Annotated in this window: 94 protein-coding genes, 1 tRNA gene and 2 pseudogenes; 55 read left to right on the top strand and 42 right to left on the bottom strand. The window is 64.1% G+C overall.

Features of this window, described 5'->3' with window-relative positions:
- The first annotated feature begins 96 nt into the window (after positions 1-96).
- Both fdhD and mobA read left to right on the top strand, forming a co-directional pair.
- On the top strand, positions 97-987 hold the full coding sequence (fdhD, locus tag IVB31_RS09375; RefSeq protein ID WP_247321070.1) for a formate dehydrogenase accessory sulfurtransferase FdhD: 891 nt from the start codon (positions 97-99) through the stop codon (positions 985-987).
- The gene (mobA, locus tag IVB31_RS09370; RefSeq protein ID WP_247321068.1) at positions 974-1,612 is read left to right on the top strand and encodes a molybdenum cofactor guanylyltransferase MobA; all 639 of its coding nucleotides are present in this window, start codon (positions 974-976) and stop codon (positions 1,610-1,612) included. The genes fdhD and mobA overlap by 14 nt, the downstream gene beginning before the upstream one ends.
- Before the next feature lie 81 nt (positions 1,613-1,693).
- Here the strand turns inward: mobA and IVB31_RS09365 are convergent, their stop codons facing one another.
- From IVB31_RS09365 to IVB31_RS09355, 3 genes are read right to left on the bottom strand one after another with little or no spacing between them, the layout of a single operon-like run.
- A complete protein-coding gene (locus IVB31_RS09365; RefSeq protein ID WP_247321066.1) occupies positions 1,694-3,643 on the bottom strand; it encodes a molybdopterin biosynthesis protein in 1,950 nt (649 codons plus the stop codon).
- 12 nt (positions 3,644-3,655) lie between these two features.
- Positions 3,656-4,762 carry a molybdopterin-binding protein gene (locus tag IVB31_RS09360; RefSeq protein ID WP_247321064.1) on the bottom strand — a complete coding sequence of 369 codons (1,107 nt, stop codon included), beginning with the start codon at positions 4,760-4,762 and terminating at the stop codon, positions 3,656-3,658.
- Positions 4,763-4,816: 54 nt separating this feature from the next.
- Complete coding sequence (locus tag IVB31_RS09355) at positions 4,817-5,650, bottom strand: substrate-binding domain-containing protein (RefSeq protein ID WP_247321062.1); 834 nt, start codon at positions 5,648-5,650, stop codon at positions 4,817-4,819.
- Positions 5,651-5,954: 304 nt separating this feature from the next.
- On the opposite strand from IVB31_RS09355, the gene IVB31_RS09350 reads away from it, so the two are divergent.
- Both IVB31_RS09350 and IVB31_RS09345 read left to right on the top strand, forming a co-directional pair.
- Positions 5,955-6,848, top strand: coding sequence for a helix-turn-helix transcriptional regulator (locus IVB31_RS09350; RefSeq protein WP_247321060.1), 894 nt, complete (start codon positions 5,955-5,957; stop codon positions 6,846-6,848).
- Positions 6,849-6,949: 101 nt separating this feature from the next.
- A complete protein-coding gene (locus IVB31_RS09345; RefSeq protein ID WP_247321058.1) occupies positions 6,950-8,179 on the top strand; it encodes an ABC transporter substrate-binding protein in 1,230 nt (409 codons plus the stop codon).
- A gap of 71 nt (positions 8,180-8,250) precedes the next feature.
- On the opposite strand, the gene IVB31_RS09340 is transcribed toward IVB31_RS09345, so the two are convergent.
- Positions 8,251-9,228 (bottom strand): TAXI family TRAP transporter solute-binding subunit, encoded by a 978-nt coding sequence (locus IVB31_RS09340; protein WP_247321056.1) that lies wholly within the window; start codon positions 9,226-9,228, stop codon positions 8,251-8,253.
- A gap of 107 nt (positions 9,229-9,335) precedes the next feature.
- Between IVB31_RS09340 and IVB31_RS09335 the strand changes: the two genes are divergently transcribed.
- From IVB31_RS09335 to IVB31_RS09300, 8 genes are all read left to right on the top strand, one after another.
- Positions 9,336-10,310: a tripartite tricarboxylate transporter substrate binding protein gene (locus IVB31_RS09335; RefSeq protein WP_247321054.1), complete on the top strand. Its 975-nt coding sequence runs from the start codon at positions 9,336-9,338 to the stop codon at positions 10,308-10,310.
- A gap of 379 nt (positions 10,311-10,689) precedes the next feature.
- Positions 10,690-10,765 (top strand) — tRNA-Ile (locus tag IVB31_RS09330).
- A 189-nt stretch (positions 10,766-10,954) separates the two neighbouring features.
- Positions 10,955-12,253 carry a metallophosphoesterase gene (locus IVB31_RS09325; RefSeq protein ID WP_247321052.1) on the top strand — a complete coding sequence of 433 codons (1,299 nt, stop codon included), beginning with the start codon at positions 10,955-10,957 and terminating at the stop codon, positions 12,251-12,253.
- 6 nt (positions 12,254-12,259) lie between these two features.
- Complete coding sequence (locus IVB31_RS09320) at positions 12,260-13,324, top strand: GTPase-associated system all-helical protein GASH (protein WP_247321050.1); 1,065 nt, start codon at positions 12,260-12,262, stop codon at positions 13,322-13,324.
- Complete coding sequence (locus IVB31_RS09315) at positions 13,321-14,256, top strand: hypothetical protein (protein WP_247321048.1); 936 nt, start codon at positions 13,321-13,323, stop codon at positions 14,254-14,256. The genes IVB31_RS09320 and IVB31_RS09315 overlap by 4 nt, the downstream gene beginning before the upstream one ends.
- Positions 14,253-15,164: a hypothetical protein gene (locus IVB31_RS09310; RefSeq protein WP_247321047.1), complete on the top strand. Its 912-nt coding sequence runs from the start codon at positions 14,253-14,255 to the stop codon at positions 15,162-15,164. Before IVB31_RS09315 ends, IVB31_RS09310 begins: the two co-directional genes overlap by 4 nt.
- A 5-nt stretch (positions 15,165-15,169) precedes the next feature.
- On the top strand, positions 15,170-17,146 hold the full coding sequence (locus tag IVB31_RS09305) for a hypothetical protein (RefSeq protein ID WP_256464302.1): 1,977 nt from the start codon (positions 15,170-15,172) through the stop codon (positions 17,144-17,146).
- A 223-nt stretch (positions 17,147-17,369) separates the two neighbouring features.
- Entirely contained in the window at positions 17,370-19,019 is a 1,650-nt protein-coding gene (locus tag IVB31_RS09300) for an amidohydrolase (protein WP_247321044.1), read from the top strand.
- Between the two features lie 60 nt (positions 19,020-19,079).
- Here the strand turns inward: IVB31_RS09300 and IVB31_RS09295 are convergent, their stop codons facing one another.
- Positions 19,080-19,976, bottom strand: a complete 897-nt coding sequence (locus IVB31_RS09295) for a LysR substrate-binding domain-containing protein (RefSeq protein WP_247321042.1) — start codon at positions 19,974-19,976, stop codon at positions 19,080-19,082.
- A 93-nt stretch (positions 19,977-20,069) separates the two neighbouring features.
- Between IVB31_RS09295 and IVB31_RS09290 the strand changes: the two genes are divergently transcribed.
- The 6 genes from IVB31_RS09290 to IVB31_RS33530 all read left to right on the top strand — a co-directional run bounded on the left by IVB31_RS09290 (position 20,070) and on the right by IVB31_RS33530 (position 25,547).
- On the top strand, positions 20,070-20,765 hold the full coding sequence (locus tag IVB31_RS09290) for an HD domain-containing protein (RefSeq protein WP_247321253.1): 696 nt from the start codon (positions 20,070-20,072) through the stop codon (positions 20,763-20,765).
- The gene (locus IVB31_RS09285) at positions 20,750-21,748 is read left to right on the top strand and encodes a tripartite tricarboxylate transporter substrate binding protein (protein WP_247321040.1); all 999 of its coding nucleotides are present in this window, start codon (positions 20,750-20,752) and stop codon (positions 21,746-21,748) included. The genes IVB31_RS09290 and IVB31_RS09285 overlap by 16 nt, the downstream gene beginning before the upstream one ends.
- Before the next feature lie 121 nt (positions 21,749-21,869).
- On the top strand, positions 21,870-23,129 hold the full coding sequence (locus IVB31_RS09280; protein WP_247321038.1) for a lipase family protein: 1,260 nt from the start codon (positions 21,870-21,872) through the stop codon (positions 23,127-23,129).
- A 37-nt stretch (positions 23,130-23,166) separates the two neighbouring features.
- The gene (locus IVB31_RS09275; protein ID WP_247321036.1) at positions 23,167-24,156 is read left to right on the top strand and encodes a tripartite tricarboxylate transporter substrate binding protein; all 990 of its coding nucleotides are present in this window, start codon (positions 23,167-23,169) and stop codon (positions 24,154-24,156) included.
- Positions 24,157-24,188: 32 nt separating this feature from the next.
- Positions 24,189-25,334 (top strand): mandelate racemase/muconate lactonizing enzyme family protein, encoded by a 1,146-nt coding sequence (locus IVB31_RS09270; protein ID WP_247321033.1) that lies wholly within the window; start codon positions 24,189-24,191, stop codon positions 25,332-25,334.
- Positions 25,335-25,418: 84 nt separating this feature from the next.
- A complete protein-coding gene (locus IVB31_RS33530; RefSeq protein ID WP_256379163.1) occupies positions 25,419-25,547 on the top strand; it encodes a hypothetical protein in 129 nt (42 codons plus the stop codon).
- A 22-nt stretch (positions 25,548-25,569) separates the two neighbouring features.
- On the opposite strand, the gene IVB31_RS09265 is transcribed toward IVB31_RS33530, so the two are convergent.
- The 5 genes from IVB31_RS09265 to IVB31_RS09245 all read right to left on the bottom strand — a co-directional run bounded on the left by IVB31_RS09265 (position 25,570) and on the right by IVB31_RS09245 (position 32,339).
- On the bottom strand, positions 25,570-26,985 hold the full coding sequence (locus IVB31_RS09265; protein ID WP_247321031.1) for an NAD(P)/FAD-dependent oxidoreductase: 1,416 nt from the start codon (positions 26,983-26,985) through the stop codon (positions 25,570-25,572).
- A 295-nt stretch (positions 26,986-27,280) separates the two neighbouring features.
- Positions 27,281-28,078: an adenylate/guanylate cyclase domain-containing protein gene (locus IVB31_RS09260; RefSeq protein WP_247321030.1), complete on the bottom strand. Its 798-nt coding sequence runs from the start codon at positions 28,076-28,078 to the stop codon at positions 27,281-27,283.
- A gap of 149 nt (positions 28,079-28,227) precedes the next feature.
- The gene (locus IVB31_RS09255) at positions 28,228-29,415 is read right to left on the bottom strand and encodes an adenylate/guanylate cyclase domain-containing protein (RefSeq protein WP_247321028.1); all 1,188 of its coding nucleotides are present in this window, start codon (positions 29,413-29,415) and stop codon (positions 28,228-28,230) included.
- A 114-nt stretch (positions 29,416-29,529) separates the two neighbouring features.
- Positions 29,530-30,114: a HutD family protein gene (locus IVB31_RS09250; protein WP_247321027.1), complete on the bottom strand. Its 585-nt coding sequence runs from the start codon at positions 30,112-30,114 to the stop codon at positions 29,530-29,532.
- A gap of 134 nt (positions 30,115-30,248) precedes the next feature.
- Positions 30,249-32,339 (bottom strand): adenylate/guanylate cyclase domain-containing protein, encoded by a 2,091-nt coding sequence (locus tag IVB31_RS09245; RefSeq protein ID WP_247321026.1) that lies wholly within the window; start codon positions 32,337-32,339, stop codon positions 30,249-30,251.
- A 309-nt stretch (positions 32,340-32,648) separates the two neighbouring features.
- Between IVB31_RS09245 and IVB31_RS09240 the strand changes: the two genes are divergently transcribed.
- The 4 genes from IVB31_RS09240 to IVB31_RS09225 are packed head-to-tail and all read left to right on the top strand — an operon-like array spanning position 32,649 to position 35,190.
- Positions 32,649-32,954, top strand: a complete 306-nt coding sequence (locus IVB31_RS09240; RefSeq protein ID WP_247321025.1) for a DUF2282 domain-containing protein — start codon at positions 32,649-32,651, stop codon at positions 32,952-32,954.
- A gap of 43 nt (positions 32,955-32,997) precedes the next feature.
- Positions 32,998-33,912 (top strand): DUF692 domain-containing protein, encoded by a 915-nt coding sequence (locus tag IVB31_RS09235; RefSeq protein ID WP_247321024.1) that lies wholly within the window; start codon positions 32,998-33,000, stop codon positions 33,910-33,912.
- Complete coding sequence (locus IVB31_RS09230) at positions 33,902-34,681, top strand: DNA-binding domain-containing protein (RefSeq protein WP_247321022.1); 780 nt, start codon at positions 33,902-33,904, stop codon at positions 34,679-34,681. Before IVB31_RS09235 ends, IVB31_RS09230 begins: the two co-directional genes overlap by 11 nt.
- Positions 34,681-35,190, top strand: a complete 510-nt coding sequence (locus IVB31_RS09225) for a DoxX family protein (protein ID WP_247321251.1) — start codon at positions 34,681-34,683, stop codon at positions 35,188-35,190. The genes IVB31_RS09230 and IVB31_RS09225 overlap by 1 nt, the downstream gene beginning before the upstream one ends.
- A gap of 11 nt (positions 35,191-35,201) precedes the next feature.
- On the opposite strand, the gene IVB31_RS09220 is transcribed toward IVB31_RS09225, so the two are convergent.
- Genes IVB31_RS09220 through IVB31_RS09210 form a run of 3 tightly spaced genes read right to left on the bottom strand, consistent with a single transcriptional unit; the run spans position 35,202 to position 37,287 of the window.
- On the bottom strand, positions 35,202-36,050 hold the full coding sequence (locus IVB31_RS09220; protein WP_247321020.1) for an SDR family oxidoreductase: 849 nt from the start codon (positions 36,048-36,050) through the stop codon (positions 35,202-35,204).
- Positions 36,051-36,059: 9 nt separating this feature from the next.
- Positions 36,060-36,611: a carboxymuconolactone decarboxylase family protein gene (locus IVB31_RS09215; RefSeq protein ID WP_247321018.1), complete on the bottom strand. Its 552-nt coding sequence runs from the start codon at positions 36,609-36,611 to the stop codon at positions 36,060-36,062.
- The gene (locus IVB31_RS09210; protein ID WP_247321016.1) at positions 36,589-37,287 is read right to left on the bottom strand and encodes a TetR/AcrR family transcriptional regulator; all 699 of its coding nucleotides are present in this window, start codon (positions 37,285-37,287) and stop codon (positions 36,589-36,591) included. Before IVB31_RS09210 ends, IVB31_RS09215 begins: the two co-directional genes overlap by 23 nt.
- 221 nt (positions 37,288-37,508) lie before the next feature.
- Here IVB31_RS09210 and IVB31_RS09205 point away from each other — a divergent pair, with 221 nt between their 5' ends.
- The 5 genes and pseudogenes from IVB31_RS09205 (at position 37,509) to IVB31_RS09185 (ending at position 42,346) form a co-directional block, all read left to right on the top strand.
- Positions 37,509-38,477, top strand: coding sequence for a tripartite tricarboxylate transporter substrate binding protein (locus IVB31_RS09205; RefSeq protein WP_346730861.1), 969 nt, complete (start codon positions 37,509-37,511; stop codon positions 38,475-38,477).
- Between the two features lie 25 nt (positions 38,478-38,502).
- Complete coding sequence (locus IVB31_RS09200; protein ID WP_247321013.1) at positions 38,503-39,042, top strand: VOC family protein; 540 nt, start codon at positions 38,503-38,505, stop codon at positions 39,040-39,042.
- Between the two features lie 116 nt (positions 39,043-39,158).
- A pseudogene (locus IVB31_RS09195) lies at positions 39,159-40,115 on the top strand (caspase family protein); the annotation flags it as partial.
- On the top strand, positions 40,104-41,480 hold the full coding sequence (locus IVB31_RS09190; RefSeq protein WP_247321249.1) for a WD40 repeat domain-containing protein: 1,377 nt from the start codon (positions 40,104-40,106) through the stop codon (positions 41,478-41,480). The pseudogene IVB31_RS09195 and the gene IVB31_RS09190, both read left to right, overlap by 12 nt.
- 53 nt (positions 41,481-41,533) lie before the next feature.
- Positions 41,534-42,346 carry a class I SAM-dependent methyltransferase gene (locus tag IVB31_RS09185; RefSeq protein ID WP_247321012.1) on the top strand — a complete coding sequence of 271 codons (813 nt, stop codon included), beginning with the start codon at positions 41,534-41,536 and terminating at the stop codon, positions 42,344-42,346.
- A gap of 35 nt (positions 42,347-42,381) precedes the next feature.
- Here the strand turns inward: IVB31_RS09185 and IVB31_RS09180 are convergent, their stop codons facing one another.
- Positions 42,382-43,944, bottom strand: coding sequence for a L,D-transpeptidase (locus IVB31_RS09180; protein ID WP_247321010.1), 1,563 nt, complete (start codon positions 43,942-43,944; stop codon positions 42,382-42,384).
- 241 nt (positions 43,945-44,185) lie between these two features.
- Positions 44,186-45,622, bottom strand: coding sequence for an oligosaccharide flippase family protein (locus tag IVB31_RS09175; protein WP_247321008.1), 1,437 nt, complete (start codon positions 45,620-45,622; stop codon positions 44,186-44,188).
- A gap of 306 nt (positions 45,623-45,928) precedes the next feature.
- On the opposite strand from IVB31_RS09175, the gene IVB31_RS09170 reads away from it, so the two are divergent.
- Positions 45,929-46,996 carry an endo-1,4-beta-xylanase gene (locus IVB31_RS09170; RefSeq protein WP_247321005.1) on the top strand — a complete coding sequence of 356 codons (1,068 nt, stop codon included), beginning with the start codon at positions 45,929-45,931 and terminating at the stop codon, positions 46,994-46,996.
- Positions 46,997-47,008: 12 nt separating this feature from the next.
- Here IVB31_RS09170 and IVB31_RS09165 read toward each other — a convergent pair whose 3' ends face one another.
- The 3 genes from IVB31_RS09165 to IVB31_RS09155 all read right to left on the bottom strand — a co-directional run bounded on the left by IVB31_RS09165 (position 47,009) and on the right by IVB31_RS09155 (position 52,315).
- Complete coding sequence (locus tag IVB31_RS09165; RefSeq protein WP_247321003.1) at positions 47,009-47,959, bottom strand: DUF6492 family protein; 951 nt, start codon at positions 47,957-47,959, stop codon at positions 47,009-47,011.
- Between the two features lie 94 nt (positions 47,960-48,053).
- Positions 48,054-48,848, bottom strand: coding sequence for an rRNA adenine N-6-methyltransferase family protein (locus IVB31_RS09160; RefSeq protein ID WP_247321001.1), 795 nt, complete (start codon positions 48,846-48,848; stop codon positions 48,054-48,056).
- Complete coding sequence (locus IVB31_RS09155; RefSeq protein ID WP_247320999.1) at positions 48,845-52,315, bottom strand: AAA family ATPase; 3,471 nt, start codon at positions 52,313-52,315, stop codon at positions 48,845-48,847. Before IVB31_RS09155 ends, IVB31_RS09160 begins: the two co-directional genes overlap by 4 nt.
- 142 nt (positions 52,316-52,457) lie before the next feature.
- Here IVB31_RS09155 and IVB31_RS09150 point away from each other — a divergent pair, with 142 nt between their 5' ends.
- The 4 genes from IVB31_RS09150 (at position 52,458) to IVB31_RS09135 (ending at position 61,161) form a co-directional block, all read left to right on the top strand.
- Positions 52,458-58,910 (top strand): non-ribosomal peptide synthetase, encoded by a 6,453-nt coding sequence (locus tag IVB31_RS09150; RefSeq protein WP_247320997.1) that lies wholly within the window; start codon positions 52,458-52,460, stop codon positions 58,908-58,910.
- Positions 58,911-59,052: 142 nt separating this feature from the next.
- Positions 59,053-59,220, top strand: a complete 168-nt coding sequence (locus IVB31_RS09145) for a hypothetical protein (protein WP_211399186.1) — start codon at positions 59,053-59,055, stop codon at positions 59,218-59,220.
- 232 nt (positions 59,221-59,452) lie between these two features.
- A complete protein-coding gene (locus tag IVB31_RS09140; protein WP_247320995.1) occupies positions 59,453-60,184 on the top strand; it encodes a 4'-phosphopantetheinyl transferase superfamily protein in 732 nt (243 codons plus the stop codon).
- Positions 60,181-61,161: an LLM class flavin-dependent oxidoreductase gene (locus IVB31_RS09135; protein ID WP_247320992.1), complete on the top strand. Its 981-nt coding sequence runs from the start codon at positions 60,181-60,183 to the stop codon at positions 61,159-61,161. Before IVB31_RS09140 ends, IVB31_RS09135 begins: the two co-directional genes overlap by 4 nt.
- A 3-nt stretch (positions 61,162-61,164) precedes the next feature.
- On the opposite strand, the gene IVB31_RS09130 is transcribed toward IVB31_RS09135, so the two are convergent.
- From IVB31_RS09130 to IVB31_RS09120, 3 genes are all read right to left on the bottom strand, one after another.
- Positions 61,165-62,190, bottom strand: coding sequence for a histone deacetylase family protein (locus IVB31_RS09130; protein WP_247320990.1), 1,026 nt, complete (start codon positions 62,188-62,190; stop codon positions 61,165-61,167).
- Positions 62,191-62,320: 130 nt separating this feature from the next.
- Positions 62,321-63,262: an SMP-30/gluconolactonase/LRE family protein gene (locus tag IVB31_RS09125; protein WP_247320988.1), complete on the bottom strand. Its 942-nt coding sequence runs from the start codon at positions 63,260-63,262 to the stop codon at positions 62,321-62,323.
- Entirely contained in the window at positions 63,219-65,294 is a 2,076-nt protein-coding gene (locus IVB31_RS09120) for a PQQ-dependent sugar dehydrogenase (RefSeq protein WP_247320986.1), read from the bottom strand. Before IVB31_RS09120 ends, IVB31_RS09125 begins: the two co-directional genes overlap by 44 nt.
- A gap of 206 nt (positions 65,295-65,500) precedes the next feature.
- Here IVB31_RS09120 and IVB31_RS09115 point away from each other — a divergent pair, with 206 nt between their 5' ends.
- The 3 genes from IVB31_RS09115 (at position 65,501) to IVB31_RS09105 (ending at position 67,767) form a co-directional block, all read left to right on the top strand.
- On the top strand, positions 65,501-65,734 hold the full coding sequence (locus IVB31_RS09115; RefSeq protein WP_247320985.1) for a hypothetical protein: 234 nt from the start codon (positions 65,501-65,503) through the stop codon (positions 65,732-65,734).
- Positions 65,735-65,743: 9 nt separating this feature from the next.
- Positions 65,744-65,920: a hypothetical protein gene (locus tag IVB31_RS09110; RefSeq protein WP_247320983.1), complete on the top strand. Its 177-nt coding sequence runs from the start codon at positions 65,744-65,746 to the stop codon at positions 65,918-65,920.
- A gap of 257 nt (positions 65,921-66,177) precedes the next feature.
- Positions 66,178-67,767 (top strand): gamma-glutamyltransferase, encoded by a 1,590-nt coding sequence (locus IVB31_RS09105; RefSeq protein ID WP_247320981.1) that lies wholly within the window; start codon positions 66,178-66,180, stop codon positions 67,765-67,767.
- Between the two features lie 2 nt (positions 67,768-67,769).
- On the opposite strand, the gene IVB31_RS09100 is transcribed toward IVB31_RS09105, so the two are convergent.
- Genes IVB31_RS09100 through IVB31_RS09085 form a run of 4 tightly spaced genes read right to left on the bottom strand, consistent with a single transcriptional unit; the run spans position 67,770 to position 71,242 of the window.
- Complete coding sequence (locus IVB31_RS09100; RefSeq protein ID WP_247320979.1) at positions 67,770-69,056, bottom strand: FAD-dependent oxidoreductase; 1,287 nt, start codon at positions 69,054-69,056, stop codon at positions 67,770-67,772.
- 12 nt (positions 69,057-69,068) lie between these two features.
- Positions 69,069-69,800, bottom strand: coding sequence for an amino acid ABC transporter ATP-binding protein (locus IVB31_RS09095; RefSeq protein ID WP_247320977.1), 732 nt, complete (start codon positions 69,798-69,800; stop codon positions 69,069-69,071).
- A complete protein-coding gene (locus IVB31_RS09090) occupies positions 69,797-70,450 on the bottom strand; it encodes an amino acid ABC transporter permease (protein WP_247320975.1) in 654 nt (217 codons plus the stop codon). Before IVB31_RS09090 ends, IVB31_RS09095 begins: the two co-directional genes overlap by 4 nt.
- Positions 70,451-70,477: 27 nt before the next feature.
- Complete coding sequence (locus tag IVB31_RS09085; protein ID WP_247320973.1) at positions 70,478-71,242, bottom strand: ABC transporter substrate-binding protein; 765 nt, start codon at positions 71,240-71,242, stop codon at positions 70,478-70,480.
- Between the two features lie 163 nt (positions 71,243-71,405).
- Here IVB31_RS09085 and IVB31_RS09080 point away from each other — a divergent pair, with 163 nt between their 5' ends.
- The 3 genes from IVB31_RS09080 (at position 71,406) to IVB31_RS09070 (ending at position 74,782) form a co-directional block, all read left to right on the top strand.
- Positions 71,406-72,086 carry an XRE family transcriptional regulator gene (locus IVB31_RS09080; protein WP_247320971.1) on the top strand — a complete coding sequence of 227 codons (681 nt, stop codon included), beginning with the start codon at positions 71,406-71,408 and terminating at the stop codon, positions 72,084-72,086.
- A 184-nt stretch (positions 72,087-72,270) separates the two neighbouring features.
- A complete protein-coding gene (locus IVB31_RS09075; protein ID WP_247320969.1) occupies positions 72,271-73,332 on the top strand; it encodes a hypothetical protein in 1,062 nt (353 codons plus the stop codon).
- A gap of 46 nt (positions 73,333-73,378) precedes the next feature.
- Complete coding sequence (locus IVB31_RS09070) at positions 73,379-74,782, top strand: DUF2235 domain-containing protein (RefSeq protein ID WP_247320967.1); 1,404 nt, start codon at positions 73,379-73,381, stop codon at positions 74,780-74,782.
- A 28-nt stretch (positions 74,783-74,810) separates the two neighbouring features.
- Here IVB31_RS09070 and IVB31_RS09065 read toward each other — a convergent pair whose 3' ends face one another.
- Positions 74,811-76,076: a D-amino acid dehydrogenase gene (locus IVB31_RS09065; protein WP_247320965.1), complete on the bottom strand. Its 1,266-nt coding sequence runs from the start codon at positions 76,074-76,076 to the stop codon at positions 74,811-74,813.
- Positions 76,077-76,146: 70 nt separating this feature from the next.
- A complete protein-coding gene (locus tag IVB31_RS09060; protein WP_247320963.1) occupies positions 76,147-77,475 on the bottom strand; it encodes an aspartate aminotransferase family protein in 1,329 nt (442 codons plus the stop codon).
- A gap of 160 nt (positions 77,476-77,635) precedes the next feature.
- Here IVB31_RS09060 and IVB31_RS09055 point away from each other — a divergent pair, with 160 nt between their 5' ends.
- Entirely contained in the window at positions 77,636-78,184 is a 549-nt protein-coding gene (locus tag IVB31_RS09055) for a cupin domain-containing protein (RefSeq protein WP_247320961.1), read from the top strand.
- Positions 78,185-78,228: 44 nt separating this feature from the next.
- On the opposite strand, the gene IVB31_RS09050 is transcribed toward IVB31_RS09055, so the two are convergent.
- From IVB31_RS09050 to IVB31_RS09040, 3 genes are read right to left on the bottom strand one after another with little or no spacing between them, the layout of a single operon-like run.
- On the bottom strand, positions 78,229-80,484 hold the full coding sequence (locus IVB31_RS09050) for a xanthine dehydrogenase family protein molybdopterin-binding subunit (RefSeq protein WP_247320959.1): 2,256 nt from the start codon (positions 80,482-80,484) through the stop codon (positions 78,229-78,231).
- Entirely contained in the window at positions 80,477-81,532 is a 1,056-nt protein-coding gene (locus IVB31_RS09045) for a xanthine dehydrogenase family protein subunit M (RefSeq protein WP_247320957.1), read from the bottom strand. Before IVB31_RS09045 ends, IVB31_RS09050 begins: the two co-directional genes overlap by 8 nt.
- Complete coding sequence (locus IVB31_RS09040; protein ID WP_247320954.1) at positions 81,529-82,026, bottom strand: 2Fe-2S iron-sulfur cluster-binding protein; 498 nt, start codon at positions 82,024-82,026, stop codon at positions 81,529-81,531. The genes IVB31_RS09045 and IVB31_RS09040 overlap by 4 nt, the downstream gene beginning before the upstream one ends.
- 239 nt (positions 82,027-82,265) lie before the next feature.
- On the opposite strand from IVB31_RS09040, the gene IVB31_RS09035 reads away from it, so the two are divergent.
- A complete protein-coding gene (locus tag IVB31_RS09035) occupies positions 82,266-82,904 on the top strand; it encodes a TetR/AcrR family transcriptional regulator (RefSeq protein ID WP_247321247.1) in 639 nt (212 codons plus the stop codon).
- A gap of 53 nt (positions 82,905-82,957) precedes the next feature.
- The gene (locus IVB31_RS09030; RefSeq protein WP_247320952.1) at positions 82,958-83,365 is read left to right on the top strand and encodes a DUF4864 domain-containing protein; all 408 of its coding nucleotides are present in this window, start codon (positions 82,958-82,960) and stop codon (positions 83,363-83,365) included.
- Here the strand turns inward: IVB31_RS09030 and IVB31_RS09025 are convergent.
- Positions 83,362-84,549 carry an MFS transporter gene (locus tag IVB31_RS09025; protein ID WP_247320950.1) on the bottom strand — a complete coding sequence of 396 codons (1,188 nt, stop codon included), beginning with the start codon at positions 84,547-84,549 and terminating at the stop codon, positions 83,362-83,364. The two genes, IVB31_RS09030 and IVB31_RS09025, sit on opposite strands and share 4 nt — an antisense overlap.
- 252 nt (positions 84,550-84,801) lie before the next feature.
- On the opposite strand from IVB31_RS09025, the gene IVB31_RS09020 reads away from it, so the two are divergent.
- The 8 genes from IVB31_RS09020 (at position 84,802) to IVB31_RS08985 (ending at position 92,101) form a co-directional block, all read left to right on the top strand.
- Entirely contained in the window at positions 84,802-85,221 is a 420-nt protein-coding gene (locus IVB31_RS09020; protein ID WP_247320948.1) for a hypothetical protein, read from the top strand.
- 73 nt (positions 85,222-85,294) lie between these two features.
- Complete coding sequence (locus IVB31_RS09015) at positions 85,295-85,579, top strand: hypothetical protein (RefSeq protein WP_247320946.1); 285 nt, start codon at positions 85,295-85,297, stop codon at positions 85,577-85,579.
- A gap of 9 nt (positions 85,580-85,588) precedes the next feature.
- Positions 85,589-87,028 (top strand): TolC family protein, encoded by a 1,440-nt coding sequence (locus IVB31_RS09010; RefSeq protein WP_247320944.1) that lies wholly within the window; start codon positions 85,589-85,591, stop codon positions 87,026-87,028.
- A gap of 13 nt (positions 87,029-87,041) precedes the next feature.
- A complete protein-coding gene (locus IVB31_RS09005) occupies positions 87,042-88,373 on the top strand; it encodes a copper oxidase (RefSeq protein WP_247320942.1) in 1,332 nt (443 codons plus the stop codon).
- Between the two features lie 35 nt (positions 88,374-88,408).
- A complete protein-coding gene (locus tag IVB31_RS09000) occupies positions 88,409-88,861 on the top strand; it encodes a cupredoxin family protein (protein ID WP_247321244.1) in 453 nt (150 codons plus the stop codon).
- 16 nt (positions 88,862-88,877) lie between these two features.
- On the top strand, positions 88,878-89,180 hold the full coding sequence (locus IVB31_RS08995; protein WP_247320940.1) for a copper-binding protein: 303 nt from the start codon (positions 88,878-88,880) through the stop codon (positions 89,178-89,180).
- Between the two features lie 284 nt (positions 89,181-89,464).
- Positions 89,465-91,606: a flagellar biosynthesis protein FlhA gene (gene flhA, locus IVB31_RS08990; RefSeq protein WP_247320938.1), complete on the top strand. Its 2,142-nt coding sequence runs from the start codon at positions 89,465-89,467 to the stop codon at positions 91,604-91,606.
- A 294-nt stretch (positions 91,607-91,900) separates the two neighbouring features.
- Positions 91,901-92,101 (top strand): hypothetical protein, encoded by a 201-nt coding sequence (locus tag IVB31_RS08985; RefSeq protein WP_247320936.1) that lies wholly within the window; start codon positions 91,901-91,903, stop codon positions 92,099-92,101.
- Positions 92,102-93,010: 909 nt separating this feature from the next.
- Here IVB31_RS08985 and IVB31_RS08980 read toward each other — a convergent pair.
- From IVB31_RS08980 to fliI, 7 genes are all read right to left on the bottom strand, one after another.
- Entirely contained in the window at positions 93,011-93,922 is a 912-nt protein-coding gene (locus tag IVB31_RS08980) for an ABC transporter substrate-binding protein (protein WP_247320934.1), read from the bottom strand.
- 239 nt (positions 93,923-94,161) lie between these two features.
- Entirely contained in the window at positions 94,162-95,388 is a 1,227-nt protein-coding gene (locus IVB31_RS08975) for an NAD(P)/FAD-dependent oxidoreductase (protein WP_247320932.1), read from the bottom strand.
- A 116-nt stretch (positions 95,389-95,504) separates the two neighbouring features.
- Entirely contained in the window at positions 95,505-96,464 is a 960-nt protein-coding gene (locus IVB31_RS08970; RefSeq protein ID WP_247320929.1) for an AraC family transcriptional regulator, read from the bottom strand.
- A 171-nt stretch (positions 96,465-96,635) separates the two neighbouring features.
- Positions 96,636-97,697 (bottom strand): anti-sigma factor, encoded by a 1,062-nt coding sequence (locus IVB31_RS08965; protein WP_247320927.1) that lies wholly within the window; start codon positions 97,695-97,697, stop codon positions 96,636-96,638.
- Positions 97,698-97,768: 71 nt separating this feature from the next.
- Positions 97,769-98,314: a sigma-70 family RNA polymerase sigma factor gene (locus tag IVB31_RS08960; protein ID WP_247320925.1), complete on the bottom strand. Its 546-nt coding sequence runs from the start codon at positions 98,312-98,314 to the stop codon at positions 97,769-97,771.
- Between the two features lie 179 nt (positions 98,315-98,493).
- Positions 98,494-98,913, bottom strand: coding sequence for a flagellar export protein FliJ (gene fliJ, locus IVB31_RS08955; RefSeq protein WP_247320923.1), 420 nt, complete (start codon positions 98,911-98,913; stop codon positions 98,494-98,496).
- A 120-nt stretch (positions 98,914-99,033) separates the two neighbouring features.
- Entirely contained in the window at positions 99,034-100,359 is a 1,326-nt protein-coding gene (gene fliI, locus IVB31_RS08950) for a flagellar protein export ATPase FliI (RefSeq protein WP_247320921.1), read from the bottom strand.
- Positions 100,360-100,775: 416 nt separating this feature from the next.
- On the opposite strand from fliI, the gene IVB31_RS08945 reads away from it, so the two are divergent.
- The 6 genes from IVB31_RS08945 (at position 100,776) to IVB31_RS08920 (ending at position 105,848) form a co-directional block, all read left to right on the top strand.
- The gene (locus IVB31_RS08945) at positions 100,776-101,477 is read left to right on the top strand and encodes a response regulator transcription factor (protein ID WP_007600544.1); all 702 of its coding nucleotides are present in this window, start codon (positions 100,776-100,778) and stop codon (positions 101,475-101,477) included.
- Positions 101,478-101,760: 283 nt separating this feature from the next.
- Positions 101,761-102,864 (top strand): hypothetical protein, encoded by a 1,104-nt coding sequence (locus tag IVB31_RS08940; RefSeq protein ID WP_247320919.1) that lies wholly within the window; start codon positions 101,761-101,763, stop codon positions 102,862-102,864.
- A 23-nt stretch (positions 102,865-102,887) separates the two neighbouring features.
- Positions 102,888-103,706, top strand: coding sequence for a hypothetical protein (locus IVB31_RS08935; RefSeq protein ID WP_247320917.1), 819 nt, complete (start codon positions 102,888-102,890; stop codon positions 103,704-103,706).
- A gap of 161 nt (positions 103,707-103,867) precedes the next feature.
- Positions 103,868-104,272, top strand: coding sequence for a DUF350 domain-containing protein (locus IVB31_RS08930; RefSeq protein WP_247320915.1), 405 nt, complete (start codon positions 103,868-103,870; stop codon positions 104,270-104,272).
- A 22-nt stretch (positions 104,273-104,294) separates the two neighbouring features.
- On the top strand, positions 104,295-104,684 hold the full coding sequence (locus IVB31_RS08925; protein WP_247320912.1) for a hypothetical protein: 390 nt from the start codon (positions 104,295-104,297) through the stop codon (positions 104,682-104,684).
- A 3-nt stretch (positions 104,685-104,687) separates the two neighbouring features.
- Complete coding sequence (locus tag IVB31_RS08920; RefSeq protein WP_247320910.1) at positions 104,688-105,848, top strand: glutathionylspermidine synthase family protein; 1,161 nt, start codon at positions 104,688-104,690, stop codon at positions 105,846-105,848.
- A 41-nt stretch (positions 105,849-105,889) separates the two neighbouring features.
- Here IVB31_RS08920 and IVB31_RS08915 read toward each other — a convergent pair whose 3' ends face one another.
- From IVB31_RS08915 to IVB31_RS08900, 4 genes and pseudogenes are all read right to left on the bottom strand, one after another.
- Positions 105,890-106,762, bottom strand: a complete 873-nt coding sequence (locus IVB31_RS08915; protein ID WP_247320909.1) for a protein-glutamate O-methyltransferase CheR — start codon at positions 106,760-106,762, stop codon at positions 105,890-105,892.
- Positions 106,759-107,958: a chemotaxis response regulator protein-glutamate methylesterase gene (locus IVB31_RS08910; protein WP_247320907.1), complete on the bottom strand. Its 1,200-nt coding sequence runs from the start codon at positions 107,956-107,958 to the stop codon at positions 106,759-106,761. Before IVB31_RS08910 ends, IVB31_RS08915 begins: the two co-directional genes overlap by 4 nt.
- A 75-nt stretch (positions 107,959-108,033) precedes the next feature.
- A complete protein-coding gene (locus IVB31_RS08905) occupies positions 108,034-108,399 on the bottom strand; it encodes a response regulator (protein ID WP_007600538.1) in 366 nt (121 codons plus the stop codon).
- 73 nt (positions 108,400-108,472) lie between these two features.
- Positions 108,473-108,562, bottom strand: a pseudogene (locus tag IVB31_RS08900) (chemotaxis protein CheW); the annotation flags it as partial.

Raw genomic sequence — 108,562 nt, 5'->3', positions numbered from 1 at the left:
CCCCCCCAGCCGTATCACGCGGCTGGAACCGCCTGGTCCGTCATTGTGAGCATGCTTATATCGGCTTGACCCGAATGTCATGCTAACGTCGCGGCCATGATGAAGATCGACAAAGCCCCGGTGCCCCTGATCGCACCGACCCCCGAAGACCCGCGCCTGACCGAGAGCGTGACCGGGACCGACCAGAGCGGCGCAAAAGTCACGATCAAGGTACCGGTGGAGCGGCCGCTGACGCTCTACCTGAATGCGCAGGAAATCGTCACCATGATGACGATCGGCGACTATCCGGAATATCTGGCACTGGGCTATTTGCTCAACCAGAACATGCTGAAATATAGTGACGCGGTCACCGAGGTCGAATACGACGACGACCTCCAGGTGGTCGTGGTGCGCACCGAACACCACACCAATTTCGAAGCCAAGCTGAAGAAACGCACGCAGACTTCGGGCTGCGCGCAGGGCACCGCCTTCGGCGACCTTCTCGAAGCGGTCGAGAGCGTCGCGCTGCCGAAGGCCGAGCTGCGCACCTCCTGGCTCTACCAGATGACGCAAACCATCAACACCATGCCCTCGCTCTATCTGGAGGCCGGCGCGATCCACGGCTGCGTGCTGTGTAGAGAGGGAGAACCGCTCTGCTATACCGAGGACGTCGGCCGCCACAACGCCGTCGACAAGATCGCGGGCTGGATGTACCGCCACGGCGTCGATGCCTCCGACAAGATCCTCTACACCACGGGACGCCTCACCTCGGAGATGGTGATCAAGACGGTGCGGATGGGGATTCCGATCCTGGTGTCGCGCTCCGGCTTCACCGCCTGGGGCGTCGATCTCGCCCGGCAGGTGGGCTTGACGCTGGTCGGGCGCGCGCGCGGAAAGCGCTTCATCGCACTCGCGGGCGAGGAGCGCATCGTCTACGACCAGAACCTCGCTTACGTCGAGGAGGAGTCGGCCAGGCACAAGCGCAAGGGTGAAGGTGGTGACGACTAGCTTTCCGACCACCCAAGGCGTGCTGCTCGCAGGCGGCCTGGCACGGCGCATGGGGGGCGGCGACAAGCCGATGCGCACCATCGGCGGCCGCACCATTCTGGAGCGCGTGATCGCGCGCCTTTCGCCCCAGTGCAGCGGACTGATCCTCAACGCCAATGGCGATCCCGCGCGTTTCGCCGCGTTCGGCTTGCAGGTCATAGCCGACGATGTCCCCGGCTTTCCCGGCCCGCTCGCCGGCATCCTCGCCGCGCTCGACTGGACCGCGGCGAATCGGCCGGACGTCGAGTGGGTGCTCAGCGCCGCCGGCGACTGCCCGTTCCTGCCGCGCGATCTCGTGGCGCGCCTGCACGAAGCGCGAGAACGGGAGAGCGCGCAGCTCGCGGTCGCCGCATCAGGCGAGCAGTCGCATCCGGTGATAGGCTTGTGGCGCGTTGGCTTGCGCGGCGAGCTGCGTCACGCGCTGGTCGTCGAGGATCTCCGCAAGATCGATCGCTGGACCGCGCGCTACCCGCTCGCGACAGTGACGTGGCCGACCGAGCCGCTCGATCCGTTCTTCAATGCCAACACGGTCGAGGATATCGCGGAAGCCGAGCGGCTGGCCGCGCTGGACGCAACGTCTCAATAAAGTTGCGACTTGAGGCAGCCAAGGCCGTTCACTGGACTGTCCCTGTTGAACGGCGGTGGCGAACGCCGCATCGCCGGTCGTCTAGGCCGGCCGAAATCCGGACCGCTCCAGCGCAGCGCGGGCCTCGTCCGAGCCGAGCGCATCGAGAAAAGCCCGCACCGCCGGGCGGTCTTTGCGCGCCGTCACCAGCGCAAAATCATAATGCTCTTCCGCGAGCGGAATGAAACCGAGGCCGACCGCATGGGCGACCGGCGCAATGGTCATGCCCCAGTCGGCGCGGCCCTGCGCGATGGCGGCAGCCACTGCGTTGTGCGAGCGCGGCTGGTTCCAATAGCCTTCCGGGCGCGCACCACCAAGCAGCCGGTCGATCAGGATGCGCGTGCCGGCGCCCTGGTTGCGGTTGACCATGATGCAGGCGGAATCGGCGAGCGCGGCGACGACCGCGTCCTTCGCGTCCTGGCCTTCGAAACGCTTGTCGCCCTTGCGGAAGACAATGCCCTGCATTCGCCGCCAGCCCGGGACGAGCTCCAGTCCCTCGACGAGGTAGGGCGTGTTGTAGGTCTCGCTCTTGTCGTCGAACAGATGGATCGGCGCCAGATCGCATTCGCCGCGTTTCGCCGCCGCGAGCCCACCGAGACTGCCGACCGCGATCGAACGCACGGTGAGGCCGGCATGGGCGAGTTGCGCGGTGACGAGATCGAGGCCAGTGCAATGGCTGCCGACGATGACGAGATCGGGTACCCGCACATGCGGCGTGAACAGCGTCACCTCGGCTTCGGTCCCTGCCGGCATCTGGTCGGCAAGCGCGTCGATGCGCAGAAAGCCGTCGGCCTGCGAGAACGACGTGATCGCGCCGGACCCCTTGCCGGAGGGATAAGCGATCAGGCCGTCCTTGCCCTCGACCAGCGAGACCATGACGAATTCGGTACGGCCAAGCTCCGAAGCAATTCGCACCGGCACGGTCGCGCTGACCTTGGCGTCGGAGCGCGGCGGCAGTCCGGCCATCCTGCGCAGCACCGGCACGATCATGTCGTGGAAGGTGAACATCGCCGAGGTCGGAAAACCCGGCAGGATCACCACCGGCTTGCCATCGCACACCGCAAGACACAACGGTTTGCCGGGCTTGAGCGCAACGCCATGCGCGATGATGCCGGGCTCGCCGAGCCGGTCGATGATGCGGTGAGAGAGATCGCCCGCGCCTTTTGAAGTGCCACCCGAGAGCACCAGCATGTCGGAATCCGCAAGCGCGCGGCGCATGGCGGCTTCGAGCTTGGCTTCATCGTCAGGAATGGCGCCGAGGAAAAACGCCTCGCCGCCGTTCTCGTCGATCGCGGCAGCGACGATGGCGCCGTTGGTGTCGTAGATAGCAGCGGGTGCGAGCAACTCGCCAGGCTGAACCAATTCGTCGCCGGTGGAGATGACTGCAACGCGCGGTTTTCGCGCGACAGTCACGTCTGCAATGCCGCAGGCCGCCAGCATGCCGATCTCGCGCGAGCCGATGAGCGTGCCGGCCCGCAGCAGCGCCTCGCCGCGCGCGATGTCGGATCCTGCATAGGATATGAATTGGCCGGGCGACGCAGCGCGACGGACTTCGATCGCGTCGGGGCCGGCCGGTTGGGTGTGCTCGACCATGACCACGGCATCGGCGCCGCGCGGCAGCGGACCCCCGGTCGCGATCGGCGTTGCGCTTCCCGCCGCCACTTGCAGCGCCGGTGCGGTGCCGCAGTGAATGGTCTCGCCGTTCAGCCGGAGGCGAACCGGTGCGCCCTCGCCAGCGGCTGTAAGGTCCGCCGAGCGCACCGCAAAACCGTCGACATTGGACCGGTCGAACGGCGGCACGTCGATCGGCGCAGTGATGTCTTCAGCGAGCGCCGAACCGAGCGCATCGGCAAGCTTGCGGGATTCGCTCGGGATCGCGCGCGGGAACAGCGCGGCCTCGAAGCGTGCCAACGCCTCCTCGCGAGAAAGGATCTTGAGGAACTGCTCCTGTTCGAGCGCGCTGCGGACTTGCGACTGCGGGATCGTCGTCATGCCAAACCCATATCATTCCCGCATCAGATAGGCATCGACCGGCGCACCTGCCGCAAATCCCTCGTGGCCGGCGGGAACGAGCAGCCATGCATCGGCACGTGCAATTGCCTGGAGCGGCCATTCGCTGACCGCAAGCGGCACCCACGCATGATGTTCCTCGGCCAGCAGGGCAATTTCAGCGATGCCGACGCTGGATGTGATTTTTCGTGCGAGCGGCAGGGTCGTCTGTCGACGCGGCAGCCGCGCCGACAGACGATCGACGAGCGGGAGCACGAGCGCGAACCAGGCCGCGAGCGCATGGTCCGGCGAACCGGGCAAGGCGACGACAGAAACCCGCCCGAGCCGCCCGACCGCGGCGGTGCGTCCGGGCTGAAGCGCAAGACCATGGGCGATCACATCACCACGCTGGGCCAGCGCGGTGACTGCTGCATCGTGGCGGCCGACACCGCTGCCACCAACCGTCAGCAGGAGATCGCAGGTGGGAGTGCCGAACGCCTCCGCGATCGATACCGCGTCTCGCGCGCCAGCCTCTTGCGTTTGCACATCCAGCCCTGCGGCGCGCGCGATATCCGCAATCAGATGCATGGTCACCGTTGCGCCCGATACATTGACAATGCGCAGCCGCGGACGGCGTACGCTCAGCTTTTCAACACCGGCCGCGCGCGCGAGCAGCAGAGCGGCAGGACTGACCGGATAGCCTTCCGGCGCGGCAGGCGTGCGTCCGTCGATGTCACTTCCAGCGCGCCTGACGCCCTGCCCCGGCACGCCCTCAGCCAGCACCTGGGCGAGCGGACCAGACACCTCGACGGTGTCGGCATCGAGCACACAGTCGCATCCCGCCGGCATCGCGTCGCCCGCATCGACCCAGGCCGGCGCGATTGTCAGAAGCAGCGGTGAATAGGAGGACGCGCCGACCAGATCATTGGCGCACAATGCCCAGCCGTCCGCGGCAGCGACGTCGCGAGGCGGATGGGCCGCAAGCAGCGCCGTACCCGCCGCGATGCAGCCGGCCGCTTCAGCCAGCGGCAACACCACCGGCGCGAGCGGATCAAGCCCTTTCAGCAACGCCGCGAGCGCGGTGTCGAGCGGCGTCAGCGATGGCGGCAGGCGCTGGGTCATGCACCATGGTGGACCATGCATCGCCTGGTTTGGCAACCGCCGGCGATGCGAACGTCAGCCGCCCGACTTGTCCGCGTTGGGGAAGAACAGCTGTTGGCCGTCGACCTTGTAGCCGGCGATCGCCGCCTGCCCTTCGGGCGAGATCAGCCAGTCGACGAAGGTCTGCCCCGGTTCTTTCTTCACGTTCGGAAACTTCGCGGGGTTCGCCAGCATCACGCCGTACTGATTGAGCAGCCGCTTGTCGCCTTCGACGACGATGTCGAGGTCGCCGCGCTCCTTGAAGGTGATCCAGCTACCGCGGTCGGACAGCACATAGGCATTCGCCGTGCGCGCGGCGTCGAGGGCTGAGGCCATGCCCTGCTTGGCTTCGCGGTACCAGGCGCCCTTGACGCTGGCAATGTCGATGCCGGCGACGATCCAGAGCGCGAGCTCCGCGGCATGCGTGCCCGAGCCATCGCCGCGCGTCACGAACGGCGCGCCCTTGGCCTCGATCGCCTTCAGCGCGGTCGCGATGTCCTTGCCCTTCACACCGGCGGGATCGCTCTTCGGGCCGATCAGCACATAGTCGTTGTACATCACGTCGAAGCGCTTCACGGCAAAGCCGTCGGCGACGAATTTCTCCTCCTGCGGCCGCGCGTGCATCAGCACGACGTCGACTTCGCCCCTTCGTGCCCCATTGAGCACCTCGTCCGCGCGCCGCGCGGTCACCTTGACATCGATGCCGGTTTTGTCGCGGAAGATCGGCAGCAGATAATCGAGCAGGCCGGATTCCTGCGTCGATGTGGTCGTGGCCAGGACGATCGCGCGATCCTCCGCGGATGACGCTGCAACGCCCGCGGCGAGACCGCAGAGAAGCAGGAGTGCAACGGACAGGCGGCGGACGGCCATGATCAGGTTCCCATTGGCTATGAAGCGATCATGATGATGATCGATTACGCCGCACTCGTGACGCGTTTGCTCATTGCGCTCTCCACTCGGGACATTTCGGCAATGCGTCGAGCGGCCGCGACCGCCGCAAGGCCGGCACCACGCGAGCGATTCAGGATCGTTCACCAAAGCAGACATCGCGCTTGAGGATGTGTTGCAAAGCAGCGAGATGATCAGGCATGGTCATTGCGGACAAAACTTGAAATGCAGAATTCGACCTGCGTCGAGCGCTAAAAAGAAGCAAGAATTTGCATAGGAATGCAGGATGGAATTCCTGACGACCAGCGAAGCCGCCGACTATCTTCGGCTCGGCGAACGCAAACTATATGAACTCGTCACCACCGGTGCGATCCCCTGCACCAAGGTGACCGGAAAGTGGCTCTTCCCGCGCCATGAGCTCGATCTCTGGGTGCTGTCCGGACTGGCGCGTCCGGCCGGCATGCTGATCGCGGAGCCGCCCCCGGTGGTGGGCGGCAGCCAGGACGAACTTCTGGATTGGGCCTTACGCGAATCCGGCTCCGGTCTGGGATCGATGAGCGAGGGCAGCGCGCGCGGGCTCGAGCGCCTCCAGCGCGACGAGGTGATGGCGGTGGCAATGCACTTCCACAGCCTCGACGCCGACGGCAATCTTGCCGCTGACGCCAGCGTGACGGCTCTGCGGGACGCTCCGGACCTGCATGATGCATTGCTGGTCGCGTTCGTGCGCCGCGAGCAGGGTCTCGTGCTGTCGCCGGGCAATCCCAAGCGGCTGCGCGGCCTCTCCGATGTGCTCGCGCTCGGCGCCAGGATGGCGATGCGGCAACAGGGCACGGGCGCGCAGATGCTGCTCGACGTGCTGCTGACGCGCGCCGGCGCCTCGACGCGCGATTTGCGACGGATCGAGACGCCGGCCCTGACCGGGCCGGATCTCGCCGAAATCGTCCGCGCTGGACAAGCCGATTGCGGCATCGCGACGCGTGCGGCGGCGCGCTCGGCCGGCCTCGATTTCGTGCCGTTGGTCTGGGAGAATTTTGACCTCGCGATGCGGCAGCGCAGCTATTTCCGCCCCGCCATGCAGGCCTTGATCCGGTTTCTGAGCGAAAAGCGGCTGCTGCAGCGCGCCGAGGAGCTCACCGGCTACGATCCCTCGCCCGCCGGACAAATCCGCTTCGCGGCCTGACGTTGACGCCCGCCCCCAAATAGTTGCAAAAGAAACCAATTCAGCCGGGCCATACCCGGGGAGCAACACCGGCCAACGCGCCGGATCAGGGGAGGACAAGCGTGACGCCAACGAGATTTGGACTGCCGGTCGCTGCCGTCTCTGCAGCGACGTTTCTGGCGGCAACGCTGCTGCCGGCTACAGCGTCGGCGCAGGTGTCCGACGACGTCGTCAAGATCGGCGTGCTCACCGACATGAACGGCCCGGCCTCCGCGCCGACCGGCCAGGGCTCGGTGACGGCGGCGCAGATGGCGATCGACGATTTCGGCGGCACCGTGCTCGGCAAGCCGATCAGCATCGTTGTCGGCGACCACCAGCTCAAGGCCGACATCGGCGGCGCGATCGCGCGGCGCTGGTACGACGTCGACCAGGTCGATCTGATCGTCGACGTGCCGGTCTCCGCGGTCGGGCTCGCGGTGCAGAACATGGCCAACGAGAAGAAGCGGCTGTTCATCACCCACTCCACCGGCACCGCGGATTTCCACGGCAAGTTCTGCTCGCCCTATGCGATCCAGTGGGTGTTCGACACCCGCGCGCTTGCGGTCGGCACCGCGGACGCCGTGGTCAAGCGCGGCGGCGACAGCTGGTTCTTCATCACCGACGATTATGCCTTCGGCCATTCGCTGGAGCGCGACGCCTCGGCGGTCGTGACCGCCAATGGCGGCAAGGTGCTGGGCTCGGTGCGGCCGCCGCTGGCAACCCCCGACCTCTCTTCGTTCGTGCTGCAGGCGCAGGCCTCCAAGGCCAAGATCATCGGCATCGCCGCCGGTCCCCCCAACAACATGAACGAGATCAAGACCGGCTCGGAGTTCGGCGTGTTCAAGGGCGGCCAGCAGATGGCGGCGCTGCTGGCGCTGATCACCGACATCCACGGCCTCGGCCTGCAGGCAGCGCAAGGGCTATTGCTGACGACCTCGTTCTATTGGGACCTGGACGACAAGACCCGCGAATGGTCGAAGCGCTACTTCGCCAAGATGAACAAGATGCCGTCGATGTGGCAGGCCGGCGTCTATTCGAGCGTGATGCACTATCTCAACGCCATCAAGGAGACCGGCACCGACGATCCGCTCAAGGTCGCCGCGAAGATGCGGGAAAAGCCGATCGAGGATTTCTTCGCCCGCAACGGCAAACTGCGCGAGGACAATCTGATGGTGCACGACCTCTGGCTGGTGCAGGTGAAGACGCCGGAGGAGAGCAAATATCCGTGGGACTATTACAAGATCCTCACGACGATCTCGGGCGACAAGGCGTTCGGCCCGCCGGACCCGGCGTGTGCGATGGTGAAGAAGTGAGATTGGCGAATGGCGAATAGGAAGTAGCGAATGGGGGACGCTTCCATTCGCTATTCGCGACTCGCCATTCGCTATTTCACCACGCCGATCTCGCGAAAATACTTCATCACGCCGGGATGGATCAGCTCCGGCTTCGGCGCGGCCGCCACCGTGTTCGCCGCTGTCGTCTCGCAGGCCTGCGCGAGCTGCTTGCAGAAAACCGCCTCGGCGCCATGCAGGGTCTTGGCGAGGCGATAGGCGACATCGTCGGGCAGATCCTCGCGCGTGAGGACAAAACTCCAGGAGCCGAGCGAGGCGATCGGCTCGGACTGTTTCGGGTAGCTGCCGGCCGGCACAGTCAGCGGCTTCAAGAACGCATGCTTGGCGCGGATGCGGGCGATCTCCTCGGCACTGGGTGCAATGAAGCGCGCCCCTGACGCACTCGATGCCACCGCGGCAAAGCCGGGCCAGCCGATTCCGGCGCCCCAGAGTGCTGCGACACGTCCGTCCTCGACCATCGCGGGGCCGTCGCCGGCGCGGTCGAGATAAACAGCCTTGAAATCCTCGTCCTGCTTCAGGCCGAGACCATCGAGCACGTAGCGCGCCAGGATCGGCAGGCCGGAGCCCTTGGCGCCGAATGCGACGGGCTGACCGACGAGATCGCGGATGGTCTTGTACGGACTGTCCGCGCGCACCACGAACATGCCAGGGTTGGAATAGATCGCGGTGAGGATCTTCAATCGCACCGGCGCACGGCCGATGCCGGCGAAGGCTTCATAGGCCGGCTCGCCCGCGACCAGAGCGAGATCGAGCTCGCCCTTCTCCAAGAGCGGAATGTTCTCGTTGCTGCCCTTGGTGTTGCGCGGGGCGATGATCACTTGCGGATCGGCCGCGTTCATCGCTTGCGCAAAGGCGTTGCCATAGAGCGGAAAGCCGCCGCCGGGCGTCGCGGTGCCCAAGCTGATCGTCAGGCTAGGTGTCGTGGTCGGAATGGCGTTGCCTCCGGTTTGAGCGGCGGCGGGGCTTGAAAGCAGCGCCGCGCCGAGAACAAGGGTGATCGCGAATCTCATGGTCGGTCCCGGCGGGGGCGCGTCAACATCGACTTGCGGCGATGTAGGCAGCGCCCCGATTTTGTGAAAGCATGCAGTCCAACGACAATAGAACAATGGGAGGCGTCATGTTGCGAATTTTGCGTAACAGTGTTTTCGGGCTGGTTTTCCTTTCAACGCTGTTGGGCGCCGCACCTCCCGCCTCCGCCGCTTATCCCGACCGTCCCGTGCACTGGATCATCGGCTTCTCCGCTGGCGGCCCGGTCGACATCGTGGCGCGGATTATGGCGAACTGGCTGTCGGACCGCTTCGGCCAGCAATTCATCGTCGAGAACCGCGCCGGCTCCGGCGGCAACATCGCGGCCGCTGCCGCCATCAACGCAGCCCCGGACGGCTACACGCTGCTGTTCGTCGCGCCCAACAATGCGATCTCGACCTCGCTCTACAAGAAGCTGCCGTTCGACTTCCTGCGCGACACCGTGCCGGTCGCGAGCATCATGCAGCTCACCAACATGCTGGTCGTCTCCAACGCGTTCCCGGCGAAGACGGTTCAGGAGTTCATCGACTACTGCAAGGCCAATCCCGGAAAAATCTCCTTTGCCTCGTCCGGCAACGGCACCTCGGTGCACATGTCGGCGGAGCTGTTCAAGGTGATGACCAAGTGCGACATGGTGCACGTGCCCTATCGGGGATCTGCGATCGCCTTCCCCGACATCATCTCCAACAAGGTGCAGCTGATCTTCGACAACCTTCCCTCCGCGATGGAGCAGGCGAAAGGCGGCAATGTCCGCGCGCTCGGCGTCACCTCGCCGCAGCGCTGGCCGAGCGTGCCCGACGTGCCCGCGATCGCCGAGACGTTGCCCGGCTTCGAATCGGTCGGCTTCTACGGCATCTCCGCGCCGAAGGGCACGCCGCCCGAGATCGTCGAGCTCCTCAACAAGGCCGTCGACGAAGCGCTGAAGGACCCCAAGTTGATCGCCCGTCTCGCCGAGACCGGCGGCATCCCCAAGCCGATGACATCAGCCGAGTTCGGCAAGCTGGTCGCGGACGAGACCGAGAAGTGGCGGAAGGTGGTGGAGTTCGCCGGGGTGTCGGTGGACTAGCGCTGTGGAACTGCCGCGCGCCTGCAGCGCGCCGACGCGACATCGGAGGGGATCGGAAGACCCCTCCCAACAAAATGTGCGAAAACAACCCCATGCACAGTAGAAACATCGAACGATCACAAGGGGTTACGGAATCGAAAAAACGAGCCCCCGCTGGCGCGATTGCCAGAGGGCGGGGCGAAGGCTCGGCGAGGTGGGCTTGCGCCGTCGGGCAAAACAGGACTATAACGGCATCATCGCATAATTCGGGTTTTCAAAAATACCAGGTGTTGCCGCGCCGGCGTTTCCATCCGCCAGACCCAGCATTGCACCCCCGCCTCCGTCCCTGTAAACGAACCGCGCACCGTTGCCGGCCGCCTCTAGCGGCCGTCTCGCGGCGGGGCCTGTAGCTCAATGGTTAGAGCCGGCCGCTCATAACGGTCTGGTTGCAGGTTCGAGTCCTGCCGGGCCCACCACGCTTCGCGCCGGAGCAGCCCGAAGGCGAACTGCGCGGCCCGCGAGCTTCGGCTCGGCAACCTCCCAATTTCGTTTGTGTCCGTCCATCGGATGCTTGGCGTTTGGCTGCGCGTGTGTAAACTGAATTGCAACCGACGCGTTACTATCTCAACTGGCGCGCACCGGTGTTTACGATACTTGGAGGCGTTGTGCTGATCATCCATTTGTCTGACATCCATTTTCGCAAGTCCGAGGTTGAAACTACACAGGACCCCAATTTCCACCTCCGCAATGAATTGCTGCGGGACGTAGAATCTTTCTGTGCCCGTCTTGGTACGCCAGCGATCATCATCGTGTCAGGCGACATCGCTTTTGGTGGACACAAAGACGAATACATATTTGCGACCAAGTGGCTTGCCGATCTCTGCAGCCGCTGCAAGACGAAGATGAGTTCCGTTTTCGTTATTCCAGGCAATCATGATGTCGTCCGAGCTACCGCGGACAAAATCATGGTCCAGACGTTGCACAAAGACATAAAGAGCGCGTCCGATATTTCACTGGACGCAGTTATAAGAGGATTTCTCACTGACAAAGATGGCGCTCGCCTTCTCTATGAAAGCCTCGACAATTACAACGCATTTGCGAACCAGTTTCTGTGCGACTTGCTACCTCCCGATCGTACCCGCACATTCAGGGACCTGCCCTTAAACGACGGCTCTATTCTCCGAGTTTGGGGTCTAAACACCGCCTTCGTCTCAAGCACCGCAGACAAGGAAGGCGATCTATTCGTCGACCCGTCCAGCATGCAGATCACACGGGAAGCCGGCGTCACTAATTTTGTTCTGGCGCACCACCATTTGTCGTGGCTCCGGCAAAAGCAGTCGTTTGAAGATCATCTGAACGACGTGGCTCCCGTACAGCTCTTCGGTCACGTCCACGCCAATCGGATCATCATGGAACGAGACTGGGTGCGACTTACTGCGAGCGCGACACAGCCAGACCGTCACGAGGCCGCATGGGAGCCGGGATACAATATTATTGAGGTGACCGTAGACCGCGAAGGCGCGGAACGCCGGCTGCATGTTCAGGCTCATGTACGCATCTGGCAGACCGCTCCGGGCGGCTTTCGTGCTAAAGAAGACACGAGGAAGCGTTCCAAGGGCGGCGAGGCAAAGTATGTCTTTGAGCACTGGATTGAATTAGAGCCTTGGGAGGCCAGCCATGCCACATCTGCTCCAGCGGCACCAACGGAGCGAGCCAATATCGATGCCCCTAATCCGGCAGCCCCGAGTGTCGAAGTGATGACCGCTATGCGCGATATAGGCGTTCGCTTCTACCAGCTATCCTTCAGCAAGAAGTCGGAGATTGCCGGCCGGCTCGAACTGCTGGAAGAGGAAGATACCAGTCAGCCTGATTTCGAGCGGTTTCGTCGGGTATTCTTGCGAGCGCACGAGCGCAAGAAGTTAGACGATCTAAAGCGCGCGATTGAAGAAGCCGAGAAAGGCTGAGGAATAATGACCAAGCTCAACTTCGCCGACAGATACGCACAAGCCAGTCTTTCTCCCGGAGGGGCACTCATTGCATCCCGTCAGGCACCCGCCGATCGAATCTTAAAAGGAATAACAGTTCCACGCATCTTTGATCTCGTACAGCTATACTTTGGGCAGCCTGATCTTGACCTTGCTTGGCTGCGCGACGAGTTCATCCAAGAAGACGCCGCCTTTAGCCTGGTCAACAATCAGCGGGAGTGCATCGTTCTGGCAACAACGATGCTGGAGGCTCAGGTTGCCGAGGGGGACAGCCATACCCTTTTGGCGCTTATTACAACTTCCGTCTCTGGCAAGCGTGGTGCAGCAGAGTCCGACTGGCTTCTCGATCAAGCTAAAACCAAGTTTTTGGAGGAGGCGGTCGCTGCACGCTTGCCAGAAAACATTGAGCCCAATCTCAAACTGGCTAATGCTCATCCGAAGCTCTCCGAGGAGCTCGCTGCATCTCCCGTCAACGATTGGCCCAGCCTGCTTGGGAACTTGGGGAAAGTTCGCACTGAGGCTTCTGAGGCGAGCAAAGCCATCGCCACTCAGACTTCGACGGCGTTAGGCGCAATCAGAGAGCAGTTGAAATATATGCGGGAAGAGACCCAGATGCTCTGGTGGCTCTTCGGCGAGCATAGTCGCACGTTTAACCGCCCATTCAGTTCCTATTCATCAGGTGCAGCCGCCGTTGTGGCCGCAGTAGACTTGGGCGATCTAACCACCGCTTCTGTCCTCGGCCCGGTTGCAGCTCCAGCCATGCTGGAACGCGTGCTACGCCTCACAAATATGGAAGTGGATAGGAAGTACAGCCTAGCCGACGTTTTGGACGGGATTGAGCCCAACGAGCTTCGGACGCTGAAATCCTTCGGAGATCAACCGCCTCGCATATTCCCGGTCATGACGGCAATCAAGAAGGCGCAGGACGGTCCTGGCGCCTGGCACGGGGCATTCGAGAAGTTGACTGGCATCAAGGCAACCACCGAGTTCGCGCCCCTCGAACTTGCAACCCAGATATATTACGAGCATCTTCTCGGACAACTAACGTGACCGACATCGAAGAAAAAAGCGACGTAGACGTCTTCGAGGAAACGAGTTCGAAGGCGCCCGGAGATGAAGATCGGGATTGGGTAAGGCTCCCACGCTGCGACCTGCTATCGATCGAGGAGGCGGACGAGCTGCTTCGCTGGCGGCCGGCGACGTTGGTGGCCGTCGTTGGCGAGCGGAAAAGTGGAAAGACCACTTTGATCACGGAGATATACGAGCGCTTCCTCCGTGGCCCGTTTGCCGGCCAGCTATTCTGCTACAGCCAAACTCTTCTTGGATTTGAAAAGAAAAGCTACCCATCTAGGGCAGACTCGCGAGCCGACAAACCCGATACGGCAAGAACATCGACGCAAGACGGCCTTCGCTTCTTTCATCTGGGGCTCGTCTCAAGCTCTGCTAGCCAGCGCGCCGATCTCCTTATTACCGAGCGAGCGGGCGAGGTATATAGAAACGCCCGGGATCGGCCGGCAGAGAGCAAAACGCTCATGGAACTAGCAAAGGCAAGGACGGTCGTATTCATTCTTGATGGTGAGCGGGTTGGAAATGACAAAACTCGAGCTGAGGCCTTCGCTTCGATCCGCGGCATGATCAGAGCTTTTTCTGACGCAGGCAGCATTTCCGTCGGAGCAGAGATTCAGTTGGTAACAACCAAGGTCGACTTGCTATCCGGAGATGCTGCGGCAGAGGCTCTTACAGCTCTATCAGAGTTCGAAGACCGGCTCTTCAGGTCTTATTCCGGACGGTTTGCGAAAGTCACGTATTGGCGAACCGCGGCAAGGGATCCGAAAGGCCAAATGGAGCCAGCCTGGGGGGTTGCCCCTGTCTTGCAGAGTTGGGTCGATCCACCCCGCCTGCCGCGCGGTCCCACTCCAGTCATTCCTAAGCTTGATGACGAATTTGATCGACTGCTGTTACGTCGAGGCCAATCAGCATGAATCCTAACTTTGTAATCATCGGCCTTCCAGCATCGGGAAAGACGACCTTCTTGGCCGCACTTTGGCACCTCATCGAAGCCGATGAGACGGATTGTCGACTAAAGCTTGATCGCTACGAGGGCGACCTCAAATATCTCAACTCAATTGCGGAAGCGTGGCGGACATTCAAGAAAGTGCCACGAACTTCGCAAGTCGGCGACATCGATGTCGCAATTCATTTTGTTGATTCTCAAACTGGCTCTAAGGGGCGCGCTTTTTTTCCGGACTTGGCTGGGGAGGCTTTCGACGTCCAAGTGGAGTCCCGTCGATGCCGCCAAGTTTTCCGCAAGAATGTCGATGCCGACGACGGGATCCTGCTTTTCATCAGCGCAAACGCGAATCAGGATGGCCTTTCAATAGTCGAGCTCAATTCGATGATGCCTCCGGAAGATTCCGAACGGCCTCCGGTTGCTGCAGAACCTAGCGCCACTATGCCTCCCGTCAGCGAAAGCGGCGACGAGAGGGATCCGAGTGCCTCTGTGCAAGCCGAGTGGGAACCAAAAAAAGTCCCCGTCCAAGTACGCATAGTTCAGATACTGAGCGACTTGCTTCGATCGCCTTTTGCTCCAAGAAAGCGGCAATTGGTCGTGATTCTGTCGGCCTGGGACGTCGTCGCATCCACCATGCAGACTCCATCAGGATGGCTGGCCGCCAACATGCCGTTGGTTGATCAGTTCCTCCAGACCAATGACGATTCGTTCTCCGCGCAGATTTACGGAGTATCGGCGCAGGGCGTTAGTCTGGATAACAGCGAAGCTGTAGACCGGGCGGCAAAACTACCGCCAAGTCACCGGATTTCTATCATTGGACCATCAAGGAGTGGTCACGATATAACGGAGCCCTTGGCCTGGCTAATTTCGACCAAGTGACGGTGATGCCGAGAATAGACAACTGCATTTTTGGCTACAAAGACGGACACCGTCTACTGGCGTCGTCAATGAAGATCGACGCCGAATCGGCCTCCCAACTCACGCTGCTCAGCGATCTTGCCCCCAATGCGCGCTTTGGTTCGTCTGATGGGTACTGGACCGGCTTCCCGTTTCCGAAATTGGACCGTTACGCGCTGATGAGGACGTGGCCGGCGCCAGAAATGTCCCGACCTGGATGCGTATGGACACATGCCCTGCTGGTCGAGACCTCGCTGTTTGAATACGTAAACGATCTCTCGCAGCTCCGAGAACTCGCACGCCGCCCACAGCGTCCGCACGACCTAGCCTTCTATGAACAGCCAGTCGATTCAGGGGTGGTTACTTCGGCTGTCGGGCGTCGGGATTACTCTTCAATTCCAATTGAGCGACCAATAGTAGCAATACTCGACAACCTCTATGGTTCTGAAGAAGGCGCAATCGGGATCGAAAAGCCCGGCGATCTTGAAGACGAAATTTTCGCCATATGGTCTCAACAATGGCCAAGGTTGAGGCGAAATTTTCGATTTCAGACGGCCGCCGCTGACGACGTCGGCGTGGTTCGCTCACCATTTGACCTTCGGCTCCAATGGCCTCTTTCTGCAAGCTCAAAGCTCTCTTCGTCTTACCCGGAGGAAGTGCCGACATGGCTTGATGCGGCAGCCATGGACCTAAGCGGCCCCGCTCACGAGTTACGCCGCTTCCTTTGGCGCTTCGGCAAAGACGTTAAAAAGCAACGCGGCTCCTTCAGGCCTCTCTGCGAGATATTCGTAGCAGGACTGCAGTCTGCCGGAAATCATTCTGACACCGATCTCGTGCGGTCAATTTCTAATTGGTTTACCACCAGAGATGACGCTCCTACGCTGAAACGATCCGTCGTAGATGGCGAAGTTCTACCGAAGTACCAACTTGACGTCCTTTCGTTTCTCTTGAAGGAAGACAGAGGCCAAGCATTTCCGCTTCCAAGTACAGAAGGCATCGGCCGCCTCGTTAATTTTTGGCCTGAAGAAGCTGACAAGATGCTCGGTCTGGCCGAGTACGCCGTCTCTGAAGACGGCAACTTAGCACTTTCCATTACAGGCATAGTGCTTGGTCTTATTCCAGCGTCGAACTTCTGGGCGGTCACCAGAAATTTCCCAAAGGTCCGGCGACGGATGCTCGAAAGTCGACCCGAGCTGTTGGATACGGATGAGATCTTGGAACTCGATTCCGCGTCCCTCTCTAAGTTCATTCAGGCAGCGCCGGTCGACGACCAAGTTGGTGCGGCCCTAGTAAGGAAATTTCTCCATCATTCGAACTACGAAGTCGCCGAAACGGTGCTTCAGCATTTCCCCACAGTTGCTGTAGTCGAACTAATCTCCGAAGCAAACAGATCGGACAATCGCGCACTTCGAGAATGGTTCAGAATTCTTGTACAACGACCATCGCTAGTGCTCGACCCAAAAATTATGGAAGGTATTGAGCGCACTTCTACGCTTTATCGCCTTGGAGAATATCTAGGTTGGCTGTCACCCGCTGTGCTGCAAGCAGGGACGAAACCGTGGGCTGCAGGCCTAACCAACACCACGAATGATCTTCAACGCGATGACAGCGACACCCTCGGTTCTTTTCTAATAGCGCTGGCTATCCAAGCCGGCGATCGCGGAGCTCAAGAAATCTTCGAGAAATATTTCGATCAGATCCACCACAGGATATTGCAGTCGTATTTGCCTTGGAGGGCCAACGACATGCTGCTGCCCCGACTTCCAAATATCGGCTGGCGGCGAAACTGGGACACAGGCCTTCGACTCCGAATCGCCATAGCAAATATCTACATCCGAAATCGCCTCGATCCTGCAAGCTTTGCCTCGTTGACGAATGATGAAAAGAGCCGACAGCTGCTGGTGGAGACAGCCAGAGAGCTCGACGGTGGAGCGCCGTACGCGGGTTCAATAGCCAACCGATAGTGGCACCCCCTCGGTTCGAGTCCTGCCGCGCCCACCAGTAAAATCAAATACTTGGCCTTCACCCAATTTTCCGGTGGACCGGCTGATTTTGTTGGTGCCGGACATGGTCAGGACCACGATACTCCCCGTTGCGACACGCGATGTCCGCGAGCGCATCCAGCGGCGGATGTGCGGCGCCACGCCTGCCTCTCTCGCTCCTGCCTCTCTCATTTCGGAACTGAACATGCGCAAGCTTCTGGCGATCTTGGTGATCTCGGGCTGGGCCAGTTTGGCTTACGCACAAAAGGCCGACCTCATTGTCACGAACGCAAAGATCGTGACGCTGGATCCCGCATCGACGATTGCGCAGGCGCTCGCGGTCCGCGACGGCAGAATCGTTGCGGTTGGCGGCAAAGATGCCATGGACGACCTGACCGGGCCCGCGACACGCCGCGTCGATGCCGGCGGGCGCACGGTCATTCCGGGATTGATCGATTCCCATATTCACGGCGTGCGCGCCGGATTGACCTACGCAACCGAGGTCAACTGGATCGGCGCGAAGACGATTCCCGAGGCCATGGAACGCTTGCGCCAGGCGGCAACAGCGCGCCCGGCGTCCTGGATCATCGTGGCCGGCGGCTGGAGCGAATTGCAGTTTGCGGAGAAGCGGCGGCCAACGCTCGCCGAGGTGATGTCGGCCGTTCCCGACAATCCGGCTTACATCCAGCTGTTCTATTCGGCGGTGCTGATGACGCCGAAAGCGCAGCAAGCGCTCGGGATATCAGCGGATCAGTTGCCGGCCGGTATCACGACTGAGCGCGCCGCATCGGGCGACACCACGGGCTGGCTCAACGGCTCGATCGTCAGCATCTCCGCGCTGTTCGATCGGCTGCCTCGGCCGAATTTCGAGGAGAATGTCGCCGGCACAAGGCAGTTCTTCACGGAGCTCAATCGTCTTGGCGTGACCGGGATCGTCGATCCCGGCGGCTTCAGCATTTATCCCGGCCATTACGCCGCCCTGCAAAAGCTCTGGCGCGACAAATCACTTTCGGTGCGGGTCGCCTTCAGCCTGTTCGCCCAGAATGTCGGCGCGGAATTCGAGGAGTACAAGAACCTCACGCCGTTCCTGCCGATGGGATTCGGCGACGACATGCTGCGGTTCAACGGACTAGGCGAGCGGATCACCGGCGCCATGTACAACAACAACGCGCCCGACGCGGCCGCCAGGGACAAGTTCCGCGAGATCATTCGCTGGGCGGCCAAACAAGGGCTGACGGTCACCATCCACTGGCAGGACGACAAATCCGTCCACCACCTCCTGGACCTCTATGACGAGGTCAACAAGGAGACGCCGCTCGCGCCGTTGCGCTGGTCCATCGCCCATCTCGACAACACCTCGCCCCAAACGCTGGCGCGCATGAAAGCCCTTGGTGTCGGCTGGACCATGCAGGACGCGATGTATCTCGGCGGCGACCGTATCGTGGCGCAGGCCGGCGAAGCCGCGCGCAGCATGCCGCCCATCGTCACGGCGTTGCGCATGAGGGTCCATGTCGGGGCCGGCACGGATGCGCATCGGGTCGCGTCCTATAATCCGTTCGTGGCGCTGCAATGGATGCTCGACGGCAAGACCGTCGGCGGACTCTCGACGCGCGGCCCGGACGAAACACCCAGCCGCGAAGATGCCTTGCGCCTCTACACCGTGGGAAGCGCCTGGTTCTGTTTCGACGAGACGCGGCGCGGCACGCTGGAGACCGGCAAGCTCGCCGACTTCGCGGTTCTCGATCGGGATTTCATGTCCGTCCCCGTCGAGCAGATCGGCGCCACGGCGTCTCTGCTGACGGTCGTGGGCGGCAAGGTTGTTTACGCAGCGGATGTTTTCGCAAGCACAAAATGAGAGCTGCAGGCCCGCGGGCGCCCACCGGGACGCTCTCGTCTCGGCAAGAGCTACAGCTCCCTACAAGCCGCTCTCAGCCGTCACCCTCTGCACGGCTCCGGCAAACTCATCCACCAGGCGGGAGGCCGGCCGCTTTGTGCCTTTCAGCAAGCGGGCGACGCTTTGCAGTCTCGGTGCGAATGGCCGCGTGACCAGATCGTTGGTTCGCGCACCGAGCAGGCCGAGGCCGTCCAGGATCGCGATGCCGGCACCGGCACGGACCAGCTCGCAGGCGATGTTCGACTGCGACGCCTCGACGGCGATGCGCAGGCGGAGATTCGCCTCTGCAAAGGCAATGACGATCGCGGCCCCGATCGACAAATGCGGGCCCGGGCAGATCACCGGCTCGTTCGCCAGATCAGGCGCGCTCAATGCAGCCTTGGCTGCAAGCCGGTGACCGACGGGAAGCACGCAGCCAAGCCTGGTCGTGCAGAGAACAGTGCTGTCCAGGGACGGGTCCCCGATCGGGCCAACGGTCAGGCCGAGATCAGCTCGCCCCTGGGCGACGCGGGTGACGACCTCCGGCCCCGTCATCGTTTGAATGACAATGGAGACGTCCGGCCGTTCGGCGCGAAAGCGTCGGACCGCTTGCGGCACGATGCTGTGGCCGAACCCGGTCACCGTCGCAACCGTCAGGAGCCCCGCCCGGCCGTCGCGAAGCTCAAGCGCCAAACGTTGGGTGTGCTCGATCGCCGCGAACACGTTCACAACTTCCGCGAAAAGCGTCTGCGCCTCGGTCGTCGGCTTCAGCCGTTTCTTCTGGCGCACGAACAGTTTGAAACCGAGACGTTCCTCCGCCTGTTGCAGCATCCGGCTGACCGCCGGTTGCGAGATATTCAAGGCGATGGCGGCGTTGGTCACCGAGCCCGACTGCATCACGCATCGGAACACGTCCATCTCCCGTACGCTGATCGCCATATATAACCCCAGAGCATGAACTATGATCAAATCGGTATTTGAAACTATGTTATGGGCGGCGGCAACATGGATCGAGACGAATAATGGTTGTCCATGTATTTCCTGGATCGACGCCAGCCCCGCCCCATCACAGACGCGCTGCGCGCGACGGTGCTCGAGGATCTGCCGGAACTTGCGCACATCCGTGATGACGAACTGCGCCACAAGGCCATCGAGGCCTGGGCCTATGCCTTGGCCGAAACCGATTTTCCACGGCTCACCGCCATTCCCGGAGAGGCGACGCCCGGGGTCTTCGCGCTCAAGCGGGGCAGCCAGGCGGTGCATCTGCGCAGCGTGGCCCGAATCTCGCTGGCGATCGCGGACGAGTTTGCGCAGGAATTCCCCGAAGCCACTGTCGACCGCGACATCGTTCTGGCGGGTGCATTGCTGCACGATGTCGGCAAGGCCTGGGAGTTCGATCCCGCCAACCGAAGGCGATGGGAGGCGGACAAGTCGCAGGCCGGCTCGCCCGCACTGCGTCATCCGGTCTACGGCGCCCATGTCTGCATTGCGGTGGGGCTCCCCGAAGAAATCGTGCACATCGCACTCGGCCATTCCTACGAGGGCGACCTGATGCAGCGCAGCCTCGAATGCCTGATCGTCCATCGCGCCGATCATTTGTGGTGGTCGATCGCGGGTGGTTTCGGCCTGCTCGAGGCGGAAACGGCGGGTATGCTCGAAAGCCGCAAAATAACGCCGCGTGCCTTACGGCCGGCGAAGACCGGGAGACAGGAATGGCGAGAGGGCTGACGCGGCGTGCTAGCCTTGGCCTGCCTAGCCTTGGCCTGCTCGGCGCGCTCGCACCCCCCTGGCTTGCCCACGCGCACGCGCAGAGCGATTATCCCAACCGGATCATCAAGCTGATCGTGCCCTACGCGGCCGGCGGAAGCAGCGATGTCGTCGCGCGTTTCATCGCGGAGCGCATGCGCGAGCGGCTGGGGCAACCGATCGTGATCGAGAACCGGCCGGGCGCGGGCGCGATCATTGGATCGCAATTCATCGCAAAATCGGTATCCGACGGCTACACGCTGCTGCTCGGTGGCGTATCCACCCACGCGGTGAATCCGCATCTGCGCAAGCTCGCACCCTATGACGGGATCAACGACTTCACCTCGCTGGGGCTGATCGGCACCGGACCTCTGGTGGTCTCCGTCAATCCTGACGTGCCCGTGTACAGCCTGCAGGAACTGATCGCCTACGGCAAAGCCAACCCAACCAAGCTCGCCTACGGGTCTGCGACCGGCGTCATCCTGCATCTCGCCGGCGAGTTGCTGAAGAACATGGCGGGCTTCGAGATGCTGCACGTTCCCTATAGCGGCAACGGACCCGCGCTGACCGATGTGCTCGGCGGAAGGCTGCAGGTGATGGTCGACGCTGTCGGTAACTCGGCCCCCTATATTGTCGATGCGAAATTACGGCCGCTGGTGGTGCCGTCGCGGCAGCGTACGCCGCTGCTGCCGGAGGTGCCGAGTTCGGCGGAGGCAGGCTTGCCCGACTATCAGGTCGAAACATGGTTCGCGCTCTACGGTCCGGCAGCGATGCCGGACGAAGTGGTGGTCAAGATCAACGCCGCACTCAGTGCCGTGCTGCAGGAGCCCGATGCGGTGGCGCAGTTCGCCAAGGTCGGTCTCGAGCCGCGGGCTACGAGTCCGGATCAAGCGGCAGCGCTGCTCAAGGCGGAGTCGGAGAAGTGGGGAGAGGTGATCCGCCGGATCGGGCTGCAGGTGGAATAGCCATGTGCACTTGGTGCTGAAGCAGGCAATGCGACGAGTCACAAAGAGCGCAGCCTCTCGAGCTGCACGAAAACAATGGAGGAACGAAACGATGAAAGCACTTGTGAAAGCACTTGGGAGAATGAGCGTCGCGACCCTCGCTCTCTGCGCCTCGCCGCTTCCGGGCGCGCTGTACGCCGCAGCGGAGTCGCTGCCTCAGGGCCCGGCCGTTGGTGACCAGGATCTGTCGCCGTTCTACCGCTGGAGCGGCGCGCTACCCGAAAAGCCAGGTCTTATGCTCCGCGAGGAGGGCATACCGGATCAGCCTGAGATCGTTGCGGCCGCAACGGCGAGGCGAATCCTGTACACGTCGGTGGATGCAAGGTGGCGCTCCGGCATCATTCCGGTCAGTGGCACGCTCTATCTTCCGAAGCGAGCCGCGCCGCAGGGCGGATGGCCGCTTGTTGCATGGGCGCATGGCACGCTCGGCGGCTCCGACAGATGTGCCGCATCCTGGAGCAGGCATCGTCCGCGGGACGGCGAGTACATCAACAATTGGCTGGAACAGGGTTTTGCCGTCGTTGCGACCGACTATCAGGGTCTCGGCGGACCCGGCCCGCATCCTTATCTCAACTGGGAAGCCGAAGGACGTTCGGTGCTCGATGCCGCAAGAGCGGCGCTCGCGCAAGCGAAGGGACAGATCGCCAACACCATCATCATCACGGGTCAGTCGCAAGGCTCCGGCGCCTCGCTCGGAGCGACGCGTCTTGCGCCTTCCTATGCGCCTGAGCTCATCGTCAAGGCATCGATCGCAACCGGCATCATTTCCGCGTTTCCCGCGGCAGACAACAAGCCTTCAGGCGAGCCAAGCTTTGCGCGCACCGTTCCGCCGCAGCTCAGCCTTCTCATGATGATCGGCGGTGCTCTCGGGGACGACGCAAGTAAGCCCGACGACCTCGTGACCGAGGCGGGGAAGCCGTTGCTGCAAGCTGCCCGCGAGGGATGTAACGCGGAGCTTGCGCAGGTCGTTCGCAGCAACGGCCTCACTCTGGCAAACAGCCTGAAGGATCCGGAGATCGTGGACCGTCTCAGCGCCGTGATCGACATGAGTCCGGTGCAAATGCCGGTACCGGTTTTTCTCGCGACGGGCCTGGCCGACAAGTCGATCCTGCCGCAGCGCCAATATGCCGCGGTTGCAGCTCTCTGCGCTGCAAGGAGCCATGTGGTCTGGAAGACCTATGCCGGCGTGAGCCATAACGGAACGGTGCACGCAGCCTATGCCGACGAGCTCGCATTCGTTCAGGCCGCGCTGGCGGGGAAGCCGATGCAGTCCAACTGCGCTTCGATTGCCGATCCAGGGCCGGTGGGCGAGCCGTTGCCCGGTTTCAAATTCAACGATTGAGCCATTCCAAAGATTGAGCCATTTCAAAGATTGAGTCATGTCCTCATTGACGCGAAGAACGATCGTCGGCTCGGGGCTGGCAGCCGCGCTTTCCGTTTCGCCGTTGCTGCGAACAGCCAAGGCGCAGACTTACCCGCAACGACCTGTGAAGATCATCGTGCCGTATGCCGCGGGAGGTGCCTCCGACATCATTGCGCGGCTGATTTCATCGGAAATGGAACGTGCCCTGGGCCAGCCCTTCATCGTCGATAATCGCGGTGGCGGCGCCAGCATGGTTGGCACGCAGGCGGTCGCGACCGCCTCACCCGACGGCCAGACGATCGGAATGATCGATAGCGCGTTTGTCATCAACCCCGGGCTGTTTCGCGCGAAGCTTCCCTACAACACCAAGAGCGATTTTGCGCCGATCTCGCTCCTGGCGGCGTCCCCTCTCGTTCTCGTCGTGAATCCTTCTGTGGCCGCCAATAGCCTGCAGGAATTTGTCGCGCTCGCCAAAGCTCAGCCGGGCAAGATCAACTTCGCCTCGGCGGGGCTAGGAACCGCCATTCATTTGGCCGGAGAGCAACTGCGACAAGCCGCCGAGATCGATATTCTTCATGTGCCCTATCGAGGCGGAGCACCGGCCATTTCCGATCTGATTGGCGGCCAGGTCCAAATGACGTTTGCCACCGTTGCAGCGATTGGACAGCAGGTCCGTCAGGGCGTGGTTCGTGCCCTGGCCGTGACAGGAGACGGCCGCGTCGCACAGCTGCCGGACGTCCCCACGACGGCCGAGGCCGGCTTGCCGGCCGTCGACGCCACGCCAATCTTCGGCATGGTCGGACCGGCCGCGCTGCCGCCTCTCATCATCGACAAGCTTGCGGAGGTTGCCCGCAAGGCCTTCAAGGGTGAGGCACTTCGACTCAGGATGACCGAACTCGGCTTTATTTCCGTTGGCAGCTCGCCGTCGGAATTTGCAGCACGCATCGATGACGAGATCGCAAAATGGACTCGTATCGTCGAGAAGGGACATATTCAGCCGGGTTGACCCCTGCCCTCGCTTGCACCCCATGAGCTGTTATGAAAATTATCGAAATTCGTGGTTTCAATCTGAGCTTCCCGCTGGCCGAGCCCATGGGAAACGCACTCAACGTGTTCCGGAAGCGGGACGCGTTGCTTGTCCAGATATGCACGGATAGCGGTCTTTCCGGCTGGGGAGAGGCAGGCAATTCCCCGCACGCCGCCGGCGCCTTTGTCCGCGCCCGGTTGGCCGGACTCATCCTGGGCAAGTCGCCCGCCGACTATGGCCGCCACTTTCAATCGATGTGCGCCTCTGTCGGGTATGATCGCCGCGGCACGGCGATGATGGCGGTATCGGCCATCGACATGGCGCTGCACGATCTTGCTGCGCAAATACATGGCATGAGCGTAGCGGCGCTGATGGGCGGAGCGGTCCGCAATGAGGTGCTTGCCTACGCAAGCGGGCCCTTCGTGCGCATGCAGCCCGATCCCTACCGGGAGTATCAGCGCGAGGTCGATCAGTATCTTTCGCTCAACTTCAAGGCCATCAAGCCCCGGGGCGGCGTCGAGCCGAGGGCCGACGGCATCATGGCCAACGCGCTTCGCAAGCAGGTGGGCCCTGACATCGGTATCATGGTCGATATCAACCAGAGCTATACCGCGGCCGCCGCCATCCGCGCGGCCAGGTTCATGGAAGATGCCGATTTGCTCTGGATCGAAGAACCAGTCCAGCCGGAGGACCTCCCGGGCTATCAAACCTTTGCGCGCGCCGCCAGGGTCGCGACGGCGGGCGGAGAGGCGCTCGGAAGCCTGCGCGCCTTTCGGGATTTCCTGGCCGCAGGCACCTTCGATATTCTTCAACCCGATCTTTCGATATGCGGAGGTTACAGCGGCTTTCGGCAAATCTGGGCGCTCGCGCAAGCCTATGATCTGCCCATCATGCCGCATGTGTTTGGTACGACCGTCAATTTCCACGCCTCGCTTCAAATGTCGGCCGTGCTTGAACCGCGCCGCGGCGGAGCGGGCGCCGCGTATCCATTCATCGAGTACGACATGATGGACAATCCGCTCCTGCGCCTTGCCGGTACACCGTCAGTTGACCGACACGGCATGCTCACGGTACCGGAAGGTCCCGGCACGGGCATCGACTTGCGGCCCGACCAGCTCGAGCCATGGGTCACCGACGCGTGGTCGGAGCATCTTTGATCCCACCCGCAAGCCGAATGAGTGCACCACGCGGCCAGGATCTGGTAACCTCAGTTGACCGCTCTCTCGCGGCAGGAGGATTTCATGGCCAGTGAAAAAGGCCCGAACATCAAGAAGAAGCAGAAATGCAAGAATTGCGAAGGCAAAGGCTTGCTCAAGAAGGGCGACAAGGTGGTGAAGTGCCAGCGTTGCAAGGGCACGGGCGTGCGGTGATGATGGGTTGATGACTGCCCCGCTACGACGGGCGCTGAACCCCGCCGGCAAAATGCTTCTCGACGATATGTTTCGAATGGACGACGATCGGCTCGACCAGCTCGAAGTCGGTGGCGCCGCCGACGTAGAACGTGCGGTCTTCGCCCTGCATGCGGGCGAGGTCGGCATAGATGCCGGACTTGATCTGGTCCGGCGTGAAGTGCTGGAAGTAAGTGAACTCGTCGAACGTGTGCCAGCGCGGCTGGCTGGTGTCGATCGTGCCGCCGAGCAGTTTGATCAGGCGCTTGACCTCCCCGATGACCTCGTCGCCGGTCTGATTGTCCTTGGGGCGCGTGTAGAACTGCGTGAACATGTTGCCGCTGTCCTGGAACTGCCGCGCGACCGCCCACGGCGTACCCTGCTCGGTGAGCGGCAGCACCGGCGCGACCGGCGCCTTCATCGTCATGTCGATCCAGAACGTCGTCATGCAGTACGGATTGAACTTGATCTCGCGATTCACATTCTGCTCCGCGGCATTGGGAGCAAGGCCGAGTTGCGCGAACACGTCCGTCGTCAACGGACAGGCGAGCACCAGATAGTCATAGAGCTTGCTGTCCTTGACGATCTTGAGGTCGTTCAGATCCTGCTCGGGATATTCCATGTCGATCCGGACACCGGCCGCCGAGCGCTCGATCCTGGTGATGTTGACGTTGAGCCGGACGTTGAGCCGCCACGACACCCGTTCCCACAGCCGCTGAAACCCGTCGGTGAAGCGCCGCGGCCAGCTCCCGATGATCCAGTTGACCGGGCCGAGCCCGAACACCATCGGGAAGAACGTCCGAACCGACATGTAGCGCAGCGCGTAGGGCGTCGCGATGTCGTCGAGCTGGCCGTACCCCATGATCGTGATCGGAAACTGGAACAGGGTGGCCAGCGGCATCAGATCCTGTTTTGCGAGCCAGGACTTGAAGTCGACGCAGAGCTCGGGGCGCTCGTGGATCTTGTCGAGATAATCAGGCGCGTCGATGACGCCGCTCAGCTGCCAGCGAATATAAAGATATCGAACCGCCGCCCAGAGGAAGGTCCACAACGAGATCGTGGACTTGGTGTAGGGGTCGTAGAGCACGGCCTCCATGAGCGATCGGTATTTGAAGCTGTTGCCGTCCGGCGCAATGTCGATCGAGGTATAGGGCTCCTCGGCATAGGTGGTCGCGCCGACCTCCTGCGCGATCTCCAGCGTCTCCTGGTAGGCCCAGGTGACGTAGTTGGCACCGAGGTCATAGCTCATGCCGTCGACGGTGAGACTCTTGCAGAGCCCGCCGATCTGGCCGAGCTTCTCCAGCACCGTGACGTTGTGAAACCCGTGCTTCGAAAGGAACCATGCGGTCGACAGGCCCGCCGGGCCCGCGCCGATGACGGCAATGGTCGCGTTGCAGTCGACTGCATCGATGCGGGTCATGGGTTTTCCAGGGTGAAGAACGGATGTGTCGGGCCGATGCCGGGACGATGACGCCGTGACGCGGCGGTATCGTTCAACTTGAGATCGATCGTGTGCCAGCATGCATACTGCTGGCTTTCCGGCCCTCACGCAAGCAATGGTTGTATCGTGGGCTGATTTTCCGTACACGGTGTACGTCTCCCGGCAAAGCGAAGGGCTATCGCCTAGGACGTTTCAGCGACGCCTGAGCGAGCGCCTCGTCCTTCGAGACGGCGAGCGCAGCCCGCCCGCACGGCGCGGGCTTTCTGACGGCACCTCACCCCTCCAGCCGCCACAGCCGCCACCGCTCCGGCACGCCCTTGAGCCGGTGGCTGCCGTGATCCCTAAAGCGGATTTCGGACTGCGACACCAATAGCTCCTTGACCGCACTCGATACCAAAACTTCACCGGCACGCGCCTTGGCGGCGACGCGGGTGCCGATATGGAAGGCGAGACCGACCATTTCGCCGCCGCTCATCGCGTATTCGCCGGCATGCAAGCCCACCCTGATCTCGAGGCCGAGCGTGCGCACGGCCTTCCGGATCGCGGTCGCGCAATCGATGCCGGCAGCCGGCGCCTTGAACGTCGCCAGCACGCCATCGCCCGTCGTCGTGACTTCCTTGCCGCGCGAACTCTTCAGCTCCTTGCGGACCGCGGCGTAATAGTGACCCATGACCTTGGTCCAGCGCACATCGCCGAGCTTTGCGGCTTTTGCCGTGGAGCCGACGATATCGACGATCAGGATGATGGCGAGCGCCTGTTTGGGCTCGGTGGCGCGCTCGGCGGATCGGCGCTGGTTCGCGATAGCTCCGGCCAGCGGTTCATAGCGATGGCTGCGCCGCCGCGCGATCGCGGCTTTGGCATAGTCCTGGGCGCGCTGCGCCGTGCCGCAGCGAATTGTCTTCTCCTGCGGCAGACGCGTCCAGTAAACCTTGCGCCCGTCGCCCGCGCCCTGGACCTCCACGGCGCCCCATTTCAGGAAGACCGCCGAGCCAACGCGCCTGACGCACCACGCCTTCGACGTGTATCCCGAAACGTTCGACTGATGGATTCCGATGCGAAGAAATTTCGGCATGAACGTGCGGCCAATCGAAGGAACGTTGCGGCGAACCCGGGAGAGAGCGTAATCGCACATCTCTGCGTTGACAACAGGACAGCCGAGTCGGGAAAACATGCTTACGGCTTCAGCGGCGCGGCCTTCATGCCTTCACCCGTTTCATGCCTTCAGCCGGGAAACGCAAACAGCTCGATCGGTTCGCTGAAGCCGCGCACCTCGTATTCGCCGACATGCTCGAGCTCGAACTCCTTCTCCACCAGCTCCGCGAACGCGCGCGAGAGCAGCACGTTTCGTCCCAGCTGCTTGGTGAGGGCTTCGAGGCGCGAGGCCATGTTGACGGCGGGGCCGATCACGGTGAAGTCGAGCCTAGTGCTCGATCCGATATTACCGTACATGACGTCGCCGACATGGACGCCGATGCCGTAGTTCAGCGGCGCGCGGCCCGTGCCCTTGTTGCGCTCGTTCAGGGCGGCCATGGCCTGCCGGGCTTCGGTCACGGCGTGCAGCAGGTTCGCGCAGGCGCCGGGCGCGCTCAGCGGGAAGATGGCCAGCAGGCCGTCGCCGATGAATTTCAGGATCTCGCCGCCGTGCCGCGCGATCGGCTCCGACATCGCGTCGAAATAGTCGTTGAGGAGATCGATGACATCGTCGCGCGGCCAGTTGTCGGAGATCCTGGTGAACTCGCGCAAATCGCAGATCATGATCGCGGCCCGCACGGTCGTTCCGGTGCCGCGCCTGGTGGCGCCGGCCAGAATCAGCTCCCCCGCGTGGGAGCCGACATAGGTCTCGAGCAGCGTTCGCGCCAGGCGGTTCTTGATGCGGATCTCGCTGACCAGCGCCAGCACCGGCAATATGTTCCTGAGGGCGGCGATATGCGAATCGTCGAAACCGCCGGGGCGGCCGGTCGCGAAGGTGATGAGATGCCGCTTGCCGAGCGTGTGGTAGAGCGGCCATGCGACATAGTCGGTCAGGCCTTTCGCGCGCATCTCGTCATAGAGCGCGTGCTTGCGGCCGAGCGAGGCGTCCCGTTCGAGATTCTCACGCACCTCGGTTGCGCCCTCGAACATTTCGTTGGCGGGACTGCCGATATATTCCGAGCGCTCGCGGACGTCATAGTCGACCCGCGCGATTTCCGCGTCGCGCATGCCGTCGGACCACATGAAGCGGGCGCCCAGCCATTGCGGGTGCTGGATCAGGACATGAAGCGTCGACCGCGCGAGCGGAATGCCCGCCTGCTGCAGGCGATTGCACATCTCGGCAAAGATGTTGTCGATGAAACGCTCGTCGCGCGTGCCGTTGGTCAGCCAGTCGACGACGCCGTCGGAGAGCGTGGCGGGATTTTTGTCTGCGTTCATATCCTGCCCTTCAGCGGCGGCCTGCATCAGGGCACATATCGTGCTCCGGCCCCGCGGCGTCAACCTGGCCAGATGCATGGATTGTGCGCAGCGACTTTTCGGGGCAGTTGCCGCCTAGCCGGCGACCTGGATCGATCCGAGCACCGCCACGCCTGAGATCAGCAAGAGCCTCAAAGCCCCGGTGAGCTCGACCTTCAGTGTGCCGCCGTCGGGAATCGCAAAATCCTCGCCATCGAGACGGATGCGGCAATCGCCGCGCGCGGCGTAGACGAGATGCGTGCCGGCGGCGAGCTGCCGCTCGCCGGGCTGCCTGAGCGCTTCGAGTTCAATCGCGACCGCACCGCGCCGGCCCATCAAATTCACGACCTCGACGGGCCCTTCCTCGAGCGCGGTCACGATCTCGAGCTCGCCGGTGAAGCGCACCGTCGTAAAAGGTTCACGCTCGTCGAACTCCTGCGTGGGGGACTTCAGCACCAGCCCGCGCCCATTGACGACCATCTGCAAGCGGTCGATTCCGGGCATGTAGGAGAAGGGACCGGGCGCCACGATCGGCGTGGAGGCAAAGCGCCACAGCAGGCTGTCCCAATCCTTTGCCGGCGCATCGGCGCGATGGGCATCCGCAATATCGGTGAAGACGCCGCCGCCGTTCTTCCAGGGCGAGCGGGTGTAGTCTTCGGATTTAAGCAGCGTAATTTTCATGAGTTGAAGCCGTCCGGGAAAGGCGTGGGGCGATATCGCCCGTGCATCATGCGCGGGATGGCCCGCTTTGCCAACGGGGCTTCGCGAGCGACGAGGAACCATCATTGTTGAAACCGGGCATCGTGGCCCGCCGGCTATTTCGTCGTCAGCGCGGCGACCGGCCGCCACGACGGGTCGGGCGCGGCGTCGGCGAACTGCCGGCAGCGGTCGCGCATCAGCTCGGCCGGACGATCATGACCGCGCTCAGCGAGCACGGCTTCGAAATCCGCGAGTGCTGCGGCAAACCGGCGGGCGCGGTAATTGGCGAGGCCCTGTTCGTAGCGCCCGATCCAGGCGAGCGTCTCGGCTTCGTTTTCCCCGACAAGTCCGATCAATTCATAGACCGAAAAACCCTCTTCCCGTCCGTACACGGCGATGCTGTCGATCTCGCGCGTCACGATGGCGCCGCGGGCCAGCCGTTCGGTCGCCTCACCAATCAGGATCTGCGTGCCGTAGGCCTTGTTGGCGCTCTCCAGCCGGCTTGCGACGTTCACGGCGTCACCGATCACGGTGTAGTTCAACCGCAGCTCCGAGCCGATATTACCGACCAGCATCCGGCCGGAATTGATGCCAATCCGGATCTGGAGCAACTGGCCGAGATCGTCGACGAGGCCCGACGCCCCGATCGCCCTGCGGCAGCTGAGCGCCGCGCGGCAGCAGCGCAGCGCGTGATCGTCCTGCGGCTGCGGCGCACCCCAGAACGCCATCACGGCGTCACCGATGAACTTGTCGATGGTGCCGGCATTGGCGACGACCGCCTCCGAGGCAAGGTCGAGATAGCGCGACAACAGCGGCACGATGCGATCGCCCATGCGTTCCGACAATCCGGTGAAGCCGGCGATGTCGATGAACATCACGCTGAGTTCCTGGATGCTGCCTCCGGCCCTGGCCTCGACGCCCTGACGCAACAAGGCGCGGACGAGATCGGCCGGGATGAACTTGCGGAACGCGGACAGGCCGGTCGCCATTTCGGCGATCGCGCCCGACAGGCTCGCGATCTCCTTGAGCCGCGACGGATGGCGGCGGACCTGCTCCAGCGCGAAGGATTCGACATGGCGGAGCTCGCCGACGACGCGCGACAGCGGCGCGGCGATGACGGAGCGCGCCAATGCGGCCGAGGCTAGCGCCGCGAGCACGGCACCGATGGCAAGGCCAAGGATCAGGCGATGCAGCGTCGTCTCGACCGGGCCGAGGAATTCGGCCTCCGGGATCACCGTCGCAAGCGACCAGCCGGGAAACGGCAACGGCGTGAGCGCGACTTCATAGGCCGCGCCAGCGGAGGTCAGCCGGCTTCGCCAGGCTTGCTTGCGGCCGTCCGCGCCTGCGGTCGCGAGGGCGATCCGTGCAAGCGGCAGCAGCTTCGTATCGCCCTTCGCGACGTGCAGCTCGTCGGCATCCCGGTCCGGCGCGGCGACCAGCTCGCCGCTGTCGTCGATGATGAAGGCGGTTCCGGTGCGTCCGACCTCGAGCTGCGACAGGAAGCGGGCGAGCCTCGTATAGTCGATCATGATCGCGAGGACGCCCTGGCGCTCCTGGTAGACGTCGATCGGGCCCGCAAAGGCGATCGACGGCCGCTCGCCGGTCGGATGGTCCACGACCCTGAACCATTGCGGCTCATCGGCCGCGAGCCCGGTCTTGAACCAGGTACGATCGGCGACATGAAAATCGGTGGGCTCGAAGCGGCGATTGGCGAATTCGATATCGCCGGGCACCACGTCATATTCATCGACACGGCGCTCGCCGGGATGGTCGGTCCGGGATATCTCCATCATTTCCAGGCGCCGGTCGCCAAGCTTGTGAGCGGCAAAGAAGGAGCCATCCGGCCAGCCGAAGGCGACCCAGGAAATCGTGGCCTGCGACTGCAATTGCGACAGGAACACGAACTCGCGCTTGTCGGCCTCGCGGGTGTCGAGCACGTTCTGCAAGAACAATGTGCGGATCGCGGTGTGTGCGGCGCGCGCCTCGTCCACGATGGCCGAGACCTCCTTGCGCACCGCCGCCACGATCTGCTCGTTGATGGTCGAGGCGAGCTGCCGGCTGGTCGCCTCCGCCGTACGCCACCACAACAGGCTCGACAGCGCCGCTGTCAGCAGGATCGCAGCCAGCACCAGGGCCGAGACGGCAAGGCGGATGCTGACCGTCAGCCTGGCGATCGCGTGAAGCCGCCGTCCGGGATCGACATTCATCGCTGTTTCCGCCTTCAGGCCCGGGCATGGCTCCTGACATCGCTCTACGCAGGCGTCCTCCCGTTCGTTACGTCTGGCAGGCCCGGCCGGCCGACGCCAATGCTCTCCCGCTACCCTCTCGATAGCGCCAAGGCATTGGATTGGACCGGCAGCTTGCCCGCTAATCCGGCCGGGCGCACAGCCCATGCTCACTCACCCCAACGGTCTCACGGACTCGTGAGCGGCTCGAAGGTAACGCGGGTCGCGGACGAGGCGAACGAGACAATGCGCTTCGCTTGCCAAGCGATGCCATCTCGAAAGGAGAATTTCATGTCTGCCAAACTTGCCGTCACCACGCTCGTTCTCGCCGGCGCCATGTCGACCGCACTCGCCACACTGGCCACTGCCGCTCCGCTGACCAAGGCCGAGGCCGATGCGGCCGTCGCCGCCAAGAAGGAAAAATGCTTCGGCGTCGCGCTGAAAGGCCAGAACGATTGCGCCGCCGGGCCGGGGACGACCTGCCAGGGCACCTCGACCGCCGACTTCCAGGGCAATGCCTGGAAATTCGTCCAGGGCGGCACCTGCACCAGCATCGAGCTTCCGGGCGGCAAGAAGGGTTCGCTCAAGCCGGTCTGACGCGCCGCGTCGCGGTCACGACAACAAAGAGCGGAGAGGGGCCATGACGACGGAAATTGCACACAGCACGTCTGCGATACCACTCCGCTATTCCACCCCGATCGGTGGCGTTGCCGGAACGAGCTTCAAGCCTGAGCACCTTCAGGCGATCCTGGGCGCGGGCCGGCAACGTGGCTTCTTCGAAGTCCACGCCGAAAACTACATGGGCGCCGGCGGCCCACCGCATCGCGCGCTGGAAGCGATCCGCCGCGACCATCCGCTCTCCCTGCACGGTGTTTGCATGTCGATCGGCGGACCGCAGCCGCTGGACAAGGCGCATCTGGCCCGTTTCCGCAGCCTCGTCGCACGCTACCAGCCGGCGCTGGTCTCGGAGCACCTCGCCTGGTCGACGCATGAGACCAGCTTCTTCAACGATCTGTTGCCGCTGCCCTACACGGAGGCGACGCTGCGCTACGTCTGCGATCATATCGACCAGGTGCAGGAGGCGATCCGTCGTCCGCTGTTGCTGGAAAACCCGTCGACCTATGTCGCCTTCCGCGACTCGTCGATGGCCGAGACCGACTTCATCCGCGCCATTGCCGAGCGCACCGGCTGCCGGCTGCTGCTCGACGTCAACAACGTCTTCGTGTCCGCGACCAACCAGGGGTTTTCGGCGCTCGAATATCTCGCGGACTTTCCGCTCTCGCGTGTCGGCGAGATCCATCTTGCCGGTCACGCAGAGCAGGCCGACGACGAAGGCGACCTGCTGCTGATCGACAGCCATGACGGTCCGGTCGCGGATGCCGTGTGGAGGCTCTACGAGATCGTGATCCAGCGCCGCGGCCCGGTGCCGACGCTGATCGAATGGGACAGCAAAATTCCCGACTGGCCGGTCCTGCAGGCGGAGGCCGCCGCCGCGCAGGCGATCCTCGATGGCTGCCGTCCGGCCGCGCTGGTGGGAGACTGCCATGCCGCCTGAGCAGAATCCGTCTTTCGCCGCGGCCTTCGCGCCGGCGCTGCTGGATCCGACGCGGACCGTGCCTGCGATCGTGACCGGCCCGAACGGCAAGGCGGCCGGCCGGCGCTACGCCGTCTATCGCAACAACGTCACGGTGAGCCTGATCGACGCGCTCGCCGCGATCTATCCGGCGGTGCTGCGCATCACAGGTCCTGATTTCTTCCGGGCCATGGCGCGCTTCCATGTCCGCCGCACGCCACCCGCCTCGCCGTTGCTGTTCGACTACGGCCACGGCTTTCCGGACTTCATCGCGCAATACGAGCACGCGCAGGCCGTGCCCTGGCTCGCCGATGTCGCCCGCATCGAGCGGGCCTGGCTCGACGCCTATCATGCGCGGGACGCCGCGCCGCTGTCACCGGCGCGGCTCTCCGCAATCGTCCCTGAACGGCTGGCGGACATCGTCTTCACGCCGCACCCGGCCCTCGGGATCGTGCGCTCGCCATTTTCGGCCGTGACGATCTTCGCCGCCAACCGCGACGACGCGCCGGTGGAACGCATCGACGCGTCCACGCCGGAAGACGCGCTGATCACCCGGCCCGAATTCGACGTTACCGTGCGGCGCCTGCCACCCGGCGGCGCCGTCTTTGCCGCCTGCCTGGCGTCGGGCAGGTCGCTCGGCGAGGCCGCCGCGTCGGCACTGGAGGCATCGCCCGAATTCGACATCGCCTCGAACATCGCGGGCCTGATCGAGGCCGGCGCATTCACCTCGCTTGCTCCCGGAGACGCATGATGATCACGGACCAACGCTTGGCGACGGGCGGCAGCTTGCCGTCACTCGCGCTGCTCGTCGACAAGGCCAATCAGCTGGTGCAGACGATTGCCGCCCACTCACTCGTCCAACTCGTGCTGCGCGTCGCGCTGGCCGTGCCGTTCTGGCGATCCGGCATGCTCAAATGGGCAGGCTTCCTCAGGCTCAACGACACCGCAGTGACGCTGTTCAGCGACGAGTTCATGCTGCATCTGCCGGGCGGGCCCTATCACTATCCCGCGCCGACGGTGATGGCCTTCCTGTCGGGATGCGGCGAGATCACGTTTCCGATCCTGCTCATCCTCGGGCTCGGCACGCGGTTTGCCGGGCTCGGACTGTTGTTCATGACGCTGATCGTCGAGCTCACCGTGCCGGATGGTTGGCCGATCCATATCACCTGGGCGGCGATGGCCCTCGCCGTCATGGCCTACGGGCCGGGGCGCTTCTCGCTCGACCATCTGATCGGCCGCGCGCTATCGCCCGAGCGATAGACTCGCGCCGCTCACATCCCGCTCAGGCCGCTATCCACCGCGAGCGTCTGCGCGGTGACGTAGACGCTTTCATCCGAGAGGAAAAACAGCACGGCATAGGCGATCTCCCAGGCGGTCGCCTGGCGGCCGAAGGGAATTTGGCCCTTGCCGCGATTGGGACGGCCAGCGCCGGCCTCGCGGCCGTTGGGGGTGTCGACGAGGCCGGGATAGACCAGGTTGGCGCGGATGCCGCGGCGCGATCCGAGATGGGCGATGTTGCGCATCAGGCCGCCGAGCGCGGCTTTCGAGGAATCATACACCGCCATCTGCGATCCCGCCTTCAGCGCGGCGATCGAGGAGATGAACACGATGGCGCCGCCATCGTCGAATCTCGGCATCGCGGCGCGGCAGCACAGCATGGGACCGCGGACGTTGACGTCGTAGATCCTGTTCCACTCCTCCGGACTGACGGCATCGAGGCCGACCTTGCCGAAGGTGCCGATGTTGAGCACCATGCCGTCGAGGCCGCCCATGGCGCGATGCGCCTCGTCGATCATGCGCTGGACGTCGGTCTCGCTCGTGACGTCCGCGGTGATGGCAAAACCCTCGCCGCCTTCGTCGGTGATGTGCTTGACGGTCTGCCGAGCAGAGCTGTGGTTGAGGTCGCCTACCGCGACCTTGGCGCCCTCGCGCGCGCAAAGAAGGCTCATGGCGCGGCCGTTGCCGATCGGATCGGTGGCGGCGTCGAACACGCGTTGGCCCCCGCCGACGATCAGGATGCGGCGCCCCTTGAGACGTCCCCTGCCCGGCGCTTCGCCACGTGATTCCGCGCTGGGCGGACGAACGTAGCGGTCCGGCTGGGTCTCGGACTTTTCAGACATGGGACCCGCCTATTTCTTGCCGCCGTCATAGACCGTCATGCCGGCGGCCGGATCGAGATCGGTCTCGGTCGCCTCTGTGACACGCGCCATCATCATGTAGAAGCCGATCGCGACGATGGATTCCACGATCTCCTGGTCGCTCAGATGTTTTCGCGCAACAGCAAAGGTGGCGTCGGAAACGCGGACATTCTCGACCACCTCGCGGCCGAATTTCAGCAGCGCGCGCTCGGCCTCACTCAAGCCGGCGGCATCGTAGTCGCCGCGCTCGACCGCATCGATCTGTGCTTGCGTGCAGCCGACACCGAGCGCGATCGGCACGTGCTGGCGCCATTCATAGGCGCCGCCTTCGAGCTGGGCGGCCTGGAGAATCAAGAGCTCGCGGTTGACCGCCGAGAGCTTCTGCTTGTGCAGGATCGAATTGCCGAGCCGCATCGCCGGGATCATGTTGGCCTCGGCATGGGCCATCATGCGAAAGATGTTGAGCTTGACAGGCATGCGGTCGAACGAGGCGCGGATGTCGCCGCTCGTCGTCTCCGGATCAATCAGAGGCAGCCTTGCCACGAGTCTCTCCCTTGGTTCTTCGTTTCTTGTTGTCTTCTTCGTTGCCTGCCGCAATCAGCGACAGGAAGAAGGCGAGATAGCGGTCGATCGCCTCGATCACCTTCGGTCGCGGCGACGGCGCCGCACCCATTACGTAATGCTCTAGACGGATGTAGATCAGCCCGGCCGCGAACAGCCGCGCGGTCTCGCGCGGATCGGGCGTCGCGACCAGCCCGGCGAGCGCAAAGCCGCGAAAGTAGTCCGTCATCATGCTCTGCTCGCGCGCATAGAAATGATCGGCGAATTTGGCGCGGATGCCGGGCACGCGGTTGCGCTCGGCGGTGATGACCTTCTGAAACTGGTGCTCGCGCGGATCGGACCATTGCTCGACCAGGTCCAATGCGAATTGGCGGCAGAACGCGGCAGGCTGGCGCGCGAGCTGCTTGTAGCGCGGCTCCTCCAGCCGGCTCGCCGAACTGGCAGGACCGTGCTCGCTGACGATCGCTTCCAGAATCGCGGCCTTGCCGGAGAAATGATTGTAGAGACTGCTCTCGCGGATGCCGACGCGACGCGCGAGCTCACGCATCGAGGCGCCGCCATAGCCGCTCTGCGCGAACAGATCGAGCGCCTCGCTGAGGATGCGCTCGCGCGTCGTGGGCGAAGCCGCTTCCGCCGCGCTGGAGGTGGGGACAGCCATGCTGGATTGACTAACGAACGATCGTTCGCTAGTCAACCTTACGACGATCGTTCGTCTGCCAGGACGACGATTGCGGGACCGCGGCGCTGCAAGGGCGGGTCGCATTAAACTCCGCTCGCGCGAGAAGCGGAGAGAAATTTGGGGACGACGTCATGGCGCGCTTCGCTCAACTTTTGCCCGCGTGGCAAGTCATCGCCCGGCAAGTCCTGCGGCAAGTCATCATGATGCTGCGCACCGTCACGCTCTCGTTTCTCGCATTGCTGTCGGCGGCGCCGCCGTCGCACGCCGAGGATCCCGCCGCCTACCCCACGCACAAGATCAGGATGCTGCTGCCCTATGCGGCTGGTGGCGGCGGCGACGTGGTCGGCCGGCTGCTCGCCGACAAGATGGGCAAGACGCTCGGACAGAGCATCTACATCGAGAACCACACGGGCGCTGCCGGCACGCTCGGCACCCAGATGGTCGCGACATCGCCGAATGACGGCTACACCATCACCGTTGGCGGCATGACCACGCATGTGCTGGCGCCGGCGATTTATCCAAAGCTGCCTTATGACTCGATCAAGGATTTTACCACGATCGGCCGCGTCGGCGTCTCCGCGATCATACTGGTGGCGACCAAGGATTTTCCTGCCAATGACATCAAGGGCCTGATCGCGCTCGCCAAGAAGGGCGAGCCGATTCAGTACGGAAGCTGGGGCATCGGCTCGACCGGGCAGTTCTGCGCGGAGATCCTGATGCAGCAGACCGGCATCAAGATGGAGCACGTGCCGTTCAACGGCATTGCCAAACTGGCCGGCGATCTGCTCGGCGGCCACATTTCACTGGCGACGCTCGACGTGGCGACCGCGACACCTCTGGTGAAGGACGGCTCGATCAAGGCGCTGGCCGCCTGCGGCGAGCGCTCGCCGAGCCTGCCGGATGTCGCAAGCTACAAGGAACAGGGCGTGCCGTTCGACCGCAGCCTGTCCTGGGCGATGTATGCGCCTGCGGGCCTTGCTCCGCCGATCGCAGAGAAATTGTCGGCGGCACTGAAGGACGCGCTCGGCGATGCCGAGGTGAAGCAGAAGCTATTGGGACTCGGCATCACCCCGCAATTCGTCCCGGGCGACGAACAACGCGACATCAACGCTCGCGACATCGCGGCCTGGAAACAGGTTGCCAAGGATGCGGGCATCGAGGTCAAGTGAGCGAGCTGACAACAGGAGCGCTGGCATGAGCCGCATCTTCGGCGCGGTGCGCCAGAATGGATATGTGGTGCGGGACATCCACGCTGCGATGACGCACTGGATCGAGGTGATGGGCGTCGGTCCCTGGTACTATATGGACCGCGTCAAGACCGACTGGTTCCGCCATCGCGGCGAGAACTCCGCCGTCGAGATGAGCATTGCGCTGGCCAATTCAGGCGATCTCCAGATCGAGCTGATCCAGCAGCGCAACGACGCGCCCTCGCTGTACAGGGAGTTTCTGGACGCCGGCCACGAAGGCCTCCAGCACATGTCCTACTGGAGCCACGACTACCAGTCGCTCTACGACAAAGCGATCGGGCGCGGCTACCGGATCGGCCACGAGGGCCAGATCGGCGGCGACCAGGGGCGCTTTGCCTATTTCGATACCCAGGCCCACCCGGGCACCGTGATCGAGATCTCCGACATCAGCGGCACCAAGGGGCCGTTCTTCGAGCGTGTCAGGCAGGCGGCGGCGAACTGGGACGGGACGCGGCCGATCCGCGAGGTCGGCGGAGCGAAATCGTAGAACTGATCGCCGGATGCGACCACAGGAAGCGCCGGACGAAATCAAATAGAAATTGTATTGCGGCCCTGGTCGGATATTCTCGCCGGCATTGCAGATATCCCGGCTTGGGGGCCGTGATGAAGTTTTTTTGTCTCTTTATTCTCGGCGCATTGACTCTCGCCCTTGAGCCGACTGGGGCCTTTGCCGACCAGCGCATGGCGCTGGTCATGGGCAATTCGGCCTATCAGCGCGCACCCAAGCTCTCCAATTCCGCCAACGACGCCAACCTGCTGGCCGAGACCTTCAAGAAGGCCGGCTTCACCGTGGTCGAAGCGCGCAACGACCTCTCGGCCCAGGACATGCGGCGGGCGTTGCGCGATTTCGGCGCCAAGGCCCGCAGCGCCGATATCGCCGTGATCTACTATGCCGGCCACGGCATCGAGATCGACGGCAACAATTATCTCGTTCCCGTCGATGCCCAGCTCGAGAACGACACCGACGTCTATGACGAGACCATCGGGCTCGACCGTGTGCTCGTCGCCATCGAGCCGGCGAAACGGCTGCGCCTCGTCATTCTCGATGCCTGCCGCGACAATCCGTTTTCAAAGAACATGAAGCGCACGATGGCGTCGCGGGCAGTCGCGCGCGGATTGGCCAAGGTCGAGCCGTCGAGCCCGAACACACTGGTGGCGTTTGCCGCCAAGGCCGGCCTTACCGCGCTCGACGGCGACGGCAAGAACAGCCCGTTCGCGACGGCGCTGGCGCATCACCTCGCGACCCCCGGCCTCGATCTGCGCAAGGCATTCGGCTATGTCCGCGACGAGGTGCTCCAGGCCACGACCAACAAGCAGGAGCCTTTCATCTACGGCTCGCTCGGCGGCGACGATGTCGTGCTGGCGCCGGCGGCAGCGCCTTCTGCTCCACCGCCTGCGCCCGTCGCATCCACCGACATGAGCGCGTCACGTGACTACGAATTCTCCGAGCGCGTCGGCTCGGTGGAAGCCTGGGACCTCTACATCGCCGCGCATCCGAGCGGGTTCTACACCGACCTGGCGAAAGTTCAGCGCAACAAGCTCGCGGCGGTGGCCGCCCGTCCCGCATCGGCACCAGCGCCAGCCCCCGTCGCGATTGAAACGAAGAAGGTGCAGACCACCCCCGTGCTGCCGCCGCAGCCGGAGGCAACAAAACCCGTGGCCGCGCCAAAGCTCGCGGCCGTTCCGGCGACCGTCACACCGCTCGCGCTCACCAGTCCACCCGCGACCGAGACGAAGAGCGTTGCGGCCATCCCGTCCGCGAGCTGCACCACGCGGATCGCGCGGCGCGGCAACGACGCCGTCGGCGGTCCCTTCATTCCGGTCTCGATCAAGCCCAATGTCGAGGGGGCGAGCGTCCGCACCATCGCAATCGCTCCCAACGGCCGGGAGATCGCGACCGCCGGCGACGACGGCGTGATCCGGCTCTGGGATGCAGCCTCGTTCCGGCAGACGCGCGTGCTGCGGGGACATGCCGGCGCGGTCTACGCGCTCGACTATTGGGCTGACAGCACACTGCTCGCCTCCGCCGGATGGGACGGCAAGGTCAAGGTGTGGAATCTCAAGAACGACGGTCAGAGCCTGACGTTCGATGCCGGCGCCAAACAGTTCGCGGTCGCCTTCGCGCCGGAATCGTCGCCGAAATATCTGGCCTCGGCCGGCGAGGACGGCGTCGTGCGGATCTGGAATCTTGGCACCCGCGATCTCGCCAGGAGCAGGCTCGATCACCAGAGCGCCGATCCCGCGCGCGCGGCGGTCCGCTCGCTGAGCTACGCGCCCTCAGGTTCTGGCGAGTTCGTCTCGGCCGGCTTTGACGGCAAGATCAGGTTCTATCGCACCAGCGGTGCCATCGACGCGAGGGATGCCTACGGCCGCAAGGCGCTGCGGGTGGCATATTCGCCCGACGGCACGCGCCTGGTCACCGCCGGCTCGGACGCGGAGCTCGGCGCGGCAAAGGTGTGGGACGCGAAAGGCGGCACCGCGCGGCTCCTCACGGGACATCGCGACTATGTCGTGTCGGCCAGCTGGTCCGCGGACAGCAAACGCATCGTGACCGGCGGCGGCGGACGCGACAAGTCGGTGAATTTGTGGGACGCCGAGAGCGGCCGGTTGCTCGCAAGCTTTGCGGGCCATCAGGAGGACATCGAGGCGGTCGCCTTCTTTCCGGGCGGCACGCGGCTGATCTCCGCGAGCGAGGACAAGACCATCAAGGTCTGGGACATCGCCGAGCGGCGCGTGCTCCTCACCGCCATCGGCTTCGGCGACGACGGCTTTGTCAGCTACACGCCCGAAGGCTGCTACGCCGGATCGAGCGGCATCGAGAGCCGGCTCAGCATCTCTAGCGGTAGCCGCTACGAGCCGATGTCGCTGGAGGCGCGCAAGGCGATGCAGGAGCCGGCGGGGTTCGCGACATTGCTGGCACGGTAGGCCGCGATCCGTGGTAACCTGAACGTCGCGTCCGAACCTAGAGCGAGGCACGCATGTCCAACACTGACAAGGTTTTCGCCGGCTCGATCCCAAAGCTCTACGACGAATATCTGGTCCCGATGATCTTCGCCGTTTACGCCGACGACATCGCGAGACGGGTCGCGGCGCGCTCGCCTTCCGTGTTGCTGGAGATCGCGGCGGGCACGGGTGCGGTGACGCGCGCCGTGGCTGCGGCGCTGCCGCCCGGCGTCCGCTATGTCGCGACCGACCTCAACGAGCCGATGCTCGCGGTCGCGGCGCAGCGCCAGGCGGACGATGATCGCATCATCTGGCGCCAGGCGGACGGAATGGCCCTGCCGTTCGGCGACGCCGAGTTCGACGTTGTGTGCTGCCAGTTCGGCGCGATGTTCTTTCCGGACCGCGTCAAGGCCTACGGCGAGATGAAGCGCGTCCTGAAGGGCGACGGCACGTTCGTGTTCAACGTCTGGGACCGGATCGAGGACAATGTGCTGACGCATGAAGCGACGCTCGCGCTCGAAAAGCTGTTTCCCGATGACCCGCCCCGTTTCATGGTCCGGACGCCGCACGGCTATCACGACAAGGCGGTGATCAGGACCGACCTCGAACGTGCGGGCTTCCGTGACATCGCGATCGAGACGCGGCCTGAAATCAGCCGCGCGCCGTCGGCCGAATATGCCGCGATCGCCCTTTGCCAAGGCACGCCGCTGCGCAGCGAGATCGAGGCCAGGGACGCCAGCAAGCTTCAGGCCGCAACCGACATCGTTGCCGAGGCGATCCGAACGCGCCATGGATCCGGCGCGATCGAAGGCAAGATCCAGGCTATCGTGATCGAGGCACGCAGGTAGTTGCGGGCTTCGACCTCAGCCCGGCCTCCCGCGTCCTACCAAAAACTTCGCTGCATCGGCTGTGCCGGCTGGTAATATTGATACTGGCCGCGCCGGCGCGGATTGACGGGCTGCGGGGCCGGATCGCGCTGCTGGAAGAAGAAGCCGAAGCCGTTGCCGCCATTGCCCCAGCTGTCGTCGCTGGCAACGGCCATCGGAGGCGGCGCGGTCGGCTTGCGCGTGATGAAACCACCCTGCGGATGGTTGCTCAGCACTGCGACGAATTCGGTGCGGTAGTTGGTCTCGGCGCTCAGCGGCTCGTCCGAGATGATGATCGACGAGCGCGGCAATGCGGTCGGCCCGATGCGATCCCACACCTCCTGCGGGATGGTGATGCGGTCGAGCGCGTCCTTGGCGTCGTCGCCGTTTTCGATCGAGACCACGCTCCAGCGCAGGCCCGCATCGTTCTTCGCCATCGCCGTGAAGATGTGCGTACCGAGCGGCTGATCGGGATTGCGGATCGTGACGGGAACCTCGATGCTGGTGTCGAACACCTCGCCGCCGCCATCCGGCGCCGGCTTGTGCGTGTTCCGCCGCACGTAGAGCTTCTGTGTCGCCCGGCTGATGTAGACCGAGACCGGCTCGAGCGCGAGCTTTGCATCGGTCGCAGCCTTCACGGCCTCGGCCTTCTTCGCCGCAGCGACCTTCGCGGCCTCCTTCGTGGCGGCGACGGCGTCGCGCTTCGGCTGCGCGGCGGCCCTGGCGGCATCGAGCTGCGTCGCCGCATCGGCAGCCTTGGTGGCGGCCTTCTGCTGCAGCTCCTCGGCCTTGGCCCGAGCCTGATCGGTCTTGGCTGCCGCGAGCTGTTTGTCGGCGAAGGCGAGCTCGGCGTCGGCCCGGGTCTTCTGCTGTTCCAGCTTGCGCAGCGACGCGGGAAGCGAGACGGCGTCCTTCGCGGCCAGGGCGGCAGCCTTCTTGGCATCGTCGGCGGCCCGGACGGCCTCCTCGGCTTCGCCGGAGAGCCTGTCGATGCGGTGCGGCGCCGCCTCGATGGCCTCCCGCTTCGGCATGAACAGCGCGGGATGGGAGAAATCGACCGGGGCCGCGTCGTTCGGCGAGATGATCACCCGCATCCCGATGTTCGTCTTGTCGAACAGGCCCTCGGCAAAGCCAAAGGGCATGCGCACGCAACCATGCGAGGCGGCATAGCCGGGCAGCGGTCCGCCATGCAGCGCGATGCCGTTCCAGGTGATGCGCTGCATGTTCGGCATCCAGGCATCGTCATACATGGTCGAATGATGGTCCTTGTCCTTCTCGACGATGGCGAAGACGCCGGCCGGCGTCTCGCGTCCCGTCGTGCCGGTTGACACCGGCGCGCGAAAAATCCAGCCCTCGGCGTCGTAGAAAGTGACCTGCTGGCTCTTGATCGAGACGATCGCCATGATCGGCTCGCCGGCCTCGCGCGGCGCCACGGCCTCGGCCGGCGGACGCGCCTGCTTGGCCGCGGTGGCCGGGGCCGCCGCCGCCAATGCGACGATCGCCGCCAAGGTTACAATTCCGGGAGGCCCCCAACGCCGCGTCGTCGTGGTGAATTGCGCCGTTGTCAGTCGGTTTTTCATGCCATCCTCGGTCGAAATGCCAGTCCGCTGGTGTCGATCATGGGTCAGATTGAGATCTTTGCATTAAGAAATCGCAGCCGCCTTACGTTCCGTCTGTGGCGAGATTCGGCACGTTCCGGCGACAAATCTCTCTTATACGACGGGTCGCGCAGGCGGAAGGGCGGCGTGCAGCCGGGGCTGGCCCGAAGCTGGCGGTCTAACGCTGCGGCAGAATGTCCGGGAAGGCCTCGACGGACGCCTGCTAGACGCCCAACGCCTTGCGGTTGAAGGTTCGCAGGAAACGCAGCGACAGCGTCCGGACATTTGCGACGTTCAACAGCCACGCGGCGGCGGCATAAGCGAGCCCCCCGGCAAGGCTCACGACGATGAACGGGACGAGGCCGGCGCTGTTGACCTGCGATTGCGCAACGAGGATGGCAGCCGCCATCGCCGCGGCGGAGGCGGCAACACTGGCGAGGCGGTGGAGGTCGAACGGGACAGGGTGGGCGCGATGCATCAGGACGACGGCAACGAGGAAGCCGATCGCTTCGGTCGCGAGCGTCGCCAGCGCCGCGCCGTAGAGGCCGTAGCCGGCCACCAGCGCGAACATCAACGCCACGCTGACGACCAGCGTCAGGAACGACTGCGCCGCCAGCATGAACGGCCGCTCGGCGAGCTGGAAGCTGATCTGCACGTAGAATTGATTGGCGATGCCGAAGAAGCGCGCGATCACCAGGGTCGGCAGCAGCGCCGACACGCCGGCGCGGAAGTCGACGCCGACCAGCGTGCCGGCGACCTGGTCGGCCGCGAGCGCGAGCCAGACGGCGACGGGCGCGACCACGACGAGCAGCAGCTCGAGGCTCTCGGTCAGCCGCTCCCGCGTCGTCTCGCTGTTTTTCTCCGACAATGACCGGAACACCAGCGGCACGGTCGCCGCGGCGACGCTGGAGGCGATCATGACCATGAACTGGCGCGGCAGATCGGCGGCGACGCCAAAGATGCCGGCGGCGTCCTTGCCAAGCAAATAGGCGACAATGAGCCGGTCGCAGGCGGAATAGACTGCAACGGACAATCCGGCCAGCGTCAGCGGCAGGCCGTAACGCGCGAGTTGCATGAACTGGCTGCGCTGGAAGCGCGCGATCCTGGTGCGGTCGCCGACGAGGTTCAGGATGATCCCGGTGAGCGAACCCAGGCCGAAAGCCGCGAGCAGTCCCAATCCACCCCAGCCGAGCCAGATGCCGAGCAGGCCGAAACCCACGCTCGACACGCTGCGCACGATCGAGATCGCCGCAAACCTGTAGGGACGCAATTTGGCGCGCTCGAACTCCTGGCCGACATCGACCGCGTTCGCCATGATCGCGACGAACATGCTGGCGAGCAGCAGCCCAACGCTGAGATCGCTGCGGAACAGGAAGACCAGTGGAGTCGTGGCGCAGAGCACCGCGACGGTGAGCCCGAAGGCAACCATCGCCGTGCCGCGAAAATCCACATCGGCCGACATTGCCTGATAGCGCGAGACCGACAGCTTGATCCAGGCGAAGAAGATCGCGCCCAGAATGCCGGCCAGGCTGATGCCCACGACATAGACGCCGTACTCCGCCGGCGTCAGCAGCCGCGTGTAGGCCGTGACCGCGAAGAAGCCCACCGCCGCAGGCAGGATGTAGGCGACGAGATAAATCGAGAAATGGCGGTTCAGCATGCGAGCACGGGACCGGCAACTTTGTTGCGAATGTGACGGCCGCTAATGAATTGGACCTTGGCGGGCGAACGAATTGCGCCGCAGCATCCCTCAAGAGTGTCACATAAGTCTGGAGATCGGGCGGCGAATGAGCCTCCGAGGCTGCTTTCGCACGTTAGCGTTAAATTTGCCCTTCCCGGAACGGGAGTGCGCGATCACCCAAAGGAACCATGATTCACAGATGACAAAGTTAACCCAACGAGGGAAAACCGCGGCGTTGCAAGGCGGCGCTTGGTACGGTGGCGCGTTGGTTCGAAAAGGACTGCCGTGACCAAGCTGGACAGACGCGAATTTCTCCTCGGCAGCGCTGCAGCACTTGCGGCGGGCGCATCGGCGTCCGCAGCGCCGGCATCAAAGCTTGCCCAGCGCCGTCCGGGGTTCGGCGCCGCGGCCACGCTCTGGGACCTGCAAGCCGATCCCAGGCTCGGCGAAGCCATCAGCACCTATTGCACACAGGTGGTGCCGGTGCTCGAGCTGAAATGGCCGATGCTGCGGCCGACCGCGCACACATTTGCGTTCGAACGCGCGGACGCGATTCTGGATTTCGCGCGGCAGAACGATTTGACGATGCGCGGCCACGCGCTCGCCTGGTATTATGACATTCCGGACTGGACCAAGCAGATCAAGGATTCCAAAGGCGTCGAGCGCGCCTATGTCGACCACATCGGCACCGTCGTCTCCTATTACAAGGACAAGCTGACGTCGTGGGACGTCGTCAACGAGCCGATCCCGGACAATCCCCGCAGTCCAAAAGACCGCCGCGATACGTTCTGGACGCAGCACCTGGGCAACGCCTGGATTCCTCTCGCTTACCGCACCGCCGCCGCAGCCGATCCCTTCGTCAAGCTCGCGATCAACGAATATGACATCGAGTCGGCAAAGGACTCGTTCATTGCGAAGCGCGCAGCGTACCGCAATCTCATCATGGAGTTGCTCGACCAAGGCGTGCCGCTGCACGCCGTGGGGCTGCAAGCGCATCTGCATGCCGAGCTGGAGATCGACACCCACGGGCTGGCCGAATTCGTCACCGAGCTGCGCTCCTGGGGCCTCGATGTGCTCGTCACCGAACTCGATGTCGACGACCAGAAGCTGATGGGAACGCCGGCGGAGCGTGATGCCGTCGTCGCCAAGCGCGTCGATGATCTCTTGACCGCGATCGCGACCAGCGGACCCGTGCGCTCGATCCTGACCTGGGGCCTCTCGGACCGCTACAGCTGGATCAACGGCACCTTTGCCCGCGCCGACAAGCAGCCGAACCGTCCCTTGCCGCTCGACGGCGAATTCAAGCCGAAGCCGTTCATGGACGTGATCAGCAAATTCACGCGGGACGTGTAAGGGCGCCGGTCTTCAGCGCGCCTTCGGCACTGCGAATTCGGCCGCGTCGTTCACGTGGTCGGGCGCGAGGCTCGGACCGCGACGCTCGCGCGAGCTGAGGCGGAACACGTCGCGGATATCGTCGATCGAGGTCGACGAATAGGACTGGATGCAGAGCGCGACCTGCTCGGGCGAAGCGGCGCGCATCATCGCCTCGATGGCCGGGCGGTCGAGGCGCGTGTCGTCCCAATGCGAGACCGCGATGCTCTCTTCCGTGACCCGGTGCGCGGTCAGATGGGCTGGCGAGTTGGCGACGAAGTTGCCGTACATCAAATATTCCGAGAACTTCTTCTTCCGGCACAGTGCCAGAACCCAGTTCAATCCCGTCGCCGACTTGATCGCGTCGGTCATCGCGCGCGCGGTGTCCTTGTCCCAGACCAGCGCGTTGCCGACATAGTCGTCGGCCGGGAACGAGCGCTGCTCGATACCGAGAAGCTGATCGACGGTGCGGAGCCACAGCACATGCAAGGGGTGGTCGGCGTCGATCCCCTTACGCGTGACGAACAGCGGCGTCTTCTCGGCGCCGGCATATTGGCCGACATCGAATTCGCGGAAGAACAGATTGTCCGAATCCAGGATGCAGACGCGCTGCTCCGGCGCGTTGAGGACGCCGGCGATCTTGAGGATCTGCTGAATGTGCCAGCCATGGACGGGCGACGACAGCAGCGACAGCCAGACCCGCCGCTTGCTGATGAACTGGAGAGCCGGCGGCAGCGCCCGGAGCCATTTCGGCAAGTAACGCGAGGCCGGAACGATGACGCGCTTGTCGGATGCGAACCGCGCGAACAGCGGCAAATCCTCATCGTTAACGAGAACATAATGCCGCGTGTAACCCGTCAACCAGGTGTCGATGCTCTCGCTGAGCAGCGAAAAGCGCTCGATATCCTTGGCGTAGCTGGCGGTCAGCAGGGCAACGGAATGCATGGGCGCGCTCGTATGGCGATTAGGCCGCAGTCATAGCCCCGGCCGGAGCCGTTGGAAACTTGCATTCGAGATCAAGGTAAAACGAAACCAAGCATTAGCTATCCGACGGCAGCCCCTGCTCGATGCCGCGAAACCGCAAGGGCGCCAGGGCCGACGCGCGCTGCCACCAGTCGGCGACGCGGTCGTCGAGCGCGGTCACACCTCGTCCCTGGCCGGGGAAGATCCGGATCTGCTGCACCGCCTCGGCTTCGAACCCCTTGCGCTTGCGCGTGATCTTGAGGGCGGCGCCTTCGCGGTCCCGCTGGGTCAGCGGCACCAGGAGGCGGCCACGCGGGCGGAGCGACCGGAGCCAGAGCGGATGCGGGTGCGAGAAGCCGGCATGAACGATGATCACGTCGGCGGGTTCGCCGATGTCCTCGCATCCGTCACCGTGGACGACCGCGACGTTGCGATAGGCGCCAAGATAGGTCGCTGCGCGCGCCGCAAGCCGCTGGTCGCATTCGATGGCATGCACCCTGCCCTTCGGGCCCACGATCCCCGACAGCACGGCCGAGAAATAGCCGAGCCCGCAGCCGATCTGGACCACGCGGTCTTTTTCGCCGACGTCGAGCAAATCGATGAAATGCGCCCACAGGCTCGGCAGTCCGGTGTCGAGCTTGCGACGCGCATCGATCGCGACCAGCACATTGTCCTGGAGATGAACGGGATCGGCATCCGCCGTCAGCCGATAGCTGCGCGCCGCCTCGCTCTTGATGCGCCAGGGTCCCTTCGCCAGAAACTTTTCGCGCGGAACAGTGGCGAGTGCCTCCAGCAGGCGCTTTGAGGAAATCCGTTCACGCTTCGCAATCAACTCGACGTAACGCGCGCGGGCGGCGGCAAGATCGCTCATCGCACGGGATCGGCCTGTTCAGGAACGGGCGCGTCCGCACTGAGCTCGTTGACCAGTTGCATCGCCAGTTTCAGGTCCGGCGTGTAGAAACCCTCGCTGAATTTGCCGACGATCGGTACGAGCAGGAGACTTGCGTGCTCGCGCTTGCCGGCTTCGTGCGACAGGCGCGCGAGGCTGACGGCGGTGCGAAGCTCCCAGGACAGCGCGCCCTGCTTGCGGGCGATTTCCAGCGACAGGCCGAACAGCTCCTCGGCCTCCTTCGCCGAGGCCGGATCGCCGTCCGACAGGGTGATTTCGCCCTGCAGGCGGTAGACTTCGGCGAGGTAGGAGTGATCGCCGGTCCGTCTCGCGGTCGCGAGCGCACCGTCCAGCGCGCGCAAGGCGGCATCGCGCATCCCGACCTTGGCGTAGGCCTCCGCGAGCAGGCAGCGGAACCAGCAGCCGGCGAGCCAGGAATCCATCGCCTCGTATTCGTCGAGGCCGAAGCGCATCTGGCTGAGGCCTTCGTCGGCCTCGCCGAGCTGCGCCAGCGCCCAGCCGCGCAGGATCGCCGCCTGCTGCTTCCAGTGCAGGAAATTGTGCTCGGTGGCGATGATCATGGCGCGGTTGGCGTGGTCGCGCGTGCCCTCGACGTCGCGCAAATGCTGACAGAGATAGGCGCCGAACACGAGCGCGAAGGCGAGCGTGAAGGGGTGGCGGATCTTCTCGGCATTCGCGATCGCCTGCTCGCTGTGCTGGCGCGCCGCGTCGGGCCGGCCCAGGAACCACAGCAGGTAGCCGAGATAGGACAGCGAGACGACACCGGGATCGGTGCCGTGCCGCTCCATCAGATCGGCGTGCAGATCGGGGCTGTACAGGTTGATGCAGCGGTGCAAATGGTGCTGCGAGGCGGCGAAGCGCCCGCGATAGAGCATGGTCATCGCGATCGCACGATGCGCCTCGATCAGATAGCCGGTCTGCTGCGCCGGCTGCGCGCCCTCGTTCAACCGCTCGCGCTTGGCAAATTTCAGGAGCTCGACGCTGAGATCGTGCGCGCGGGTCAGGTCAGCGCGGATGAAATGACAGACCCAGAGCCCGCGCGTGGCGGCAAAGGCCTTCTCCTCGTCGTCGAGCTGCTGGCCGAGCTCGAGCGCGCGAATGTAATTCTCCTCGACCTCCTGCACGGCGTAGCCCTTGGCGGCGATCAGCGCGTTGCCGAGCGCGATGCGCAGCTCGAGCTCCATCTCGTCGGCGCCCTGCATGCGCGCATTGGCCTGCACGACGCTCAAACCCCGGCGCAGATGGCCGATCGCCTCCAGATTGGCGCCGCTCTTGGCCGCCTGCTTGCCCGCCTTGAGCCAGAAGCTGGCGGCGCCCTCGCTCTGGCCGGATTCGGTCAAATGATGGGCGAGCAGCTCCGGTTCGCGCTCGGTCTTCTCCGGATACATCTCGGCGAGCACCTGGGCGATCCGGGAATGCAGCTTGCGCCGCTCGCTGTGCAGCAGGCTCGCATGCGCGGCGTTCTGGATCATCACGTGCTTGAAGGAGTAGAGCGCGTCGGGCGGATGGCCGCGGCGCATGATCAATCCCGCTTGCTCCAGATGATTGAGCGCCGCCTCGATCTGCTCGGCGGGCGTATTGGCGACCGCGTGCAGCGTCTCGTAGGAGAATTCGCGGCCGATGGTGGCGCCGATCTGCGCGATCCGCTTGAACGGTCCCATCCGGTCCAGCCGCGCCATCAGCGAGTCCGACAGCGTCGCCGGGATCGCGAGCTGCCGCCACGGGCCCGACAGCACGTAGCGCCCGTGCCGCTCGGTCAATAGGTTGGATTCGAGAACGGTCTTGGTGAGCTCCTCCAGGAACAGCGGCACGCCGTCGGTCTTGACGATGATCTCCTCGACGACCTCCTTGGGAAGCTCACGTCCGGCGACACGCTCGACCAGCGTTGCGCGCAACTGCCGGCTCAGGCGGTTCAGCACCAGGGTGGTGATGTGCGAATGCGCGTTCCAGCTCGGCTGGAATTCGGAACGCGCGGTGATGATGACGAGGACCGGCCTGTTCTGCGCCCGGTCGACGAGGAGATCGATCACCTCGCGGGAGGTCGGGTCGACCCAGTGCAGATCCTCGAACGCGATCACCAGCGGCAACTCGCGCGCGAGCCCGAGGAAATGATTGACCAGGGCCGCGACGGTCGCGTCCTTTTGCTGCTGCGGCGACAGCTCGAGCGGCGGATAGCGGTCACCGGTGGGAATGGACAACAGCGCGGCAAACAGCGGCGTGACCTGTTCGATGTCGCCATGCGCGGCGACGATCGCGGTCTCCAGGCTCGCCAGCGACTGGGCGGACGCATCCTCGCGGTCGAGACCGAGGGAGAATTTGAGCTGCTCGGCGAACGGATAGAACGCCGTGGAGGTGTAATAGGGCGAGCACTGGAACGAGACCTGGCCATGCCGGTCGCCCGATATCCGCTCGAAGATTTCCTGGATGATGCGCGACTTGCCGATGCCGGGCTCGCCAAATTTCACCACGACCTGGCCATCGCCATCCTTGACCTGCTGCCAGCGGCCCATCAGCAGCGCAATCTCCTCCTCGCGATTGACGAGCGGGGTCAGCCGCGTGCCCATGGCGGCGGCGAAGCGGGTCTCCACCCGCGAGGCGCGCATCACGTGCCAGGCCTGCGCCTTCTCCGAGATGCCCTTCAGCGCGTGGACCCCGAGATCGCGGTAGTCGAACTTCCCCTTCAGCAGCGCCTGGGTCGAGGTGGAAATCACCACACCGTTGGGCGGCGCCAGGCCTTGCAGGCGCGCGGCGAGATTGACGGTTTCTCCGACCGCGGAGTCGCGCTCTTCGGTGCCCTGTCCGACGAGATCGCCGACCACGACGAGACCGGTCGCGATGCCGATGCGGACCGCGGGTGAGTGGCTGAGCGCACCGCGCGGCTCGATCGCGCGCGCCGTCGACAGCACCCGGACGATCTCGAGCCCCGCGCGCACCGCGCGCTCGGCGTCGTCCTCATGTGCGGTCGGATAGCCGAAATAGACCAAAATACCGTCGCCGACGAAGCGGGCGGCAAAGCCCTCGTAATGCTTCACCACGCGGACACAGGTTTCGCGGAAGCTCGCGATCATGTCGCGCACGTCTTCCGGATCGAACTGCACCGAGAGCGAGGTGGAATCCACCATGTCGCAGAACATGGTGGTGAGCTGACGCCGTTCGGCCCCGACTTCCGTGCGCGGTTGCGGGCGCGCCGTCACGTCGGGCTTCTCCGCTGTTTCGGCCTGGAACAACGCGGTCATGGCCCGCTGGAGCCGCTTCCGATCGCCGAGCGGCAATCCGAGCTCGACGAGATCGGATTCGGTCAGGTCCCCCATGACGTCGAGATCGAGACGGTGCTGCGCGAAGAGATCGGTATAGTGGCCAAGCCCGATACCCTCGAGCCAGCGCTTCAGCCCGCCTTCCGCTCCCGTGCCCGGCTCATTCTCCAGCATGGTGATTCCGCCCGACCAATCACTCCGTCGAAGGGCTTAGGGCCCCGCAACCACAGATTTTGGGGCCAAAACTTCACCTCAGACTGGACGCGTTCCCTTAGTTCTTGGAAGAATAGCCCAATCGGATCAAAAGGGAACGGAATTGTCGGACGTCACACGCCTAGCGCCGCGGGAATCAGCGAGCACGACGGCCGAAGCGAAGATATTCGCGGATATCGGCGGTCTTCTGGATTTCCATGCCCGCAAGACGCCGGCGGCCCCCGCCCTCCTTGCCCCCGGCCGGCCGGTCCTCAACTATCGCGGGATTGGCGAGCGGACACAGGATCTCGTTCGCACGCTGCGCGGTCTCGGCATCGCCCCTGCCGACCGGGTTGCCGTTGCGCTGCCGCGCGGCGCCGACAGCGCACTGGCCCTGATCGCGGTCGCATCGAGCTGCGCCTGCGTTCCCGTCAATCCCGACCTGACGGCGGACGAGCTGCAACGCTATTTCAGCGAATTGAAGCTGACGGCGCTGGTCACCCGGGCCGACACGAACTCGGCGAGCCGCGACGTCGCCAAGGCGCTCGATATCGCTGTGATCGATTTCGTGCCGGGGCCGCAGGACGATCTCGGCGGCTGCGCGTTCGTCGGACCGGCGGTCGGTCCGACAAATACCAGCGGCGCCTCGTGCGGCGACGACGACGCATTCATCCTCCTGACGTCGGGTACGGCGGCGCGGCCGAAAATGGTGCCGCTGACGCATCGCAGCGCATGCCTCTCCGCCTACAATGCCGGCCGCGTGCTGTCGCTCGCGTCCCACGACCGCCTGCTCAACGTGCTGCCGTTGTTCCACGCCCACGGTCTGATCTCCGGCCTTCTGACCGCGCTCGCGGCAGGCTCAAGCGTGGTCTGCACCAACGGCTTCGACGCGCCGTCGTTTTTCGGCTGGATGCGGGAGCTGCAACCGACCTGGTATACGGCAGTGCCGACCATCCATCGCGCGCTGCTGACGGCGGCGGAAGCGAACCCGGACCTCGCCCAATCATCGTCGTTGCGCGTAATCCGCTCGGCCTCGGCCTCGCTTGCGCCTGCGATCCTCGACGGGCTGGAGGCGACGTTCGGCGTTCCCGTGCTCGAAACCTATGGCATGACGGAGGCGGCCTCGCAGATCGCGGCCAATCCGTTCGAGCTGCGCAAGGTCGGATCGGTCGGCCGCGCCGCGGGCCCCGAAATCGCGATCATGGACGAGACGGGCCGCGCGCTCGCGAGCGGCGAGCAGGGCGAGATCATGCTGCGCGGGCCCAACATGAGCCGCGGCTACTACAATGACGAGGCGGCGACGCAGGCTGCCTTCCGCAACGGCTGGTTCCGGACCGGCGATCTCGGCTATCTCGACGCCGACGGCTATCTCTTCATCGTCGGCCGTATCAAGGACGTCATCAACCGCGGCGGGCAGAAGATCTCGCCGCTGGAGGTGGAGGAGGTCCTGCTCAGCCATCCGGCGGTGCTGGAGGCCGGCGTGTTTGCCGTCCCGCACCCAAAGCTCGGCGAGAACGTCGCCGCCGTCGTGGTGCTGCGGCCGAATTCCGAGGCGACCTCGGACCAGTTGCGCCAGTTCGCGCGCAAACGTCTTGCGGCCTACAAGGTGCCGAGCCTGATCCGCAGCGTGGCAACGCTGCCGAAAGGCGCCAGCGGCAAGGTCAAGCGCAATGCGCTGGCCGAGCTGATCGCATCAGTGGACGGCGGCGACGAGGCCCGTCTGCCACGCAACGCCCTGGAGACCCAGCTCGCGGGGATATGGGCCAGTTTGCTGGAGCTGCCACAGGTCGGCGTCGATCAGGACGTCTTTGCGCTCGGCGCGGACTCGCTCGCGGTGACGCAGATGCGCTCGCGCCTGCGCGAACGCTTCAACGTCGACTTTTCGTTCGAGGACATCTTCGATTGCGCCACCGTCGCCGCGCTTGCGGCCCGGCTCGAGACCGCCGCGACCCACCGCGAAACGATTTTGCCGGCCTGGCGCCAGGCGGCGATCGCAGCCGCGCCGCTGTCGTTCCAGCAGCAGCGGATGTACGTGCTCTCGCGGCTCGACCCGACCCGTTACAACTACAACGTCGTCGAAGTCGCGCTCCTCAAAGGCCCGGTCGACGTCGCCGCGCTTTCTGCGAGCCTCACCGCGGTCTCTGCGCGCCACGACGTGCTGCGGTCGGTCGTCATCGAACGCGACGGCGAGCCGGCGCAGCTCGTGCTGCAATCGCCGCCGCGACTCGAGCAGATCAAGCTCAAGCCCTGCCCCGCGGACAAGCGGGCCGCTGTCATCAGGCGCGAGGCACTCGGGCTCGCGCAATATCCGTTCGACCTTGCGCGCGAAGCGCCGCTGAAGGTGACGCTGCTGTCGTTCGACAAGAGCAGCCACGCGCTGGTGGTCAACGTCCATCACCTCGTCACCGACGGGTGGTCGCAACGGCTGTTCTGGGAAGAACTCGCCGCCCATTATTCGGCAGCGCGCAAGAAGGACCTGGCGGCACCGCCTGCGCCCGCTTTCCAGTACCGCGACTTTGCGCTCTGGCAGCAGAGCTGGGCGCAGACGCCGGCCGCCAGGGAACAGCTCCATTACTGGCGGGCGCAGCTCGACGGCGTCACCACGCTGCCGCTGCGCACCGACCGGCCGAGGCCGGAGGTCTGGAACGGTCACGGTGCCCGTCGCTATCTCGAATTCTCCAGGACACTGTCTGCCGACCTGCGGGCGCTGAGCCAGAACCAGGGCGTCACGCCCTTCATGACCCTGCTCGCAGTGTTCCAGTGCCTGCTGTACCGCCACACCGGACACGAGGATGTCGCGACCGGCTCGCTGATCGCCAACCGCAACCAGATCGAGAGCGAGCGCCTGATCGGGCTGTTCGCCAACACGCTGATCCTGCGCAATGATTTTGGCGGCGATCCGAGCTTCGGCGAAATGTTGCGCCGGGTGCGGCAGGTCACGCTCGACGCCTACCGCAATCAGGACCTTGCGATCGAGGAAGTCCTGCGCGCGCTTCAGATCGCGCGCCGGAGCGACGGCAATCCGCTGTTCCGGATCATGTTCATCCTCCAGAACGCCTCGATCGAGGCGGCACGTTTCTCCGGCCTGTCGACGCGGCGAATCGAGATCGACCCGAAGGTGGCGCGATTCGACATCACGCTCGAGTTGGTCGAGGCCGACGGCCGTTTCACCGGCTTCTTCGAGTACGCCACCGATCTGTTTGACGCGGCGACGATCGAAGGCATGGCCGCTCAGTTCAAGACCCTGCTCAAATCCGTCATCGCCGCTCCGGAGCAGCGCATCTCGCAGCTGCCCCTCCTGACCGGGGCCGAACGCCGGCAGCTGCTGGCGCAAGGCCGGGGTGTGCCGGCCAATTTCACCACGCGCGGCAACTTCAGCGAACGCTTCGACCGTCAGGCCAGGAAAACGCCAAACGCGATCGCGGTGTCGGACGGTCGCACATCCCTGAGCTATCGCGAACTGGCGCGCCGCAGCCAGGCGGTCGCGCGCTGGTTGGCCCGGGACGGCGTCGGCGCCGAGGCCGTGGTCGCCTTGCTTGCGGATCGCGGGCCCGATCTGCTCGCCGCGATGATCGCCGCCCAGCGCGTGGGCGCCGCCTTCCTCAATCTCGATCCCGACCAGCCGCCGGCGCGGCTAGCGACCATCCTCGGATCGAGCTGTGCCCGCGTGCTGCTGACCGGACGCGCGCAGTCGTCCGTGGTCGATGCGCTGCTCGAACCGCTGGTCGAGCGCATCCAGGTGGCCGAGCTGGAAGACGCGATCGCGCCAGGGGCGACCAAGCCGGCCGGCGCGGCGCGGCGCGCGGCTTCCAGCCTTGCCTATCTCGTCTACACCTCCGGCTCCTCCGGCGCGCCGAAGGGCGTCATGATCGAGCAGCGCGGGCTCTCGAACCATCTGGCTTCGCTCATCTCCGAGCTCGGCCTCTCGGCCAGGGACGTGATCGCGCAGACCGCGCCGCAGAGCTTTGTCATCTCGGTGTGGCAGTTCCTCGCAGGGCCCATGGTCGGCGCGCGCGTCCATGTCTGCGGCAACGCGATCGTGCGGGACCCGATTTTGCTCGCGCGGGAGATCGAGCGCGAGGGCATCACGGTGCTCGAGATCGTCCCATCGCTGCTGCGCGTCATCCTCGATCGCATGGACGAGGCACCGATCCGACGCGCCTTCGCGAGGCTGCGCCTGCTGATCTCGACGGGCGAGCCGCTGCCCGTCGATCTCTGCAAGGCCTGGTTCGCCCGCTGTCCGAAAGTGCCGTTGATCAATGCCTATGGTGCGTCGGAATGTTCCGACGACGTCTCGCTGCATCGCCTGACCAGGGCACCGGCGACCGCGACGGGCAATGTCCCGGTCGGTGCGCCGCTGCCGAACACCCAGCTCTACGTGCTCGACGCAAGCCTGCAGCCGCAGCCGGTCGGCGTGACCGGCGAGCTCTGCATCGGCGGCGCCGGTATCGGCCGCGGCTATGTCAACGACCCCGCACAGAACCGGCAGCGCTTCCTGCCCGATCCGTTCGCGCGCCAGGCAGGCAGCCGGCTGTACCGAACCGGCGACCTCGCCCGCCGCCGCGCCGACGGCACGATCGAATGCCTCGGCCGCGCCGACCATCAGGTCAAGGTCCGGGGCTACCGCATCGAGCTCAAGGAGATCGAGAACGCGCTTGCCGACCATCCGGGTGTTCACGCCGGCATCGTCGAGCCGCGTCGCGAGGCGAGCGGCGATGTCAGGCTGATCGCCCATATCGTCGCGGCATCCGGCAGCCGGAGCAGCGCCAGCGAGCTGCGCGAGTTCCTGAAGAGCCGGCTGCCGGGCCATGCCATCCCGTCCGCATTCCTGTTCCTGGATCAGGTGCCGCTCAACGCCCATGGCAAGATCGACCGAACCGCGCTGTTGGCGCCCGCGCAGCAGGAAGCGTCCGGACCGGATGCGGCCGTGCCGGCGCGGCGCTTCACCGAGAAGGTGCTGTCCGACATCTGGATCGACCTGCTGAAGGTCGAAAACCTGGGCGTGACCGACAATTTCTTCGACCTCGGCGGCCATTCGCTGCTGGCGGGCCAGGCGATGGCGCGCGTCGCCCGTGCGCTCGGCGTGTCGCTGCCGATCAAGACCATCTTCGAGGCACCGACGATCGAAGACCTTGCCCGGCGAGTTGACGAGGCCGTGGCGGCGAAGCCGCGCAAGCCGCCCGCTAGCGCGCCAAGGTTGGCTGGAGCGAGCTTGGCCGAAAGCCGCCCTCCCACGCTCTCGATCGCGCAGGAGCAGATGCTGCGGATCGAGCAGAATCTTCCGGAATTGCCGCTGTTCAACCTGCCTTTCGCCTTCCGTCTCCAGGGGCCGCTCAATCGGGCCGCGCTGGCGCAGGCGATCGACGACGTCGTGCGCCGGCACGAATCGCTGCGGACCCATTTTGGCTGGAGCGGCGGGGAGCCCGTCAGCCACATCGCCGCGCCCGGCACCCTCGGTCGTGTCCTGACTGTCGAGACGATCGGCGACGGTCAGCCCCACACCAACAAGCGGCGCAAGGCCCTGGAGCTTCGAAAGATCGATCTCCTGATCGAACAGGAGACCTATGCCCCGATCGACACCGCGCGCGCGCCGCTGCTGCGCGCCCGGCTGTTGCGGCTCCACGACGGAGATCATGTGTTGCTGCTGACGCTGCACCACTCCGTCGTCGACGGCTGGTCGATCGGCGTCCTGTTCGAGGAATTGTCCAACCGCTATGCGGCGCTGGCCGGCTATCCGTCGCTGCCGTTGCCGAAACTGCCGCCAGCCTTTTCGGACGTCGCACGCTGGCAGCGCTGGTGGTGCGGCACCGATGCCGCCCGCCGACAGGCGGCGGACTGGACGGAGAATTTGCGCGGCGCGGCCCCCCTCTTCGAGGGCGAATCAGGCCCGGGCGCGTCCACGGGGCACCATCCGGTCAACCTCGAGCGTGAGCTGATCGGCCGGCTCACGACGTTCGCCGCCCAGCATAATGGCACGCTGTTCATGTGCCTGCTGACCGGCCTGAAAGCGCTGCTGCTGGCGCGGACCGGCCGCAACGACATCTCGGTCGCCACCGCCATGGCCAATCGCGCCCAGCCGGACACCGACCGGATCGTCGGCCCGTTCGAGAACACGGTGATCGTTCGCACCCAGATCACCCCTGAACTGACGTTCGTGCAGGCCCTGGCCCGGGTCCGTCAGAGCGTACTGGACGCGCATGCGCGGCAGGAGTTGCCGTTCAACATCCTGACCGACCATCTGGAGCAGGAAGGGGTCAATCCAGCCTCGCTGCTCCAGGTCTATTTCACCCTGCAAAATCCGCTGCGCCGGCCGCTCGATCTGCCTGATCTCACGGCAGGGTCGATCGGCAACGTCGCGCGCGAAGGCCAGCCGGTGCTGCCGATCGACCCGACCTGGCTGTCGCTGATGCTCAAGGAGCGGCCGACGGGAATCACCGGTTCATGCAATTACAAGAGCGAGCTGCTCGACGGCGCTACGGTCGGCCAGTGGATGGAGGATCTCGTCGCGCTGCTCGGGGCGGCCGTCGCCCAACCCAACGCACCACTCAGCCGATTGCTCAATCGCAGGGCGGCATGACCGGCCATAGAGCACGGGCGAATACGGTTTCACTCGCCAAAGCTGTGAATGGCCAAGTTGCATCTTGATTATTTGGCGCCACCGCGCAAGATTATTCCGGCGTTTTGATTTGGAAGATTATTTTCAACCGGGGAGAGTAGTTATGGGTTTCATCAAATTTACCAAGGGCACCTCGTTGAGCGACAAGGACCGCAAGGCCCTGCAGAAGCTGCTCGGCGCCGAGAAGAAGAAGCTGCAGTCCGCGCTGAAGGACGTCGACGCCAGCATTTCGATGCTCGGCGGCTCCAAGAAGGCCAAGAAGAAGAAGTAAGGCTCGGCGGCGGAAACGCCGCACGAATCTGCAGGCTTCAATTTTCGGAAATGGGCCGCTCGCTTGCCGAGTTTGGGTCTCGCACAAGCTTGCGCCCGTAAACCGGCCAGCAATCGACAAGGATTCGCCTGAGTGGACCGCTAGGAGCGGTCCACTCAGTTGATTCTTGCTCAGTTGATTCTTCCGTCATGGCAGGGGATTTGGCCCCGGCCTGACGCCATGGGCCTAATTGATGGCAGACGACAGGATTGAACTGTTTGTCGGACTGATCGAGACTTTTGACGCGCCGGGTGCAGTTGATACCTGCCGGCGTTTGCTCTCGATCGACGAACGGGTACGGGCCGACCGCTTCAAGTTCGAGCGGCACCAGCGGCAGTATATTTTCGCGCACGCGCTATTGCGGCTTGCGCTCTCGCACGCCGCGCCGAATGTCGCACCCACCGACTGGTCATTCGCGACCGGACGTTACGGGCGGCCGTTTGTCGCATTGCCCAAAACCTCGAGCGCGCTGCACTTCAGCCTGTCCCATGCCGATGGCTGCGTCGCCTGCGTCGTGTCAGGGCATGAGACCGTCGGCGTCGATGTCGAGACCGTGTCACGGCGCGTCGCACCGTTGTCCACCGCGCTTCGGTTCTTCGCGCCCGAAGAAGTCGAAGCGCTGCGTGGACTGCCGGAGCCCGCTGCGATCGATCGCTTCTTCGACTACTGGACGCTCAAGGAAGCCTATCTGAAGGCCAGGGGTTTCGGCCTCAATTTGCCGCTCGAGGCCTTTGCGATGCACGTGTCGCAAGAGGCGATCGAGATCAGCTTCAAGCCCGATATCGCCGACGATCCGCAAGGGTGGCGATTCCAGCTATTCTCGCCGTCGCCCTCGCATCGCCTGGCGATCGCCGACGGCTCCCGCGCCACCGGCGGTCTGCCCATCACCCGCAATGCGTGGCCGCTCCAGGAAGCGGCTGAATGACGCCCGCGCGGCTGCGCGTCTTTCCCGCGATCTCGCGCAACCGCGACCCCAAGAAATATGTCGGCGAACTGATGCGGGTGGCCCAGTTCGCCGACCGCAACGGCTTTGAAGGCATTTTGCTGTTCGAGGGCAACGACGTGTTCGTCGAGCCGTGGGCGATGGCCCAGCACATCATGGCTGCGACGCTGCGGAGTTCGCCGCTGATCGCGGTCAATCCGGTCTACATGCATCCGTTCACGGCGGCGAAATTCGTCTCGTCCTTTGCGCAGCTCCACGGCCGCAAGGTCTATCTCAACATGATCACGGGGACGGCGCTCAGCGATCTGCAGGGGTTGGGCGACGAGCAGTCGCACGCCGACCGCTATGTCCGGCTCGGTGAATTCGTCGCGCTGATGCGCCAGCTGGTGGCGAGCCCTCGGCCGGTGACTTACGAGGGCCGGTTCTATCGCGCAAGCAATCTGCAATTGCGGCCGCGCCTACCGCCGGAGCTGATGCCGGAATTTCTGGTCGCGGGCCAGTCCGAGGCGGCGCAGCGCGTGGCGAAGGAGAGCGGCTGCATCAAGATGCAAATGCTGCCGCCCGACCTCGATCGCGGCCTTGATGCGCCAGGGATGAATTTTGGAATTTTCGCGCGCGAGGGACGCGACGAGGCACGGCAAGCGGCAAAGGCGCGTTTCCGCGACAACCCCGACGATCGCGAGCTGCTCGCGCTCACCGTGGAGAATAGCGATTCCGTGTGGAAGCGGCGTCTCTACGAGGGCCAGAACGGCGAGCTCGCGGACAATGGCTACTGGCTGCTGCCGTACCTCACCTTCCAGGCCGACTGCCCCTACCTCGTCGGCAGCTACGCCGAGATCGGCGCAAAGCTGAAGGCGTTTGCGGCGAAGGGGCTGACCACGATCATGCTCGACATGGTCGCGGACGAGACCGAGATGCAGCACGTCTGCAAGGCGCTCGCCGCGAGCGGGATGTTTTGAGCCTCACCGCGCCTCTTCGAATCCGGCCAGCACCGAGGTCAGGTTCGCGCCCAGAATATCCGAGAGATAACCGCCCTCCTGCACGAACACGGTCGGCAGGCCCATTTTCGCGATGGCCTGGCCGATGCGGCGGAAGCCGGGCGTGGTGACGGCGAGGCCTTTCAGCGGATCGTGCTCGGAGGCGTCGAGGCCGAGTGCGATAACGAGCGCGCCGGGCGCAAAGGATTCGATTGCCTTGCGCGCGACGTCCATCGCCTGGAGATAGCCGTCGTCGCCGGTGCCGATCGCCAGGGGAATGTTGAGATTGGTGCCGAGGCCGGGGCCTTCGCCGCGCTCATGGGCATAGCCCCATACGTAAGGATAGTACGCGACGGGATCGGCATGGATTGACACCGTGTAGACATCGGGCCGCGCGTAGAAGATGCCTTGCGTGCCGTTGCCGTGATGGACATCGACGTCGAGGACCACGACGCGCTCGTGCCTCTGCCGCAGATGCGCCGCGGCGATCGCGCTGTTGTTGAGGAAGCAGAAGCCGCCGGCCATGTCACGATAGGCGTGATGGCCGGGCGGACGGCAGAGCGCATAGGTCGCGTCCTCACCATCCATCACCATCTGTGCCGCCGTGACGGCAACGTCGGTCGCAGCGCAGGCCGCAGCCCATGTGCCCGCACCGATGGGCGCCGCGGTATCGGCGGTGTGCCAGCCAAGCTTGCCGATGATGTGGGTAGGATAAGTCGCGGCATGGCGCACCGGATGGATATTGCCGATCATCTCCGGACCGGAATCGCCGAGCGCGGTCCACGCGTCCCAGGCTTCGCTCAGGAACGACAGATATTCCGGGCTGTGAATGCGCGCGCGGGGCCCCTGCCCGAACCTGGCCGGCTCGACCAATTGATGCTTGCCGTCCTTCAACCCCTTGAGCAGGCGATCGGCGCGCTCAGGCTGCTCGGTGGTGCGCTTGACGACACCGCGAACCAGGAAGAATTGCGGATCGTGGCTGCGATGCAGTTCGGTATGGACGGCTTTCACTCAAACACTCCGTGGTCGCATGCTATTTGATGGCCACAGATGTCTAGATCTCCGCAGCCGCCGGATGCAAGCAAGAACAATGCCGTCCGTGTCGCACCGCCCTGCGCCGGAAGCAGAGCGCCCGTGAGGTTCAGCAGCGCCCACGCTGGAGACAGTGCTCGCGGCCCTGCTGGTCGGTGCGAAAGGACTCGATGAAGCCGCCCTGGCGCTGGGTGACGAAGACGGTCTTGCCGTCGCTGCCGCCGAAGGCGAGATTGGTCGGCTCCTTGCCCTTCAGCGCAATCTCGCGCTCGACCGCGCCATTGGGCTTCATCAGCGCGATCGTACCCTTGAGGATGCGCGCGATATAGAGACGGCCGGCCACGTCGGTGCGCAAGCCGTCGGCCGTGTCGGGCTGAAACGCCTTGACCATTTTTGCGCCGGTGAGGTCGTTGCCGCTGATGGTGTAGGACCAGATCTGGCCGCTGCTGGATTCCCCGACATAGAGCGTCCTGTCATCAGGACTGAGATCGATGCCATTGGTGGTGCCCATCGCGCGCGGCGCCGACATCACCTGTCCCTGCACCGACCCGTCGGCCGCTTTGGCGATGCGCCAGACGTGGCCTTCCCGGCCCTTCCAGTTCGGATCGCTCGCATAGATCGTGCCGTCGCGCGCGATGGTGATGTCGTTGGGCTGGTTCATCTCGTCGGAGTGAAACCAGACAACGGGTTCTGTTGCGCCCCTCTGGATCGCGAAGATGTTGTGCTTCTTGTAGTCGGCGATGAACATGGTGCCGTCGCGCGCAAAGCGGATGGCGTTGCCGACGCTGCCCTCGGGAAGCGCCGTGAATGGCTCCGACACCGCCCCGCCCGCTGCCAATCTGCCGATGGTGCCGGGCTTGCCGAAATTGACGACGAAGAGATTGCCGTCGAGATCGGCGGCAGGCCCTTCGATGCCGAACGTATATTCGCCCGCCGGCGTCACCTGCGCGCTGTCGAACAGTTTTGTTTCCGCTCGGACCGGCGCCGTCGCAAGGACGAGAACAACGCTACTGCACAGGCACCAGAAATTCCTGCCGGATGTAATAGCCATCGTCGTCGCTGCACTCGCCATTCAGATAGGGATCGGCCGGCCGGAAAAAGGGGCTGAAGCCCGATTTGTCTACAGCGTTCCTTTGTGTCACGACGACGACCTTTGCGGCCGGTATTTCGCCGCATTCCTTGTTGGCTTTGCTGAAGAACTTGCGTTGCGGCGGGCCGGACTTGATCCGCATCCGGGTGCCCGGAACCATTTTCGCAACCAGCAGGTCCACTGTATCGAGCAGGCGCGTGTAACCAGGCTCGGTCTTCGGCAGGCCTTCGCCACCCGGCGGCATCAGCTTCTCCGCGCCCAACCCACGAAGCCGCGTGCGCAGCTTGCCGGAGTCGGGATCGCCAGGATAGATCCAGCCGTCCTGCGACAGCATAAAGCGAAGCACCGTCGCGTCCTTCTGCGCGTCCGATTGGCCGGGTTTCAGGCCGAAATCCGAATGGCAGCCGAGGCAATGCTTCTCGACGAGGCCCTTGCGCAAATTGGTGAGCCGGACGCTGTTCTGCGCGTCCCTGGCAACGAAGATCGCGAGTTGATCGATCAGCGCCTGGCTGCGCATGTCGCAGGGCAGCGGCGGCGGCGCGTCACCCGCGGCGCGGTCGATGCGGATCACGGTCTGGTTCTTGTCCTCGACCAGCCAGATCGCACCGTCCTCCGCGACCGTCATGCCGACCGGGGCGCCTTGCGGCCGCGCACCGTTGACGCGGTGCCAGCCTGCGATCAGCTCCTCGAACGGCGCGGCGGCGACGTCGCCGGCCTCGGTCTGAAAGCTGTGAGTCGGGTCGGCTGCGCAACTGACGTGGTAGCGCACCGGCGCCGGGGCGGGCTTGGGGAAGCCGTGGTCGTCGACATCGTAGATAAGGACACGGCTGCCGGTCGGGCGATAGCCATGCAGGCCGACCAGCAGCTTGCCCTCGAGCTCCGGAAACTTGGCGCCGTGATAATAGAGCATGGCGAGCGGCGCGCCGTGCGGCGGCAGCAATGAGAAAGGCGCCTTGTAGAGCGCGCTGGTCGTGCACAGCGATTTGTAGGTCCCGGATTGCAGCACGAGCCTGAACTCGGGACTCGGCGTCGACAGATCGTAGCAATAGGGCCAGCCATAGTGCCTGCCCTGCTCGATCGCGTTGATCTCCTCGTTCGGCTTGAAGATGTCGGCCAGGTCGCGGCCGTTCTCGGCTTGCAGGAAGGCATAGCCGGCATCGGGAAAATTCGCGTGCAGCGCCAGCGCCATCGAGTTGCGCAAGCCGCGCGCATAGACGGCGCGCGGCGGATCGGGATCCTTCGGCGTCAATGCCGGGAAGGCACCGCCCGCGGGCGGCGTGAACATCCAAATCGATGCCATTGCGGAGGCGCCCTCGGCCGCCGCGCAAGGTTTCGTGATCGGCGCCGGCGTGATGCAGTCGTCGCTGTGCGAGCCGACATTGACGAACAGCCGTCCGTTCTTGTCAAAGATGAACTGCTTGAGCGGGTGCGCGCTTTCGTCGACCCTGGTGCCGTCGGGCAATGTGATCCGGCGGCCGGGCATGTGACGGATGATGGTCTCGACCGTGCCGCGCGGATTGTCGGCGAGTGGATCGAACCGGAAGATCGTCTCCGCCGTCGAGGCATAGAGCTTCTTGTCCGGGCCGATCACGAGGCCGAACGGATATTCAAGGCCGGTGAGCAAGTCCCTGAACCGCTGTCCTTGGGGTGCGCGCGGGTCGAGCAGCAGCAGTCGTCCGTCGGTGTGGCCCCAGCCGCCCATGTCGGCGACCACGAACAGGTCACGGCCGGGCACCTGGATGATCGCCCGCGGGAATTTCAGCCGATCCTCCTCGCTGGCAACGAGACCGGCGCAAAATCCCGCCTTCATGTCGATCTGGATTGTTGGAAAAGCGAGATCGGCGCTGCCGCAGGTCTCCGCGCTGATCGCATAGCCGCTTTTCCTCACCGGTTCGGAGGAGGCTCCGGTGGCAAGGCCGAGCAGCACCCCGGTGATAACAGCCAAAACCCGGCATAGGCCTCGGCGTTCACGCGAGAATGTGAGGTGGTTCACGGCGATCTCCCGGACTTTCCGTCCAAAGTTGTTCCATGCCGTGGGAACGCCGTCCAGTTGATCAACACCCCCTTGTGATCAAACCCGCAGGGCTCTTTGTCCCGACCAATCTCCGTAGATTCCCTTACCGGGCTTGGCCCGAATGTTTCGCGAAGGCTTCGGGTGGTATTGCTTTGCCGTCCCCATCGCTTTCCGAGGAGGCGTGTATGGTTCAGATGTATTTCCATTGTTCCAATGCCGAGGGCACGCTGGTCGATCGGTACGGCACCGCGGTCGCCAATCTGAACGAGGCCCGCGACCGTGCCGCCCAGATCATGCGCTCGATGATCCTGACGCCTGGCGCCGAGGACTGGCGTGACTGGGTGATTCACGTCAGCGGCGACGACGGCGAGGAGATCTTCGACCTCCCCTTCACCGCCATGCTCGGCAAGCCGCACTGAGGTGATGCCATGTTGCTCGCGGCTTTGAGCCTGCTCCGCCAGCCCCTCAGCTTCGTCGCCGCCAAATGGCAGACGTTGATCCGGGTCGCGGGCGCCCCCTACCGCCCCGAGCTTCACTACATGCGCGGGCCTGGCCCGAAATGGCACGCCAAATATCAGGCCAGCCGGCTGGATCGCGCGCGCTGAGCGCTGCGACTTCTGCTTCTCACTGATCAATCTCTCAGTTCGTCATGCCCGGGGCAACCGTCCAAAGGACGGCGTCGCCTTCGCTCGCCTCGCCCCCCGGCATCAACGTCTTGGCGCCCGCGCCATCCCCCCGCCCGTCTCACACCAGCCACGATGTCCTCGGTGGGGGGCGATGTGCCATTGTCCGCGCGCTCCGCCAATCGCGGAGCTCAGCGCAACGAAGCCAAGACAATTTGAGACAAGACACAGACATCATCATGCCCCACCAGTTCAGCCTCGCCCAAACCATCCGCAAACCCGCCGTCAAATCCAAGGGCGGCATCGTCGCCGCGCAATCGCGGCGAGCGGCCGAAGTGGGGGCGCAAGTGCTGGCGGCAGGCGGCGACTGCGTGGATGCGATCATCGCGACCACCTTCGCGCTCAACGTCCTGGAGCCCTGGAACAGCGGCATGGGCGGCGGCGGCGCGATGGTGCTCTACCGCGCCGCGGAAAATCGCTACGAGGTGATCGACTACGGCATGTGCGCGCCGCAAAGCCTGCGCGCCGCCGACTACCCCATCACCGGAGAACGCACAGCGTCCGACCTGTTTCCGTGGCCGCAGGTGAAGGAGGACCGCAACGTTCACGGTCCCGCCGCCATCGCGGTGCCCGGCGTCGTCGCCGGCATGGAGGAGGTGCACCGCCGCTACGCCACCATGCAGTGGAAAGACCTGGTTGCTCCGGCCGCGGCGCTCGCCGGCGAAGGCCTGCTGGTCGACTGGTGGACCACACTGACGATCGCGAGCGCGGCAACGGATCTTCGGCGCTATCCGGCGAGCGCGGCCGCGTTCTTGAAGGACGGCCTGCCACCGAGCGCACCATGGAGCATCAAGTCGGAGACGCGGCTGCCGCTGGCCACGCTGAAGGCAACGCTGTCGCATCTCGCGGCCGCCGGTCCGCGCGATTTCTACCAGGGCGATCTCGCCAGGAGCATCGCGTCCGACGTCACGGCCGACGGCGGCTCGCTGTCGGTCGAGGATCTCGCCGCGTTCCGAGCCCATCTCCGCGAGCCGCTGGCGATCCCGTATCGCGGCGGCAAGGTGTTTGCGACGCCGGAGCTCACGGCCGGACCGACGATGGCGCACGCATTGCGCCTGTTGCAACAGAATCTGGAGCCGGGCGAGGTGCCGGATGCGGCGGCCTACACCGAATACGCGCTCGCCCTGCAATCGGCCTATCGCCAGCGGCTCGGCGACATGGGCGATGCCGACGGCAAGCGCTCGCTCGGCGCGGAATATCTGGCGCCCGCCTGCACCACGCATTTCTCCGTGGTCGACCGCCACGGCAACATCGCGGCGGTGACGCAGACGCTGCTCTCGTCCTTCGGCTCGAAATATGTGACGCCGCACACCGGCATTGCCATGAACAACGGCATCATGTGGTTCGACCCGACGCCCGGCACCACCAACTCGCTGGCGCCCGGCAAGCGCTGCCTCACCAACTACACGCCCGTCATCGCCGAAACCGGGGATGGCAGGCGTCTCGCCATCGGCGCCTCCGGCGGCCGCCGCATCCTGCCTTCGGTGATGCAGCTCGTGTCCTTTGCGATGGATTATGGCATGGACCTGGATGCCGCCATCCACCAGCCACGCATCGACGCCAGCGAAGGCGCGATCGTGATCGGTGATATCAGGCTGCCGGCGGAGACGCGCGAGGCGCTCGCGGCGCGCTTCGACTATGAGGAAGCGCGGGTGCAGTCCCTGCCGCAAAAATTCGCCTGCCCGAGCGTGGTGATGCGCGACGGCGACACGAATTTTGGCGCAGTCGAGATTTTTCAGCCCTGGGCCGACGCGGTGGCGGAGCCCTGAGGCTAGATTCCCAACCGATCTCGCACCCGGCCCGCGATCACGGCGGTCGTCACACCCACCGGCCAGAACGCGTGCATCGGGATCGGCTTGATGCCGGTGACGGGCATATCGATCTCGGCCTTGGCGCCGCCGATCAGACGCCGCGCGAGCTGCGCGCCCATCGCGGTCGAGAGCGCGACGCCCCGGCCGTTGCAGCCAAGCGAGATCAGGACGTTTTCGGCGGGCTCGTGCACATGCGGGTAATGATCCCCGGTGATCGCCAGCCGGCTGTTCCAGCCGTGGGTCCAGGCAACGCCCTTGAGCTGCGGCCATAGCCGTTCTGCGTAACGCATGAGATAGGCGACGTCGGAGGGCGAGTTGATCCAGCGCATCGGGCCGCGGCCGCCCATCAACAGGCGGTTTTGCTGATCGATACGGTAATAGACCGTGATGTGGCCGCTCTCGTAGAGCACCGGCCGCGTCGGCATGATCGAGCGGGCAACGTCCTCGGACAGCGGCGCGGTGGCGGCGATCGAGGAAAACACGGGGACGATGGTGCGGCGAAGCGCGGGCCAGAGATCGTCCGTAAAACCGTTGGTCGCGAGCAACACCTTGTCGGCATGCACGATCGTCCGCGGTGTCTCGATACGCCAACGGCTGCCTTCACGGCGCAGTGACAGCGCCGGGGTTTCGCCATGCACCTTCGCGCCCGCCGAGATCGCAGCACGCGCGAGTCCACGGGCGTAGCTGAGGGGATGCAGATCGCCACCGCGGGTGTCCAGCATGGCACCGATGTAGCGATCCGTGCCGGTCATCTCGCGCAACTGCTCGCGATTCAGATATTTCACCGGCATGCCGCGGGCGATGCATTGCTGCGCCGTCTTTTCGATCGTGGCGGCGCTGGCCTCATTATAGGCCGCGCGCAGCGTTCCGTTCTGCCGCGCCTCGCAGGGGATCTGATAGCGGCGGATCAAATCATGGGTGAAATTCGTGGTGCCATAGGAGAAGTCGATCATGCGGCGGCCGAGTTCGGCGCCGAAATCGGCCTCGATCTGATCGGGGTCGTGCTTCAGTCCGGGATTGGTGTGACCGCCATTATTCCCCGAGGCGCCCCAGCCCGGCTCCTGCGCCTCCAGCACCAGTGCCTCGACACCCTGCTCCGCCAGATGCAGCGCGGTGGAAAGGCCGGTGTAGCCGCCGCCAATGATGGCGACGGGGACCGTCTTGTCGGCGTCGAGCGGAGGCGTGGCGACCGGCGCGACGGCGGTGTCGGCATAAAGCGAGGGCGGCAGAGGCAGGCGCGCGTTCATGGCGAAGACCGGTCAGAGCGGATGCAGCACGCGGCGCAAAAAGTCCTGCGTGCGGGGATGCTGAGGTTGATTCAGGACGGCCTTGGCCGCCCCCTGCTCGACGATGATGCCGCCATCGATGAACAGCACCCTGTCGGCGACGTCGCGGGCAAAGCCTATCTCGTGGGTGACGACGACCATGGTCATGCCGTCGTCGGCGAGCTTGCGCATCACGCCGAGGACGTCGCCGACCAATTCAGGATCGAGCGCCGAGGTCGGTTCGTCGAACAGGATCGCCTTGGGCTGCATCGCGAGTGCACGCGCGATCGCGACGCGTTGTTGCTGGCCGCCGGAAAGCTGTGGCGGATGTGCGTCGGCCTTCTCCGCCAGCCCCACCTGCGCGAGCAGCGCTCGGCCATGCGCGAGCGCAGCGGCGCGCGGCTCCTTCTTCACATACAGCGGACCCTCGACGACGTTCTCGAGAACGGTGCGATGTGGAAACAGGTTGAAGCGCTGGAACACCATCGAGACCTGGGTGCGGACCTTAACGATCGAGGGCGCGTCGCGGTCGACCTTCAAGCCCTCGATGCTGATCTCGCCGCGATCGTAGCTTTCGAGACCGTTGATACAGCGCAAAATGGTGGACTTGCCGGAACCGGAGGGGCCGACGATGCAGACCACCTCGCCCTTCTGGACGGACGCCGTGATGCCCTTGAGCACCTCGTTCTCGCCAAAGCTCTTGTGGACGTCGGTCAGCTCGATCATTTCTTGCCGGCCCGCTTCTCGAAGTGACGAACCAGCAAAATCAGCGGGATGCTCATGGTGAGATACATCAGCGCCACCATCGTGAACACGTTGGTGTTCTTGAAGGTCGAAGACGCGATCAGCTTGCCTTGCAGCGCGAGCTCGGCGACGGTGATGGTGGAGGCCTGCGACGAATCCTTCAGCATCATGATCATGACGTTGCCGTAGGGCGGCAGCACGATGCGCACGGCCTGCGGCAGCACCACGCGGCGCATGGTCAGCCACCAGCCCATGCCGATCGACTGCGCCGCCTCGATCTGCCCCTTGTCGATCGCCTCGATGCCGGCGCGGAAATTTTCGGCCTGATAGGCCGAATAGGCGATGCCGAGCCCGAGGATCGCGGCCTGCAGGGCCGACAGCGTGACGCCGAGATCCGGCATCACGAAGTAGAGATAGAACAAGAGCACGATGATCGGAATGCCGCGGATCACATTGATCAGGCTGGCGCTGAGCACCGACAGGATTCCGATGCCGGAGACCCGCATCATCGCCCAGACGAGGCCCAGCACCGTCGAGAGCAGCAGCGAGCCGATGGTGACGACGATCGTCAGCGCGACGCCGCTCATCAGGATCGGGAAGAACTCGACGGCGTCGTGCCAGAAGCCTTTCATCGGCAAGCCTTCATTGATCCGATCCTATCAGCCCTGCGCCTTCTGACCCCATTTCTCGAGGATCTTGTCGATGGTGCCGTTGGCCTTGAGCTTCGCGAGCGAGGTGTTGATCTTGCCGAGCAGCGCGGCCTCGCCCTTGCGTACGCCGATGCCAACCGAGCCGACGGTGACCGGCTTGTAGCCGTCGACCAGACGCACCTCGGGGAAGCCGCCCTGCTTGAGATTGTAGGCGAGGATCGGGTAGTCGGCGAAGCCAGCCTTGAGACGGCCGGTGTTCACGTCGCGCAGGATGTCGGGGATGGTGTCATAGGCCTTGACGTCGGCGAACAGGCCGGACTTCTTCAGCGCGTCGACGAAGGCGGTGCCGACCTGGGCGCCGACCGTCTCGCCCTTCAGATCGTCCTGAGCAGCATAAGCCTTGGTGTCGCTCTTGGGCACCACGAGGCCCTCGCCATAGGTGTAGATCGGGTCGGAGAAGTCGACGACCTCCTTGCGCGGCGCGGTGATGAACATCGCGGCTGCGATGATGTCGATCTTGTTCGAGGTCAGCGACGGGATCAGCGCCGAGAACGCCATCGGCTCGATCTGCACGTTGAGGCCGGCATCCTTGCCAATCTCGGTGACGAGATCGACCATGATGCCCTGGATGGTGTTGGTCTTGGTATCGAGGAAGGTGAAAGGAATGCCGGTCGGCGTCGAGCCGACCTTGAGCACTTGCTGCGCCGAAGCCGGCACCACGGCGGTTATCGCGAGCGCCGCGACCGCGGCCTGGACAAAACGCTTCAACGGCATCGCATTCCCCTTTGGGTCCGGCCGATGGCGGCGCTCGCGCGTGTCATGATCTCAGACGTTGCGGGTCAAACCGTTTCGGCCTATTTTCACCAATATGAAAATTTGGTCACACTTTGGCGACCGTTGCAAGCAGTTTTCATGCACATGAAGGAAGCGGTTTGACGTGAGCGGTGGCAAAAGAATACGCAAACCGGCCGCGGCGAAGCCGGCCAAGAAGGCCAAGCCCAAGGCCAGGGCAAGGGCCAAGGCTATCGCGAAGCCGGCCGAGCCTGCGATGGACGTCGCGGTCGGCCGCCGCATCCGCGATCTCCGGCGCATCAGGCAATTCTCGCTGGAAACGGTCGCTTCGCGTACGGACCTGTCGATCGGCTTCCTCAGCCAGATCGAACGCGGCCTGTCGTCACCGTCGCTGCGCGTGCTGGCCACGCTCGCCGACGTGCTCGGCGTCGGCATCGCCGCGCTGTTCGGCGCGAGCCCGAGCGCCGATGGCGCATCCGATCACGTGGTGACGAGGGGGCTTCAACGGCCCGAGCTGAAACTCTGGCGCACCGGCGTGTCGAAGCAATTGCTGAGCCCGGCGAGTGCCGACAACAAGCTCAATCTGTTCCTGGTGCATCTGGAGCCCGGCGGCTCCACGGGCGACGAACTCTACACCCACGACGGCGAAGAAGCGGGCCTTGTGCTCGAGGGCGAGATGCTGCTGACGGTGGACAGCGAGACCTGGTCGCTGAAGACAGGCGACAGCTTTCGCTTCGGGAGCCGGCGGCCACACCGGTTTTCAAATCCGGCGCAGGATGCGAAGACCGTGGTGCTGTGGGTGAACTGCGTGACGGGTCCCACGTGACCTCCATAAGGGGGCGACCCGACATCCACACCAGACTTGCTGTCTGTTCAGAATACCCTTGGCAATCAAACGTTGCGGGCCAACCCATCTTCGCGTAACAATTTGGTCTGCCGCACAGTGATATATTTCAGCTAGTTTGCCGACCGCGGATTTTGCCGTGAGTTTTCCGAGCGGAGTATTTGCCGTGAACGCCGTTCCCGAATCGCAGATCAGCCCCGCCATCGTGGCCGCATTGATTGCCGGCGTCACCAGCCTCGTCGTGACGCTCCTCACCCAGTTCTTCAACCTGTTTTCAGGACCGAGGATCGAGCGCTTGCGCTCCGAGCTGACAGGGCAGATCGAGAGCACGCGAGCGGAGCTGACCGACATCAACTCGTCGAGAAGCGCGCGGCGGGATTACGAGTATGATGCGCGCAAACGACTGTATGCCGAGATCGAACCGCTGCTGTTCCAGCTGTTTGAAATGGCGGAGCAGTCGTACTTCCGCGTCATCAATCTCGCGCGAAGTGCGCGCCTAGGCGCATTGGGTACAGACGAAACCAGCTGGCTCAGGGCGGATGGATATTACCTGATTTCGTCCATGTACTACATGGTGCTGCCAGCCGTCATTTACCGACTCATCCGGAATCGCATGACGTTCATCGACCTCGATCTCGACGAACAGATCACGGCAAAATACTACCTGACTAAAATCTATGCGTTTTCGCTCACAGACGACTTCATTCTAGCGCAGATCAACCCGAGACTCGATTACGACCCGAATAACAAGGATTGGAGTAACCTTGTCGCGGCAGACCCGGCACGATACCGACGCCAAGGTCTCGTTCTCGGCGACATGGAGGCGCTCCTCGATCAGCTGATCAAGAAGGACGAAAAAGGCACGCGGGCCATGACGTTCGCAGAATTTGAAAGCGAGTTATCCAAGGAACAGGTCTCGGAGCCGCTCAGTGAACTACGAAAGCTATTTTTGAAGTTCAATCCGACGACCAAGCCCGTGTTCGCCCGCATGCTGCTGATTCAGGGCTGCCTTTCGAATCTTATTCTCGAATCTTACGAGCTTCAGGGGACCGCTGAGCTCCGCCGGTCAATCGAACGGTTTGTGGAATCCGACGAATTCGGCAAGTCCTTCGCCTGGGCCGACGAACAGGATGTTTCGCGGGAGGATCGGGACCTAGTCCGCGACTATCTCACAGTTCGGCTCAGCTGGATTCCCGAGCGCGGAAAGCGACAGGGCATGTTGACCTAGCGGCCGCGACGAATTTTGGGGACGTACTCCGACAGAGACGAAAAACATGCGGAAACGGATCATTCTTCTGCTGGACGGCACGTGGAACGATGCCGATTTTAGCCTGTATGACACCAACATCATCAGGTTGCGTGAGATCATTTCTGGAAGCTTGATGGGGACCGCACCGCTGACGTCGACGGCCAGCAAGGGGCCGCAACTCAAGCCAGGAGAGCGGATCGCGTCGGGAAGAAGTCTGGACGGAACATTCGAGAACATCGTTTTTTACGAGCGGGGTATCGGGACCGACGCCGGCGATCGGTTTCGCGGCGGCACCTTCGGCGATGGTCTTGAGCGCAATGTGCGACGCGCATACAAGTTCTTGTCTTTCCACTACAGGTTCGGCGACGAGATCTTCATTTTCGGATTTTCGCGGGGCGCTTATACGGCACGATCACTGGTCGGGTACGTCGCAGCTGCCGGGCTCCTGCGCCAGGAATGGTGCACCAGTAATATCGAGAATGTTGCCTGGAACTTCTATCGCACGGCACCAAACGATCGTGTTCCTGGCACGTGGACCTATCTATCCCCCTACGTCCACGATCGGGCATCAATGAGTATTGACTGCGTCGGCCTCTTCGACACTGTCGGCGCGTTGGGCATCCCCCTTGCCCTGCTCCGGCGGTTCAACCGGCAGCGCTATGAATTTCACAACGTTGATCTGGCTTCGATCACGAAGGTCAATTTACACGCGTTGGCAGTCGACGAACCACGCCTTCCCTTCCAGGCAAGCGTATGGCGGCGATCGAAATTCAAGGATCTTGCCAGCATCACCGAACAAGTCTGGTTTGCCGGTGCACATGCCGACATAGGCGGCGGATATGTGCGTGGCGACGAGCGGACGGCACCGTTCGGCAATCTGGACGACATCACACTGGATTGGATGCTGAAGCGCCTTCACAAACACTTCCCAAACTTTCCAATAGACCTGCCGAAGATGTGGAAATCGGTCGGTGAGAGGGACACACTGGCCGATCAACACAATCCTAGACGTCTCTACTATCGTGCGTTCCCGACCGCCGTGCGGTCAATTTGCAATTATCCGACGACTGCGAATCGATGGCGGTACGAACGCGAGGTGAGCCAGGATCGCCATGCCGAAGTCGTCGGAGAAATGATCCACGTTTCCGTCCTGCAGCGGTTGGGTCACCCCGTATGGCGCGATAGGGAACGGAGCATCTATCGGCCCAGAAATGTTCTCGCCGTGCTGGACGTCATCCGAGAGTCGTACAGCGACCCCGAATTCGGCAAAACGAATCGCGGCATTCGGGTCGTGGGCTGGAATGGCGAACCGCTCGACCTCGTGTCGGGGCGCGAAACCGTCATGAATTCCATGATTGCGGCACAGTCCAGGCTCGATGATCCCGTCAATGTTCGCCAACCCTGGTTGGACGCGCGGTCCGCAATCTGACAACCGGGCCAGCAATCATCCCGTTGCCTCACCCAAACCGGTGATTATACCGATCCACCGTCAGCGCACTGACGTCGACGTCCGGCTTCTTGCCCGACAGCATGTCCGCGAGCACCCGGCCGGAGCCGCACGACATGGTCCAGCCAAGCGTGCCGTGGCCGGTGTTGAGATGGAGGTTGCCGTATTGCGTCGGGCCGATCACGGGCGGGCCGTCGGGCGTCATCGGGCGCAGGCCGCTCCAGAACGTCGCCTTGGAGAGATCGCCGCCGCGCGGGAACAGGTCGGTCAAGGAATGATCGAGCGTGGCGCGGCGCGCGTCGTAGAGCTGGCTCGAGAAGCCCGAAATTTCGGCGGTGCCGCCGACGCGGATGCGATCGCCGAGACGGGTGATCGCGACCTTGTAGCTCTCGTCCATCACGGTCGATTCCGGCGCGCCGGAGGCGTCCTTGATCGGCACCGTGATCGAATAACCCTTCACCGGATAGACTGGCAGCGAAATGCCGAGCGGCGCAACCAGACGCGACGACCAGCTTCCGAGCGCGAGGACGTAGCTGTCTGCCTGCAGCATGCCGGCACTGGTCGCGACACCGCTGACGCGCGCGCCGTCGGTGACGATGCGGTCGATGCCGGTGTTGAACAGGAAGCGGACGCCGAGCGCTTCGGCATGCTTGGCCAGCGCCTGCGTGAACATGTGGCAGTCGCCGGTCTCGTCCTGCGGCAGGCGAAGCCCGCCGGCGAACTTTTCCTTCACACCCGCTAGCGCCGGCTCGACCGCAATGCAGCCCTCGCGGCTCAGCACCTCGTAAGGCACGCCATACTGCTTGAGCACGGCGATGTCCTCAGCCGTGCCGTCGAGCTGCGCCTGATAGCGGAAGAGCTGCAGCGTGCCCTGCGAGCGCTCGTCATACTGGATGCCGATGTCGCGGCGCAAATCACGCAGGCAATCGCGGCTGTACTCCGCGATCGGGATCATCCGGCTCTTGTTGACCGCGTAGCGCGCGCTCGTGCAATTGCGCAGCATCTTGGCGAGCCAGACCCACATCACGGGGTCGAGCTTCGGCCGGATCACCAGCGGGCCGTGCTTCATCAACAGCCACTTGATCGCCTTCACCGGCACGCCGGGACCGGCCCAGGGCGAGGAATAGCCGGGCGAGACTTCGCCGGCATTGGCGAAAGAGGTCTCCAGCGCCGGTTCGGGCTGACGGTCGACGACCGTCACTTCGTGGCCGGCACGTGCGAGGTAGTAGGCAGAGGTGACACCGATGACACCGCTGCCGAGGATCAAAACTTTCACGCTTCGTCAAACTCCCGCGGCATCACGCTCGCCGCTGCAAGGAAACAACTCGCAACGGCGAGAGCAATTATCAGGCCACGCGCTTGATGGCGTCGCCCAGGATCGAGACGATATCATCGATGTGGCTCTTCTCGACGATCAAAGGCGGCGACAGCGCAAAAGAGTCGCCGCTCATGCGGAAGTACAGCCCGCGATTGAAGCAGTCGACCATGACGTCGTAGCCACGCGCACCGACCGTGCCGTCACGCGGCGACAGCTCGACCGCGCCCATCAGGCCGCAATTGCGGATGTCGACGACGTTCGGCAGCCCCTTCAGCGAGTGCAGCGCATCGCCCCAGTATTCGGCGATCGACGCACCGCGCGTGAGCAGGCCTTCATCCTTGTAGATGTCGAGCGTTGCGATGCCGGCGGCGCAAGCCGTCGGATGCGCGGAATAGGTGTAGCCGTGGAACAGCTCCATCGCGTTCTCCGGGCCGACCATCAGGCCATCGTGCACCTTGCGGCTCGCGAACACCGCGCCGCAGGGAATGGTGCCGTTGGTGATGCCCTTGGCCGTCGTCATCAGATCAGGCGTGACGCCGAAGAAATTTGCTGCGAACGGCGTGCCGAGACGGCCGAAGCCGGTGATGACCTCGTCGAAGATCAGCAAGATGCCGTGCTTGTCGCAAATGGCGCGCAGGCGCTTGAGATAGCCCTTTGGCGGCGGCAGCACCGCGGTCGAGCCCGGGACCGGCTCGACGATGACGGCGGCGATGGTCTCGGCGCCGTGCAGGGCGACGAGGCGCTCGAGATCGTCGGCGAGCTCGGCGCCATGCTCCGGCTGGTCCTTGGCGAAGGCGTTGCGGGTGAGGTCATGGGTGTGGCGGATGTGGTCGACGCCCGGCAGCAGCGTGGCGAAGGCGCGGCGGTTGGCGACCATGCCGCCGACCGAGGTGCCGCCGAAGCCGACGCCGTGATAGCCGCGCTCGCGGCCGATCAGGCGGGTGCGGCTCGCCTGGCCGTTGGCGCGGTGATAGGCGAGCGCGATCTTCAGCGCGGTGTCGACCGATTCGGAGCCGGAATTGGTGAAGAAGATGCGATCGAGGCCCTTCGGCGCGATCTCGGCCAGACGCTCGGCAAAGTCGAAGGCCAGCGGATGGCCCATCTGGAACGACGGCGCGAAGTCCAGCGTCATCAGCTGCCGCTCGACCGCGGCGGCGATCTGCTTGCGGCCGTGGCCGGCATTGACGCACCAGAGGCCGGCGGAGGCGTCGATCACCTTGCGGCCGTCGACGGTGGTGTAGTGCATGCCCTCGGCCGAGGAGAACAGCCGCGGCGCCTTCTTGAACTGCCGGTTGGCCGTGAACGGCATCCAGAACGAATCGGTCTTGATGGTGTTCGGAATCTGATGAAGGGTCACGGGCCACGCTCCTTTGCTGACAGGACAGCAGAGCCACGGTTCCGAAAGGGCAACAAGTCCTTTTCTGGTGGCCTGCAAGCCATTGATTTAACTGGGGCTGCCGGTCCATATTTGCGCGATCCGCAACACTTGCAACACAGGACCAGGGCAGGACCAGAACATGAGCGTCGACATCGGTGGACGGCTGCGATTCATCCGGGCGCGCCAGAAGCTGTCGCAGCGGGAGCTCGCCAAACGCGCGGGCGTCACCAATTCGACGATCTCGCTGATCGAATCCAACCAGATGAACCCGTCAGTCGGGGCGCTCAAGCGCATCCTCGACGGCATTCCGATGGGGCTTGCCGAGTTCTTCGCGCTGGAGCCGGAGAGCCGGCGCAAGATCTTCTACCGCTCGGAAGAGCTGACCGAGGTCGGCAAGAAGCCGATCTCCTATCGCCAGATCGGCGACAATCTGTTCGGCCGCAGCCTTCAGATCCTCAAGGAGCGCTACGAGCCCGGCAGCGACACCGGACGCGTCCACCTCGTCCATGAGGGCGAGGAAGGCGGCATCGTGATCTCGGGCAAGCTCGAAGTCACCGTCGAGGACGAGCGCCGCATCCTCAATCCCGGCGATGCCTATTATTTCGAGAGCCGCCGCCCGCATCGCTTCCGCTGCGTCGGCGGCAAGCCGTGCGAGGTGATCTCGGCCTGCACGCCGCCGACGTTTTGAGGACGGCGAGCGCAGCTCACCCGCCGGCCCCCATCCAATCAGAGTTACGTCAGCAGTTCCTCGATCTTGATCGGAAAGCGACGCACGCGCACGCCGGTTGCGTGCCAGACCGCGTTGGCAACCGCACCGGCACTGCCGGTGATGCCGATCTCGCCGACGCCCTTGATGCCAAGCGCGTTCACGTGCGGATCGTGCTCGTCGACCGTGATGACGTCGAGCGGCGGCACGTCGGCATTCACCGGGATATGGTACTCGCCGAGATTGGCATTCATGATCCGGCCGGTGCGGCGGTCGGTGATGGCTTCCTCATGCAGCGCAAAGGACAGGCCCCAGATCATGCCGCCGAACAGCTGGCTCTGCACCATGCGCGGGTTGACGATACGCCCCGCCGCGAAGGCGCCGACCATGCGGGTGACGCGGATCTGGCCGAGTTCGGGATCGACCTTCACTTCGGCGAACACCGCGCCGTGGGCGTGCATCGCATACTCCTCCATCGCCGCAGGGTTCGGCGCGCCAGTGCCGCGGGCTTCGACCTCGGCAACGCCGGCGCGCGCAAGGATCTCGGCATAGCTCTCGCTGCGGCTCTCGTCATCGCGGCGGACCAACCTGCCGTCGCGCGCGATCACGCCGGCATTGCCGGCGCCGTAGAGCGGCGAGCGGTCGTCATTGGTGGCGAGATCGGCGAGCTTGGCGATCACGGCGGCACCGGCGCTGTGGATCGCAGCGCCTGCGGTTGCCGTGTGCGCGGAGCCGCCGGCAATGCCGGCGTCGGGTAAATCGGATGAACCCGCCTTGAACGCGACGCGGTCGATATCGAGGCCGAGCTCATCGGCCGCGATCTGGGCCAGCGCCGTCCAGGCGCCCTGCCCCATGTCGTGCGCGCCGATCTCCATGACGCCGGAGCCGTCGCGGCGGAGCACCGCGCGCGCCTCGGCCTGGAACATCAGCGCCGGGAAGGTCGCCGTGCCCATGCCCCAGCCGACCAGGAGGCCGGCATCGTCGCGCATCTGTCGCGGCTGGAGCGAACGCTTCGACCAGCCGAAACGTGCCGCACCCTGCTCGTAGCAGGCCCGCAGCGCCTTCGAGGAGAACGGCTTGCTCGTGATCGGCTCGACCTCGGCATAGTTCTTCAGGCGGAACGCCAGCGGATCGATACCGCAGGCCCAGGCCATCTCGTCGATCGCGCTTTCAAGCGCGATCGAGCCGGTCGCCTCGCCGGGCGCGCGCATGAACAGCGGCGTGCCGGTGTTGACGCGCACCGCGTCATGCGAGGTGCGGATTGCGGGCGCGGCATAGAGCGTATGCGAGGCGTCGGCCGCGGGCTCGTAAAAATCGTCGAACGTGCTCGACACGGTTCTCGCATGGTGATCGAGCGCGGTCAGACGTCCCTCGTTGTCGGTGCCGATGCGCAGCCGCTGGCGAGTCGGCGCGCGATGGCCGACCGGGCCGTACATCTGCTCGCGGCGCAGCACGAGCTTGACCGGCTTGCCGACCAGCTTTGCGGCCATGATGCCGAGGACGGGGGGGCCGGCCATCAGCCCCTTGGAGCCGAAGCCGCCGCCCAGGAAGGGACTCCGGATGTGGATCTTGTCATGCGCGATGCCGAACAACTCGGCCACGCGCGCAAGCGACAGCATGAGCCCCTGGGTCGGCATGTCGATTTGCAGATGATCGCCGTTCCAAGCGGCGACGATGGCATGCGGCTCCATCGCGTTGTGATATTGCGGCGGCGTCTCATAAGTCGCATCAATCTGCTTGTCGGCCGAGGCAAGACCAGCCTCGACATCGCCGCGGTGATTTTCCGTCGGATTGCCGACGCCGACGACCGGCGGCACGAAACTTTCGCCGGCATCCAGGCCGACCAGCGCGGGCAGCTTCTCGTAACGCGGCGCCAGCAGCTCCGCGCCTTCGGTCGCCGCTTCCAGCGTCTCAGCGATCACGACGGCGATCGGCTGGTTGGCGTAGCGGACCTCTTTGCTCTGCAACACCTCCATCCGGAATACGAAGGGACTGGTCTTGATCTCGGGGTCGATCGCGAGCTGCGGCTTGTGATCGGGAGTCATGACGTCGACGACGCCGGGATGGCGTTTTGCAGCGGCGACATCAAGCGAAGTCACCCGGCCGTGCGCAATGCTGGAAACCGCCATCACCGCGAACAGCATGCCCGGCGGATGATTGTCGGCGGCGTAGGTCGCCTGCCCCTTGACCTTGAGGATGCCATCGCGGCGGGTCAGCGGCTGGCCGATGCTCGAACCGTGGCGAAGATGGGCGGGAGCGCTGGTGAGATTCAGCTCAGGCATGGATGGCTCCAGACGTCGAAACAAAGGGAGAGGCCGGCAGCGCGGGGATGCGCGCGGGCGTCCCGGCCGCGGCAAGGGTCAGCGCGCGCACGACGATGCGGCGCGCGAGTTCGATCTTGAAGGCGTTGTCGCCGGACGGCTTTGCGTCAGTGAGCGCGCGCCAGGCGGCTTCCTGGAATGCGTCCGCTGTTGGCGTGACGCCCTTGAGCACATCTTCGGCGGCGCGGGCACGCCACGGCTTTGCGGCGACACCGCCAAGCGCAAGCCGGGCTTCCGCGATCTTGCCGTTCTCGATCCGCAGCGCAGCGGCGGCCGATACGACTGCGAAGGCGTAGGAGGTGCGCTCGCGGACCTTGAGATACCGCGCATGCGCGGCGAAGCCGCGTGCGACGGGCGGCAGACGCAGCGCGACGATGAGGTCGCCGGGTTCGAGTGCGGAGTCACGCTCGGGTGTATTGCCCGGAAGGCGATGCAGTTCGTCGAGCGCGATCTCGCGGCGGCCGTTCCTGCCCTCGAACTCGACAACGGCGTCGAGCGCAACCAACGGCACGCAGAAGTCTGAGGGGTGCGTCGCGATGCAGTTTTCGCTCCAGCCGAGCACGGCGTGGGTGCGGTTCTCGCCGCCGATCGCGTCACAGCCGCTGCCGGCCTCGCGCTTGTTGCAACGGCTGGCCGTGTCGTAGAAATACGCACAGCGCGTCCGTTGCAGCAGATTGCCGCCGACGGTCGCGGCATTGCGCAGTTGCGCGGATGCGCCGGAGAGCAGCGCTTCAGCGACGGCCGGATAGGAACTTGCAAAGTCGGCGTCATGCGCAAGATCGGCGTTGCTCACCAGTGCGCCGATGCGCACACCACCATCGGCGAGGCGCTCGATCTGGTCGAGCCCCTCGAGATGCGTGACGTCGACCAGACGGTCCGGACGGCTGACACCGCCTTTCATCAGATCGAGCAGATTGGTGCCCGCAGCGAGATAGGTCGCACCCGGCTGCGCGGCGGCCGCGATCGCCTCGGCGACCGTGGCGGGCCTGACGTAGTCGAATAGTTTCATGCGGAGCGCCTCTGATTGGATTCGTCCATGCCGGCCTGCGCGTCGAGCACGGCATCGACGATGCCGGCGTAGGCGCCGCAGCGGCACAGATTGCCGCTCATGCATTCGCGGATGCGCTCGGGATCGTTGCCGGCCTGGGCCTCGTGCATCATGCCGATCGCGCTCATGATCTGGCCGGGCGTGCAGAAGCCGCACTGGAAGCCGTCATGGGCGATGAAGGCGGCCTGCACGGGATGAAGCTGGTCGCCGCGCGCGACGCCTTCGATGGTGAGGATGTCGGCGCCATCATGGCTGATGGCGAGCGCGAGGCAGGAGTTGATGCGCTTGCCGTCGACCAAAATGGTGCAGGCGCCGCACTGGCCGCGGTCGCATCCCTTCTTGGTTCCGGTGAGATGGAGGCGCTCACGCAGCAGATCGAGCAGCGTGACGCGCGGATCGTCGAGGACGAAGTCGCGCCGCGCACCGTTCACGGTGAGGCTGATGGAGTGGTTCATACAAGGCTCCGATCAGATATGGACATGGGTCGTCGCGCAGCGTGCCACCGCCGTGGCCGCCGTCGCTATCGCGCCGCCCGGACGTGGCCCCGAGCCGACACCAGCGAAGATACGGAGGCACCCTCCGTTTAACAAGGGCCGGCGGCAAGTATTTGGAATTCGTCAAAAGCCCGTGCGCATCAACGCGATGCAGCCTCACAAGGGTTCAATCTAACCAATTCGTGATCTACATTGCCGGCATGGACGAGCACACCGACCAGACCCGGAAGCCCCGCGCCGACGCCGTGCGCAATCGCGAGCGCGTGCTGGAGGCGGCCAAGGCCGTGTTCAACGCGGGTGGACCGGACGCGAGCCTGGAAGCCGTCGCAAAACGCGCCGGCGTCGGCATCGGCACGCTCTATCGGCATTTCCCGACGCGCGAGGATTTGTTCGAGGCGGTGTACCGGCGCGAGGTCGAGCAGCTCAGCGAGTTCGCCGAGCAGTTGAAGAATGCGAAGGACCCGGTCGACGCGCTCAGGCGCTGGCTGCACTCAGGGGTCGAATTCGTTGCCACCAAGAAGGGCATGGTGGCAGCCTTGGCACTCGCGGTGCAGAGCGGGTCGGAGTTGCATGCCTTTTCCTTTGAGCGCCTGACCAAGGCGATCGGCTCGCTTCTCGAGCGCGCAGCCGCGGCCGGTGCGATGCGGGCGGACGTCAGTCCCGAGGACTTGCTGCGCGCGTTCTTCGGCATGTGCTACATGCACGACCAGCCCGGCTGGCAATCCTCCGTGCTGCGGATGCTCGACGTGTTCGTGGATGGGCTGCGAGTGCGGCCGGTCGCGAAGGCCAACGCGCACGCTGCCAGAGCGACGAAGCCGGCGACGAAACGGAAGCGATAGCCGCGCAAATGTGCTAGGATCGGCGCCGCCGGGATATCAACGCGGAGCCCGCCATGCGCATTGCCGCCTTGCTCGTCTTTCTCAGTGTCGCCTTCAGCCCTATCGCAGTGTTCGCCGACAACGTCACCGCCGCCCAAGGCGTGATCCGCGCCCAGGAGCAGGCCTTCGTCCGCGACGATGCGGCGGCGGCCTATTCCCACGCCGCCCCGGCAATCAGGGAGTTATTCCCCGCGCCCGACATCTTCATGTCCATGGTGCAGAACGGCTACGCGCCGGTTTACCGGCACAAGAGCTTTGAGTTCGGCGACAGCAAAAGCGAAGGCACTTCGATTTCCCAGCGCGTTCACATCGTCGATGCCAATGGGGAGGCCTGGGAGGCGCTCTACACGCTCGAACAGCAGGGCGACGGCAGCTACAAGATCACTGGCTGCTCGCTGTTGAAGGCCGGGCGGGAGGTTTAGGTCGCAAAACCCGGTCTCGTGCCGGCCGCGTTCGTCCGCGAGCGGATCAGCAATGTCAGAACGATGCCGATATTGAGCGCGTTCCAGGCCACGCCGTTCGCGAACGCCGCGGCATACGACCCGGTTGCGTCGAAGATGACGCCCGACACCCAGCCGCCGAAGGACATGCCGAGCACGGAGGCGAAGATCACGATGCCGACGCGGGTTGCGGCTTCGCTCGCCGGCATCGCCTCGCGCACGATGATGGCGTAGCTCGGCACGATGCCGCCCTGGAACAGGCCGAACATCGCGGAGATCAGGTAGAGAGAGGCGAGGCTGTCGAAGAACAAATAGAACACCAGCGCAAAACCTTGCGCCAATGCCCCGATCAGCAATGTGGGGATGCCGCCGATCTTGTCGGCAAGGAAGCCCGAGCCGATCCGGCTGACGATGCCACAGGCCATCATCAACGACAGCATCTCGGCGCCGCGTGCCACGCCGTAGCCGAGATCGCCGCAATAGGCGACGATATGCACCTGCGGCATCGCCATCGCCACGCAGCAGGAGATGCTGGCGATCGAGAGCAGCACCGTCAGCGTGTTGGTCGAGAGCTTGAGATCGACCCGCGGCGGCGGCGCATTGGCATGATTGCGGACCTTGTCGTCGCCCATCTGCGTGCGCAGGACCAGCACCAGGATGGTCATCAGGCTCACACAGACGAGGCCGATGCCGATGTGCGTGTAGCGCCAGCCGATCGTCTGCATGCCCCCATTCACGATCGGTGGCCACATCGTGCCGGCAACATAATTGCCGCTCGCGACGATGGTCACGGCCAGGCCGCGATAACGCTCGAACCAGTGCGAAGCCTCCGCCATCAGCGGCGCGAAGGTTGCGGACGTCCCGAGCCCGATCAGGAAATACGCCGCCACGAACTGCCAGAGCTGAGTCGACAGACCCGCCAGCACATTGGCGACGCCGAGGAAGGCGATGCTGATCGCCATCGCCGCCACGATGCCGAACCGGTCGGTGATCCTGCCGGCGATCACGCCGCCTAGCCCGAAGCCGAACATCATCAGGGTGAAAGCCAGCGACACCGCGCCGCGCGTGGCGGCAAATTCAGCCTGCACCGCGGGAATCATGACCACGATGGCCCACATGCCGACGCCGCCGATCGAGCCGATCAGCAGCGCAATGGCGAGGCGCATCCAGGCCTGACGCGAATCAGGGGTGAATGTCTCGGGTGTTTGTCCTGGATGATTTGGTGCGTGCACGGCCGGACCATCGTCGCAGACCGTCATATGGTCAAGCAGCGTGATGATATATTGGGCATGCGCGGTGCACTGCGGTAAGAAGGAGCTTGGCGGACGCGCGTTTTGCCATTATTTTGCAGATGAGCGTGAGCAACATTGCCGCGCGGAGCGTATGTCGACGGAATGTTGCTGCGATTGACACGATCGATGCGGATCAGGGTGGGGCGCCTCGTTGCCCTCGCCTATCTGTTCTGCGTGCTCGCGCCCGCAGCAAGCCTCGCCTGGGACAATGGTCCAGCACCGTGCCTTGACGATGCGCTTCTCGCCAACCTTGTGCCCGTGCATCACCAGATGCAGGCCGGCCACGTTCATGATGGCGCTTCGCATGACCACGCCGGACCGCATACGCATCACCAGACCGCCGCACAGGACGCTCCCGCTCCGCATCATCATGACGGCAAGGGAACAGTGGGCCCGTGCTGCGCGATGATGTGCGTGAGCGCGCTGCCTGCCGATCTGCCCGGCTTGACCACACCGGTGCGGCCGATGTCGATCTGCACGCCCGAGATCGTGGCCAGCCTGCATAGCGCCGCGCCGCCCCAGCGCTACCGTCCCCCCATCGCCTGATCTGACCGACGTCAGGCCGCACGCGCATCCGCGCGCGCGAACCTGTGGTCCTACGACAGATCAGGGATGACTCATGCTTACGATTTCCGGGGCGGAGTCCGCCGTCGCATCCGCGGCGCGTGGACGACACGTTCGATTCTATTGGCCGCTGCTGGCCGTGATTGCGCTGGCGTTGTCCGGCTGCATGCCGGCGACGACCCAAGTCGCCATCGCCGACCCTGCTGACCCCGCGGCGAAGGTTGCGCCTGCCGGCTATCGCTCGACGATCGCGCCATACACCGGCCTGCGGCCGGCGACGCCGGCACCATGGCGCGACCGCAACGACGCCGTCACGCCGCAGCCGAAGCAAGACCGGTAGGAGCGCGCCATGGCACACCATTTTGCGCGGAGCCTGCTCGTGCTCACTGCGTTCGGGCTCACAGCAGTGAGTCTTGCCGGCTGCATGGCATTCTCCCCGGACGGAGGCATGACCACGGTCTCGGACCTCACCCGCGAGACCATCAAAAAGGACGTCGCGTTCGTTCGATCGGCAGAGGGAGCGGAGGCGGTCAACGCGACCGTCAGCCGGTTGCTGGCGCACACGCTGACCACCGAGAGCGCCGTGCAGGTCGCGTTGCTCAACAACAAGGGCCTGCAAGCCGCCTATAACGAGCTGGCGCTGGCCGAGACCGAACTGGTGGAGCAGAACCTGCCGCCCAATCCCGTGTTCTCGATCTCGCGGATCTCGGGCAATGGCGCCAGCGAGATCGAGCGCCAGGTGGTCGGCGACATCCTCGCGCTGGCCACGCTGCCGTTCCGGTCCGACATCGCCCGCGAACGCTTCCGTCAGGCCCAATTGCGTGCGGCGCTGGCGACGCTGCGGCTCGCCGCTGACGCGCGCCGCGCCTATGTCGGCGCCGTCGCCGGCAACGAGATGGTGGTGCTGCTGACCGACGCAAAGGCCACGGCGGAATCGACCGCCCAGCTCGCAGTCAAGCTCGGCGAAACCGGTTCGATCAACAAACTCGATCAGGCTCGCGAACAGGTGTTTTACGCTGAAACCACCGCCGACCTCGCAACCGCGCGGCAGACGGCAACGAGCGCACGCGAAAGACTGGCGCGCCTGATGGGATTGTGGGACGGCGGCCTCGACTTCCGCCTGCCCAGTCAAATGCCGCCGCTGCCGCGTCGGCCGCTGGCATTGCCCTCGATCGAAGCCGACGCAGTCGCCCATCGCATCGACTTGCAGATCGCGCGGCTGGAGCTGACGGCGCTGGCGAAATCGCTGAACCTGACCGAGGCGACGCGCTTCGTGACCCTGCTCGATCTCGCCGGAATCTCCCGCCGCACCCGGGACCCGGAGGGCGCACCATTCCGCGAACGCGGTTTTGACGTCCAGTTCCAGATCCCGATCTTCGACGGCGGCGAGGTGCGGGTGCGGCAGGCGGCGGAGACCTACAACCAGGCCTTCAACCGCCTGACCGAGCGCGCCGTCAATGTGCGCTCCGAAGCCCGCGATGCTTATCGCGTCTATCGCTCCAGCTACGACATCGCGAGCCACTACCAGCGCGAGATCCTGCCGCTGCGCAAGATCATCACGGAGGAGATGCAGCTCCGCTTCACCAGCATGCAGGTCGATATCTTCGCGCTGCTCACCGAAGCGCGGCAGCGCCTGGCGTCGCTGCGCAGCGCCACCGATGCCAGGCAAAGGTTCTTCCTTGCGCAGTCCGACTTGCAGACCGCCGTCAATGGCGGCGGCGCGCCCGCGGGTAACAGCGACAATTCAACCGACATCGCCGCGGCAGCGCCTGCCGATGGCGGCCACTGAGATGGAGGCCAGCATGTATTCCCGCCGAGGATTTTTGGGCACCGCCGCGCTTGCCAGTGCATCCGTCGTCAGCGGCCGCGTTCAGGCCGCCGCGATTCCGGAAGCTGCGCATATGGACAAGGTGGTGATGCAGCCGCTGTTGCACCCCATCAGCGGGCCGGACTACCGCCCGGTGGTCACGCTGAACGGCTGGTCGCTGCCATTCCGGATGAACGGCGACTGGAAGGAATTCCATCTCGTCGCCGAACCTGTTGTGCGCGAGTTCGCCGAAGGCATGAAGGTGAACCTGTGGGGCTACAACGGTCAGTCACCGGGCCCGACGATCGAGGCCGTCGAGGGTGACAAGGTCCGCATCTTCGTCACCAACAGACTGCCCGAGTACACCACAGTGCACTGGCACGGCATGATCATTCCCAGCGGCATGGACGGCGTCGGCGGGCTGACCCAGCCGCACATTCAGCCCGGAAAAACCTTCGTCTACGAGTTCGAGATGAAGAAGAGCGGGACCTTCATGTACCACCCGCACTCCGACGAGATGGTACAGATGGCAATGGGCATGATGGGCATGGTCGTCGTGCATCCGCGCGACCCGAGCTTTCGTCCGGTCGATCGCGACTTCGTCTTCGTGATGAGCACCTATCGCGTCGACCCCGGTACCTATCTGCCGCAGGTCAACGAGATGACCGACTTCAACATGTGGACCTGGAACGCGCGGGTGTTTCCAGGCATCGATCCGATGCCGGTCAGGCTTGGCGACAAGGTGCGCGTGCGCATCGGCAATCTCAGCATGACCAACCATCCGATCCATCTGCACGGCCACAGTTTTGCGGTGACCTGCACTGATGGCGGCTGGATTCCGGAGAGCGCGCAATATCCGGAGACGACGACGGACGTGCCGGTCGGTGCGGTCAGGGTGTTCGACGTGCTCGCCGACAATCCCGGGGACTGGGCGTTCCACTGCCACAAATCGCACCACACCATGAACGCGATGGGACACGACATGCGCAATTTGATCGGCGTGTCGCGCAAGGATCTCGCCAAGGCCGTCGGCAAGCTCGCGCCTGACAGCATGGCAATGGGCTCGACCGGGATGGCGATGGGCAACATGGAGATGCCTGCGCCCGACAACACGCTGCCGATGATGACCGGCACCGGTCAATTCGGCCCGATCGAGATGGGCGGCATGTTCACGGTGATGAAGATCCGCGAGGACCTCGCGCGCGACGATTACCGCGATCCCGGCCCCTACAAATTCCCGCAAGGTACCGTGGCCTATGAGATCGAGGCACCCGAGGCCGCGCCGGCACGGCAGCCCGGCACGCCCTCGCACAAGATGAAGATGTGAGCGTTTCGATGAACCACCAACTGGAGAACAAGAAGATGAAGACGATCAAACTCGCACTCGCGCTGGCTGCGCTTTCAATCGCGCCGGCTTTTGCTCACGAGCAGCACGAGCACGGAAGCTTTTCGGCCGGCGAGCCCGGCAATCCCAAGCAGCCCGCGCGCACCATCGAGATCCTGATGAACGAGATGGACTACGCCCCCGCCAGAATCGAGGTCAAACGCGGCGAGCAGATCCGCTTCGTGCTGCGCAATGTCGGCAAGGAGGACCATGAATTCCTGCTCGCCACCACCAAGGAGAATCTGGCGCATGCCGAGGTGATGAAGAAGCATCCGCACATGGAGCACGACGATCCCAACGGGGTCAGGCTCGCGCCGAGCAAGACCGCCGAGATCCTCTGGAAGTTCACCAAGGCCGGCACGTTCGAATTTTCCTGCCTGATCCCCGGCCATCGCGACTACGGCATGGTCGGGCACGTCACCGTGAACTGAAGCAATGGAGAGAGCCATGAAATCGATCACCCGCATCGCCGCAGCACTCGCGCTGACGCTCGGCCTGACGCTCGGTGCTGCCGCGGCGCAGAGCGCCCCGATCAGCGGCGAGGTCAAGAAGATCGACGAGAGCGCCGGCAAGATCACGCTGAAGCACGGTCCCGCCAAGGGCCTCGGCATGGACGAGCCCATGACCATGGTCTACCGCGTCAAGGACCCCGCTTTGCTCAAGCAGGTGAAGGTCGGCGACAAGGTGACCTTCGAGGCCGAGGAAGCAACGTCGGGGTACACGGTGACGAAGATGGAGAAGGCGAAGTAGGGCCGTCGGCATCTCAACCATCGTCATTCCGGGGCGCGCCTCTGGCGCGAGCCCGGAATCACGGCTGAAAGGGCCTGATTCGTCCCTTCCCCACCCCTCCGTTAACCCTTTGCTAACCATACACCCGGCAAGAATTGCCCAGTGGAGTCGAGTGTCGTCAACCGCGTAGAACGGGAGCTCCCGTGGACGCCAGTGCGGTGCCTCACTTTCGGAACGGCGGCCCTCCGGCCGCCGCGCAGACGTTAGGCGCGCGTGGGCGGAAGTCACGCGGGGGGACAGCTACCATGGTCGACGTCACCGCGGGACAGGGCACAGGCGGCACGAACGCCGGCTTCCCCACCCTCTCCGAGATCGTCAACATCCTCAAGCGCGGCGACATCGCGCTGGCGCTGGGCGTCCTCACCATCCTGGTGGTGCTGATCCTGCCGCTGCCCGCGATCGTGCTGGACCTGTTCCTGGCGATCTCGATCACGCTCTCGATCCTGATCCTGATGACGTCGCTGTTCATCCAGACGCCGCTGGAATTCTCCGCCTTCCCGACCGTCCTGCTGATCTCGACCATGTTGCGGCTGTCGCTCAACATGGCCTCGACCCGCCTGATCCTGTCGCACGGGCATGAGGGCACGGATGCCGCCGGTCACGTCATCGAGGCCTTCGGCAGCTTCGTGATGGGCGGCAATTTCGTCATCGGCATCATCGTCTTCGCCATCCTGATCATCGTCAATTTCGTCGTCATCACCAAGGGTTCGGGCCGTATCGCGGAAGTCGCGGCGCGCTTCCACCTCGACGCCATGCCTGGCAAGCAGATGGCGATTGACGCCGATCTCTCCGCCGGCCTGATCGACGAGAAGGTCGCCAAGCACCGGCGCAAGGAGCTGGAGGACGAGAGCGGCTTCTTCGGCGCCATGGACGGTGCCTCCAAATTCGTGCGCGGCGATGCCATCGCCGGCCTCCTGATCGTCTTCATCAACGTCGTCGGCGGCATGATCATTGGCGTGGCGCAGCAGGGCCTGTCCTTCGCCGACGCCGGCCGCAGCTACACGCTGCTGACCGTCGGTGACGGCCTCGTCACCCAGGTGCCGGCGCTGATCGTCTCGACCGCGGCCGGCCTGCTCGTCTCCAAGGCCGGCGTATCCGGCGCCGCCGACAAGGCGCTGATGAAGCAGTTCTCCGGCTATCCGCAGGCGCTCGCCATGTCCTCAGCAGTGATGCTGGTGCTGGCGGCCCTGCCGGGCATTCCGACTATCCCCTTCCTGGCGCTTGGCGCCGGTGCCGGCGCGCTCGCCTGGCACGCCCGCAACCGCAACCGCAAGACGGCCAGGGCCGAGGAAATCGCCAAGGCCGCGCCCGCTCCGGGCACGCCGGGTGCGCCGGGCACTGCTGCGGCCGAGGAGCCGATTTCGTCCGCACTCAAGATCGACGATCTCAAGATCGAGCTCGGTTATGCCCTGCTGCCGCTGGTCAATGGGCCGGACGGCACCGACCGCCTCACCGAGCAGATCAAGGCGCTGCGCCGCTCGCTCGCGATCGAGATGGGCTTTGTGATGCCCGCCGTGCGCATCCTCGACAACGTCCAGCTCGAGGCCAACACCTACATCATCAAGATCAAGGAGGTCGACGCCGGCACCGGCAAGATCTGGCCGAACCAGTTCATGGTCATGGACCCCGGCGGTAGCCAAGTGCAGGTTCCCGGCATCCACACCACCGAGCCGACCTTCGGCCTGCCCGCGACCTGGGTCGATGCCAGCCTCAAGGAGGAGGCCTCGCTCAAGGGCTACACCGTCGTCGACGCCGCGACCGTGCTCTCCACCCACCTCACCGAGCTGCTCAAGGCCAACATGTCGGACCTGCTCTCTTATGGCGAGGTGCAGAAGCTGCTCAAGGAGCTGCCGAAGGAGCAGGGCGAACTGGTCAAGGACATCGTGCCCGGACAGGTCACGGTTTCCGGCATCCAGCGCGTGCTGCAACTCCTGCTCGCCGAGCGCATCTCGATCCGCGATCTCTCCACCATCCTCGAAGGCATCGCCGACTCGCTCGCCTTCTCGCGCAATCCGGCCACCATGGTCGAGCATGTCCGTGCCCGCCTGGCGCGGCAGATCTGCGCGCAGAACACCTCCTACAACGGCTATCTGCCGCTGATCGCGCTGTCGGCGCGTTGGGAACAAGCTTTTGCCGAATCCATTATCGGCCAGGGCGAGGAGCGCAGCCTGGCCATGCAGCCCTCCAAATTGTCGGAGTTCATGACCGGTGTGCGGGAGGCGTTCGAGCGCGCCGCGCGCGAAGGCGAGGCCCCGGTGCTGGTCACCTCTGCGGCAATTCGTCCTTTCGTCCGTTCCCTGGTCGAGCGGTTCCGGGCCCAGACGACCGTGCTGTCGCAGGCTGAAATCCACCCGAGAGCGAGATTGAAAACGGTCGGAAGCATCTGATTTGCCTTAAGAAGCCGTGTGTTTTTCGGCCACATGCAAATGGTTTTTAAGTTTTTGGCGCCTTGTCGAGGGAAGGCCGATAAGGCGCCTTGAAAGCCCATTACTGCTTTGAAATGATTACGAAATCGCACGATCGAAGGTCGTTTCAGATCGCGACTTCTCACGTCATTTCACGCTCTTGTGATCGTCTCTTGGGAACGAATCCCCCCAATACTAGGTTGTTGGGCACCGGAAGCATGAACCTGCCCAAACACGCAGGCGACTACTTCGGGTAGATGGCGGCAGGAGCCTTCCATGAACCACTCGATTTACAGCGCAGACCGCTCGACCCACCTCAAGATCGTGGTCGTGGCCCTCGTTGCAGGGATCGCGGTGGCAGGCTTCGGCATCACGGCACGCACGGGTTCGGATGAAGGCCTGACCCAGACCGCTCGCGTCATGAAGGCCGGCAAGCCGGTTGCTATCACCAGCTCGAGCGTTTCGCTCGTTCGCTAGGGAGACATGAGTTTCAGGAATTCACGCGGCTCTTTACCAGCCCCCCAAAGTCGCCACGTGGATATGTAGACGACCCCAACCCCAAGTCGACTACAGAAAGCGCCCGCCCCCCACGGGCGCTTTCTCACGTCTGGGTCGTCTCAATGACGGGGCGGTAGGATGGGTAGAGCGCAGCGAAACCCATCGGGAGGTCCTTCCGCGTCCACGCATGATGGATTTCGCTGCGCCCTACCCATCCTACGACCTTTATCATTTGCAATCATCGCGGACACGCCTTCGCATACTCGCGGCTGGTTTCGCCCGAGCTTTGCTTCGTCGGCTCACCCTCGAATGAAAGAGGGCGCAGGGAAGGCCGGGTGCCGGCTGGCACCCACGGTCCACTGTGCGAAGTTGTGGTACGAAAATCTGCACAGCGGCATACAGGTGAAGCCAAAACATCCGGCCTTTCCCTGCGCAGCGGTTTGACGACTTATGTCGCGCTCTCCCCGGGGAGCGATGCACTATTGCCCCCGTCGCCTTGCCGATGACTGATGCGCGCGGTCCGGTTGGACAGCACACATCACCACAAGACTTGGCGCACAGACCCCGGGCGCCAGGACCACACGATTTTGCCGTACGCCGATCACACCGGTCGTGTGCGCGAGGCCTTCGCTCACGGTTGCCCGCCCTGCGAACCCCTTCGCGCCGATGTGACCCACGTCCGCCACCGCCCGGCCCGCGTTCGTGACGATCGCGATACGCCCCTCTTCCTTGGGCCGGGTTGCCGCGATACATACGCCGTTTCCGAAATTCGGTAAAGTGGAATATTTTTTGCGATACGGATTGACCGACGGCTGGGTGTTTTGCCCGACGGGCAACGCCACGGCGTGTAGGAGGCTATCATGTCTCGGGCAACGGAGGGCCGTGCCTTCATGATTCGATCACCTCGTCGGCCACCGCCAGGAGGCGGGCCGGCGCCGTGACGCCCAGAGCCTTGGCCGTCTTGAGATTGAGAACGAGCACAAACTTGCTGGCCTGCTCGATCGGCAGATTCGCAGGCTTTTCGCCGCCGAGGATCTTTGCAGCATAGATGCCGGCCCGGCGGAAGTCGTCGATCAGATCGGCCGAATAGGACATGAGAAGCCCGGCGCGGCCCCACTCCGGATAAGTGCCGACCGTCGGTCTCCCCGGCGCCATCACCAGGGGCAAGATGCGGCGCATGTTGTTGTAGAGCAGCGGCTCGCCGGACACATAAAGGGCATCAACGCCATCTCGGATGCTCGCCAAGACCGCGGCCTCGACGTCATCGAGCCCACGAACTTCATGTCGAACAACTGAAAAGCCGAATTGACCAGCGACGCTTTGCAATGCGTTCAGCTCGATCGCGGCTAGAAGAGACGACGAACCGATAAAACCGAGCGCCTTCAGGTCCGGCACCAGCTCCTTGAACAGGTTGAAGCGCTTGCCAGTAAGTGCCTGCTCGCCGCCAACCGCACTCATCACATTGCCGGTCGCATGGCCGCCCGGGTGCACATAGCTTTCCGCGAATCCTGCTTTGATGGGATCGGCGGCATAGGATGTGAAGACCAAGGGCAGGTCGGGCAGCACCCTGTGCGCGACCGGCGCGGCGGCAGCCGAAGCAATGATGACGCGCGGTCTAAGAGCAGCGAGTTCAAGCGCAAGGGCGGGCAACCGGTCGAATACACCATCCGCGTAGCGCCAAGCAAAGTTGAAGTTGATGCCCTCGGTAAGGCCAGCCTCCCGCATGCCCTGACGGATAGCCACAATCCGATCTTCGGCGTTCTTCGCAGGTCCCGGCACCAGCACGGCGACGATGGGCAAGTCCGGTTGGGCGCGCGCCACAATAGGTAAGGCTACCGTCGTCCCCAGTATAGCAAGAAGCTCGCGCCGCCGCATGTCCACCCCCGAGAGGTAACGAGCATTCTATAGGCTCCGTCGAGGTCCTGACTAGGAGATAGCAATGATGCCGTTCGCAACGGCTTAACCGGCTTCGGGACAAAGCCTCGGCGGACGTTGCCTTCCTTTGCTTGATTGGCCCGGCTCATGGGCGCAGGCCCAGCTCAACGACGCGGCCCCCCATAGGTCGGCGGCGGTGCCTGCACGGTCGGCGAGGCCGCGGCGAACAGCTCGTCCTTGCGCCCCGAGAGCGGCGGATAGATGCGCTTGCGGTTGATGGTTTGCTTGGTCGCCTTGGCAGCCTGACCGGTGGTCCGCACCTCGCGGTCCCACCCTTCCGTATAGAGCGCGCCCCATCCGCCGAGATCGATCACGGTCACGTACCAGTCGATCCGCAGCGGCAGCATCGGCAGGCCTGCGAGATCGGCGACCACATTGTGACCGGCGAAGCGACCCATGGGACGCGCGAACTGGCAGGACATCACGCTCGGATGCAAGCCATCGACCACGCTCGAGGCGATGTCGCCGGCCGCGAACACACCGCCGACATCCGCAACCCGCATCAAGGGGTCGACGAGAAGGCGCCCAAGGCGATCGCGTGCGTCCGGAAAGCTCGCCGCCAAGGGGCTCGCGCGCATGCCCGCACACCAGATCACCGTCTGCGCCGCAATGAACTCGCCCGAGCTGAGGCGCATGCCGGCAGCCTCGACGGATGCGACGCGGACGCCGAGCCGTGTCTCGACCTCCAGCGAGGCCAACGCCGTCTCGATGACGGGACGCGCATGCGCGCCGATGGTGGCGCCGACCGCCGGATTGGGATCGACCAGAATGATGCGACGGCTGCCGGTGATGCCGGCGCGGGCCAGCCGGTCCGGCATCTCGGCCGCGACCTCGATGCCGGTAAAGCCGGCGCCGACCACGACGACCGTCGAGCGCCCGGGCGATGGCGCGCTGCGCCCGAGCGACATGAGATGATCCCCGAGACGGAGCGCCGCAGCATAGGTATCGACGTCGAAAGCATGCTCGACAAGGCCGGGGATGAGGGGACGCATCACTTCGCTGCCGAGCGCCAGCACCAGGCGGTCGTAGCTCAGCGTCTCCTCGCCGTCGCCGGTGACCAGCGAAATCTCGCGCCGTGCCGGATCGATGGCTTCGACCTCGCCGATCCCGTGACTGACGTCGATCGGGTCGAGCAGTTGCGGCAGCGGAAGCGCGACCTCGCCGAGGTCGGCCTCGTAATTGCGGACGCGGATGTTGTGATAGGAATTGCGATCGACGACACGGATCTCGATGTCACGGCCGGCCGCGCCGATCTCGTCGCGCTTGCGTGCGGCACCGATGGCCGCCCACAGACCTGCAAACCCGGCGCCGAGCACGACGATGCGCGCCATGTCCGTTCACTTCGCTGTTCCAGGGAATCCGGTGATCCGCCCCGCGCGGACAAATATAGCTCATTCGTCCGGATCGACCAACTGGAGCAGCGGCGCGCCCCTGCCCAAATCGCGGCTCACGCCTCGCGCAGTTCCGACGGCGTCGCGCCAAAGCGCTTGCGGAAGGCACGGTTGAAATAGGACAAATCGGAGAAGCCCGAAGAATGCGCGATGTCGCTGATCTTGCGGATCCTGGCGCGGGGATCGCCGAGCAGCTTGCGCGCCTGCAGCAGGCGCTGCTCCAGCACGAATTCGGTGAAGGTCGTTCCGGCCTGCTCGAACAGGCGCTGCGCCTGGCGCGGGCTCAGGCCGGAGCGCGTGGCGATCTCGGACAAACAGAGATCGTTGCGGCCAAGGCCGGCCATCACGTCGGCGCGCATGAGATCTAGACGGGCCGCCGCCTGTCCGCGGCCGCGCGCGAGACTTGCATGTTCGGCGTCGGTGCCGAGCAGGAGGCCGACGAGATCGACCATGTGCTGCGCGGTGAGGCGCTGGCCGATGGCGTCGAGATGCGGTGCGTGATGGGCGGCAAGGGAGTGGTAGCGGAAGACCGTCTCGGCGACAGCGCCGTCCGCGAGCACTTGCGACAGCTTGTCCTCGGCGCGGGGATTGATGTCGAGCAGCGCCCGGCGCGGCATGCGGATGGTGGTGAAGCGATCTTCGTCGGTATGGCCGACGGACCCGGTGATGCCCATGTCGACGAGCACCATCTGCGCAGGCGCGAGCTCCACGGTATGGCCGTTCTGCCCGACGCGGACGAGCCCCGCATGGCCTGCGATCAGGACGAGATCGTCGCTACCGTCGGCAAGGTGGCTCTGAGTGCGTGAATATTGCGCGGAGGCGCCTTCGGGAATGGCGAGAGCGATGTTATCGACCACGCTGACCTGGAGGCGGCAATCGATGCTGTCGCCGCGGCTCGGCCCGATGTCCAAGCCGCAGGAACCGACGGCCCGCTCGCGCCAATGTTCGAAGGCGGGGCCGTGTGGCAGCCCCGCATATTGGTGAACAAAGATGCCCGACGTTTTCGCTGCATCCATCTGATTTCTCGCCCCTCTCCGGCACCATGATCGGCGGTGCCGACTGCAAATTCCGGGCATTTGACGCCGCGGAATGCACCGAGGTTCAAATCGGGGGCGGATTCGGCTGGATTTGTCGGGATACGACAGCGGGATGGACGGGTGCGACAAGTATTCGGACTTGTCGCCCCACTACTTCTTCGCGGGCGCCTGCGGCTGGGACGGCGGCACGGTCTCGATCAGCTTGCCGGAAAACACCGGCGCCGATGTCGGCTGGCCATTGGGCGAGCCGCCGGCCTGCTCGACGGTGACGGCGTAGGTCGCGCCGTTGACGACGTCGGCATCGTAGGAGCCAAGCACCGGGCGCGCGGTGAAATCGCCCGCACCGATCACGCCGAGCGAACGCGGGCGCGGCAGCTTGTCGGAGATCAGCCAGAGCTCAAAGCTCTTGCCGGGCTCCGGCGTCGCGCCGACCTTGCGCACGGTAAAGTTCTTGGTCGAACCGTCGATGGTCAGGATGAAGGCGGGGCCGCCGCCCTGGCCCTGCAGCAACGCGACATATTGCGACGACGCGGTGATCGGCGCCGGTGTCTTCACCTCGACCGTCTGAATGCGCGCTGCAGGACGCAGGCCGCCCGGCAGCGCCTCGGGCTGGAAGATCTGCAGCGACAGCGTCACCAGCAGCGCGGCCGCGAGCGCACCAACCGCGGATGCGATGGTGCGCCAGCGCTTCACGCGGCTCTCGAGCCGGATCACATTGCTGTTGTCGGCGACCGGCGGCGGTGGCGCGCGCACGACGTCAGGATCTGGCGCGTGGACCTGCGGCATGAAGATCGGCGTGACGTCGGAAAGCGTGTCGAACACAGGTCGCGCCGTCCCGGGCGGCTCCGCTTCGGGAGGCTGTGGCTCCGCCGGCTGCGCGACCTCCGACGACGACTCCGGCGGCGCCGCTTCAGACGCGGCAGGCTCCGGCACAGGGGGTGGCGGCGCCGAGGCTTCCGGCAGCGCTGGCGCCTCCTGCGCAAAGGCCGTCCTCGCCAACTCGGAGCGGATGTTCTCCCACACGATCGGACGCGGCTCGATCGTGCCGACCATCTGGTTGAGGACGCCGAGCCGGTAGGCCCAGGCCTGCACGACATCGGCGAACGCCTTGTCCACCGCCATCATGGTCTCGACCTGCGCGCGCTCACCGGCGTCGAGCGTACCGAGCGCATATTCCGCGGCGAGCGCGATATGGTCCTCCGTATAGGCCATCAGTTTCCTTCACCTCTCCCTGCGGAAGAGAAGCGAGAACGCCGCGCCAGCATATGCACTCTCATCATCCTCTATAGCCCGAGGCACTCGCGAATATCCAACATGCTGCGCCGGAGCCACGTCTTCACCGTATTGACGGGTGCGGCGAATTTTTCCGCCAATTGCTCGCGGCTCCAGCCGTTGTAATAGGCGAGAAGCACGAGCCTCTGACGGTCCGGCTCGAGCCGGCCGATACATTCCAGGAGCCGTTTCAACTCCTCGGTCATCTCCCTCCGCGCCAGCGGATCGGGGCTGTCGGCCGCGACTTCCATCGCCTGCGGCTCTTCCTCGATGGAGACTTCCGTCTTCTTGCGCACGATGTCGATGGCGCGGTTGCGCGCGATCGACGCCATCCACGTGATCGGCGACGACAGAGCGGGATTGAACTGGCCGGCGCTGTTCCATATCTTGACGTAGGTCTCCTGAATGACCTCCTCTGCGAGATCCTGTCGGCGCAAGATACGGAGCACGACGCCATAGAGTTTCGCACGCGTGGCGACGTAGAGACGCTCGAACGCGGCCTGATCGCCCTTGGCGACCTCCCCAATCAGCCCGACCAGCTCTGCTGGCGTCAGCATTCAGCCCCCCACGCAACGGCCAGTCGCGTTCCGCGCAGGCCCCGGCACTCCGCTACCATAGCGCGCGGCAAAGCCCATCACCAAGGGGCGGGGCGCCACACTGTGGATAGCAAATACGGAAAACCCGGACCTCAAGGGTCCGGGTTTTGCAAATTCTCGTCAGTCCGGCTGCTGGGGCCTCAGGCGACGGCGCCGATGCGGGCGCGCATCAGGCCGATGCTGTCGAGGTCGGCCTGCTCGCGGGCGTTCTCTTCGGCGCGTTCGCGGGCCTGGTCGCGCTCGTCGAGGAGCTCGACCTTCTTCAGCTCTTCGAAGGCTTCGCCCAGCGCGGCCTTGGCTTCGTCGAGCTGGCCCTTCAGCTCGTCGGCGGAGCGGGTCAGGTTCTCGCGGCGCTGGATGGCAGCCTTGGCATAGGTCGGATAGGCGAAGTGCGCGGGATCGTTGATCCCGGCACGCTCCTGCTCGGTCGAGATCTCGCGTTCAAGATCGGTCGACATCCGCTGGAAGTCGGCGATCATGGTCTCGATCTGGGTGACCCGGCGGCGCTTCTCGTCGACCTGAAATTTCTTCAGGCGGATGAGGGTATCACGTGACTTCATCGACTCGTACTCCCCAGAAGTCCCCTAGCTGCACGTGGGACAACACCGGTCTCCCCACAGGCCCGACTGGGCCAAGACCGGCTCTGCTACTCTGTGGGATCGGATGATGACGGGACAAAGTTAGCGTTCCGTTTCCAAATTACCGAGGATTTGCGCCAACTGGCGGTAGCCGTCCGCCAGGGATGCATTTTCGTCCTTGCGCTGGCGCAGGAAGGCCTCCAGCGGCTCGTGCAGGCGGATCGCCTCGTCGACCTCGGCGCTGGAGCCGGCGCGGTAGGCGCCCAGCCGGATCAATTCCTCCATGTCGGCATAGGTCGCCATCACCGCCCGCGCCTTCTGGATGGTCGGCCAGAACTCCGGGTCGGCCGATTTCGGCATGGTGCGGGAGATGGATTTGAGGATGTTGATGGCGGGATAGCGGCCGCGCTCGGCGATCGAGCGCTGCATCACGATGTGGCCGTCGAGGATGCCGCGGACGGCATCCGCGATCGGCTCGTTATGGTCGTCGCCGTCGACCAGCACCGTGAAGATCGCGGTGATGGCGCCCTCCCCCATGCCCGGCCCGGCGCGCTCCAGAAGCTTCGGCAGCTCGGTGAACACGGTCGGCGTATAACCCTTGGCGGTCGGCGGCTCGCCGGCGGACAGGCCGATCTCGCGCTGGGCCATGGCAAAGCGCGTCACCGAGTCCATCAGGCAGAGGACGTCCTGCTCCTCGTCGCGAAAATATTCGGCGACCGCCAGCGTAAGATAAGCGGCCTGGCGGCGCATCAACGCCGGCTCGTCCGAGGTCGCGACCACGACGACGGAGCGCGCCAGGCCCTCCTCGCCGAGATCGTCCTGGAGGAATTCCTGCACCTCGCGGCCGCGTTCGCCGATCAGCCCGATGACGCTGACCGCGGCATCGACGTTGCGCGCGAGCATCGAGAGCAGCACCGACTTGCCTACGCCGGAGCCCGCGAAGATGCCCATGCGCTGGCCGCGGCAGCAGGTCAGGAACGTGTTCATCGCGCGCACGCCGAGATCGAGCGGCGCGCCGACGCGCTTGCGCGAATGCGCCGGCGGAGGCGAATTGCGGTACGGCATCGGCGCCGGGCCCTGCGGCAGCGGCCCCTTGCCATCGATCGGCTCACCCAATGCGTTGACGACGCGCCCGAGCCAGGCCGCGCAAGGCCGCACCTGATTTGCGGCATTGGCGATGACGGCCTTGCAGCCGCGCCGCACGCCGTCGAGGCCTGCGAACGGCATCACGACGGCGTTGTTGCCGGAGAAGCCGATCACCTCGCAGGGGATCGAACGATTGGCGCCCGTCTCGATCACGAGCCGCGCGCCGACCGACATCGCGTGAATAGGTCCGGCCACCTCGACCATCAGGCCGCGCACGCCGACCACACGGCCATAAATATTGACGCCGTCGATATCGCCGATCTGTTCGGCAAGAGCCTTCATGAGAGGGCCGTCATTAAGGTGATCGCCTTTGTGATCCGGGGCTTCACGGTGAAAACCTTAAGTTTCGCCATATTTCTGAACGGCGCTTAACTTCGTGTTTACCCGCATCGTTAATCATTGCGTCACTGTCTTTGTGACTGAGCGTGACCCCCCTTCAGAAGAAGGCTGAGTCGCGGGAGTCGGTTAGGCCCGTCTCTTAAAGTGGAACTTGAACGGAACCGGATAACGAAAGCTGCTTCACGCACAAGACCTTAGGGCGATTCGACGAAAATTGCATCCACAGGGCTTGCGTTCCAGAATCAGAATTTGTTAACCATCTGTTGTCAGGATCCGAATCAGTTGTTCAAAGGCGTTTTGTTGTGTGCCGCGAATGCGGCCGACCTGACGCCCAGGAGCGGCGACTATGGGGAACTGGCATGCGCGTTTTGCTGATTGAAGATGACAGCGCCGTCGCGCAGTCGATCGAGCTGATGCTGAAGTCTGAGAGCTTCAACGTCTACACGACCGATTTGGGGGAAGAAGGCGTCGATCTCGGTAAATTATACGATTACGACATTATCCTTCTCGACCTCAACCTGCCCGACATGTCCGGTTATGACGTGCTCAAGCAGCTCCGGGTCTCCAAGATCAAGACACCAATCCTGATCCTCTCCGGCCTCGCCGGCATCGAGGACAAGGTCAAGGGTCTCGGCGTCGGCGCCGACGACTACATGACCAAGCCCTTCCACAAGGACGAGCTGGTTGCCCGCATCCACGCGATCGTGCGCCGCTCCAAGGGCCATGCCCAGTCGGTCATCCAGACCGGCGACCTCGTCGTCAACCTCGACACCAAGACGGTGGAAGTCGGCGGCCAGCGCGTGCATCTGACCGGCAAGGAATACCAGATGCTGGAGCTGCTCTCGCTCCGCAAGGGCACGACCCTCACCAAGGAAATGTTCCTCAACCACCTCTATGGCGGCATGGACGAGCCCGAGCTGAAGATCATCGACGTCTTCATCTGCAAGCTCCGCAAGAAGCTCGCGAATGCCTCGGAAGGCCGCAACTTCATCGAGACCGTGTGGGGCCGCGGCTACGTGCTGCGCGAGCCGCACGAGGTCGAAGAACGCATTCCCGCCTGATCCTGGGTTTACCCGCGAGCCCTTCGGGGCTTGCTCCTCCCAGCCTGGACCCCGCCGCAAATGGCGGGGTTTTGTTTTTGGGGGATGCAAAGGTGCCGTGTCAACGCCTCCGCAGTCCCCTTGAAAGAACGTCAACCTGTGCGCTAGGATCAAAATACCTCGCCTGAAGATTGTTCAAAATTAGCATTTCCGATCGCTATGCCCCACTCGAGGAAGACTCCTCGGACCACTGAACGATACGCAAGTCATTTAATTGCAGTAATTATTTTCGACGAGGCGCCCAATGCGAGAGAACGCGGAAGACGCAAATAAGAATCCCGAAGGACAAAAGTCGAACGAACAGTTCGATGTACAGGCCACCCTCAAGAAGCTCAGTGACGACATCGCAAGTCTCAAGCGACCAACCGACACCTCTCCCAAAACATTTCGCGAATTCTGTCTCGGATTTCCGAGCAGCGGCTTATTCTACCTGCTCTTGGGCGGTGTGTTGCTATTCATCGCTCAGTGGCGGATTGAGACAATGCATGCGGCGTTCACTTTCGTCCTCGTTGTCCTGGGCATTGCCCTCCTTCTTTACGGAACCGGCACGCAGAGCGCCGGCAATTTCAGTTCGGATACTGCAGCTGCAAAATACAACGTGGCAATAGCGGGGGGCGCCGGAATACTCGCTCTGTGCGTGGCATTCGGGATGGTGACCTATTATCCCATGATGGCGGACACATTCAGGGCCGAAAAGAAGTACTTGCGCGTGCTTATTAAGAGCACTGACGGATCATCGAAGATCGCATATTACACTTCGCAGTTCTTCATCGACGGCACGCCAATTCCATCGGTCTTGCGCGGAAATTCGTACATCGAAGTTTTTGTGCCCTATACGCTGGCAGACTTGAATACGATTGAAACCACCGCTCGGTCGAGCGAAGCGACCAAGTCAAAAGGCAAAGCGGCCTCGAAGGGAAAGGGAATCGGTTGCGAAAAGTCAAAAGCCCTGACTCTGCAAGCATCCCCTGAAGAGGATGACGAAAGCTCGTCGAGAAAGCGCATCTCCGGGATGTTCTATCGCATGCCGGAGAGCGGCACCAACGTCGTTAGCGACCACAGGATCAACGGAAAATTCGACCAGCTCGTCGACATGGTACCGAAAGAATTCGTTATCCGGCTGAATAAGTCGAGCTTCCGGCAAACTTCCGGGGGCCAGGACTTCCCCGAGTACGAGGAAGTGGTCTGCGTCAATCTTCAGAACGACAAGCAAGCTGATGCACTGCTGGAGGCAAACCGCAAACTGACGAGCAATCCAAACAACGGACAGAACTTCGACGCCAAAGGCGCCCTCAAAGCCCCGAGTCAACCGGCTGCTACAGACCCCCCAGAAGTGGTGACGAAGTGACAACTCTATTGCCTCGGTTTGCATTGTACACGCTCATTGCGATGATTGCCTGTCCATACGATGGGGCGAGCGCGCAGGAAGCCGCCGTCTGCACGCAGTACCAAGCCGCGACCAGCGGCATACCTTCGAAGGGGGTCCCCATCGTACCCGACGCCCTGTTGCAAGACATCAAGACTGCAGTTCCATGCCTTGTCACGCTCATTTCTGGGCTCGAACCGAGCATCACATCCCCAAAGATGCCTTCGGATGCGGGCAGCAAGCTCTTGAGTGCAACGGCAGCGCTGAGAGCCATCATGGCAAGACAAAGCGCTCTCGATGCAGCGTCCGGGACCCCAAACGATACCACGAAGTTGAATGAGTTCATCTCTCTGTTTCGAGACAAGGATAATGTTGCTGTCGTCTCGGTTCTGACTTACGCAGCGCGCAGCGACATCTACGATGCCAGGCTGAATTCCGTTCTGATCCTCGGCAACATCATTGATAACACCACTGTCTGCGTTCCGATCGTCCACCTCAACGATCCAGAGCTCGACAGCACAGACTACGGCAAGAATGGTAGAGCAAATCTGCTCGGAATTATCTCGGTCGTGGCGCCATGGGCTTACTTCGAAAACTATGATGCAATCGAACAAACGCGCGCGGTGCTGAGTGCGAAGGTCGGGGAAAATCCTGATTACAAGACGACGCGAACCATTCTCGACAACATCGACAAGCGGCTGCGCTCCCAGACCAATCAAACGAACAGAAGCGTTCCCTTGCCCGGCGAATTCAAGACCGCTTGCAAAAATTATATCGATGCTTATCGGGCAAAGCACACCATCACCGGAACTTTCAAGTATTGAACCCCAGGAACCTGGCTGCAACTGTGTGGCGGATGATCCGTGTACGGAGCAGTCAAGCCGAGGCAACACCAAGACTTGGCCTTTGGAGTCGAACCAACTGTGTCGACGCCGCGACCGAGTATTAGTGCAGCGTCCTGCCCTCATCCATTGGACCTCCATCCATGATCCTGCAATCACTGGCTGGCCTGCCCGCCTTCCTGGTCTATTTCTGCACCGGGCTGGTCGCGATCGTGGCGTATCTGTTCGTCTACACCCGCATCACGGCGCATAACGAGTTCCAGCTGATCCGCGACAACGATCCGGCTGCGGCAATTGCGCTCGGCCTCAGCCTGCTGGGCTTCGTGGCGCCGCTGGTGAGCGCCATCGCACATTCGGCCAATGTGCTGGACTGCCTGATCTGGGCGATGATCGCGCTGATCGTCCAGATCGTCGTGTTCTTTCTCGTGAAGGTGCCGGTGCCGAACCTGTCGGCGCGGATTGCCGCCGGCGAGCTTGCGCCGGCGATCTGGCTCGGCCTCTCCTCGCTCGCGGCAGGCCTGCTGAACGCAGCCTGCATGATCTACTGATCTACTGATATGAGCCAGTGATATGGCCGACAAACCTTCCAGCAAACAGTTCGGCAAACGCCGGCCGCCGGCCGAGCCGCCGCCTCCGCGGCCTCAGGCGAAGCGTTCCGGCCATGTCGCGCTGCTGGTGATGGGCACGATCGCGGTCGGCACCACCGCCTACACGCTGATGCCGCGGCAGCACTGCGAACCCTCCCCCGGCGCCCTGCCGGGGCAGACGAGTACCACCTGCAGCAGTAGCAGCGGTTCATCAGGCGGCAGCGGCGGCTCGGGCTCGTCGTCGCGATCGAGCTTTTTCAGCAGCGATTCCTCGAGCCATTCCTCGTCGGCAAATTCGTCCGATTCTGGATCGAGCAGCGTGAGCCGCGGCGGCTTCGGCTCGTTCGGCCATGGCTTCTCGGGCGGCGGCTGATCCATGCGACGCATCGTCTGTCCCGAGCGCGACGATTGGCGGCAGACCGCCGAACAATGCGGCTTTGCCTTCCACACCATCGACGGCGAGCGCTATTGGGACGAGCGCGCCTACTACGCCTTCACGCTCGACGAGATCGAGCGCGGCATCGAGACGCCGACCGGCGAGATCGATGCGATGTGCCTGGAGCTCGCCGGCCGCGTGATCGGCGACGAACGCCATTTGCGGCGCCTGAAGATCCCGGAGGCATTTTGGAGCTTGATCGCGGAGAGCTGGGAGCGCGACGAACGCAGCCTCTATGGCCGGCTCGATCTGAAATTCGACGGCAAGGGACCGGCAAAGCTGCTCGAATACAATGCGGATACGCCGACCTCGATCTTCGAAGCCGCGGTGTTTCAGTGGACCTGGCTCGAACAGGCCATCGAACGCCGCATCATCCCTGGTCGCGCCGACCAGTTCAACTCCATCCACGAGCGGCTGATCGCGGCGTGGAAGGACATTGCCGCGGGCCGCCACGTCCATCTCACCGGCACAACAGGCAATGAGGAGGACGCCGGCACGCTCGCTTATCTCGAAGACACTGCGCGCCAGGCGGGCCTCTCGACCACACTTCTCGACATCGAGGCGATCGGCTGGCGCGACCAGCCCGGCGGTTTCGTCGATCTCGATAACAGCGACATTGCGCTCGCCTTCAAGCTCTATCCCTGGGAATGGATGTTCCACGACGCCTTCGGCGCCAGGCTCAAGGGCGCACAGACACGCTGGATCGAGCCGCCGTGGAAGGCGGTGCTCTCCAACAAGGGCATCCTGCCGCTGCTCTGGGAGATGTTTCCGAACCATCCCCATCTGCTGCCGGCCTTCTTCGAGGACGATCCGCGGGCAACCGAGCTCGGCAGCTCCTATGTGCGCAAGCCGCTGCTGTCGCGCGAGGGTGCCAATGTCACGCTGGTGTCCGGCGGCATGCCGCTCGACGCGCAGGCCGGCCCCTACGGCGCCGAAGGGTTCGTGCGACAGGCATTGTCACCGCTGCCGAATTTTTCGGGCTTCTACCCGGTGATCGGAAGCTGGCTGGTGAATCACGAACCCTGCGGGCTGTCGATCCGCGAGGACGAAAGCCCGATCACCGGCAACGGCTCGCGGTTTTTGCCGCATGCGATTTTGTGAATAGTTCTCCCTCTCCGCAAGCGGGGTGAGGTCAGAACATCTCACCGCGCCGCGGCGATCTTCAACGTCGGCGGCATCAAGCCGCCCATCGGGCGGCCGGAGCGCGCGGGGTTGAGCTGATAGAGACCGCGGCGGTCGGTGATCGGACGGAACGCATCGGTGATGCCGACGACGGATTCGGCGGCGCCAAGCAGCAGCGTACCGTCGGCTTCCAGACCCTTCGCCATGCGCTCGAAGATCACCGCTTTGGTGCTCTGGTCGAAATAGATCAGCACGTTGCGGCAGAAGATCACGTCGAACGTGCCGAGATGGGAGAAGTCCTGCAGCAGATTGAGCTGGCGGAACTGCACCATCGCGCGGATGTCGGCATTAAGCTGCCAGACGTCGCCGACTTGCGTGAAGTATTTCATCAGGTGCTGGATCGGCAGGCCGCGCTGCACCTCGAACTGGCTGTAGAGTCCGGCCCTGGATTTCTCCAGCACCTCCTGCGACAGATCGGTGGCGACGATCTCGATGCGCCAGCCGGCGAAGGCTGCGCCCATCTCCTTCACGCACATCGCGATCGAATAGGGCTCCTGCCCGGTCGACGACGCCGCCGACCAGATGCGCAGCGATCTGCGCGCCGCGCGCGCCTGAAGCAGTCCCGGCAGGATGGTTTCGCGCAGATGATCGAACGGAATCTTGTCCCGATAAAAGAAGGTCTCGTTGGTGGTCATCGCTTCGACCACGTCGGCCGCAAGCCGCCCGTCGCCGTTCCTGATCTTCAGCACGAGATCGGGAATGCCGGGGAGGCTCGCCTTGCGGGCCAGCGGCATGAGCCGGCTCTCGACCAGATACTGCTTGTCTGGAGAGAGATCGAGGCCGGAACGCTCTTTCAGGAACTTGCGCAGATAGTCGTAGTCACCCGGCGTCACGAACGGTCTCCCGCGAACAGGCGATTGACCCTGGCGCCGATCTGGTTGAGCGGCAGGATCGCCGCGCAGATGCCGGCAGTGGCCGCCGCGCCCGGCATGCCCCAGACCACGCTGGAGGCTTCGTCCTGCGCGATGACGCTGCCGCCGGCGGCAACGATGTCCTTGCCGCCGCGCATGCCGTCGGAGCCCATGCCCGTCAGGATCACGGAGAGGATGGCGCCATGCCAGATGTCGATGGCGGAGGTGAAGAGCGGATCGACCGCGGGCTTGCAGAAATTGACGGCCGGGCCGTCGTCGAGCGCGATCGCCACGTCGGCACCGCTGCGCACGACCCGCATGTGCTTGCCGCCAGGCGCGAGATAGATGTGGCCCGGTTTCACCGGCTCGCCGTCGACCGCCTCGGCCGCGGGCTTGCGGCTCGTGCGCGCCAGATGTTCGGCGAGAATGGTGGTGAAGGTCGGCGGCATGTGCTGGGTGATCAGCACCGGGAAGCGGTCGATCACCGGGCCGAGCTCGGTGACGAGCGTCATCAGTGCCTGAGGACCGCCGGTCGATGAGCCGATCAGCAGCACCTTCGGGGCCTGGGTCGAGAACGGACGCGTGACCAGAGGCGACGACGGACTCAGCAGGGACGAGGCCTGCGCGGGCGTGGCAGGCCGCGCGATAGCGGGTGCACGTGCAGTCGGTGCAGCAGGGCTCGCGGGCGCCAGTGGCGGGCTCGCAACCGCGGGCTTCCGGCGCAGCCGGGCGCCGAGGTGGCGGATCTTCTGGATCAAATCGTGGTGGAAGATGTCCGCAGCCGATGCCTCACGCGTCGACTCCGGCTTGGGAATGTAGTCGGCCGCGCCGAGCGACAGCGCCTTGAAGCTGATCTCCGCGTTGCGGCGGGTCAGCGTCGAGGCCATGATGATGACGAGATCGCGCTTCTTCGCCAGCAATTGCGGCAGCGCCGAGATGCCGTCGAGCTCGGGCATTTCGATGTCGAGCACGGCGACGTCGGGATTGATGCGTTCGATCTGGTTGACCGCCTCGAGCCCTGTACGCAAGGAGGCCGCGACCTCCATGTCGTGCTCGGCACCGATCCAGCGCGAGATCAGGCCGCGGATGACGACGGAGTCGTCGACGACCATCACCCGCAACGGTCCGGCTTCGCGCGACGAGCCCGTAGTCGAATTACCTGCGAACGCAACACTCATTACTCACCAACTCAGACTGAAACGGTTCAGTTGAAAACAAACGCCGAAGGATCCGTTCAGCCTCCGGGCAGTCGCTCAGATAAGGCCGACTTCCTGGAATTTCGCCGTCACGATGTCCTTGTCGAAGGGCTTCATGATGTACTCGTTGGCGCCGGCATGTAATGCGCGCGCGATATGCGCGACGTCGTTCTCGGTGGTGCAGAACACGACCTTGGGCTGGTCGCCGCCGGGCATGCGGCGGAGATGGCCGAGGAACTCGTAGCCGTCCATCACCGGCATGTTCCAGTCGAGCAGCACCGCGTCGGGCAAGCCGCGTTTGCAGGCCTCCAGCGCCTTCTCACCGTCCTCGGCTTCGAGGATCTGGAAGTCGAGGCCCTCCAGTATCCGGCGCGCAACCTTGCGGATGACGCTGGAATCATCAACGACGAGACAAGTTCGCATGTGAACCTCTACTTCCACCCCTTTTTGCGGGGGCACTTCCAATTGCAGGTACGTCGGTGGCAATGCCGCCGTATCAGGCCGCCATCATCTCGGGCGCGAGCTCGAGGACGCGATCGACATCGAGGACGACCATGAGCTGTCCGTCGAGGCGGTGGACGCCGCC

This window comes from Bradyrhizobium sp. 21 (genome assembly GCF_023073335.1).
GTDB lineage: Bacteria > Pseudomonadota > Alphaproteobacteria > Rhizobiales > Xanthobacteraceae > Bradyrhizobium.
This window is presented reverse-complemented; position numbering and strand designations above follow the sequence as displayed.

Bases quoted from the DNA above. Each gene is read 5' to 3' on its own strand.
- fdhD (WP_247321070.1), top strand. From the start codon at position 97: ATGATGAAGATCGACAAAGCCCCGGTGCCCCTGATCGCACCGACCCCC.
- IVB31_RS09365 (WP_247321066.1), bottom strand. From the start codon at position 3,643: ATGACGACGATCCCGCAGTCGCAAGTCCGCAGCGCGCTCGAACAGGAG.
- IVB31_RS09360 (WP_247321064.1), bottom strand. From the start codon at position 4,762: ATGACCCAGCGCCTGCCGCCATCGCTGACGCCGCTCGACACCGCGCTC.
- IVB31_RS09355 (WP_247321062.1), bottom strand. From the start codon at position 5,650: ATGGCCGTCCGCCGCCTGTCCGTTGCACTCCTGCTTCTCTGCGGTCTC.
- IVB31_RS09350 (WP_247321060.1), top strand. From the start codon at position 5,955: ATGGAATTCCTGACGACCAGCGAAGCCGCCGACTATCTTCGGCTCGGC.
- IVB31_RS09340 (WP_247321056.1), bottom strand. From the start codon at position 9,228: ATGAGATTCGCGATCACCCTTGTTCTCGGCGCGGCGCTGCTTTCAAGC.
- IVB31_RS09335 (WP_247321054.1), top strand. From the start codon at position 9,336: ATGTTGCGAATTTTGCGTAACAGTGTTTTCGGGCTGGTTTTCCTTTCA.
- IVB31_RS09320 (WP_247321050.1), top strand. From the start codon at position 12,260: ATGACCAAGCTCAACTTCGCCGACAGATACGCACAAGCCAGTCTTTCT.
- IVB31_RS09310 (WP_247321047.1), top strand. From the start codon at position 14,253: ATGAATCCTAACTTTGTAATCATCGGCCTTCCAGCATCGGGAAAGACG.
- IVB31_RS09305 (WP_256464302.1), top strand. From the start codon at position 15,170: ATGCCGAGAATAGACAACTGCATTTTTGGCTACAAAGACGGACACCGT.
- IVB31_RS09300 (WP_247321044.1), top strand. From the start codon at position 17,370: ATGCGCAAGCTTCTGGCGATCTTGGTGATCTCGGGCTGGGCCAGTTTG.
- IVB31_RS09295 (WP_247321042.1), bottom strand. From the start codon at position 19,976: ATGGCGATCAGCGTACGGGAGATGGACGTGTTCCGATGCGTGATGCAG.
- IVB31_RS09290 (WP_247321253.1), top strand. From the start codon at position 20,070: ATGTATTTCCTGGATCGACGCCAGCCCCGCCCCATCACAGACGCGCTG.
- IVB31_RS09285 (WP_247321040.1), top strand. From the start codon at position 20,750: ATGGCGAGAGGGCTGACGCGGCGTGCTAGCCTTGGCCTGCCTAGCCTT.
- IVB31_RS09280 (WP_247321038.1), top strand. From the start codon at position 21,870: ATGAGCGTCGCGACCCTCGCTCTCTGCGCCTCGCCGCTTCCGGGCGCG.
- IVB31_RS09275 (WP_247321036.1), top strand. From the start codon at position 23,167: ATGTCCTCATTGACGCGAAGAACGATCGTCGGCTCGGGGCTGGCAGCC.
- IVB31_RS09270 (WP_247321033.1), top strand. From the start codon at position 24,189: ATGAAAATTATCGAAATTCGTGGTTTCAATCTGAGCTTCCCGCTGGCC.
- IVB31_RS33530 (WP_256379163.1), top strand. From the start codon at position 25,419: ATGGCCAGTGAAAAAGGCCCGAACATCAAGAAGAAGCAGAAATGCAAG.
- IVB31_RS09265 (WP_247321031.1), bottom strand. From the start codon at position 26,985: ATGACCCGCATCGATGCAGTCGACTGCAACGCGACCATTGCCGTCATC.
- IVB31_RS09260 (WP_247321030.1), bottom strand. From the start codon at position 28,078: ATGCCGAAATTTCTTCGCATCGGAATCCATCAGTCGAACGTTTCGGGA.
- IVB31_RS09255 (WP_247321028.1), bottom strand. From the start codon at position 29,415: ATGAACGCAGACAAAAATCCCGCCACGCTCTCCGACGGCGTCGTCGAC.
- IVB31_RS09250 (WP_247321027.1), bottom strand. From the start codon at position 30,114: ATGAAAATTACGCTGCTTAAATCCGAAGACTACACCCGCTCGCCCTGG.
- IVB31_RS09245 (WP_247321026.1), bottom strand. From the start codon at position 32,339: ATGAATGTCGATCCCGGACGGCGGCTTCACGCGATCGCCAGGCTGACG.
- IVB31_RS09240 (WP_247321025.1), top strand. From the start codon at position 32,649: ATGTCTGCCAAACTTGCCGTCACCACGCTCGTTCTCGCCGGCGCCATG.
- IVB31_RS09235 (WP_247321024.1), top strand. From the start codon at position 32,998: ATGACGACGGAAATTGCACACAGCACGTCTGCGATACCACTCCGCTAT.
- IVB31_RS09230 (WP_247321022.1), top strand. From the start codon at position 33,902: ATGCCGCCTGAGCAGAATCCGTCTTTCGCCGCGGCCTTCGCGCCGGCG.
- IVB31_RS09225 (WP_247321251.1), top strand. From the start codon at position 34,681: ATGATCACGGACCAACGCTTGGCGACGGGCGGCAGCTTGCCGTCACTC.
- IVB31_RS09220 (WP_247321020.1), bottom strand. From the start codon at position 36,050: ATGTCTGAAAAGTCCGAGACCCAGCCGGACCGCTACGTTCGTCCGCCC.
- IVB31_RS09210 (WP_247321016.1), bottom strand. From the start codon at position 37,287: ATGGCTGTCCCCACCTCCAGCGCGGCGGAAGCGGCTTCGCCCACGACG.
- IVB31_RS09205 (WP_346730861.1), top strand. From the start codon at position 37,509: ATGATGCTGCGCACCGTCACGCTCTCGTTTCTCGCATTGCTGTCGGCG.
- IVB31_RS09200 (WP_247321013.1), top strand. From the start codon at position 38,503: ATGAGCCGCATCTTCGGCGCGGTGCGCCAGAATGGATATGTGGTGCGG.
- IVB31_RS09185 (WP_247321012.1), top strand. From the start codon at position 41,534: ATGTCCAACACTGACAAGGTTTTCGCCGGCTCGATCCCAAAGCTCTAC.
- IVB31_RS09180 (WP_247321010.1), bottom strand. From the start codon at position 43,944: ATGAAAAACCGACTGACAACGGCGCAATTCACCACGACGACGCGGCGT.
- IVB31_RS09175 (WP_247321008.1), bottom strand. From the start codon at position 45,622: ATGCTGAACCGCCATTTCTCGATTTATCTCGTCGCCTACATCCTGCCT.
- IVB31_RS09165 (WP_247321003.1), bottom strand. From the start codon at position 47,959: ATGCATTCCGTTGCCCTGCTGACCGCCAGCTACGCCAAGGATATCGAG.
- IVB31_RS09160 (WP_247321001.1), bottom strand. From the start codon at position 48,848: ATGAGCGATCTTGCCGCCGCCCGCGCGCGTTACGTCGAGTTGATTGCG.
- IVB31_RS09155 (WP_247320999.1), bottom strand. From the start codon at position 52,315: ATGCTGGAGAATGAGCCGGGCACGGGAGCGGAAGGCGGGCTGAAGCGC.
- IVB31_RS09145 (WP_211399186.1), top strand. From the start codon at position 59,053: ATGGGTTTCATCAAATTTACCAAGGGCACCTCGTTGAGCGACAAGGAC.
- IVB31_RS09140 (WP_247320995.1), top strand. From the start codon at position 59,453: ATGGCAGACGACAGGATTGAACTGTTTGTCGGACTGATCGAGACTTTT.
- IVB31_RS09135 (WP_247320992.1), top strand. From the start codon at position 60,181: ATGACGCCCGCGCGGCTGCGCGTCTTTCCCGCGATCTCGCGCAACCGC.
- IVB31_RS09125 (WP_247320988.1), bottom strand. From the start codon at position 63,262: ATGGCTATTACATCCGGCAGGAATTTCTGGTGCCTGTGCAGTAGCGTT.
- IVB31_RS09115 (WP_247320985.1), top strand. From the start codon at position 65,501: ATGGTTCAGATGTATTTCCATTGTTCCAATGCCGAGGGCACGCTGGTC.
- IVB31_RS09110 (WP_247320983.1), top strand. From the start codon at position 65,744: ATGTTGCTCGCGGCTTTGAGCCTGCTCCGCCAGCCCCTCAGCTTCGTC.
- IVB31_RS09105 (WP_247320981.1), top strand. From the start codon at position 66,178: ATGCCCCACCAGTTCAGCCTCGCCCAAACCATCCGCAAACCCGCCGTC.
- IVB31_RS09100 (WP_247320979.1), bottom strand. From the start codon at position 69,056: ATGAACGCGCGCCTGCCTCTGCCGCCCTCGCTTTATGCCGACACCGCC.
- IVB31_RS09095 (WP_247320977.1), bottom strand. From the start codon at position 69,800: ATGATCGAGCTGACCGACGTCCACAAGAGCTTTGGCGAGAACGAGGTG.
- IVB31_RS09090 (WP_247320975.1), bottom strand. From the start codon at position 70,450: ATGAAAGGCTTCTGGCACGACGCCGTCGAGTTCTTCCCGATCCTGATG.
- IVB31_RS09085 (WP_247320973.1), bottom strand. From the start codon at position 71,242: ATGCCGTTGAAGCGTTTTGTCCAGGCCGCGGTCGCGGCGCTCGCGATA.
- IVB31_RS09070 (WP_247320967.1), top strand. From the start codon at position 73,379: ATGCGGAAACGGATCATTCTTCTGCTGGACGGCACGTGGAACGATGCC.
- IVB31_RS09055 (WP_247320961.1), top strand. From the start codon at position 77,636: ATGAGCGTCGACATCGGTGGACGGCTGCGATTCATCCGGGCGCGCCAG.
- IVB31_RS09050 (WP_247320959.1), bottom strand. From the start codon at position 80,484: ATGCCTGAGCTGAATCTCACCAGCGCTCCCGCCCATCTTCGCCACGGT.
- IVB31_RS09045 (WP_247320957.1), bottom strand. From the start codon at position 81,532: ATGAAACTATTCGACTACGTCAGGCCCGCCACGGTCGCCGAGGCGATC.
- IVB31_RS09040 (WP_247320954.1), bottom strand. From the start codon at position 82,026: ATGAACCACTCCATCAGCCTCACCGTGAACGGTGCGCGGCGCGACTTC.
- IVB31_RS09035 (WP_247321247.1), top strand. From the start codon at position 82,266: ATGGACGAGCACACCGACCAGACCCGGAAGCCCCGCGCCGACGCCGTG.
- IVB31_RS09030 (WP_247320952.1), top strand. From the start codon at position 82,958: ATGCGCATTGCCGCCTTGCTCGTCTTTCTCAGTGTCGCCTTCAGCCCT.
- IVB31_RS09025 (WP_247320950.1), bottom strand. From the start codon at position 84,549: ATGCGCCTCGCCATTGCGCTGCTGATCGGCTCGATCGGCGGCGTCGGC.
- IVB31_RS09020 (WP_247320948.1), top strand. From the start codon at position 84,802: ATGCGGATCAGGGTGGGGCGCCTCGTTGCCCTCGCCTATCTGTTCTGC.
- IVB31_RS09015 (WP_247320946.1), top strand. From the start codon at position 85,295: ATGCTTACGATTTCCGGGGCGGAGTCCGCCGTCGCATCCGCGGCGCGT.
- IVB31_RS09010 (WP_247320944.1), top strand. From the start codon at position 85,589: ATGGCACACCATTTTGCGCGGAGCCTGCTCGTGCTCACTGCGTTCGGG.
- IVB31_RS09005 (WP_247320942.1), top strand. From the start codon at position 87,042: ATGTATTCCCGCCGAGGATTTTTGGGCACCGCCGCGCTTGCCAGTGCA.
- IVB31_RS09000 (WP_247321244.1), top strand. From the start codon at position 88,409: ATGAAGACGATCAAACTCGCACTCGCGCTGGCTGCGCTTTCAATCGCG.
- IVB31_RS08995 (WP_247320940.1), top strand. From the start codon at position 88,878: ATGAAATCGATCACCCGCATCGCCGCAGCACTCGCGCTGACGCTCGGC.
- flhA (WP_247320938.1), top strand. From the start codon at position 89,465: ATGGTCGACGTCACCGCGGGACAGGGCACAGGCGGCACGAACGCCGGC.
- IVB31_RS08985 (WP_247320936.1), top strand. From the start codon at position 91,901: ATGAACCACTCGATTTACAGCGCAGACCGCTCGACCCACCTCAAGATC.
- IVB31_RS08975 (WP_247320932.1), bottom strand. From the start codon at position 95,388: ATGGCGCGCATCGTCGTGCTCGGCGCCGGGTTTGCAGGTCTGTGGGCG.
- IVB31_RS08970 (WP_247320929.1), bottom strand. From the start codon at position 96,464: ATGGATGCAGCGAAAACGTCGGGCATCTTTGTTCACCAATATGCGGGG.
- IVB31_RS08965 (WP_247320927.1), bottom strand. From the start codon at position 97,697: ATGGCCTATACGGAGGACCATATCGCGCTCGCCGCGGAATATGCGCTC.
- IVB31_RS08960 (WP_247320925.1), bottom strand. From the start codon at position 98,314: ATGCTGACGCCAGCAGAGCTGGTCGGGCTGATTGGGGAGGTCGCCAAG.
- fliJ (WP_247320923.1), bottom strand. From the start codon at position 98,913: ATGAAGTCACGTGATACCCTCATCCGCCTGAAGAAATTTCAGGTCGAC.
- fliI (WP_247320921.1), bottom strand. From the start codon at position 100,359: ATGAAGGCTCTTGCCGAACAGATCGGCGATATCGACGGCGTCAATATT.
- IVB31_RS08945 (WP_007600544.1), top strand. From the start codon at position 100,776: ATGCGCGTTTTGCTGATTGAAGATGACAGCGCCGTCGCGCAGTCGATC.
- IVB31_RS08940 (WP_247320919.1), top strand. From the start codon at position 101,761: ATGCGAGAGAACGCGGAAGACGCAAATAAGAATCCCGAAGGACAAAAG.
- IVB31_RS08930 (WP_247320915.1), top strand. From the start codon at position 103,868: ATGATCCTGCAATCACTGGCTGGCCTGCCCGCCTTCCTGGTCTATTTC.
- IVB31_RS08925 (WP_247320912.1), top strand. From the start codon at position 104,295: ATGGCCGACAAACCTTCCAGCAAACAGTTCGGCAAACGCCGGCCGCCG.
- IVB31_RS08920 (WP_247320910.1), top strand. From the start codon at position 104,688: ATGCGACGCATCGTCTGTCCCGAGCGCGACGATTGGCGGCAGACCGCC.
- IVB31_RS08910 (WP_247320907.1), bottom strand. From the start codon at position 107,958: ATGAGTGTTGCGTTCGCAGGTAATTCGACTACGGGCTCGTCGCGCGAA.
- IVB31_RS08905 (WP_007600538.1), bottom strand. From the start codon at position 108,399: ATGCGAACTTGTCTCGTCGTTGATGATTCCAGCGTCATCCGCAAGGTT.